This is a genomic window from Pseudomonas sp. TE3895 (genome assembly GCF_056278855.1).
In genome coordinates, this window is sequence record NZ_JBWBQE010000001.1 from 5647637 (window position 1) to 5761961 (window position 114325).

The window sequence follows — 114325 nt, forward strand, 5'->3', positions numbered from 1 at the left end:
GTCCGAAGTTACCGCACCGCCCAGGTGGGTAATGGCAAAGTCCATGCTGACTTGCTCGCCGGTCTTGTCACGGACCATCAGTAGCGCAGTTGGCTGGACAGGGGCCGAGAGGTAGAGGCCATCGGTGCCTTCGCCATCGACTGTTTTCGAGTATTCGACCCCCACATCCAGCAGATCCTGCAGCGGATCGCCACAAAGCTGCGGCAACTGAGTACAGACAGGGGATGACCGGGGTGTCAGGTTTTCAAATTGCCGGGTCTCGCCGCGGTAACGCAGCTTGAGCGTAATGTCGGCCGCCTGCGCCCACGATGAGCCGAGCACGCCAGACAGCAGTACCAGCATTGCACACTTGCGAAACATGCCCCTACCTCTCACTCTGCCTTGAAGTTCATGGCTTTGCGTGCATCGCCTTCCACCTGTTCGAAGCGGTATTCGACACCGGGCTTCTCGACGAACTCGCGCGTACGTCCAGGACGAAGATGGTGCTTGGCCGGAGGCTCACACTCGTCCTCGTTCAGCACACAGACCTGGACGTTGTCGAGCAGCACTGTCGCATTGCCCTCGTTGCGCACGGTCCATTTCCCACCGGCTCGCTCGATCGAGGTCTGATACCGCGTGGCAGCAGGTTTGATAATCAAAATGGTGCCGTAGCCGGCCAGAAACTGCACACCGGCACTGAGTTCTTTGCGGTAAGCGTCAAGCTCCGTTTCATCCAGTGCGAAGCTGTCATCCTGTTCCGGCACCACCGGGACGAAGCGCAGCCGGTAGTAACGCTCCTGGTTCCGTTCACCGCGATACAGCAACCGCACGGCTTGCATGCCGCGTGCCGGGATGATCATCCGCGCTGGGCTGGCAACAACGCTGCGCTGATCGAAGGGCAGCTCATCGACTTCCACCTCACGGGGTTCGGCCTGGCCGTCGTAGACCAGCTCCAGCACGCTGACCTTGACGAACGCAGTACTGTCCCCCCGGTTGTAGATGCGTTTGGCATAGGTGCCCTTGCCTGGCTCGAGGTAGTCATAGAGCGCGCCGACATCCAGCTGTGGCCCGGCCTGGGCAAACCACGGCAGCATCAGCGCAACGAACAACAAGGGTGACAAGTGAAATGTGAACCTGTGCATCTTCAACCTCTGTTTACTCAACATCCAATCCATCGACCCGGGAATCGGGCCCTCTATAGCGTCATGCCGAAAGCCGTCTCAGCCCACATTGGGCACACACCGCTGATCACCCACGATCAGCAGGTCATCCTCGCGATCAAAGTTGTCCGGCGGTAATGTCAGAAGGCAGCTACCTGCCGTGTCATGGCGAATTTCCAAGGTGGGCCGTGACTCACTCATTTCGACGTTGAAATAGCCATCCACCTCGACAACCGTGCGCCCGGCGTCATTGACCACATGCGCGCCGTGCAGTGGCTGGCCTTGCCCGTCGAGCAGCCGACCAAACACGGTGACCGTTCGCATGACCTTCACTGAGTGGTACCCCACCCCACCGCGGTTGAGGTGATAGTCCACAGCGAGGGGTTGGATCTGAGCTGGCGGCACGTCCTTCGTGTCGAAGTCGAAGCGCACATGGCCAGACTTGAACGCCGTCACCGGCACGATATTGCGCCCGGGGTGCAGCACTGCACTCATGCCCTGGCCATCGTTGGCGCGCAGCTTTACACCGTGCAGATCGCTTTCGACATCGATGATCAAGCCGGCTTCGAGCGGCAGGTTGCTGCCGCCCATGGCCAGCTTCCCGGCGCCCAGCGCCAGGGTGCTTTCCAGGTTGAGGCCACCGCTGAGGTTATTGTTGAAAGAGGAACTCTGGGCATAGGCATCGCCCTGCAGCGCCTGGCTGTGGAACCGCCCATTGGCCGCCAGGCTGGTGCCATAGCTGTCGAGCGTCGCACTGCCCCCCAGGCTGTGCACGGGGCCCAGGTCGACGTTCTGCCGATACCACAGCGAAGCGTAGGGGTCATTGCCCCCCTCACGCGAGGCGCGGCTACCCACATCGACCCCAAGCTGCCTGCCATCGCGCTCAAGCTTCATGCTTACAGCAACGTTGACGCCGCGGCTACGGACACCGGCGCTGCTGCGCGTTCCAGGCCTGTCGAAAAGTGACAGGCGAACACTGCTCTGATGCCCCCGCAGTTTCCCGTAGAACGCCCAGCTCAGGTCGGCCCCCAGGCCGCTTGCCGAGCCCGCACTGTGTTCCAGGCGCAGCGTCGCTGAACTGCGCGCGGTTACCCGCTGGTTGATCGAAAAGGCGGTGCGGCTGCGCACCTGGCGCTGGGAAGTATCGTCGCGACCGCTACTGCCAGGCTCCAGCCAGGTCTGGTTGTGGCTCAGCAACAACGAGCCCCATGGGTGGGTGTAGGTCAACTGCAGATCGCCGCCGTTGCCCAGGCCCTGGGTCTGATTGAGGCTGGCGTAAAGCTTGAACCGTTCATGCACGTCCCAGTCCAGCGAAGTACCCAACTGCAGGTCAGCATCGACCTGTTGCATTGACAACCCCAGCACCGCAGCAGGATGCATCAGGTAGTTGGAAAGGGCGCCGAACACCGGGCTCTGTTCACGACTGCCATCCGAGTTGCTCAGCAGCTCGACCTGCTGGCCCAGGTACAGGTTGTAGCGCCAGCGGTTATCCATGTTCTGCCACCGGCTGGGCTTGTAGATGGACACTTCGCTGCGCGAGGTCTCTAGGCCGTCTTCGAGCAAACGCAGCTCCACATCATAGATGCCGCCGGGCAATACCCGCGTGTCGATCGCCTGCAAACCGGGCTGTACCGGCTGACTGTTGATCAGCGAACCATTGCGATAGACTTCGACGATACCCGGGCGGTTCGGCGTGACGTAGACCGGGATGGCGCTGGCTTGGCCATTGTCGACCAGCAGGCTGTCACTGCTGCCCAGCATCAAGCCAAGCGTGCTATCAGGGCGGCGCCCGAGTAGCGCTGGCTGGCGCACCAGGCCTTGTGCGCCAGTGGAGAAGTAACCCAGCCGAAAGAAATGCTCTTCCTGCAGGCTCTCCGCGTAAAGCTGGTTCATGCGGTAACGCATATCGCCTTGCTCAGATGGGCTACGATCCACGCGTGCATCGGCAAGCGTCGTCCAGTTATGCAGGTTGCCCTGACCGAGCAGGCCGATTCTGCCCGTGGTCTGGTTGCCATCATTGACCAGGTTGAGCTGGTTACGCAGCAGCAACCCAGCGTCACTCTGCTCCGGGAGGCGGTGAAAGAGCGCGTCCTGCTCCCGCTTCTCGGCATTGGACGTCAGCAATGACAACTGGGAATTGGCCAGGCTGTAATGGATAGCCTGCAACCCGTCCGGGCAGTTTTGCAGGCAGTCGCCCAGCATGCGCCCGCCTTCCAGGCGCTGTTGCCATAACTGCCTGAGTGTGGCCGGCTCTGCGCTCTGCTCAGTGTCGGTAAACGCCAGCAACTGCACACGGTTATCACGGCTCAGCACCACCATGGCATCGCCGAGGTAGCGCTGATCCAGTTCCACTCGCACGGCAAGTGGCACATCGAAGAAGTGCGCCTCGAAGTCTTCAGGCAAACGCCCGAATGTATTCAGGTCAATGGCACTGGACGCGCGCTCGGCCAACACTTCGAGGGGCAAAAGGCAGGCAGCACCCAGCAGCCAGACAGCGAGTGCACGGCCGGGTGCAGCAAACTGGAACATGATTCAATCCACTTCAACACCTGCCCCTACACTGGTAAATATCCAGTAAGCTGAGGCAGGCGGCACTGCTTCAATCAAAGGCTGGTGGAGGAAGTCTCAAACAACACGCTCACTGTCCCGGCATACTCACCCTTTACATAACCTTTCTCAGGCTTTATGGCGTTAAACGTAATGGGAAGATCGTTGCCGACTTTAGCATCTTCCGCGCTCATGACCTCCGTGGGCGTCAACGCCAACTTTTTACCCCCAACAGAGATGACAAGATCAATCCTCTGGTCGGTTTGTGGGTCTTGCAGCGCCGCTGTGTTCAGCAGGTGGGCCTGAATAGCGCCGACATCACTCTGTGCCGTGAACTTTTCATTGACCGCCTTGAAGTCTTCGCGCTCCGGTTCATATTCAAGGGTCACGCCTTTCTCCAGCCAGTCCCCTACGGGGGCCACTGAAAAATCATTCCCGGGAATGATCGCCGTCACTGAAATATTCTGGCTGATCGGCTCAGGGGCGGACGCGACAGCGGCACCGGCAAACAATGCAAGGAACGGGACAGCCAATACATAGGGTTTCACATCAAACTTCCTTTAACGGTTGCACATCAAATAGCGGGCACCCGGGGGCACCCGAATGAAATTGCGGTTCAGGGCGCCCCTGTTTCAAACATCAAGGTGGCTTGCGTGACGTAGGTGCCGGGCATGCGAGTCGACGACGCTTCCGCCATCGGATAGAACCTGAATTGAATGTTTTTTCCCTGAGCGGCTTCAGCAGCACTGACGATTTCAACCGGTGCTGTGCCCATTTTTTTGCGATTCAACATGATGTGGTATCGACGGGGCGCTTCTGCACCGCCTACCCGGGTGAACCGATAATCCGAACGGTCTGTTTTCGCGTAAATTGGGCCGTAGGTACTTTTTACAAACACCTCTTTTTCAATTTGCTTGAAGACGCCCCGGTCCGGGTCATATTCAGCCTGAAGTACGCCCTCCCACCAACTGTCAACCGAGCTCACCTGAAACTCTGGTACCGACACGACAGCCTGGACACTGATATCCTGCGGTATTTCCTTCGCCCCGGCAGCGCCCGCCACGCCAAGGAGAGCGAAGGTGATCAAACAGCGTAACTTCATTGAACATTCCCCAAATGTGCCGGCATCTATAGATGCCCTTACGACATGAGGAAACTTTTATGGGCAGAGCCTCACTCTGTATGTAGGTTGTTTCTGACAGCATAAAATAAAAAACGCCCCGACAAGCGGGGCGTTTTTCAGTGCAGGGGATTGACGTTAGTGCGAGACCGCCCCGCTGGCACCCAGGCCAGTCTGCGAACGCACGAACTGCGGGAAGAACAGCGCGCGCTCATCCTCAGCCGCCTTGGACTTGTCGGTGACCGAGAAGAACCAGATGCTGACGAAGGCAATGGCCATCGAGAACAGCGCCGGGTACTCGTACGGGTAGATGGCCTTCTCGTGGCCGAGAATCTGTACCCAGATGGTCGGGCCAAGGATCATCAGCGTCACCGCACTCACCAGGCCCAGCCAGCCGCCGATCATGGCGCCGCGGGTGGTCAGCTTCTTCCAGTACATCGAAAGCAGCAGCACCGGGAAGTTGCAGCTGGCCGCAATGGAGAACGCCAGGCCGACCATGAAGGCGATGTTCTGCTTCTCGAACAGAATCCCCAGGCCGATCGCCAGCACACCCAAGGCGACAGTGGTGATCTTCGATACGCGGATCTCGTCCTTGTCGTTGGCTTTGCCCTTGCGCCAGACGCTGGCGTACAGGTCGTGGGACACCGCCGAGGCACCGGCCAGGGTCAGGCCAGCCACCACCGCCAGGATGGTGGCAAAGGCCACCGCCGAGATGAAGCCGAGGAACACACTGCCACCCACCGCATTGGCCAGGTGCACCGCAGCCATGTTGTTGCCACCCAGCAGAGCGCCTGCGGCGTCCTTGAATTCCGGGTTGGTGCTGACCAGCAGGATTGCGCCAAAGCCAATGATGAAGGTGAGGATGTAGAAGTAGCCGATGAAGCCGGTGGCATACAGCACGCTCTTGCGCGCTTCCTTGGCGTCACTGACGGTGAAGAAGCGCATCAGGATGTGCGGCAGGCCGGCAGTACCGAACATCAGTGCCAGGCCCAGGGAGAATGCCGAGATCGGGTCCTTGACCAGGCCGCCGGGGCTCATGATCGCCTCGCCCTTGGCGTGTACCTTGATGGCCTCGGAGAACAGCGTGTTGAAGTCAAAGCCCACGTGCTTCATGACCATCAGCGCCATGAAACTGGCACCGGACAGCAGCAGCACAGCCTTGATGATCTGTACCCAGGTGGTGGCCAGCATGCCGCCGAACAGCACGTACAGGCACATCAGGATACCCACCAGGATCACCGCCACATGGTAGTCCAGGCCGAACAGCAGCTCGATCAGCTTGCCGGCGCCGACCATTTGCGCGATCAGGTAGAACGCCACCACCACCAGCGAACCGGAGGCCGACAGGGTGCGGATTTCCTTTTGCCCGAGGCGGTACGAGGCCACGTCGGCGAAGGTGTACTTGCCCAGGTTGCGCAGGCGTTCGGCAATCAGGAAAAGAATGATCGGCCAGCCAACCAAAAAGCCGATCGAGTAGATCAGGCCGTCATAACCCGAAGTGAACACCAGCGCGGAAATACCCAGGAACGAGGCGGCCGACATGTAGTCGCCAGCAATCGCCAGGCCGTTCTGGAAGCCGGTGATCTTGCCACCGGCAGCGTAGTAGTCCGATGCCGACTTGTTGCGTTTGGAGGCCCAGTAGGTGATGCCGAGGGTGAAGGCGACGAAGGCCACGAACATGGCGATGGCGGAAACGTTCAGCGGTTGTTTCTGCACCTCGCCGGTCAGGGCATCGGCGGCCCACACGGCGGGTGCGAAGGCTCCGCAGGCCAGTACGGCCAGGGCTTTGGTTTGGCGAATCATTGTTGCGCCTCCTTCAGGATTTCCTTGTTCAGCTCATCGAATTCGCCGTTGGCGCGGCGTACGTAGATGGCGGTCAGGACGAATGCCGAAACGATCAGGCCGACGCCCAGGGGAATGCCCCAGGTAATCGATGACTCAGGGCTGAGCTTGGCGCCCAGCAAATGAGGTCCGTAGGCGATCAGGAGGATGAAGGCGCAGTACAGGCCGAGCATGATCGCCGAGAGAATCCAGGCGAACCGTTCGCGTTTGGTGACCAGCTCCTTGAAACGGGGGCTGTTTTGTATCGAGAGGTAAATGCTGTCGTTCATTGTTTTTGTCCTAGCAGCACAGATACGGGATGGAACCCACACCCTTACTTTATGCTGCCGATGGACGCCAACCAGACGACCTTAGTCTTAGATGCAACGGTGTTTTACCGATTGCGTAACAAAGTGATGAGCCGTTCGCGGGTTTACCCGCTCCTGTAGGAGCGGGTAAACCCGCGAAGAAACCCTATTGGCCCTGGAAGGTGATTACTTGCCAGTCCACTCCTTCACACGATCAGGGTGCTTGGCAACCCAGTCCTTGGCGGCCGCTTCAGGCTTGGCCCCTTCCTGAATCGCCAGCATCACCTCGCCAATCTCGTCCTTGGACTGCCAGTTGAACTTCTTCAGGAACTCCGCCACTTCCGGTGCCTTGGTGGCCAGTTCCTTGCTGCCGATGCTGTTCACGGTTTCTGCCGCGCCATATACGCCTTTCGGGTCTTCGAGGAACTTCAGCTTCCACTTGGCGAACATCCAGTGCGGAACCCAACCGGTCACCGCAATCGACTGCTGCTTGGCATAGGCACGGCCCAGTTCCGCCGTCATCGCCGCACCCGAGCTGGCCTGCAACTTGTAACTGGTCAGGCCATAGTCCTCGATCGCCTGGTCGGTCTTGAGCATCACACCGGAGCCTGCGTCGATGCCGACAATCCTGTCCTTGAAGCTGTTATCGGTCTTGAGGTCGGCAATGCTCACTGCCTTGACGTACTCGGGGACGATCAGGCCGATCTTGGCATCCTTGAAGTTCGGGCCGTAGTCGACCACGTTGTCCTTGTTCTTGGCCCAGTACTCACCATGGGTCACCGGCAACCAGGCCGACAACATGGCATCGAGCTTGCCAGTTGCCACACCCTGCCACATGATCCCCGTGGCCACGGCCTGCAACTTCACGTCATAGCCGAGTTTTTGCTTGATTACTTCGGCGGCCACGTTGGTGGTCGCCACGCTGTCGGCCCAACCATCCACGTAACCAATGCTTACTTCTTTGGCCATAGCCTGTGCAGCGCTCATGGCCATTACCAGGGCGGTGCCCACGCCCAGGAAACGTCGCATTTTCTTCAAAGTTGCCATCAAAGCATCCCCTCGTCAGGTCTTGGAGATTGCATCATCTTCCTGCAACACAAGTCGACCTGATCCACCTGCGACCTGCACCCGCCCCATATGCGACAGCACTGTGCCATTAGCGCCATCGGCCTACCTCGGCCTGCGCGATCCTTGCATGCCAAAGGTTTGGCGCCGGGCTACTATCTAACCTTTTGTGCCAGACGATGGACCGCCACATGCCCAGTTGTAGCCGCTTGTCATTGCCGTTGTACCTGCTTGCCTGCCTGCTGGCCCTGCTCGGGCTGGGGGGGCTCTGGTACGGGCTGGGCAAGCCTGTGCACCTGCCCGATGCGGCCAGCCCTGCACACAAGTTGCAATGCGCTTCGTACACGCCGTTTGACAAAGACCAGTCGCCTTACGACCAGCCGTTTCGCCTGCGCCCAGCGCGGATGGACGCCGACCTGGCGTTACTGGCCGAGCGGTTTCAGTGCATCCGTACCTATTCCATGAGCGGTCTTGAGGCAATCCCGGCGCTGGCACGCAAGCACGGGCTGAAGGTGATGCTGGGCGCCTGGGTGAACGCCCACCCGGCCGACACCGAGAAGGAAATCAACCTGCTGATCGCTGCTGCCAACGCCAACCCTGACGTGGTCAGCGCGGTGATCGTCGGCAATGAGACACTGTTGCGCAAGGAGGTGACCGGTGCCCACCTGGCCAAATTGATCGCGCGGGTGAAGCGCGAGGTCAAGGTGCCAGTGACCTACGCCGATGTGTGGGAATTCTGGCTGCAGCACCCGCAGGTGGCCCCGGCAGTGGACTTCCTGACCATCCATCTGCTGCCCTACTGGGAGGACGACCCGCGTGGCATCGACGATGCCTTGGCCCACGTTGCCGATGTGCGCCGGGTGTTCGGCACACGCTTCGCGCCCAAGGACATACTGATTGGCGAAACCGGCTGGCCCAGCGAAGGCCGCCAACGCGAAACGGCGGAGCCCAGCCGGGTCAATGAGGCGCGCTTCATCCGTGGCTTCGTGGCCATGGCCGAGCGCAATGGCTGGCACTACAACCTGATCGAAGCCTTCGATCAGCCCTGGAAACGCGCCAATGAGGGCGCAGTGGGTGGCTATTGGGGGCTGTACGACGCGGACCGGCAGGACAAGGGTGTGCTCGAAGGGCCCGTGAGCAACCTGCATGACTGGCCGCAGTGGTTGCTGGCCAGCACCGTGCTGATGGTGATCATGCTGGTGCTGGCCGGGCGCCCCGCTACACCGTTGGCCGCTTTCCTGCTGCCACTGCTGGCAGCGTTTGGCGCCGCTTGCCTGGGCCTGTGGGGTGAGTTGATGCGTACCCATGCGCGCTTTGCCGGGGAATGGTTGTGGGCACTGATGCTGGCCGGGCTGAACCTGCTGGTACTGGCCCACGCGCTGTTGGCGCTGGCGCGGCGGGCCGGCTGGCGTGAGCGCTTGTTCGCCTGGCTGCAGGTGCGAGCCGGCTGGCTGTTGCTGGCGGCGGGCTTCGCTGCGGCGGTGAGCATGCTGGCAATGGTGTTCGACCCGCGCTACCGCAGCTTCCCCAGCGCGGCGCTGGCGTTGCCGGCGCTGGTGTATGTGCTGTGGCCGGTGCGGGCGCGACGGGCGGAGGTGGCGTTGCTGGCGTTCATCGTCGGCGCCGGGGTGGCGCCGCAGTTGTTCGTCGAAGGGCTGGAGAACCAGCAGGCCTGGGGCTGGGCGGTGGTGAGTGTGCTGATGACAGCGGCGTTGTGGCGAAGCTTGCGGATGCGACAGGCTTGATACTGCATAGTCCTCGAGCCCGGCGCGTACCTTGTGTGAGTAAACTGTCTTGCTCAATTTCCAAAAGCTGGCGCGATCCCTGTGGGAGCGGCCTTGTGTCGCGATAGGGCCGCGCAGCGGCCCCAGGATCTCGGCATCATGTATAGATTGCTGGGGCCGCTTTGCGGCCCTATCGCGACACAAGGCCGCTCCCACAGGCTGGTGCTCAGCCTCAGCCCAGCGCGGTATCGAGAAACATCATCACCGCAAAACCACCCATCAACCCCAGGGTCGCCGTTGTTGCCCACAGGTATGAACTGCAGATGATCATGGTGGGGCAGCCGGACCTGGCACGGGTAATGGAACTGGGGGCAGTGCTGGGCATCAAGGTCGAACCGGCGCTGGAAGCCCTGAAAGTCGCCTTCCACATCTAAAGCCTGGCGCAGTCCCTGTGGGAGCGCCAGCTTTTGGAAATCGAGCAGGACAGTTGCTCCCACAAGGTACGCGCAGCTGCTTACATTGGGGGTTGCCTGACCAGGCGCAACCCCGCCAGTACCAGCGCAAACACCGCAATGCTGGCGGTGTACAGCACCAGCGCCGGCACCGCGAACACCAGTGCCAACACTGCCAGCCACCAGCCGGCACGCGCGGAAACGAACTGGGCCAGTAGCGCAAGGCCCAATCCGCCCCAGGCCATGATTTGATGGTGAATGCCCAACCCCAGCAGCGAACGCACCTCGCACTGCCAGTACGCCGTCGGCACTGCGCACAGCCCTACCCACTGGCCATCCTCCATCAGGCCGTAACGCACACCATAGCTGGCCGCGAGCCAAAGCCCCAGAAACAGCACCAGCAGCACCGTCGGCAGCGAACGAGACATCCTGTTCTCCAATAGCGGTAATCGAAAGCATCCATGATCGCTTATGCCCGTTTCTAAGGCAAAATCACACCCCGGCGGCTATGTTGCAGATAGCAAGTACGCCAAAGGCCACCGCAGCGGGCAACTTTGCCCGCCTGGCTGTGGTCCTAGCCTGCACACTGCTCGACCTTGCGTTCTTTTGGGGGATTACATGCTTCGATCTTTGCGCCTCGCTGCCCTGCTCGGCAGCTTGCTCATGGCTGTGGCCGCTTCAGCGCGGGATATCGACGCTGCCAGCTATGGCTACCCTCTTACCAACCCGTTCGAGGCCACCATCGCCACCACGCCGCCGGACAAGCGCCCTGAGCTGCCCAGCGACGATGAAATCACTCAGTCCGACTACAGCCTGAACTTGCGCCCGGAGCGCGAGTTCACGTTGCCCGACAACTTCTGGGCAGTGAAGAAGCTCAAGTACCGCCTGGCCCGCCAGGATCGCGAAGCGCCGTTGATCTTCATCATCGCCGGCACCGGCGCGCCCTACAGCAGCAGCATCAATGAATACCTGAAAAAGCTGTTCTACCAGGCCGGCTTCCACGTGGTGCAACTGTCATCGCCCACCAGCTATGACTTCATGAGTGCAGCCTCGCGCTTTGCTACCCCCGGCATCAGCCAGGAAGATGCCGAAGACATGTACCGGGTGATGCAGGCCGTGCGCGCCCAGCATCCACGCCTGCCGGTCAGTGATTTCTACCTCACCGGTTACAGCCTGGGTGCGCTCGACGCCGCCTTCGTCAGCCACCTGGACGAAACCCGCCGCAGCTTCAACTTCAAACGTGTGCTGCTGCTCAACCCACCGGTCAACCTCTACACCTCGATCAACAACCTCGACAAGCTGGTGCAAACCCAGGTCAAGGGCATCGACCGCAGCACCACGTTCTACGAGCTGATGCTGGAAAAACTCACCCGCTACTTCCAGGACAAGGGCTACATCGACCTGAACGACGCCCTGCTGTACGACTTCCAGCAGTCGCGCCAGCACCTGTCCAACGAGCAGATGGCCATGCTGATCGGCACTTCGTTCCGCTTCTCGGCAGCCGACATCGCCTTCACTTCCGACCTGATCAACCGCCGTGGCCTGATCATTCCGCCGAAGTTCCCGATCACCGAAGGCAGCAGCCTGACACCGTTCTTCAAGCGCGCCCTGCAGTGCGACTTCGACTGCTACATGACCGAGCAGGTGATTCCGATGTGGCGCGCCCGCACCGACGGCAACAGCATCCTGCAGTTGGTCAACCAGGTCAGCCTGTATGCCCTGGAAGACTACCTGCGCAGCAGTGACAAGATCGCTGTGATGCACAACGCCGACGACGTCATTCTCGGCCCGGGCGACATTGGCTTCCTGCGCAAGGTGTTCGGTGAACGGCTGACCCTCTACCCCCATGGCGGCCATTGCGGCAACCTCAACTACCGCGTCAACAGTGACGCCATGCTGGAGTTCTTCCGTGGTTAACAAACTCCTCTTCGCCACTGCCCTGTTTGCCGCTGGCCACACCCTGGCCGCCGAAACCGCACCCAGAGCCAGCGTGGTCGAGGCCGACCCGCAGGTGATCGGCACCGCGCCACTGGCGCCCGAAGCCGATGGCTTCCTCGACCCGCTGCGTGAGCTGAAATTCAACCCGGGGCTGGACCAGCGCGAGTTCGAGCGCTCAACCCTGCAGGCGCTGAACGTGTACGACCCGCTGGAGTCGATCAACCGGCGCATCTACCACTTCAACTACCGATTGGACCAATGGGTGCTGCTGCCGCTGGTGAATGGCTATCAGTATGTAACCCCAAAGTTCGTGCGCACGGGGGTGAGCAACTTCTTCAACAACCTTGGCGATGTGCCGAACCTGTTCAACAGCGTGTTGCAGCTCAAAGCCAAGCGCTCGGCAGAAATCACTGCGCGACTGATGTTCAACACGATTATCGGCGTGGGTGGGCTGTGGGACCCGGCGACCAGCATGGGCCTGCCGCGCCAGAGCGAGGACTTTGGCCAGACCCTGGGCTTCTATGGCGTGCCGGATGGGCCGTACCTGATGCTGCCGGTGCTAGGGCCATCGAACCTGCGCGATACCACCGGGCTGGTGGTGGACTATGCGGGAGAGCAGGCGGTCAACTACCTGAACGTGGCCGAAGCCAGCACCGATCACCCGGAAATCTTCGCCCTGCGTGTGGTGGACAAGCGCTACACCACCAATTTCCGTTATGGCCAGCTAAATTCGCCGTTCGAGTATGAAAAGGTGCGGTATGTGTATACCCAGGCGCGCAAGTTGCAGATAGCCGAGTAAGCCTGCTGCGGCCCTTTCGCGGGTGAACCCGCGCCTACACAGGTATTGGCGCAACCCCTTGTCGCGAAAGGGCCCGCACAGGCAACATCAAATCCCCAGGAATTCGCAAAGCTCGCGCTTCTTGGCAAGGGCATCGCGCCGCCCCAGCTCGATCAGTTCACTGCAATAGCTGGCCTCGAACAGCAAATAGCTCAACACCCCCGCCCCGCTGGTGCGCGTCGCCCCCGGCCCCCGCAAAAACAGGCGTAACGCCGCCGGCAACTCGCGGCGGTGCCGAGCGGCAATCTCATCCAGCGGCTGGCTGGGCGCCACCACCAGCACGTCGATCGGTGCCAGCCCCAGGCGCCGGGCATCCAGGTGCGCCGGCAACAGCCCGCTCAAGTGGTTGAGGCGCTGCAGCAGTTCGATATCGCCTTCCAGGCTGTCAATGAACGTACTGTTGAGCAGGTGCCCGCCGATCTGCGCCAGGCTCGGCTGCTGTCCGCTGAACACACGCTGGGGCGGCACCGGTGGCGCTGGCCGCTGCGGGTTTCCGCTGACCCCGACCACCAGCACCCGGCTGGCGCCCAGGTGCAAGGCCGGGCTGATCGGCGCCGACTGGCGCACTGCACCGTCGCCGTAATACTCGCCGCCCAGTTGCACCGGGGCGAACAACAGCGGGATCGCCGCACTGGCCAGCAAGTGGTCGATGGTCAACGGTGCGGGTACGCCGATACGCCGGTGGCGCAGCCAGGCCTCGATGGTGCCGCGGCCCTGGTAGAAGGTCACCGCCTGGCCAGACTCGTAGCCAAAGGCGGTCACCGCCACGGCGCGCAGTTGCTCGGCGGCCAAGGCGTGGCCGATGCCATCCAGGTTCAGGTGCGTTTGCAGCAGGCTGCGCAATGGGCTGCTGTCGAGCAACGCCACGGGAGCCTGGCCGCCCAGCCCCAGCAGGCTGTGGCCGACGAAGCGGCTGGCCTGGCGCACGACCCCGGGCCAGTCGCTGCGGATGACCAGATGGCTGCGAAAATTCTGCCAGAAGGCAGTGAGCCGTTGCACGGCCTCGTTGAAGTGCACCGCACCACTGGCCAGGGTGACGGCGTTGATGGCCCCGGCGGAGGTGCCGACGATGACCGGGAACGGGTTGTGCGCGCCGGCGGGCAGCAACTCGGCGATGCCCGCCAGCACGCCGACCTGGTAGGCGGCGCGGGCGCCGCCGCCAGAAAGGATGAGACCGGTTACCGGGGGTGGAGCCATGGAGTCCTTCCTGGGGTCAAGGTGCTTTCATGCCCGGCCTCTTCGCGGGTGAACCCGCTCCCACAGGGCCCCGCAATATGCAGAACCCGTGGTAATCCTGCAGGAGCGGGTTTACCCGCGAAGAGGCCAGGCCTGCTTACAAGGTTCAGCGCTTTTTCTTGTCATACAGCCGCGGCGCCCCTTCGGGCCGCGACTTGAACCGCCGGTGCGCCCACAGGTATTGCTCGGGGCACTCGCGCAACACACGTTCAACCCACTGGTTGATGCGCAGGCAGTCGGCTTCCTCGCTCTCGCCGGGGAAGTCCGTCAGTGGCGGGTGGATGACCAGACGATAGCCGCTGCCATCCTCCAGGCGCTTCTGGGTGAACGGAATCACTTGCGCCTTGCCCAGCCGGGCAAACTTGGTGGTAGCGGTGACCGTCGCTGCGGGGATGCCAAACAACGGTACGAAGATGCTCTGTTTGGCGCCGTAGTCCTGGTCCGGTGCGTACCAGATCGCCCGGCCCGAACGCAGCAGCTTGAGCATGCCACGTACGTCCTCGCGCTCCACCGCCAGCGAATCGAGGTTGTGACGCTCGCGGCCGCTGCGCTGGATGAAGTCGAACAGTGCATTGCCGTGTTCGCGGTACATGCCGTCGATCGTGTGCTGCTGGCCGAGCAGCGCGGCGCCGATTTCCAGGGTAGTGAAGTGCACCGCCATGAGGATCGCGCCCTGCCCCGCCTGCTGGGCGGCCTGCAGGTGCTCAAGGCCCTCGATATGAGCCAGGCGCGCCAGCCTGGCCTTGGGCCACCACCAGCTCATGGCCATTTCGAAGAAGGCGATGCCGGTAGAGGCGAAGTTGGCCTTGAGCAAACGCTGCCGTTCGTCGATCGACAGCTCCGGGAAGCACAGCTCCAGGTTGCGCGCGGCGATGCGCCGACGTTCACCGGCAAAGCAATACATGACGGCGCCCAGCGCGGCACCGATCTTCAGCAGCACCCGGTACGGCAACTGAACCACCAGCCACAGCAGGCCCAGGCCCAGCCACAGGCCCCAGAACTTGGGGTGAAGGTAATAGGGACGAAAACGCGGGCGTTCCATTGAAGCATCCGGAAAGACAAAGGCCGCGCATTCTACAACGGATCAGCGCATGTTGCGGGCAACCGGTGTTCTCGTTATAAGTCAGGGCACTTTTTTCGCAACAAGCCGTCTATGCAGACCATGAGCCCAAACCACACACCCGACACCGCCTCCGTGTTCCAGCTCAAGGGCAGCATGCTCGCCATTACGGTACTGGAACTGGCGCGCAATGACCTTGAAGCCCTCGACCGCCAATTGGCGGCCAAAGTCGCCCAGGCCCCGAACTTCTTCAGCAATACACCGCTGGTGCTGGCGCTGGACAAGCTGCCGGCCGACGAAGGGGCAATCGACCTGCCCGGCTTGATGCGGATCTGCCGACACCACGGCCTGCGTACCCTGGCCATCCGCGCCAACCGCATCGAGGACATCGCCGCCGCCATCGCCATCGACCTGCCGGTGCTGCCGCCCTCGGGGGCCCGCGAACGGCCGTTGGAGCCCGAGCCCGAGGTAGTCAAAAAGCCCGAACCGGCCCCTGCCCTGGCGCCAGCGCCTGCCCCTGAACCCGAGGTGCGCCCGACCCGCATCATTACTTCGCCAGTACGCGGCGGCCAACAGATCTATGCTCAGGGCGGTGATCTGGTGGTGACGGGCTCGGTCAGCCCAGGTGCGGAACTTCTGGCCGATGGCAACATCCATGTGTACGGCGCCATGCGCGGCCGCGCCCTGGCCGGCATCAAAGGCAACACCAAGGCGCGTATCTTCTGCCAGCAGATGACCGCCGAAATGGTCTCGATCGCCGGCCAGTACAAAGTCTGCGAAGACCTGCGCCGGGATCCGCTGTGGGGGACCAGCGTGCAAGTCAGCCTGTCTGGTGACGTGTTGAACATCACCCGTCTTTAACGGATACTTGCCAGCATTTTTAGAGCAACTTTTTTACCGTTGCCTTTATTTAGCTATTTCAGTTTTTTGCAGGGACAAGTGTCCCGACTATTTTTAGGGGTGAAACACCTTGGCCAAGATTCTCGTGGTTACTTCCGGCAAGGGGGGTGTGGGCAAGACCACTACCAGCGCCGCCATTGGTACCGGCCTCGCACTGCGCGGCCACAAGACCGTCATTGTCGACTTCGACGTGGGCCTGCGTAACCTCGACCTGATCATGGGCTGCGAACGCCGCGTGGTGTACGACTTCGTCAACGTGGTCAACGGCGAAGCCAACCTGCAACAGGCCCTGATCAAGGACAAGCGCCTCGAGAACCTGTACGTGCTGGCCGCCAGCCAGACCCGTGACAAGGACGCGCTGACCCAGGAAGGCGTGGAAAAGGTACTGATGGACCTGAAGAAGGACTTCGAGTACGTCATCTGCGACTCGCCGGCCGGTATCGAAAAAGGTGCTCACCTGGCCATGTACTTCGCTGACGAAGCCATCGTGGTGACCAACCCGGAGGTTTCGTCGGTACGTGACTCCGACCGCATGCTGGGTATTCTGTCGAGCAAGTCGCGCCGCTCCGAAAACGGTGAAGAGCCGATCAAGGAGCATTTGCTGATCACCCGCTACCACCCGGAGCGCGTCGTCAAAGGCGAAATGCTGAGCGTGGCCGACGTGGAAGAAATCCTGTCGATCAAACTCAAGGGTGTGATCCCGGAATCGCAGGCCGTCCTCAAGGCGTCCAACCAAGGTATCCCGGTCATTCTCGATGACCAGAGCGATGCCGGCCAGGCCTACAGTGATGCGGTCGACCGCCTGCTGGGCAAAGAGAAGCCGATGCGCTTCATCGATGTACAGAAGAAGGGATTCTTCGAGCGCATTTTCGGGAGCAAATAAACCATGAACCTTTTTGACTTCTTTCGTGGCAGACAGAAACAGACCAGCGCGTCGGTAGCGAAAGAGCGTCTACAGATCATCGTGGCGCACGAGCGCGGCCAACGCAGCGAACCGGACTACCTGCCCGCGCTGCAGAAAGAACTGCTGGAAGTAATCCGCAAATATGTGAACATCGGCAATGATGATGTGCATATCGAGCTGGAAAACCAGGGCAGCTGCTCGATTCTGGAGCTGAACATCACCCTGCCGGATCGCTGATCCGCGTAGTCGACAATTTGGGGCTGCCTTGCAGCCCTTCGCGGGCAAGCCCGCTCCTACAGGGGAATGCATAGCCTTTGTAGGAGCGGGCTTGCCCGCGAAGGGCCGCAAAGCGGCCCCAGCGTTTACTGCTATTTTCGTGAGACCTGTAATGCCGCTGTCGAATGTCCAGATCCTCTTCGAAGACGCCGCCATCCTGGTGATCAACAAACCGACCCTGCTGCTGTCGGTACCTGGCCGTGCCGAGGACAACAAGGACTGCCTGATCACCCGCCTGCAGGAAAACGGCTACCCCGATGCGCTGATCGTGCACCGTCTGGACTGGGAAACCTCCGGCATCATCCTGCTGGCCCGCGATGCCGACAGCCACCGCGAGCTGTCGCGCCAGTTTCACGACCGTGAAACCGAAAAAGCCTACACCGCGCTGTGCTGGGGCCAGCCGGCGCTGGACAGCGGCAGCATCGACCTGCCACTGCGCTACGACCCACCGACCAAACCACGGCATGTGGTGGACCACGAGCAGGGCAAACACGCCCTGACCTTCTGGCGTATCGTCGAACGCTGCGGCGATTACTGTCGGGTGGAGCTGACGCCGATTACCGGGCGTTCGCACCAGCTGCGCGTGCACATGCTGTCGATCGGGCACCCGCTGCTGGGTGATCGGCTGTACGCCAACCCGCAAGCCCTGGCGGCCCATGAGCGGCTGTGCCTGCATGCCTCGATGCTGAGCTTTACCCACCCGGTGTCCGGGCAGCGGTTGAAGTTCGAGTGCCCGGCACCGTTCTGATTTCGCAGGGCCTGTACCGGCCTCTTCGCGGCTGAAGCCGCCCCCACAGGGACCGCGCGGCGCTCAGGGGCTGTGTAATACCTGTGGGAGCGGCGTTAGCCGCGAAGATGCAGACACAAATTGTCGACATTCTGCGTTAAACTCGCGCCACTGCTGTCTGGAGTGAGCTATGCGCGACGCACTGAATACCGGCCTCATCGAATTTCTCAAGGCCTCCCCCACGCCCTTCCATGCCACCGCCAGCCTGGTCCAGCGCCTTGAGGCGGCCGGCTACAAGCGCCTGGACGAGCGCGACAGTTGGGACCCCGAGACTGGCGGCCGCTACTACGTCACCCGCAACGATTCTTCAATCATCGCCATCAAACTGGGCAAGCAGTCGCCGCTGCTCAATGGCATCCGCATGGTCGGCGCCCACACTGACAGCCCGTGCTTGCGGGTCAAGCCTCAGCCCGAGCTGCAGCGTCAGGGCTTCCTGCAACTGGGTGTGGAAGTGTATGGCGGCGCGTTGCTGGCACCCTGGTTCGACCGCGACCTGTCGCTGGCTGGCCGCGTCACCTACCGCCGTGACGGCAAGGTCGAAAGCCAGCTGATCGACTTCAAGCTGCCAATCGCGATCATCCCCAACCTGGCGATCCACCTGAACCGCACCGCCAACGAAGGCTGGGCGATCAACCCGCAGAACGAACTGCCCCCCATCCTCGCCCAAGTGGCCGGTGACGAACGCATCGACTTCCGCGCCCTGCTCACCGAGCAACTGGCCCGCGAGCACGAGCTGATCGCCGACGTGGTGCTGGACTACGAGCTGAGCTTCTATGACACGCAAGACGCCGCGCTGATCGGTCTGAATGGCGACTTCATCGCTGGCGCCCGCCTGGACAACCTGCTGTCGTGCTACGCCGGTTTGCAGGCCCTGCTGGCCGCCGACAGCGACGAAACCTGTGTGCTGGTGTGCAACGACCACGAAGAAGTCGGCAGTTGCTCGGCCTGCGGTGCCGATGGCCCGATGCTGGAGCAGACCCTGCAGCGCCTGCTGCCCGATGGCGACACCTACGTGCGCACCGTCCAGCGCTCGCTGATGGTGTCGGCCGACAACGCCCACGGCGTGCACCCCAACTACGCCGACAAGCATGACGGCAACCACGGGCCGAAGCTCAACGCCGGGCCCGTGATCAAAGTGAACAACAACCAGCGTTACGCCACCAACAGCGAGACTGCCGGGTTCTTCCGCCACTTGTGCATGGCCGAGGAAGTACCGGTGCAGAGCTTTGTGGTGCGCAGCGACATGGGCTGTGGCTCGACCATCGGGCCGATCACCGCCAGCCACCTGGGTGTGCGCACGGTGGATATCGGTTTGCCGACCTTTGCCATGCACTCCATTCGCGAGCTGTGTGGCAGCCATGACCTGGCGCACCTGGTGAAGGTACTGACCGCGTTCTACCGTAGCCGCGAACTGCCTTGATGTAAGCAGGCCCGGCCTATTCGCGGCGGTTCGACGCGAATAGGCCGAGCCTGCTTACACATGCTCAAGGTCAATCACGCCTCGCTTGCCAAGCGCTATGCTTGTTACATGGCCCCACTGCAAAAGGATTGCTGTCCATGTCCCCGTTCCTGTCACTGTTCGTCCCGGTGTTCCTGTTCCTGATGCTGCTGACCATCGGCTTCAGCATGCGCGAACGCAACATCGGTGTACTGATGATGTGGGTCGGCACCTTGGGTATTTTCGGCCTCACCTGCTGGAAGATCCTCGAGAAACTGCCGACATAAACCTCTACACTCGGTCAATCGTTTGACCTGAGGTAGATTTGCCAGTGCCTGCCCTCCTGCGTTACCTGTTCCTGTTGCTGTTGCTTTTCATTGCCCCGGTACAAGCGGCGGGCTTGCCTGGCCTGCTGGGCGGCAGTGCGCCCGCGCAACCAGAGGCCACCGAGCCGCTGGGCAAGTCGCTGGACGAGGTGATCAAGAACCTCGAAAACGACCAGCAACGGGCCAAGCTGCTGGCCGACCTGAAAAAACTGCGCGACGCCACCCGGCAATCGCAACCCAGCGTTGAACAGGGCGTACTCGGCCTGATCGGCGGTGCCCTGCATGACTTTGAAAAACAGTTCAGCGGCGATGCCAGCCCATTCCACCGCTGGGCCGCGGAAATCGAACAGGCCCAGGCCGAACTGGCGGAACTGGTGGTGCCCGTGCACCAGTGGCCGCCAATCCTGTTTGGTTTTGCTGCAGTGATTGCCGTGTGGAGTGTGCTGGCCTACGCCTTCAACTGGGTCGGCCATCGGGTCCGCCTGCGCTTTGGCCTGAGCGAGGAACTGCCACAGCACCCGCGGACCTGGGACCTGGTGCGCTTTGCCTTGCGCAAGCTCGGCCCCTGGCTGGTAGCGCTGGTGTTCACGGTGTACCTGAGTTTCGTGCTGCCGCCATCACTGGGCAAATCCCTGGCCATGGTGCTGGCCTACGCACTGGTGGTCGGTACGTGCTTTTCGGCCATTTGCGTCATCGCCTTTTCCTTGCTGGACGGCCCACACCGCCACCGCGCCCTGCACATCCTGCGGCGCCAAGCATTTCGCCCGTTGTGGCTGATTGGCAGCTTCGCCGCGTTTGGCGAGGCGATGAGCGATCCGCGCATGCTGGTTGCCCTCGGTACCCACCTGGCCCACACCCTGGCTACCTTGGCCAATGTGATTGCGGCACTGTGTACCGGGCTGTTCATCCTGCGCTTCCGCCGGCCGATCGCCCACCTGATCCGCAACCAGCCACTGTCGCGGCGCCTGACCCGACGTACCCTCAGCGATACCATCGAGATCCTCGGCAGCTTCTGGTTCATTCCGGCGCTGATCCTGGTGGCTATTTCGCTGTTCGCCACCTTCGTCTCCGCCGGCGACACCAGCACCGCCCTGCGCCAGTCGCTGATGTGCACCGTGCTGGTGGTGGTGTGCATGGTGCTCAACGGCCTGGTGCGCCGCCATGCCGCCAACCCCAAGCGGGCCAGCAAGCGCCAGGCGGTGTACACCGAGCGCCTGCGCAACTTCGGCTACCTGCTGGTGCACCTGTTCATCTGGCTGGTGTTCATCGAGTTGGGCCTGCGTGTGTGGGGCGTGTCGATGATCAGCTTCGCCGAGGGCGACGGCCGTGACATCAGCCTGCGCCTGCTGGGCCTGGCCGGCACGCTGATCGTGGCCTGGCTGGTGTGGATCCTTGCAGACACCGCCGTACACCATGCCCTGGTGCGCTCGCGCCGGGGGCTGGCCAACGCCCGTGCGCAAACCATGATGCCGTTGATTCGCAACGTGATGTTCGTGGTCATCTTCATCATTGCGGTCATCGTCGCCCTGGCCAACATGGGCATGAACGTCACCCCGCTGCTGGCCGGTGCCGGTGTGATCGGCCTGGCCATCGGTTTTGGCGCGCAGTCGCTGGTGGCCGACCTGATCACCGGCCTGTTCATCATCATCGAAGATTCGCTGGCCATCGACGACTACGTGGATGTCGGCGGCCACCTGGGCACGGTGGAAGGGTTGACCATTCGTACCGTGCGCCTGCGCGACATCGACGGTATTGTGCATACCATCCCGTTCAGCGAAATCAAGAGCATCAAGAACTACTCGCGGGAGTTCGGCTACGCGATCTTCCGCGTGGCAATCCCGCACAGCATGAACATCGACCAGGCGATCACGCTGGTTCGCGAAGTGGGGCAGAAGCTGCGCAATGACCCGCTGATGCGCCGCAATATCTGGTCGCCGCTGGAGCTACAGGGGGTGGAGAGCTTCGAGTCAGGGTCGGCGATCTTGCGGGCGCGGTTCAAGACCGCGCCGATCAAGCAGTGGGAGGTGTCGCGGGCGTTCAACCTGGCCTTGAAGCGGCAGCTGGATGAAGCCGGGCTGGACCTGGCGACGCCGCGGTTGTCGGTGCAGGTGGTGACAGCCGGTGGGGGTGGGATGACAGAGGCCCGCTCGTAGGAGCGGGTTTACCCGCGAAGAAGGCAACACCTCATCCCGCCTGGGCCCGAATGCGGATCGCATCATGCCGCCAATACTCGAGGTCACAGTCGATCAAGTGCCCATGCTGGTCGCTGTTGACCCGGGTAATGTGCAACCCCGGGCTGCCCGCCGACACTTTCAAAGCGCTTGCCGCCTCCACCGGCAACGCTGTCGGCAGGATCTCGAAGCACACCTGCCCGTACTCGATGCCATACACCCGCCCATAAATCTCGGTCAGTGACTGCGCCAGGTCGTGTTCGAGAATGCCTGGAAAGTACCGGGGGTTGAGGTAATGCTCGGCATACAGCACCGCCCGCCCGTCAATCCGCCGTAACCGGCAGACGCGCACCACACTGGACAACGCCGGCAGCTGCAAGCGTGCACAGATGGCCGCCGAAGCCGGCTGCAGCCTCGCCGACAGCAGTTCGGTACTGGCCACCCGCCCCTGATCGCGCACCATGGCATGGAAATGGCTGCGCTCGATGAGGTCGTAGGTCAAGCGCTGCGGCGCAACGAACCAGCCTCGGCGCTCTTCGCGGTAGATCAAGCCTTGGGCCTCCAGCTGCACCAACGCCTCACGCAGGGTAATGCGCGTGGTGTCGAACACCTCGCTGAGCCGCCGCTCGGCCGGCAGCTTGCCGCCCGGCGCCAGCAGGCCATGCTCGATCTGCTCCTGCAGGGCATGGCAGATGGCTGTTACCGCACGCGGGGGCGTCGACTGCATCGAAAGGTTACCTATCTGGACTAGTCCAGCCCCATCACAGGGCAGGTTGAGAATAGTGCAAGCCTATGCAGGGCTGATGAACATCCTGTGACAAAGCTTGGGCCAGGCACTGCCAGAAACGCGCCAAGCCAGCAGAACCGGGGCGATTACCTGGTCTACGCTGTAGCTTCAGGGCCCTTGCCGGCCCCCTCCCTACATCAAACTGTCACGCAAGCGGCCTACCTTGGCTCAAGGTTTGCTGACCTAGACCAAAGGTGCCAGTCAAAGGCTTGCAACGGCTTTACCCAGAACAACGATCGCAAAGGCACCCACCCAAAGGAGCTTCGGATGAAAAAGTTCTTCATGGCGTCACTGCTTGGTTCGGCCATCGCGTTGTGCACCACGGCCATGGCCGCCGGCACTGACCTCAAGGCCCTGGAAGACGCCGCCCGCAAGGAAGGCACTGTCAACAGCGTGGGCATGCCCGACGCCTGGGCCAACTGGAAAGGCACCTGGGAAGACCTGGCCAGCAAGTACGGCCTCAAGCACAGCGACACCGACATGAGCTCGGCCCAGGAACTGGCCAAGTTCGAAGCCGAGAAGGACAACGCCAGCGCCGACATCGGTGACGTGGGTGCCGCCTTCGGCCCGATCGCGGTGACCAAGGGCGTCAGCCAGCCTTACAAGCCAAGCACCTGGGACCAGGTGCCGGAATGGGCCAAGGACAAGGACGGCCACTGGGCGCTGGCCTATACCGGCACCATCGCTTTCATCATCAACAAGGACCTGGTCAAGGAAGAGGAACGGCCGAAAACCTGGCATGACCTGGAAAAAGGCAAATACAAGGTCGCCATCGGTGACGTCGGCACCGCCGCCCAGGCCGCCAACGGTGTGCTGGCTGCGGCCATCGCCTACAAGGGTGACGAAACCAACGTGGCGCCGGGCCTGCAGCTGTTCACCAAGCTGGCGCAGCAGAAGCGCCTGTCGCTGGCCAACCCGACCATCCAGACACTGGAGAAGGGCGAGGTGGAAGTTGGCGTGGTGTGGGATTTCAACGGCCTGAGCTACCGTGAACAGATCGACCCAAAACGTTTTGAAGTGCTGATTCCCTCGGACGGCTCGGTGATTTCCGGCTATACCACGGTCATCAACAAGTACGCCAAGCACCCCAACGCGGCCAAGCTGACCCGTGAATACATCTTCAGCGACGCCGGGCAGATCAACCTGGCCAAGGGCCATGCGCGGCCGATCCGGGCCGAGCACCTGAAGCTGCCGGCGGATGTGCAGGCCAAGCTGCTGCCCAACGACCAGTACGGTGCCGCCCAGCCGATCAAGAATGCCGAAGCCTGGGAAGCCACCTCGAAGAAACTGCCGCAGATGTGGCAGGAGCAGGTGATCATCGAGATGGAGTAAGAGGCTGGGCTTTGTAGTGCCTGATCCGGCCCTTTCGCGGGTAAACCCGCTCCTACACAGGGATACGCGATACATGTAGGAGCGGGTTTACCCGCGAAGATGCCAACGCGGTTCATGACTGGAGAAAACATGCAACACAACGTCATCCTGGTCCTGCTCGACGGCCTCAACTATCAGGTCGCTCACCATGCGATGGGCCACCTGCACGCCTACGTCGAGGCCGACCGCGCCGCGCTGTACCGCGTGGAATGCGAGCTGCCCTCGCTGTCGCGGCCGCTGTACGAATGCATCCTCACCGGCGTGCCGCCGATCGACAGCGGCATCGTGCACAACAACATCAACCGCCTGTCCAACCAACGCAGCGTGTTTCACTACGCCCGCGAGGCCAACCTGGGCACCGCGGCGGCGGCCTATCACTGGATGAGCGAGCTGTACAACCGCTCGCCCTTCGATCCGCAGCGCGACCGCCATACCCACGCGCCGAAGCTGCCGATCCAGCACGGGCTGTTCTACTGGGACGACCGTTACCCCGATTCGCACCTTCTGGCCGATGGCGAGTACCTGCGCCGCCGCCACGCCCCCAACTTCCTGCTGGTGCACCCGATGAGCGTTGACGACGTGGGTCACCGCCACGGCCTGGACAGCAGCCAGTATCGCAACGCTGCACGCAGCGTCGACATCCTGCTGGCCGACTACCTGCCTGGCTGGCTCGAAGAGGGCTATCAGGTATTGGTCACCGCCGACCACGGCATGAACAACGACCGCTCGCACAACGGCCTGCTGGCTGAAGAACGTGAAGTGCCGCTGTTCGTCTTCGGCGACGCCTTCAGCCTGGACCCGGCCGCCAAACCGCTGCAAACCGAACTGTGCGGCACCATCTGCGAGCTGCTGGGCGCCGCGCACGACAAGACGGTTTGCCGGGAGTTGCTGAAGTGAATGGCGGCATGCGTGGCCGCTACCTGGCCCTGTTCTGCCTGCTGCCGTTCGCCGTGTTCTTCGTCATTTTCCAGGTCGCCCCGCTGGCCTGGGTGGCGATCAACAGCCTGCAATCGGAGGCCGGCTGGGGCATCGACAACTTCAGCAAGGTGTTCGCCTCCAAGTTCTACCTGCAGGCGTTGCAACGCAGCCTTGAAATCAGCTTCTGGTCGAGTGTGTTCGGCATCGTCATCGCTACCCTCTCGGCGCCTACTCGCTGCGCCAAGTGGACTCGAAGCTGCGCGACTTCGTCAGCGCCTTCGCCAACATGACCAGCAACTTTGCCGGCGTACCGCTGGCCTTTGCCTTCATCATCCTGCTTGGCTTCAACGGCGCGCTGACGCTGCTGCTGAAGCAGGTCGGCCTGCTGGAAGACTTCAGTATCTATTCCAAAAGCGGGTTGATCCTGGTGTACACCTACTTCCAGATCCCGCTGGGCGTATTGCTGCTGTACCCCGCCTTCGACGCCCTGCGCGAAGACTGGCGCGAGTCAGCCGCGCTGCTGGGCGCCAACCACTGGCAGTACTGGCGACACATCGGCCTGCCGGTGCTGGCCCCGGCACTGCTGGGCACCTTCGTCATCCTGCTGGCCAACGCCCTCGGCGCTTACGCCACCGTGTACGCACTGACCACCGGCAACTTCAACGTACTGCCGATCCGCATCGCTGGCCTGGTGGCGGGCGACATCAGCCTTGATCCGAACCTGGCCAGCGCCCTGGCGATGGTGCTGGTGGGGCTGATGACGCTGGTCACGGTGGTGCATCAATGGCTGCTGAAAAGGAGCTACCATGCGCGCTGACATCCGTTCCGGCGGCTGGTACCACCGCCTCGTGGTCTACCTGCTGTTCCTGATCCTGCTGCTGCCCCTGGCCGGCACCCTCCTCTACTCGCTGGCCACCAGCTGGTCGGCGAGCCTGCTGCCCAGTGGCCTGACCCTGAAGTGGTATGCGGCGCTGTGGAGCGAGCCGCGCTTCCTCGCGGCCTTCGGCCAGTCGCTGCTGGTGTGCGTAGGCGCGCTGCTGCTGTCGGTGGTGCTGATCTTGCCACTGCTGTTCGTGGTGCATTACCACTTCCCGCGGCTCGACGCGCTGATGAACATCCTCATTCTGCTGCCTTTCGCGGTCCCGCCGGTGGTGTCGTCGGTGGGGCTGCTGCAGCTGTATGGCAGCGGGCCGATGGCCATGGTCGGCACACCGTGGATCCTGATCGGCTGCTACTTCACCATCGCCCTGCCGTTCATGTACCGGGCCATCACCAACAACCTGCAGGCCATCAACCTGCGCGACCTGATGGACGCCGCGCAGTTGCTCGGCGCCAGCACCTGGCAGGCCGCACTGCTGGTGGTGCTGCCGAACCTGCGCCAGGGCCTGATGGTGGCAGTGCTGCTGTCGTTCTCGTTCCTGTTCGGCGAATTCGTGTTTGCCAATCTGCTGGTCGGCACCCGCTACGAGACCCTGCAGGTGTACCTGAACAACATGCGCAACAGCAGCGGCCACTTCAACAGCGCGCTGGTCATCTCCTACTTCGCCTTCGTGCTGGTACTGACCTGGGTCGCCAACCGCCTGAACAAGGACAAGACCTGACATGAGCTTCGTCAGCGTACAGAAACTGCAGAAAAGCTACGCCGGCAGCCCGGTGTTCGAGCGCATCGACTGCCACATCGAACGCGGCGAATTCGTCACCCTGCTCGGCCCGTCCGGCTGCGGCAAGTCCACCCTGCTGCGCTGCATTGCCGGGCTGACCTCGGTGGACAGCGGGCAGATACTGCTCGACGGCCACGACATCGTGCCGCTAAGCCCGCAAAAGCGTGGCATCGGCATGGTGTTCCAGAGCTACGCGCTGTTCCCTAACATGACCGTGGAGCAGAATGTCGCCTTCGGCCTGCGCATGCAGAAGGTCAAGGCCGATGAAAGCCAGCTGCGGGTACGCGAGGTGCTGGAGCTGGTTGAGCTGGGCAAGTTCGCCGGGCGCTACCCGCACCAGCTTTCCGGTGGCCAGTGCCAGCGCGTGGCCCTGGCACGCTCACTGGTCACCCGCCCGCGCCTGCTGCTGCTCGACGAACCGTTGTCGGCGCTGGATGCGCGTATCCGCAAGCACCTGCGCGAGCAGATTCGCGCCATCCAGCGCGAACTGGGGCTGACCACCATCTTCGTCACTCACGATCAGGAGGAAGCGCTGACCATGTCCGACCGCATCTTCCTGATGAACCAGGGGCGCATCGTCCAGAGCGGCGATGCCGAAACCCTCTACACCGCCCCCGTGGACCTGTTTGCCGCCGGTTTCATCGGCAATTACAACCTGCTCGACGCCGACAGCGCCAGCCGCCTGCTGCAGCGCCCGGTGGCCAGCCGCCTGGCGATCCGCCCGGAGTCGATCACCCTTGGCGAGCATGGCGAGCTGGACGCCGAGGTGCGCAGCCACAGCCTGCTGGGCAACGTGATCCGCTACCGGGTGCGGGTGCGCGAAGTGGAGCTGGTGGTCGATGTGCTCAACCGCTCGCCGGCCGACTTGCATGCAGACGGAAAACGGGTAAGCGTGTCGATCGACCCCACTGCGCTGCGGGAAGTGGCTTAAGGAGACTCAACACAATGGCACTGGCAATTTTCGATCTGGATGAAACCCTGATCCACGGCGACTGCGCATCACTGTGGAGCGAGCAGATGGCCCGGCTGGGCTGGGTCGACGGCAAGGATTTCCTGCGCCGCGACCATGAACTGATGGAAGCCTATGGCAGGGGCCACCTGCAGATGGAGGACTACATGGCCTTCAGCCTGGAGCCGATTGCCGGGCGTACCCTGGAAGAAGTCGAGCACCTGGTGGCACCGTGGGTCGAGGAAGTGATCGAACCGATCATTTACGGTGACGCCTGCCGCTGCATTGCCGAGCACCGCAAGCGCGGGGATCGCATCCTGATCATTTCCGCTTCGGGTACGCACCTGGTCGGGCCGATTGCCGCGAGACTGGGCGTGGATGAATACCTGGCCATCGAGCTGGAGGCAGTAAACGGGGTGTACACCGGCAAGACCCACGGGGTGCTGACCTATCGTGAGGGCAAGATCACGCGGTTGCTGGAATGGCTGGATCAGGAGCAGGAGAACCTGGAGGGCGCGAGTTTCTATTCCGATTCGAGGAATGACTTGCCGTTGTTGTTGAGAGTGGATCACCCGCATGTGGTGAACCCGGATGCGGTGTTGCGCGAGCATGCCGAGATCAATGGGTGGCCGATTCTGAGCTGGAGCTGAAGGTTTTTATGGGCTGTGCCGGCCCCTTCGCGGGTAAACCCGCTCCTACATCGCACAGTGTTCAAATTGTGGCGATCCCGATGTAGGAGCGGGTTTACCCGCGAAGGGGCCTGGCCTGCTACACCAGGCTAGGGTCGATCACCATCACCAGCTTGCCCGACACCTGGTTGGTCTCCAGCTCGGCATACGCCGCCTGGGCAAACTCCACCGGATAGGTGTCGACCAGCTGCGGCGACAACCGCCCCTCGGCGAACAGCGGCCATACTTGCTGCTGCAGTTCGCGCAGCAGCTCGGCCTTGAAGCCGTCATCACGGTTGCGCAGGGTGGAACCGGTAATTTCCAGACGCTTGCCCAGCACTTGGGCCAGGTCCAGCTCGAACTTGCGTCCGCCCATCAGGCCGATTATTACCCAGCGCCCGTCACGGGCCAGCAGCTTGAGGTTCAGCTCACCGTAGCCAGCGCCTACCGGGTCGAGAATCACATCGAACGGGCCGAAACCTTCCAGCGCGTCCAGGTTCTCGTTACGTACCACACCCCCCGCAGCGCCCAGCGCCTGGCAGTAGGCCAGGCGGTCCTGCGAACCGACGCTGACCCATACCGGGCTGCCGAACGCCTTGCACAGCTGGATGGCGGCCGAGCCAACGCCACTGGCGCCGGCGTGCACCAGCACCTTCTCGCCAGCCTTCACTGCACCGAGCTGGAAGATGTTCAGCCAGGCGGTGGCATACACCTCCGGCAACGCTGCCGCCTCATGCAGGCCAAGGCCTTCGGGTACCGGCAATACGTGACGGGCATCGACCACCACTTCCTCGGCCATGGCGCCGCTGGCCAGCAGGGCGCAAACGCGGTCACCCACGCGCCAGGCGGCACCAGCCCCCACCTCTTCAACCACCCCGGAACACTCCAGCCCCATGTATGGGCTGGCACCTGGTGGTGGCGGGTACAACCCTTTCATCTGCAGCAGGTCGGCGCGGTTCAGCCCCGCAGCGGCCACGCGAATGCGCACTTGGCCCGCGTCACAGGTCGGGCGTTCGGCCTCGACCCACTCCACATGTCCGTCAACGCCTTGCAATGCCTTCACAGTGCCTCCATAGTTGAATCATGACTGGGCCTGAGGTCGCTTACCTCAGGCCTTTTGCAGTATTTGCCCGGCTCCATGGAACCGGCAACGGAAAAGACGGCCTACTATGCGTGATCAATTGCCTCCACGTCGAATCAGCATGAAGCATTTCCTTCCAAGCACCGCACTGGCTGTGATGATCGGCCTGGGCAGCCTCACGCTCGGCGGCAATGCGGCGGCCGCCAACAAGTGGGACAGCCTGCAGCCCGACCGCGACGAGATCGTCGCCAGCCTCAACGTGGTGGAATTGCTCAAGCGCCACCACTACAGCAAGCCACCCCTGGACGATGCCCGTTCGGCCATTATCTACGACAGCTACATCAAGCTGCTGGACCCGGCGCGCAGCTACTTCACCGCTGCCGACATTGCCGAATTCGATAAATGGAAAACGCAATTCGACGATTTCCTCAAGAGCGGCAACCTGGACCCAGGTTTTACCATCTACAAACGCTACCTCGACCGCGTCAAGCAACGCCTGGACTTCGCCCTGGCCGAGCTGAACAAGGGCGTGGACAAGATTGACTTCACCACCAAGGAAACCTTGCTGATCGACCGCAAGGACGCGCCGTGGATGAAGAACCAGGCCGAGCTCGACGACTTGTGGCGCAAACGCGTCAAAGACGAAGTGCTGCGCCAGAAGATCGCCGGCAAGGAACCCAAGCAGATCCAGGAAACCCTGATCAAGCGCTACAAGAACCAGCTCGCGCGCCTGGACCAGACCCGTGCCGAGGACATCTTCCAGGCCTACATCAACACCTTTGCCCAGTCCTACGACCCACACACCAACTACCTGTCGCCGGACAACGCCGAAAACTTCGACATCAACATGAGCCTGTCGCTCGAAGGCATTGGTGCAGTGCTGCAAAGCGACAACGACCAGGTCAAGATCGTGCGCCTGGTGCCAGCAGGCCCGGCAGCCAAGACCAAGCAGGTGGCTCCGGCTGACAAGATCATCGGCGTGGCCCAGGGCAACAAGGAAATGGTCGACGTGGTGGGCTGGCGCCTGGACGAAGTGGTCAAGCTGATCCGCGGCCCGAAAGGTTCGGTGGTGCGCCTGGAAATCATCCCGGCCAGCAATGCGCCTAGCGACCAGACCAGCAAAATTGTGTCGATCACCCGTGAAGCGGTGAAGCTTGAAGAGCAGGCGGCGAAGAAGTCGGTGCTCAAGCTCAAGCAGGACGGGCGTGACTACAAGCTGGGCATCATCGAGATCCCGGCCTTCTACCTGGACTTCAAGGCCTACCGCGCTGGCGACCCCGAGTACAAAAGCACCACGCGTGACGTGAAGAAGCTGCTCACCGAACTGCAGAAAGAGAAAGTCGACGGCGTGGTCATCGACCTGCGCAACAACGGCGGCGGCTCGCTGCAGGAAGCCACCGAGCTGACCAGCCTGTTCATCGAGAAAGGCCCGACCGTACTGGTGCGCAACAGCGATGGCCGCGTCGACGTGCTGGAAGACGAAAACCCGGGGGCCTTCTACAAGGGCCCGCTGGCACTGCTGGTCAACCGCCTGTCGGCCTCGGCATCGGAAATCTTCGCCGGTGCCATGCAGGACTACCACCGCGCGCTGATCATCGGTGGCCAGACCTTCGGCAAAGGCACCGTGCAGACCATCCAGCCGCTCAACCATGGCGAGCTGAAGCTGACCCTGGCCAAGTTCTACCGGGTTTCCGGGCAGAGTACCCAGCATCAGGGGGTGCTGCCGGACATCGACTACCCCTCGATCATCGACACCAAGGAAATCGGCGAGAGCGCCCTGCCAGAGGCCATGCCGTGGGACACCATCCGCCCTGTGGTCAAGCCTGCGGCCGATCCGTTCAGGCCGTTCCTGGCCCAGCTCAAGGCGCAGCATGAGGCGCGCAGCGACAAGGATGCCGAGTTCACCTACATCCGCGACCGCCTGGCCCTCACCCAGAAGCTGATGAACGAAAAAACCGTCAGCCTCAACGAGCAGGAACGCCGTGCACGCCACGACAGCATCGAGGCCAAGCAACTGGCGCTGGAAAACACCCGCCGCAAGGCCAAGGGTGAAGAGCCGCTGAAAGAGCTGAAGAAAGAGGACGAAGATGCACTGCCGGTCGAGGATGAAAACACCAAGCCGGAAGACGACGCTTACCTCGCGGAAACCGGTCGCATCCTGATCGACTACCTCAGTGCCAGCACCAAGGTGGCCAAGAAGTAAGGCACCTCAGCAATGATGGCAGAATAATGCGACCTGTCATCAAACAGTCATCGCGCTGTCGTGAAATATGAGGGCCGGGCATGCAGATGCCCGGCCCTCATTTTTCAGGAATCCATCATGACCGTTGCCGAACAGCTCAGTGCCTTGAGTGCCATCCTGGCTCAGCGCAGTATTCACAGTCTGTTCCAGCCAATCATGTGCCTGAGTGAACATAGGGTGTTCGGCCATGAGGCGCTGAGCCGTGGCCCATCCAATAGCCCGCTGCATGCGCCGCTCAACCTGTTCACCATCGCCCGCCAGGCCGGCCGCCTGACCGAGTTGGAAGCCGCTTGCCGAGAAAGCGCCTGCCGACGCTTCAGCGAGCAGCAACTGCAGGGCAAACTGTTTCTCAACATCTCACCCGAATCGCTGCTGGAGCCGCACTACCCCTCTGGCCTGACCCTGAAACTGCTCGAACAGGTTGGCCTGCCGCCCAACCGGGTGGTGATCGAGTTGACCGAGCACACGCCCACCGACGACTTCCAGCTGCTGTCCAATGCCCTGCACCACTATCGCGACATGGGCTTCTCGATTGCCCTCGACGACCTGGGCGCGGGCTATTCCAGCCTGCGCCTGTGGTCGGAGCTGCGCCCCGAATACGTGAAGATCGACCGGCACTTCATCGACGGCATCCACCGTGACCCGCTCAAGCGCGAGTTTGTAGGCTCTATCTTGCAGATTGCCCGGGCATCGAAGGCACAGGTGATTGCCGAGGGCATCGAGCTGGCGGAAGAGCTGGCGGTGCTGGTAGAGATGGGCGTGGACCTGGTGCAGGGTTATTTGCTAGGGCGGCCACAGGAGATGGGGGTACGCGACAGCGGGCTTTTACCAGCACTGACGCAGGTGCCACTGGCTGAACAACCGACAGTGCACTTGAATGCCACGATCGGGCAGCTGCTGGAGCTGTTTGGCCGATACCAGCACCTGGAGGCATTGGAAGTGGTGGATGCCGATGGCAGAGGGTGCGGGTTGATTCACAGGGATGCGCTGCCTGTGCCGGCCTCTTCGCGGGTGAACCCGCTCCTACGGGGGCCTGTGCCCAACCACCGATCAGGCGTAGGAGCGGGTTTACCCGCGAATACGGTAGCGGCGGCAACGTTGAACGGCGGATGGAAATTGGCCAGCAGGCCCGGCCCTTTCGCTCAGGGTCACCACCTGTAGCGAACAGGCTGGAATGGGTAACGCTTCAGGCCGTTTCGGGATAGCTGTACTCGAACACCCGAACCACCTCAGAAGCATGCCACGAGGCAGCCTCCATGCCATCGACCGGCCCGGTAAACCGCCCCAGGCGCTCGACGCACTCAAAGAAGCCAGTACGCGGCAAACGGCTGGCGCCTTGGCTGATCACCAGCGAACTGCGCAATGGCTGCTCGGCACGGGCATCCAACACCGCCAGGTATTCCAGCGCGGCAGTCAGCGTCTGCATGGCCGGGCTGGGTAGCTGCAAGCGCTCGATCAGCGCTCGGTATGTCAGCAAGTGACGTTGACGACGGGCCAGGTCAAGCTCGCCCAGCAGGTTATCCCAGTGCTGACGGCTGATCCTGACCTGGCTCATGATGGCTCGCTCCAGCCAGCCACCCCCAGATGCCAGGCCAGGGCGCGGCGGATGGCAGCATCTGGCTGGCGTTCACCCGATTCGATCATGGCCAGATACGCCGGGCTCACCCCGACATTGCGCGCCAGTTGCTCCGGGGCAATGCCCTTGGCCTGGCGAATCTGGCCGACTTCGCTGAAGGCTGGCAGAGGGGCACTGGCAGCAACGCCTTGCGCCTCACTGGAAACCGCCTCGGCTGGTGCCTGCCCTGCAGCGCTGAGCAACGCCTGGTATTGCTCCCAGGGAACGACGGCGTACTCGGGTTGACCGTCCCGGCTGATGACCTGAATACCCATTACAAACCCCTTTAAAAAGGATTACAGCATGTAATCCGTAGGCATAACCCTTATGCCAATTATATTACCAACTCCGAGGTCTGTGCAGTTGAGGTGAGATTCAGGCCGGTTTCATTACTTGTTGCGCTCCAGCTGCAGCGCTTCCGGGGTAGCCGGCAGGCGCTCGACCACGCGCAGCCGTTCGGGTGCCTGGCTATCGCGCCAGGCCTTGAAGCGCGCCAACTCGTCGGCCACGGTTTTCAGCACCCAGCCCAGCACCGCGATGTCATCGAGGAAACCCACCCCCAGCAACCAGTCCGGGATGGCATCGATAGGGCTGACGAAATACAGCAGGCCAGCCACGACAGTGACCAGTGCCTTGGGGCTGATGGCACGGTACTCCCCCCTCCACCATGCCAGGCACAGCGACTGCAGCAGCTTCACATCTTCACGCAGTTGGCCGAGGCGCGGGCCTTTGCGCGCCACCGCGAACAACAAGGCCGGCAAACGACCGCGGCTGAGCAGGCGCTCGGCCAATGGCAGGAAACGGGCAAAATTCCAGGGTGCGCTCATGGAGCCTCCGAGAGGAAAAGGTTATCCACATTTATTGTGGATAACCTTGTGAACAGGGCGACGTTTCCGACCCCAGGTGCCTGCCAGGCAAGGGGCCCGGTCAGATCGGGCGTTTTTTACACAGTCGTTTCACGCCATGACTACCTGCGCCGCAAACGATTTGCGTCAGAAACATCCTACTTCTTCACGCTGCATTTCCTCGGACAGTATCAGCTGTTGCAGGTTCGTCCAATCGGCACAAACGAAAACGCCCCATCAATGTGGGGCGTTTTCAACAACCAGCCAATGTTACTGGGCAGGTGCTTCTTCAGGGGCTTCGGCCTGCGGCTCGGCGCCTTGCAACTGGGCCGGGTCCTTGATGGCGATCAGTTCCAGGTCGAACACCAGTACCGAGTTGGCCGGGATCAGCGGGCTTGGGCTTTGTGCGCCATAGGCCAGTTCAGCCGGGATGAACAACTTGTACTTCTCGCCGACGTGCATCAGCTGCAAACCTTCGACCCAACCTGGGATCACACCGCTGACAGGCAGGTCGATCGGGCTGCCACGCTCGACGGAGCTGTCGAATACCTTGCCATCGATCAGCTTGCCTTCGTAGTGGACAGTGACCACGTCAGTCGGTTTGGGCTGCGGGCCGTCGGCCTTCTTGACCACTTCGTACTGCAGGCCCGAGGCAGTGGTAACCACGCCTGGCTTCTTGGCGTTTTCTTCGAGGAATTTCTTGCCGGCGGAGGCGGCTTCTTCGCTGGCCTTGGCCAGGCGCTCCTCGGCGCGTTTCTGCAATGCGGTGAAGGCCTCTACCAGCTCTTCGTCCTTGATGCGTTGTTCTTTCTTGCTAACGGCGTCTTCGATGCCGAGGGCGACTGCTTTCGAATCAAGGTCTTCCATGCCTTCCTGAGCCAGGCTCTTGCCCATGTTCAGGCCGATACCGTAGGAGGCTTTCTGCGCCGGAGTCTTCAGCTCGGGGCTGCTGGCTTGTTGATCGCAGCCAGCCAGTACCAGGCCTACCAGGGCAACCGCAGCCGCCAAACGATGCTGTTTCATGCTATTTCCTTGTTCATGCGCCATGAGGGCAATCAGGGTAAAGCCGCGAGCTTATCAGGCGGCCATGACCAATGGCTACCGGCATAGGAGCGGGTTTTCGTAAGGAAGTTCAGTCATTAAAAGCTTCTTCATCGAAGCTTTACAGCCATTGGCCAGTATTGACCCTCTGTGCCGGGTTTGCCGGGCTTTGGTGGCTTTTTATTTCTGCGGGTTCTGAGGTCGGAAACATCATGGTGATCGGCGCTTTTCACAGGTGCTAAAACAGGTCAGGGAGCCCCCGAAAACCTCAAGGATACCGACCCTCTCGATACTCCCCCGCCACCTCCCGCAGCACCTCTCCCACCCACTGCCCCGGCAAACTCAACGGCAAAGCGGCATTGCGGCAAATCCCCACCGACCCTCCCGGCTCACGCACACCCAGGTCAAGCTCGACCAGTTCGCCACGGCGCAGGTCGAGCAGCACGGCATCACGCGGCGCCACCCACAGGCCATCGCTACCCAGCAGGTAGCGCCGGCTCAGGGCCAGCGACAGGGTTTCCAGGCGCTGGGCCGGCATCTGGATGCCGCATTGCACGAACAGGCTGTCGGCATGCTGGCGGATGGTGGTGCCGGCCGGTGGCAGCACCAGCGGGTAACGCCCCACCTGCCCCCGCTCCACGGGCGTGCTGGCCAGCAGCGGGTGACCCGGGCGCACCACCAGGCTCATCGACTCGCTGTACAGGTGCTCGAACGACAACCCCTGGATTTGCGGACTGTCGGTCATGCGCCCGACCACCAGTTCCAGCTCCCCCAGGTGAAGTTGACCAAGCAACTGCGCGCTGATCCCGGTGACCACGCTGATCACCAGCGCTTCATGGCGCTGATGCAGGCGGCACAGCACCTCGGGCATGAGCAGGCCTTCGACCGTGGACAGCACGCCAATGCGCACCTGCGACGGCGCCCGCGCTTCACCGCGCAGGCTGCTGACGCCATCGCGCAGCGCCTGCACACTGGGCCCGGCGTAACGCATGAAGCGGGTGCCGGCCGGGGTCAGCTCGACACCTTGGCGGCTACGCTCGAACAGGCGCGCCTCGAGCAGGTCCTCAAGCTCCTTGAGGGTCTTGGAAATCGCCGGCTGGCTGATCGACAGGATATCGGCCGCCCTGGCCAGGCTGCCCTGCCGGGCAATCTCCAGGAAGCACAGCAGGTGGCGGTATTTGATGCGGGTGTCGAGGTTCATGGCAGCAAGCTTACCGCATCGCTACCTGCGGCGTATTCAGGTCTGCCGCCCCGTGCTCCCCGTTGCAGCCCAAACTCCAGGACCGGATCGTTATCCATCGACCACCAACGCCTATCATTTTTGCCAGTACCCGCAACCATCCGGATCGCATTAAATGAGATCGCAAAAACCACTTCCCCAAGTGACAGGTCATATCATGCATCCAAATATGGTTTTTTTTGCCCAGACTCAACACAACCCCCGTGATTACCAAGGCGAGAGTCAGGAACTCAAGGCGCCCATTGACGTAACCTATGCCGACAAAGGTCACCTTCACATCGGCGAGCCTACCGCGGATCCTAGAAACGCGGTTTCGCAAATCCTGGCAAGCAACTACTATCCCGAGCGAACGTACTTGAGAGGCGTCCACAACGGCACGAAACCTTTCATTGCTCGCACCTTGAAAGATGGCGAGCTGGATACGTCTTTCAACAAAACAGGTCTTGTCTATCTGACTGACCTGAGCACAGTTTTTGATTATCATAGTTTCTTGCACATGGCCGAGGATGCGGAGGGTCACATCCTGCTCACTATGATTGATCTAACCCAAGGCTTCACCCACCTGTGGAAGCTTAAGCCAAACGGAAAGCCAGATACTGATTTCGGCAGCAACAACGGATACATCATCCTAAATAATTTTTTCAATTTTAAAGATATCACGCTCTACCAATTCACCACTTACAAGAACGACTATATCTTCTCAGGTTCCCTTGAAAACGCTCCCATCCTTTTCGTGCTCACCCATGAAGGTGTCCCACGCCAGAGCTTTGGTAAGCTAGGCATCCTCAAGATGCAAGATCTTATTCCGGACCTCCGTTATGTCATTGGGGCGCCTAAGATGCTGGAGGTTGGTGAGAAGGTGCGCATCATCATCTACACGCGCTATTTCAACGATTCGTCGAGCATAAACGGAATCGCAGCACTGACATTGTCCGGAGCGCTCGACCAGCGCTTCGCTGACAACGGGGTCTATTGGTCAAAGCCTGGCATTATCATTTATGATTTCACGCTAAATAACGCCAGTCAGCGCATCACCGTCCACGGCCAGGTGTGGTCCGAAGGGACCAGTACTCCCATGATCTATCGGCTAGACTACACAGGAAAACCTGCTAAAGAATTCAACGAGGGTCGTGTCGTATTATTCCCCATTGAGGGTGCCTGGGACTATATGACAGAGGCCGATGGAAAACTGGTAGGTTATGGTTCATTTTTCGATCGCGGCATGGCGGTGCGTTACCGTCTGGACGGCCAACTTGATACTACATTCGTGCCGCCGAATGGTTACGGTGTTTTTACGGCAATCGGGTCGCAACCAGGATTCTATGGTAACAGCCATTCCGCGACGGTAATGCCAGAAAGCCAACGCCTACTCGTAGCGGGGCGGGAAATACAGACGGGTTCCACCCCTTGTGTCATTGCCGTCTCATTGAAGCAATAAAAATGAGACTAACTGGCACTTCACCAGAGACTGCATAAACGTCTTGAGGCGAAGGTCAGGCAAGGCGAAAACAGCCGAGAAAGCGGAGTTTACGGGCTGTAAACCAACACTCCGAGGCTGTTTTCAACGCAGCATCAACGCGTATCAAGACTTAAGTGCTCGACAGGATATCGGCCGCCCTGGCCAGGCTGCCCTGCATGTCCAGATCGTTGACGCACCTGTCACTTCTGCCAGTAGCCGATCCTGCCGAAGCATCGCTCAATAGGTGTTCAGCGATTATTGTGAGTGGAGCTCAATACCAGGTCCGAATCAAGAATGCCGAGGGTGGCCTGATCGGTTACGGTGGTTTCTATGACTTCAACATGGCGGTGCGCTACCACTCAAGCGGCCAACTGGACACTCGCTTTACCCCCCCTATGGCTACGGTCAGTTGGGCGCGTTTTCGCCGCAGGATGGTTTCCATACCGCCGAGAATTCGGTAGTAGTCGATACCGACAACCAGCGCATGCTGGTGAGCGGGCAAGACGTACAGCAGGGCTACCGACTCCCCTGCCTGCTCGCCCTCTCTCTGAAACCGGACCAGTAGTACGCCACGGCAGAAGCGGGCAGGCTTAAAGCATTGCCGCCTGCGGCGTATCCGGGTCGCGTTGCTGGCGTCGGAACTGGCCAGGTGGCAGGCCGTGGATCTGGCGGAAACGTCGAGAGAAGTAGGCTTCGTCCGCAAAGCCACAAAGCCGCGCCACCTCGCCCACTGGGCGGCTGCCATTGAGCAGGTAGTTGCGTGCGGCGTGCATGCGCCGCTCCAGCACCAGCTCGCTGAAGGTCTTGCCGATTTCCTTGCGCAGCCAGTGGGTCAGGTAGGTCGGCGACAGATAGGTGGCGGCAGCGACTTTCTGCAGGTTCAGGTCGGGGTCGTCGATATGCCGGCGCAGGTAGTCGCTCATGCGGCCCAGCGCGGCACGGCGGCTGAGCTGGGCCGCGTTGCTGTCGGCCAGTTCGCGCAGCGGCTCGGCATACAGGCCACAGACTTGGCCGATCAGCTGCAGCAACAGGCCTTTGAGGATTTCGCGGGTGCCGAAACGGCGGTTGGCATCCAGCGCACGCATGCGCTCGAGGGTTTGCCGTACCTCGGCAAAGTCCGGCTCACTCAGGTAGAAGTCGAGATGCTCCTGAAAGCGGAACGGCGACAGCTCCGGCGCCTGCAGGATCGACACTTCCTCCAGGTCCATCGGGTCGCAGGCCAGGTGCGGCAGCAGGAACGTCTGGGAGAAATTGATCACCACGAAGTTGCTGTCCTCCGGATGCGGGATCACATGCACCCGGTGCGGCAGGATGAAGGCCAGGGTGTTGCGTCTGAATGGGCGTTGCACGCTGCCGATGTGTTGCACCGTGTCGCCGCCGAGATTGACCTGGATCTGGAAGTACTCATGACGATGCGGCGCGGTCTCGGCGGGACGCCCGCGCTGGTCGCGGATGTAGAAATCCATCAGCTCGCTGCGCTGCTGCATGACATAGGTCGGAACCTCGCGCTTGGGGGGCATGGGCAATCTCCGGGATACAGGCGCTTTAAGTTGTACGACGTCCAAACTCTGCAATTTAACCCCTTATGCAAAAACCTGCGCAACCGCAAATCCACGCAGCCCTCTGATAATGCGCTATTCAACCAATATTTCAGGCGAAACCCCGGCTGAGAAATTTCTTGGACAGCACAGCACTGCCCCGCCTCCAATGAGAAAAACGGTCTAAATACCCCGTTGCATTCACCGCGTTGTACGACCACCTTAGAAAAGGGACTGCAGCCCAACCTCTACCAACAACAACAAACGAGGTCGACTCATGTCGAGCACGCCTACCCCCCGCGCCGCGTCGTCGTACACGCTGGACGCGGCCCCTTCCCAGCGCCTGCCTACCCGCCGCCGCTGGTTCATGCTGTCGCTGCTGCTGGTGGCGACCATCATCAACTACGTCGACCGGGTGAACATTTCCATCGCAGCGCCGTTCATGGCCAAAGACCTGGGCCTGGACAAGGTCGAGATGGGTCTGATTTTCTCCGCCTTCGCCTGGACCTACGCGTTGGCCCTGGTACCGGCTGGCTTCATTGCCGACCGCTTCGGCTCGCGCCTGACCTATGGCGTGTCGCTGATCAGCTGGTCGGCGGTCACCGTGGCCCAGGGCCTGGCCAGTGGCTTCGCCTCGCTGTTCGGCCTGCGCCTGGCGGTCGGCGCCATGGAGGCCCCGGCCTTCCCGGCCAACAGCCGTGCGGTTACGGTATGGTTCCCCGCCCGCGAGCGCGGCATGGCCAGCAGCATCTACGTATGTGGCCAGTACCTGGGCACCGCGCTGTTCACCGGCGCGCTGCTGTGGCTGGCGACCACCTATGACTGGCGCCACGTGTTCTACAGCACCGGCCTGGTGGGCATCCTGTTCGGCGTCGTGTGGCTGGTGCTGTACCGCGACCCGCTGAACTGCAAGAAGGTCAGCAAGGAGGAACTGGCCTATATCGAGCACGGTGGTGGCCTGGTGAAGAGCAGCCAGCAACGTACCCGCTTCGACTGGCGCCAGGTTGCCGAACTGTTCCGCTATCGCCAGATCTGGGCGATCTGCCTGGGCAAGTTCGCCAGCACTTCGGCGCTGTACTTCTTCCTCACCTGGTTCCCCACCTACCTGATCGAAGAACGCCAGCTGACGCTGATCAAGGTCGGCATCTTCGCGGTCATGCCGTTCATTGGTGCCACGGTCGGCATCCTCCTGGCGGGCATCGTCTCCGACCTGCTGATCCGCAAGGGCTACTCGCTGTCGTTTGCCCGCAAGCTGCCGCTGGTGGTGGGCTCGATGCTGGGGATGTCGATCGTGCTGGTGAACTTCACCGACTCCAATGTGCTGTGCATCGCCGTGCTGACCCTGGCGTTCTTCGCCCAGGGCATCGCCTCGTCGTCGTGGGCTGCCGTCTCGGAAGTGGCGCCAAAGGAGCTGATCGGCCTGACCGGCGGCATTACCAGCCTGGCGGCGAACATCGGCGGCATCGTCACACCGATCGTGATCGGCACGATCGTGCAAGCCAGTGGCTCGTTCGCCATGGCGTTCTGGTTCATCGGTGGTGTGGCGTTGATGGGCACACTGTCTTACTCGCTGCTGCTTGGGAAGCTGTATCGCATCGAGCTGAAGACTGCGGGCTGAGCCAAGGCGTGTATTGACGGTACCGGCCTCTTCGCGGCTAAAGCCGCTCCTACGGGGGGACGGTATTGGCCCTGGGTTTGACGCTATCCCTGTAGGAGCGGCTTTAGCCGCGAAAGGGCCGGTACAGGTGCCTTGGATAGTCCAACCCAACCCCGCTTTCGTCCAACTTTGCCGGCCAGCCGCTGGATACGCTGTCCACTCCAGTACGGAGGATCCACCCATGACCTACCTGTTCAACCCGCCGGCCATCGTCAGCCTGCCGATCCGCGGCAGCGATGCGCGCTTCCCGGTCGGCCGGGTGTTCTGCCTCGGCCGCAACTACCCGTGGCCGGAATCCTACGGCGCGGCGCCGCAGGAGCCTGTGTTTTTCATGAAACCGGCAAGCAACGTGGTCGAGGCACTGGGCGAACTGCCCTTCCCGCCGCAGACCGACGAGTTCTGCCATGAAATCGAGCTGGTCGCGGCCATCGCCAAAGGCGGCGCCAACATCGCCAGCGAGCATGCCCTGGAGCACGTGTTCGGCTTTGCCGCCGGTCTAGACATGACCCGTCGCGATCACCAGCGCAAGGCCAAGGCCGAGGGCCTGCCGTGGGAAGGCGCCAAGGTGTTCGAGGCTTCGGCACCGATGACCGCCATCGTCCCCGCCAGCGAATGCGACTGGCCGCTGGATGCGTCCCTATGGCTGCAGGTCAATGGCCAGGACCGCCAACGGGCACACCTCAGCCAGCAGACCTGGGCATTGGCCGAAGTGATCAGCAGGCTGTCTCGCCAACTGCCACTGCGCCCGGGCGACCTGATCATGACCGGCAGCCCGCCCGGCGTGGCCCCGCTGAACCCGGGCGACACGATACACGCCGGGATCGACGGTATTGGCGAGCTGCACCTGCGTGTCGGCCCCCGCCCTGCCGGGCAAACAGCCAACGCAGCCTGAACCTGACGGAGACCCGACATGACCCAGAACAAGAAAATCGCCCTGGTCACCGGTGCCGGTAGCGGCATCGGCCGCGCCGTCGCCCTCGCCCTGCTGGAGGATGGCTTCAGCCTGGTGCTCGCCGGGCGCCGCGCCGAACCCCTGCAAGCCGTGGTTGCACAGGCGCTGGCAGCAGGCGGTGAGGCACTGGCCGTGCCCACCGATGTACGCGACGAGCAGAGCGTCGCGCAGCTGTTCGCCACCATCGAAGAAGTGCACGGCCGGCTCGATGTGATCTTCAACAATGCCGGCATCAACGCGCCAGCCGTGCCGGTGGACGAGCTGCCGTTGGAGAACTGGCGCAACGTCATCGCCACCAACGTCGATGGTGTATTCCTGTGCGCCCGCGCCGCCTTCGGCCTGATGCGCCGCCAGCAGCCGCAAGGCGGGCGGATCATCAACAACGGCTCGATCTCGGCGCACACCCCACGCCCGTTCACCGCACCTTACACCGCCAGCAAGCATGCGGTGCTGGGCCTGACCAAGGCGCTGGCGCTGGATGGTCGGCCTTACAACATCGTGTGCAGCCAGGTGGACATCGGCAACGCCCTGACCGAGTTGTCTGAGCGCATGACCCGTGGGGTGCGCCAGGCCAATGGCGAGATCGCCGCCGAGCCGATGCTCGACGTGCGCCATGTGGCCGATGCGGTGCGCTACATCGCAGCGCTGCCGCTCGACGCCAACGTACTGAACATGACCGTGATGGCCAGCAACATGCCGTTCGTTGGCCGTGGCTGATCCCTGTTTATGATGGAGTGACCGATGAAACCAGAAGTCCTGCAACTGAGCCCTATCCTGATCCCGCAGATCCGTGAGCGCCTGGAACAGCTGTTCACCGTACACCGCTACTACGAACAGGCCGACAAGGAGGCCTACGTCAGCCAGCATGCAAGCAACATTCGGGGCGTGATTACCGGCGGCCACACCGGCATCAGCCAGGCGCTGATGGCGCGCCTGCCCAACCTCGAAGTGATCGCCGTCAATGGCGTCGGCACCGACGCGGTAGACTTGGCCTATGCCCGCGATCGCGGCATCCAGGTGACGGCGACCATCGGTGCGCTCACCGAGGACGTCGCCGATCTTGCCATCGGCCTGCTGATCGGCTTGTGCCGGGGGATCTGCACCGGTGACCGTTTCGTTCGCTCCGGCCGTTGGGCCACCAGCACCACGCCGCTGGCACCGCTGCCACTGGCCCGGCAGGTGTCGGGCATGCGCGTGGGCATCGTTGGCATGGGCCGGGTCGGTCGGGCGGTAGCACAGCGGGCGGCAGCCTTCGGTTGCCCGATCCGCTACACCGATCTACAGGCGCTGGATGTGCCCTACGGGTTCGAGGCAGATCTGCTGCAGTTGGCCAAGGACAGCGATGCGCTGATTCTCGCGGCGGCGGCTGACAAGGGCGAGGCACTGATCAATCGCGACGTGCTGCGGGCGTTGGGCAACGAGGGGTATCTGATCAATATCGCACGCGGCAAGCTGGTGGATGAGCCCGCGTTGGTCGCGGCGTTGCAGGCCGGCGAGATCGCTGGCGCGGCGCTGGATGTGTTTGCCGATGAACCGCGAGCGCCCGAGGCGTTGTTCGAGCGCGAAGATGTTGTCCTGCAACCGCATCGAGCCAGTGCCACGGTACAGACACGCACGCGCATGGGCGAGATGGTGGTGGCCAGCCTGGTGGATGTATTTGCCGGACGCACGCCGCAGGGGTTGGTTATCTAGTCGGCTCGTGCTGGCCTCTTCGCGGGAAGGCCCGTTCCCACAGGTGCAGCGCCGTATTTGAAGGCGGTGCAGATTCCGTAGGAGCGGGCTTGCCCGCGAAGAGGCCGGCACAGGCAGCAAAGGGGTATCAGGCCACCGCCAGCTCCACCGCCTCCCCCTTCAACCGCACCGGCCACACCCGCAACCTCTGCCCGGCATCCTCCAGGCACTCCCCACTCAGCAGGCTGAAGTGCTGCTTGTAGAGCGGCGCTGCCACCACCAACTCACCTTGCACACTGCCCACCAGCCCGCGGCCGATGATGTTGGCGCCGGAGCGTGGGTCGCGGTTGTCCACCGCGTACAGCGGCTGGGCCTGCCCCGGCAGGTAGAACAACGCCACCTGGGCCCCATCGAGCCAAACCACGACGCCGGAGTCGGCCACCAGGTCTTGTGCCTGGCACACCGTCTGCCAGTTTTCTTGCGTGTTCACAGCAGCATTGGCCAGGTTCATCAGACAGCCTCCTCGACAGTTGGGATCAGGTGCAGCGGTGCAGCGGGCCGGCGTTGTTCGCGTTCGCGCACGAAGTGCACGTCCGGGTCGGCGCGTCGGTCGTTGACGAAGGTACGGAAGCGCTTGAGCTTCTCCGGGTCGTTGAGGGCGTTGGCCCATTCGCATTCATACTGGTCGACCACATGCTGCATCTGCGCTTCCAGCTCGCTGGCCAGGCCCAGGCTGTCGTCGATGATCACCTGCTTCAGGTAGTCCAGCCCGCCTTCCAGGTTTTCACGCCACACCGAGGTGCGCTGCAGCTTGTCGGCCGTGCGGATGTAGAACATCAGCACGCGGTCGATCAGGCGTACCAGGGTTTCGTCGTCCAGGTCGGTGGCGAACAGCTCGGCATGCCGCGGGCGCATGCCGCCGTTGCCGCACACGTACAGGTTCCAGCCCTTGTCGGTGGCGATAACGCCGATGTCCTTGCTCTGCGCCTCGGCGCATTCACGGGTGCAACCCGATACCGCGAACTTGAGCTTGTGGGGGCTGCGCAGGCCCTTGTAGCGGTCTTCCAGGCGCAGGGCCATGGCGACACTGTCCTGCACGCCGTAACGGCACCAGGTGCTGCCCACGCACGACTTTACCGTGCGGGTCGACTTGCCGTAGGCATGGCCGGTTTCGAAGCCGGCCTCGATCAGTTCGCCCCAGATCAGCGGCAGCTCGTGCAACTGGGCGCCGAACAGGTCGATGCGCTGGCCACCGGTGATCTTGGTGTACAGGTCGTATTTCTTGGCCACCTGGCCGATGACGATGAGCTTGTCGGGGGTTATTTCACCACCGGGAATGCGCGGCACCACCGAATAGGTGCCGTTTTTCTGCATGTTGGCCATGAAGGTGTCGTTGGTGTCCTGCAGCGGCACCAGCGCCGGGTCCATGATCGGCTGGTTCCAGCACGAGGCGAGAATGTTGCCCACCGCCGGCTTGCAGATGTCACACCCCAGATGGCCCTTGCCATGGCGCTCGAGCAGTTCGCTGAAGGTGCGGATACCCTCCACCCGCACCAACCCGTACAGCTCCTGCCGGGTGTAGGCAAAGTGCTCGCACAGGCTCTTGTCCACCGCCACGCCGCGGGCCGTCAGTTCGTGCTCGAAGACTTGCTTGAGCAGGGCCGCGCAACCGCCGCAGCCGGTCGCGGCCTTGGTGCAGCCCTTGACCGCAGCGAGGTCGCTACAGCCACTGTCGATCGCGGCGCACACCGCCCCCTTGCTGACGTTGTGGCAGGAGCAGATGGTCGCGCTGTCGGGCAGCGCATCGGCGCCCAAGGCCGGCGCACCACCGCCTTGCGGCAGGATCAGCGCTGCCGGGTCGGCCGGCAGGGCGATGCCGTTCTGGGCGTACTGCAACAGGGTGTCGTAATAGCTGTTGTCGCCGACCAGCACCGCGCCGAGCACGTGCTTGCCGCTGGCATCCACCACCAAACGGCGGTAAGCGCTGTTGGCTTCATCGATGAAGCGATAGCTGCGCGCGCCCGGCGTGGCACCGTGGGCATCGCCGATCGAACCGACATCCACACCCAGCAGCTTGAGCTTGGTCGACATGTCGGCGCCGGTGAACGCCACCGCCGCCTCGCCCATCAGCAGCCCAGCCAGGTTGCGCGCCATGCTGTAGCCCGGGGCGACCAGGCCGAACACGCTGCCGTTCCACGAGGCGCACTCGCCGATGGCGAAGATGCGTGGGTCGCTGCTGCGGCAGTGGTTATCGATGACCACGCCACCGCGTGCGGCGATGTCCAGGCCGCAGCCCCGGCCCAGTGCATCCTGTGGGCGGATACCGGCGGAGAACACGATCAGGTCGGTTTCCAGGTGCTCACCACCGTCGAAGTTCATGCGATAGCGGTAGGTTTCACCGGCACTGACCGACTGGGTGGCGCGCGACAGGTGCACCCCCACACCCAGCGCTTCGATCTGCGCCTTCAACGCGGCACCGCCCTCGCCGTCCAGCTGTACCGGCATCAGCCGTGGGGCGAATTCCACCACGTGGGCTTCCAGCCCCAGCGACTTGAGAGCGTTGGCCGCTTCCAGGCCAAGCAGGCCACCGCCGACCACCACCCCCCGGCGGGCACCGCCTGCGGCAGCACGAATGCCATCGAGGTCGTCCAGGGTGCGGTAGACCAGGCGGGCATTGCCGCTGGAGCCTTCGATCGGCGGCACGAAGGGATAGGAGCCGGTGGCCAGCACCAGTTGGTCGTAGCCATAGCGACCTTCGGCAGTGACAACTTCGCGGCGCTCGCGGTCGACCTCCAGCACGGCCTCACCCAGGTGCAGGTGCACGCCATTGGCGTCGTAGAAATCGTGCTCACACAGGGCCAGGGTTTCGGCACAGCTGCCGCCGAAGTATTCGGACAGGTGCACGCGGTCATACGCGCGTTGGCGCTCTTCGCCGAATACCCGCACCTCGAAGCGCTGCAGGGCGCCGCGACTGACCAGTTGTTCGACGCAATGGTGGCCGACCATGCCGTTGCCGACGATGACCAGTCGCTCTCGTTGCCCGCTGCTCGCTGTTGCCTTCATAAGCCGATCCTCGATCAAAAAAAAAGCGCCTGGAGCCGAAGCTCCAGGCGCCTTTGCCTGTATTCATCACGGTAGGGGGCCCGGTTGATCGCCGTTGATCAGTGGGCTTTGTTGTATCCAAGGTTAAGCAGGGAGCGTGCCAATCGGGTTGCCTGGGTTGCGTGGGTTGCCTGGGTTGCCTGTGTCGGCCTCTTCGCGGGTAAACCCGCTCCTACACTTGCGCTGGGCCCTCCCAGCCAATGCACATTCAAGGTGCACAACACCCCATCTTGGAGCACTTCAGTACACATCGCGCCGATAACGCCTGGCCTTGCTCAAGCCTTCGACATAAGCCGCAGCCGCCGCCGCATCCATCCGGCCATGCTCGGCGACGATCACCCGCAACGCCGCATCCACATCCCTGGCCATGCGCTGCGCATCGCCACACACATAGAAATACGCCCCCGCCTCCAGCCATTGCCACAGCAGCGCACCCTGCTCGAGCATGCGCTGCTGCACATAGATCTTCTCGACCTGGTCCCGCGAGAACGCCGTGTCCAGCCGCAGGTGCCCCGCCGCCTGCCAGGCCTGCAACTGCTCCTGGTAATAGAAATCGGTCGCTGCGTACTGCTCGCCGAAGAACAGCCAGTTGTCGCCTTTTGCCCCCCGTGCCTCTCGCTCCTCGAGGAACGCACGGAACGGTGCAATGCCAGTACCAGGGCCCACCATGATCACCGGCACGCTGTCGTCCTCGGGCAAGCGAAAGTGCTTCGACACCTGCGGGAAGATCGCCACCTTTTGCACCTGCGCACGGTCGGCAAGAAAGCTTGAGCACACGCCTTTACGTTCGCCATAACGCACCGTCGATACCGTCAGATGCACCTGGCCTGGGTGCGCCAGCGGGCTGGAACTGATCGAATAGAGCCGCGGCTGCAATGGCTTGAGCAGTTCCAGCCAGCTGGCCAGCGGCAACTGCTGGGGGAAGGCGCGCAGCACATCGACCAACTGCCGGCCCCACAGCCAATCTTGCAGCTCGGCCTTGCATTCAGGCTGCAGCAAGCGCTGCAGGTCAGGCGCATTGCTGGCAAATGCCTGCAGTTGTTGCGCAGTGACCTTGGCAATTTCCAGGTGTGTTTGCAGGGCTTCGGCCAATGGCATGGCGCAATGACCTTTAAGCTCGACCATCGCCTGGCCATCGAGCTGCATCAGTGTCAGCAGCTCTTCTACCAGGGCCGGGCAGTTGCGCGGCCATACGCCCAGGGCATCGCCGGCAGCATAACTGAAGCCGCTGCCGCCCAGGTCGAAGACCAGCTGGCGGGTTTCCTTGCTGGCGCCGGGGCCATTGAGCAGGCGGTTTTCCAGTACGGTGGCCATCCAGGGTTGCTGCTTGCTGAAGGCCGATACGGGTGCAGGTTCGCTCGCCGGTTGTGGCGCCGCAGTGCTGTCCAGTGCAGGCAATAACGCTTCGATCCAGCCGGCAAAGGCTTCGTCGAAGTCTGGCTCGCAGTCCACCCGTGGCAGCAGGCGCTGCCCTCCCAGCTCGGCCAGGCGCTGGTCGAGCTTGCGGCCAAAACCGCAGAACTGGTCGTAACTGGAGTCGCCCAAGGCCAGTACGGCATAGGGCAGCCCGGCGCAGTGGGCGCCCTCCTCGCCCTGCAAGGCCTGCCAGAATGCCGCGCCGCTGTCGGGCGCGTCGCCATCGCCAAAGGTGCTGGCGATCAACACCACACTGGCAACACCCTGCAGCTGGCTTGGGCTGACCGCCTCCAGGCAGCTGAGTTGCACGTTCAGACCGGCACCGCGCAGGCGCGCGGCACAGCGTTCCGCCAGCTGCTCACCATTGCCGGTCTGCGAGGCCCACAGCACCTGATGCCATGGCGCGGCCTGTGCCGCGATGGGCGCAGTTGCAGGCTGGGCGAACAGCCCGGCCAGCAAACCGTCGACAAACAAACGACGGCTGGCAGCCAGCGGCGCACTGGCCGGCAGGCGGGGTACGCCCTCGGCGCGGGCCTGGTCCAGGCCCAGCAGGAAACCTTGCAGGTAATGACGCTCTTCTTCGGCCAGCACCGGAACCGGCAGGGTGTGCAGGCCAAGCAGACGGGACAGGGTGGCGGTCGGCATGCGGACAGGCTCTACAGTGGCAGTGTTCAGATCAAGGGCGTCGATGCGCTCACCTGCGACCCGCTCCAGGGCTACGGCGCAGTGTTTGAAGGCAGGCTGCAGCGACAGCGGGTCGACCGCATCGCAGGTCGCGGCATTGATCGCCAATTGCTCGCCGATCAGGTCATTCCAGTGAAACGGCGCAAAGCAGTTGCCCGGCATGACCCGGTCACTGATGCGCACCGGCAACACGGCGTGCCCCCGGCGTGAGCGAACGGCTACCTGGTCCTTTTCAGCGACACCCAGCCGGGCGGCATCCTCAGGGTGAATCTCAAGGTAGGGGCCGGGCTCCAGCTTGTTCAGTGCCGGCACCTTGCCGGTCTTGGTCAACGTGTGCCACTGGTGCTGCACACGGCCAGTGTTAAGCACCATGGGGTAGTCATCGTCCGGCAATTCCGCTGCCGGTAACCACGGCCGCGCAAAGAAGCGCGCCTTGCCGCTAGCGGTGGGAAAGGCCAGTGCCGGCCGCCTACCCCGGGCATCGAGCAGTAGCGCCTGGCTGCTGCCGTCGTTGAGGTAGCGCAGCGGGCTGCGATGCTGTTCGCTGCCCGGTGCACAGGGCCACTGGCGCGGCTGTGTACGCAATTCGGCATAGCCGATACCGCGCAGGTCATAACCGGTAACAGGGTTGTGGAAGCGGCGTATTTCCTCATACACCGCTTCGGCATTGGGGTAGTCGAAGGCGTCGGCATAGCCCATGGCACACGCCACGCGGGCAATGATCTGCCAGTCCGGCAAGCTTTGCCCGGGGGGCTCGACAGCGCGTGGCATCAGGGTCAGGTTGCGCTCGCTGTTGATCATCACCCCCTCACCTTCGGCCCACAGCGCGGCCGGCAGCAGGATGTCGGCGTAGCGGTTGGTTTCGGTGTCGAGGAAGGCGTCCTGGGTAATGACCAGTTCGGCCTTGCGCAGGCCGTCGATCACTTGCTGGCGGTTGGCAACACTGGCTACCGGGTTGCTGCAGATGACCCAGCAGGCTTTCACTTCACCGGTTTTCATCTGCCCGAACAGCGCCACCGTACCCTCGCCACCCTCGCTGCGCAGGCTGCCGGGTGGCAGTTGCCACTGTCGTTCGACGAACGCGCGGTCGTCGTCCACCAACGCTGAGCGCTGGCCTGGCAAGCCGGGGCCCATGTAGCCCATGTCGCGGCCGCCCATGGCATTGGGCTGGCCGGTCAGCGAGAACGGGCCGCTACCGGGGCGGCAGATGGCACCCGTGGCCAAGTGCAGGTTACAGATGGCGTTGCTGTGCCAGGTGCCGTGAATGCTCTGGTTCAAGCCCATGGTCCAGCAGCTCATCCAGTTGTTGGCGCTGCCGATCCATTCGGCGGCCTTGATGATATCGGCCTCGGCCAGCCCGGTGATGGCGGCGACGCGCTCGGGGGGGTAGTCGTCGAGGAAGGCCGGCAGTTCGTCCCAGCCTTCGGTGTGGCGGGCGATGAAGTCGGGGTGGGTGCGGCCATTGCGATGCAGCAGGTGCAAAAGGCCGTTGAGCAAGGCCATGTCGCTGCCGGGGCGCACCTGCAGAAACAGGTCGGCCTTGTCAGCGGTGGCGCTGCGCCGTGGGTCGACGACGATCAGCTTCGCACCGGCCTTGACCCGATCAAGCAGGCGCAGGAACAGGATCGGGTGGCAGTCGGCCATGTTGGCGCCGATCACCAGAAATACGTCGGCGTGCTCGAAGTCCTGGTAACTGCCAGGTGGGCCATCGGCGCCAAGCGACAGCTTGTAGCCACTGCTGGCGCTGGCCATGCACAGGCGCGAGTTGGACTCGATGTGGCGCGTACGGATAAAGCCCTTGGCCAACTTGTTGGCCAGGTACTGGGCCTCCAGCGACATTTGCCCGGACACGTACAGCGCCACGGCATCCGGGCCGTGCTGGTCGATGATGCTGCGCAGACGCTCGGCGGTGGCAGCGATGGCCTGGTCCATGCTGGTGCGCACTGGCGGCTGGCTGCGTTGCTGGCGCACATAGGCGTCGGCCATGCGCCCGCTGGCACTCAGTGGCAGGTGTGCGGTGAGGCCTTTGGTGCATAGGCGGCCAAAGTTGCTCGGGTGCAGCTTGTCGCCGCTGATCTTGCCGACCTTGCCATCGGCAACGCTCATGACGATGCCGCAGCCCACGCCGCAGTAGGGGCAGACGCTGCGTACTTCGCTGTTGGCCATGGGCGGGCTCCTGAGGAAAACGCAAAAAGGCGCCGGCTGCCCCGGCATGCTGATGCAAGCGGGGCAACACGGCGCCTTTGTCGTGAGGTTTTGCGGGCTGTCGACGTTGATAGCCCTGATGAGGAGGCTTCAGCAAATAGTGGGCCAGGTGCACTGAACGGCTTTTGCGGGAGCGGCCTTGTGTCGCGAAAGGGCCGCAAGGCGGCCCCCGAATTTCAGCTTTTATCCCTGTATTGCCGGGGCTGCTTTGCAGCCCTCTCGCGACACAAGGCCGCTCCCACGAAGACAGTGCTGCGGCGTGGCTTGCGCACCATGCGGTGGCAACCTCACGCTCCCAGGCGCTATGCTGGGGCAATTTCCAGCATGAGCAACTACCCTCCCCCCATGTCCCAGGTGATCCTCAAGACCCCCGCCCAACTCGACCTGATGCGCCGCGCCGGCCAGCTACTGGCCCAGGTGTTCACCGAACTCGACAGCTTCATCCGCCCCGGTGTGACCACGATGCAGATCAACGACCGCGCCGAGGCGTTCATCGTCGATACGCTCAAGGCACGGCCAGCAAGCAAAGGCCAGTATGGCTTCCCTTACTCGCTCAATACGTCGGTGGACCACGTGGTATGCCACGGCATACCCAAGGCCGATGAGGTGCTCAAGGAAGGCTCGATCATCAACGTCGACATCACGCTGGAACAGGGCGGCTACATTGCCGATTCGTCGAAGATGTATTGCATCGGCAAGATCAGCGAAGAAGCCCGGCACCTGGTCGAAACCACCTATGACGCGTTATGGAAAGGCATCGAGCAGGTGCGCCCTGGGGCAACGCTGGGTGATATCGGCCATGCCGTGCAGGCCCATGCCGAGGCGGCGGGTTACAGCGTGGTGCGCGAGTATTGCGGCCACGGTATTGGCCAGCAGATGCATGAAGCGCCAGAGGTGCTGCACATTGGCCAGCGCGGCATGGGCATGAAGCTGAAACCGGGGATGGTGTTTACCATCGAGCCGATGATCAACCAGGGTGGCCGCGGCACGCGCGAGTTAAAGGATGGCTGGACGGTGATCACCCGGGATCACAGCTTGTCGGCGCAGTGGGAGCATACCGTGGCGGTGACTGAGGGTGGGTATGAGGTGCTGACATTGCGGGAGGAGGAACGGCGTGGCTGAAGCTGCGGCAAACGCGTGCAGGTAGGGGGACAAAATTCAGGCACAAAAAAAAGCGACCCTAGGGTCGCTTTCTTTGTTACTTCCGGGTGTTCAGTGGGCCCTGGAAGTGGAATATGGCGCAGCGGACGGGACTCGAACCCGCGACCCCCGGCGTGACAGGCCGGTATTCTAACCGACTGAACTACCGCTGCGCTATACATCGAGTGGTGGGTGATGACGGGATCGAACCGCCGACCCTCTGCTTGTAAGGCAGATGCTCTCCCGGCTGAGCTAATCACCCATGTCTCTCGGTGTGGCGCGCATTCTACGGGCGACTTGGCGCTCTGGCAAGCACTTATCGAAGTTTTTTCACACTTCGGTCAAACACCAAAAATCAGGCACAAAAAAAGCGACCCTAAGGTCGCTTTCTTTGTTACTTCCGGGTGTTCAGTGGGCCCTGGAAGTGGAATATGGCGCAGCGGACGGGACTCGAACCCGCGACCCCCGGCGTGACAGGCCGGTATTCTAACCGACTGAACTACCGCTGCGCTATACATCGAGTGGTGGGTGATGACGGGATCGAACCGCCGACCCTCTGCTTGTAAGGCAGATGCTCTCCCGGCTGAGCTAATCACCCTTCGTCTCGGTGTGGCGCGCATTCTACGGAGCGCCCCGCACCCTGGCAAGCACTTTTTAAACTTTTTGCAAAAAAAACCTCAGGCCTTTCAAAGACCTAGCGTTGTCGGGCGATTCTTTCGTGCATAAGCCACTGCTGGCCCTCTGACAGGGCTGGCCTCAATTCACCGCTCGGAGAATAATGCCCGCCTTATGCATTAAGGAGAGATTGCCCCTCATGTGGTTCAAGAACCTGCTGACCTACCGCCTGACCCAGGAAGTTCCGTTCGAGCCTGAAGCGCTGGAAGCCGCCCTGGCCAGCAAGCCGGCCCGCCCCTGCGCCAGCCAGGAGCTGACCACTTATGGTTTCGTCGCGCCGTTCGGCAAAGGCGAAGACGCTCCCCTGGTGCATGTCAGCGGCGAGTACCTGCTGATTGCCGCGCGCAAGGAAGAACGCATCCTGCCGAGCAGCGTGGTCAACGACGCGGTCAAGGAAAAGGTCGAAGAGATCGAGACCGAGCAAATGCGCAAGGTCTATAAAAAGGAACGCGACCAGATCAAGGACGAAATCATCCAGGCGTTCCTGCCGCGTGCGTTCATCCGCCGCTCGATGATCTTCGCTGCCATTGCCCCGCGCCTGGGCGTGATCCTGGTCAACTCGGCCAGCGCCAAGCGCGCCGAAGACCTGCTGTCGACCCTGCGTGAAGTGATGGGTTCGCTGCCCGTGCGCCCGGCCACGGTGAAGATTGCGCCGGTGGCCACCATGACCGACTGGGTCAAGTCGCAGCAAGCCGCCGAAGGCTTCTATGTGCTGGACGAGTGCGAACTGCGCGACACCGCCGAAGATGGCGGTATCGTGCGCTGCAAGCGCCAGGACCTGACTGGCGAAGAGATCCAGCTGCACCTGAGCACTGGCAAAGTGGTGACCCAGCTGGCCCTGGCCTGGCAAGACAAGCTGTCGTTCATTCTCGACGACAAGATGGTCATCAAGCGCCTGAAGTTCGAAGAGCTGCTGCAGGAGCAGGCCGAGCAGGACGGTGGCGATGAGGCTGCGCAACAGTTCGACGCCAGCTTCCAGCTGATGATGATGACCTTTGCCGAATTCCTGCCGGTGCTGTTCGAGGCGCTGGGTGGTGAAGAGATCCCGCAAGGGGTCTGACGGGTATGAGATGCGGTGCTGGCTTGAACCGTTTCCACCAGCACCAGCCTCTTCGCGGGTAAACCCGCGCCTACGACGGCCTGCGCCCAATCACCAATGTGTGTCCACCCCCGATCAGGTGTAGGAGCGGGTTTACCCGCGAATACGGTAGCGGCGGCAACGGTGAACGACGGGTGGAAATTGGCCAGCAGGCGTGGACTTGCCCGGAAGGCCGCAGATTGGCACCATGGCACCCACTGTGAGGACGACCTCACGACGCACCGCGTGACCACTCCGGGGACGGCCCCATCATTCAAACGATGGAGACACACTCATGTCCTGGATCATTCTGTTTTTCGCCGGCCTGTTCGAGGTTGGCTGGGCCGTCGGCCTCAAATACACCGACGGTTTCACTCGACCGCTACCCACTGTCCTTACCGTCGGCGCCATGGTCATCAGCCTGGGCCTGCTGGGCCTGGCCATGAAGGAGTTGCCGCTGGGCACCGCCTATGCCATCTGGACCGGCGTAGGCGCAGTCGGTACGGTCATCGCCGGGATCATACTGTTCGGCGAGTCCATGGCCCTGGTGCGGCTGGTCAGTGTGGCGCTGATCGTCTGCGGCCTCGTCGGCCTGAAAGTCAGCGCCAGCTAACCCCTATCGCAGATGGCCGCGCAGGCGGCTGACCTGTTCGCGCAACACCTCGGGCTGCGCCGCCTCCACCGGGACGGCGGCGCCTGCCACGATGGTCACCCGCGACCACAGGCGCTTGAAGAAGCCCTTGGCCGGGTCGCGGCTGAAGAAGCTACCCCACAACCCCTGCAAGGCCAGCGGAATCACCGGTACCGGCGTTTCTTCGAGGATGCGGCTGACCCCACCCTTGAAGACATCGATTTCGCCATCGCCCGTCAGCTTGCCTTCCGGGAAGATGCACACCAGTTCACCATCCGCCAGGTATTCGGCAATGCGCGCGAAGGCCCGCTCGTACGTCGCCTGGTCTTCGTTACGCCCGGCAATCGGGATGGCACCGGCAGTGCGAAAGACGAAGTTGAGCACCGGCAGGTTGTAGATCTTGTAGTACATGACAAAGCGGATCGGCCGGCGTATGGCCCCGCCCAGCAGCAACGCATCGACGAACGACACGTGGTTGCACACCAGCAACGCAGCACCTTCGTCGGGGATGCGCTCAAGGTCTCGGTGCTGCACGCGGTACATCGAATGGCTGAGCAGCCAGATCAGGAAGCGCATGGTGAACTCGGGCACGATCCTGAAGATATAGGTGTTGACCGCGATATTGAGCAGCGACACCACCAGGAAAAGCTGCGGGATGCTCAGCTTGGCCACGCCTAGCAGGATGATGGTGAGCACCGCCGACACCACCATGAACAAGGCATTGAGGATGTTGTTGGCCGCGATCACCCTGGCGCGCTCGTCCTCGGCCGTGCGGGCCTGGATCAACGCATACAGCGGCACGATGTAGAAGCCGCCGAACACACCCAGGCCAATGATCGACAGCAAGATCCACCAGGCCTGGCTCATGCCCAGCAGAGCCAGCCAGTCGTGCGGCGCTGCTGCAGCCGGTACATCACCAGAGTGCCACCACCACAGCAGGCCGAACAGGGTCAGGCCGAACGAGCCGAACGGCACCAGGCCGATTTCCACCTTGCGTCCACTGAGCCGCTCGCACAGCAGCGAGCCCAGGGCAATGCCCACCGAGAACAGGGTCAGCACCAGGGTCACTACCGTGCCATCACCGTGCAGCCAATCCTTGGCATAGGCCGGGATCTGCGTGAGGTAGATGGCGCCGACAAACCAGAACCACGAGTTGCCGACGATCGAGCGCGACACCGCCGGCGGCTGGCCCAGGCCCATGCGCAAGATCACCCACGACTGCTTGAAGATGTTCCAGTCCAGCGGCATTTGCGGCGAGGCGGCAGCCGCCCGAGGGATCCAGCGGCTGGCGAGGTAGCCGAGTACCGCCGTGCCGACCACGCCACCGGCTACCACCGTTGCGTAGCTGTCGGCCGACATCATCATCCCCGCGCCGATGGTGCCGGCGAGGATGGCGAGGAAGGTGCCGGTTTCCACCAGCCCGTTACCGCCCACCAGCTCTTCCTCGCGCAGGGCCTGCGGCAGGATCGAATACTTCACCGGGCCGAACAGCGCCGAGTGCGTCCCCATACCGAACAGCGCCACCAGCATCAGCGCCAGATGGTTGGTGACAAAGCCCAGCGCACCAATCGCCATGATCACGATTTCGGCCAGTTTGATTGCCCGGATCAGCGCATCCTTGGCGAACTTCTCGCCAAACTGCCCGCCCAGCGCCGAAAACAGAAAAAACGGCAGGATGAACAGCAAGGCACACAAGTTGACCCAGATCGATCGGTCACCATCGCCCAGGCTGAGCTTGAACAAAATCGCCAGGATCAGCGACTGCTTGAACAGGTTGTCGTTGAAGGCACCCAACGACTGAGTGATGAAGAACGGCAGGAAACGCCGCTTACCGAGCAAGGTGAATTGCGAAGAGTGACTCATCGTCCTTGGTCCTGAGGGCTTTTCAATTGGAGGCTCGCCAAGCGCGCCGGGCCACAAATCTGCATGGGAAATGCGCTGACTGGCAAGCACCGGCTCAGGCATGGCCAAGCGAGATTGCGTTCAAGGACCTGCCGGCAGTTGTAGAACTGGCGCTACGTCACTCGAAGCCAAACAACGCCCGCGCGGTATCCACCAACAGTGCCTGGCGCAACTGCGCTGAACAACCCAAGGCCTCGAACTGTTCGACAGCGGTGCCGAAGCTGACCTCCGACTCATGCTGGGTATGTGGCCAGTCACTGCCCCACATCAACCGCTCTGCGCCGTAATGGGCTTCCAGCGCGCACAGCGCCTGACGGGCGAATGCCAGGTTCTCCTCCGGCGAGCCCTGCAGCCTGTAGATGCCGGACACCTTCACCCACACCTTGCCCCGACCGCTCAGGGTCAGCAGTTCGGCAAACCCCGGCTGGCCCAGGCCAAGGCGGGCATCCGGCCGGCCGAAATGGTCAATCACGATGTCCAGCCCGTAAGGCTGCAATGCCCGCACCAGCACTGGGATGTCCGCCACCTGACGGTGCAGTTCCACGTGCCAACCCTGCTCGCCGATGCGCTCCAGCAGGGGCCGCCACTGCGCGCCGGTCAGGTCAGGCATGTCTTGCCCCATGAGGTTGAGGCGTACCCCCCTGACTCCCAACCGGGCCATTTCCGCCAAGGTCGCCCGCTCGACCTCCCGCTCCAGCATCACCACCCCTCGCAGTTGCCCTGGCACGGTCTGCAAGGCGCTGAGCAGGTAGCGGTTGTCGGTACCCAGGAAGCTGGGCTGGACCAGTACGCCATGGCTGAAACCATGGGCCCGCAGTTGGCCCAGGTAGTCGCCCAGCGGCGCATCGTAGCTGGGCGCATAACGCCGCTGGCGGGCCAGGTTCAGCCCACGGCTGAACACGTGGGCGTGGCTGTCGATGGCAGTCAGGTGCAAAGCGGGTGCGTCGGGCATGGTTCTCATACAAGCGTTCAGGTTACTTGGCGACGGCACCGGCCGTTTCCGGCGCAGGTGCAGATTCAAGGTTGCGGCCACGGGTTTCGGGCAGGCACAGGGCTGCGATCACCGCAACGCCATACGCGATGCCGGCATCGATGCCGATGGCACTGCCCAGCGACATCGACTCGCTCATGTGCCCGACCAGAAACGGGAACACGGCCGACAGCACGCGACCGAAGTTGTAGCAAAAGCCCACCCCGGCGCCGCGCACATCAGCCGGGTACAGCTCATTGAAGAACGCACCCAGGCTGGCCGGGATGCCGGCGGCAAAAAAACCCAGCGGGAAGCCGAGGAACAGCATCTGGGTATTGGTCAGCGGGAAAAACACGTAGGCCTGCACGGTCAGTACACAGCACAGGGCGAACAGCAGGATGTTCTTGCGCCTGCCAATACGGTCGATCAGCAGGCCGCTGACCACGCAGCCGCACCAGAAGGCCAGGATGATCACCGCCAGGTAACCGCCCGAGTTCAGCACCGAAAGGTTGCGCTCTGTCTTGAGGAAGGTCGGCAACCAGGTCATCACCGCGTGGTAGCCACCGTGGGCACCCAGGCCGAGCAAGCCGCCCAGCAGGGTCACACGCAGCAGTTCCGGGCGGAAGATGCCAGCCATCGACTGCAAGAAGCTGGAGGGGATGGCCTTTTCTTTCTGCAGGCGCTGGAAGCTGTCCGGCTCAGGCACGTTGCGGCGTACCCAAATGATCAGCAGCGATGGCAGCAGACCGACGAAGAACATCACCCGCCAGGCAAACTCCTGCGGCACCAGTGAGTAGATCAGCGTAAACAGTGCCACCGCCAGGCCCCACCCCACAGCCCAGGCACTCTGCACCGTGCCCATGACCTTGCCGCGATACCTGGGGTTGATGGTTTCGGCCATCAGCACAGCGCCGGCTGCCCATTCGCCACCGATGCCAAACCCTTGCATGGCCTTGACGAACAGCAACGGGTAGAAACCGGTGACAAACGCCGAAAGGAAGGTGAAGAACGAGAACCAGAGAATCATCCATTGCAGGGTACGCACGCGACCATAGCGGTCGGACAGTGTGCCACCCAGCCAGCCGCCGATTGCCGAGGTCACCAGGGTCAGGCCACTGATCAGGCCGGCATCGCCCTTGGTCAGGGAGAACGCGGCGATCAGCGCGGGGATGGCCAGGCCGAACATCTGCACTTCCAGCGCATCGAGCGACCAGCCGCCGAAACAGGCCCAGAATGTCTTGCGTTCCCGTGAGGTGATCTCGCGATACCAGCTGAACATGATTGTTATCCTTCTAGTCGCGTGGTGTGACGGGCAGGCGAAGCCACTGCGCCGTGGCAGCACGGCGCAGACAGGTAAAAGGGTGAAGCGACCGGTTTAGCGAATGTCGATGCGGTAGCGGAAGTGCTGCGCATGGCCGCGCGAGCGGCGCCATTCCAGAGGTTTGCCGGCGTAATCGCGGGCCAGGCGCTCGATCACGACCACCGGGCTGTCGGCCGGCAGTTGCAGCAAGCGGCCATGCACCGCGTCGACCGCTTCGGCAGTCAGGGTCTCTTCGGCGTAGGCGACCACCTGACCGCACAGCGCTTCGTAGATCGGGTACAGCAGTGGGCCCTTGCTGTTCAAATCCACGTCCAGCAGCGGCTGGAAGGTTTGGCGCGGCAGCCAGATTTCTTCGGCCAGCACCGGCTGGGCGCCGAGCAGACGTGTGCGAACGATGCGGATCACTTCTGCCTCCCCTCCCAGGCCCAATGCCTCGGCCACTGCCGAAGGCGCCGGCAGCGACTCGATGGAGAGAATGCGGCTTTCCGGCACTATGCGCTCGCCATTGGCGGCCTCGAAACGGAAGAAGCGGAACAGCGACGACTGGAACTGTGGGCGACGAATGAAGGTGCCGCGGCCCTGCTGGCGCTCCAGCACGCCTTCGGCCACCAGGACATCGACGGCCTTGCGCACGGTACCGATCGACAGGTCGAACTCGGTGGCCAAGGCTGCCTCGGTCGGGATCGCTTCCCCCGGGCGCCAGCGGTTGTTGGCAATTTGCGCGACCATGTGGTCGCGCAGTTGTTGGTAGCGGGGCAGTCGAGCATCACCGGTCAATGGGTGCATGGGTCTCGCTCTCGTCTTGTTATATAAACATATATATGAATTTTTCGAGAGTATTCCCTGAGCCTGACGGGCTGTCAATCCTCCGCCTGTCGCCCTTTGGTAGGCGAAACAGCCTTGTGTCGGGATGACCGCATGTGGCTTATGCTTGTGCTCGGCAAACCCGCACAACAAGGACGTGGCAATGCTCGCCGCCATAAAACGCTACCCGCACACCGTTCGCCTGCTGCTCACCACCACCTTCACGCTTACCGTCGCCCGCGCCCTCACCCTGCCCTACCTGGTGGTTTACCTGGCCGACAATTTCCAGCTGCCGATCAGCCAGATCGGCCTGCTGATCGGTGGCGCGCTGATCGTCGCCTCGCTGTTGAGTCTGTACGGTGGTCATCTGGTCGACACCTTGAGCAACCACACGCTGGTCAGCGCCAGTACCCTGCTGTTCGCCCTGGCCTTCGTCGGCGCGGTCGCCAGCCGTTCGGCACTGCCGTTCTTCTTCTGTCTGGTGTTGATCAACCTGGCCCTGGCAGTGGTCGACATCGCCGCCAAGGCAGGCTTCTGCGCGTTACTGCCGGTGGATGAGCGGGCCGAGGTGTTCGCCATCAAGTACACCCTCAGCAACGTCGGCTACGCCGCCGGCCCGTTGCTGGGCGTGGCCATGCTTGAACTGAACGACCATGTGCCGTTCCTCGCCTCTGCCCTGCTTGGCCTGGCCATGTGCCTGGCTTATTGGCGCCTGGGTGATCGCAGCCTGCAGGCCAGCGCGCCGGACAAGCCTGCGGCCGGCTTCGGCCAAGTGGCGATGGGGCTGGCGCGGGATCGTCGGCTGGTGTGCTTTACCGTGGGTGGGGTGCTGAGCGCGGTGGTGTTCGGCCAGTTCACCGCCTACCTGTCCCAGTACCTGGTGGTCACCAGCAACCCGGCCGAAGCGGCACGGCTGATCGGCTATCTGGTCACCACCAACGCCGTGACGGTCATTGCCTTGCAGTACCTGATTGGCCGGCGTATCAGCCGCCAGCGCCTGATGCCGTGGCTGTTGGCCGGCATGGGCCTGTTCATCGCAGGCTTGCTGGGCTTTGCGCTGGCAGGCTCGGTACTGGCCTGGTGCCTGGCGATGCTGGTGTTCACGCTGGGCGAAATCATCGTGATCCCGGCCGAGTACATGTTTATCGACCTGATCGCACCGGAGCACTTGCGCGGGGTGTATTACGGCGCGCAGAACCTGTCCAACCTGGGGGCGGCGCTGGGGCCGGTGATGGTGGGGTTTGCACTGGTACACCTGTGGCCGGGGGCAGTCTTCTACCTGCTGGTGTTGTCGGTGATACTGGCAGGGGTGTTCTATGGGTTGGGTACCCGCAGGGGTTGATGTTGCCTGTTCCGGCCTATTCGCGGGTGAACCCGCTCCTACAACCATCGTCTGCGCTGACGAAGCGGCACTTGCGTGCCAGACTGATTGATCGGGACCGCGTTACCTTTTTGCTTCGGAGTCTTCATGTCGTTGTCCAGCGGGCTGATCGCCGTGGTCGCCCTGGCCTATATGGCCATCATGTTCGCCATCGCCTTCTATGGCGACCGCCGCAGCACGCCATTGCCGCCAAAGCTGCGTGCCTGGGTGTACAGCCTGTCGCTGGCCGTGTACTGCACCAGCTGGACCTTTTTCGGCGCGGTCGGCCAGGCCGCCGAACAGCTTTGGGCATTCCTGCCAATCTACCTGGGCCCGGTACTGCTGCTGATCTTCGCGCCGTGGGTGCTGCAGAAGATGGTGTTGATCAGCAAGCAGCAGAACATCACCTCGATCGCCGACTTCATTGCCGCACGCTACGGCAAGTCGCAGACCCTGGCAGTGGTGGTGGCACTGATCTGCCTGGTCGGCGTGCTGCCGTACATCGCCTTGCAGCTCAAGGGCATCGTACTGGGCGTGAACCTGCTGATCGGCGCCAACGCCGACGCCACCGGCACCCGCGTGCAGGACACCGCGCTGGTGATATCGCTGGTACTGGCGCTGTTCGCCATCGTCTTCGGTACCCGCAGCCTGGATGTGACCGAACACCACCGCGGCATGGTCCTGGCAATTGCCTTCGAATCGCTGATCAAGTTGCTGGCGTTCCTTGCCGTGGGCATCTTCATCGTTTTCAACCTGTATGACGGTTTCGACGACCTGTTCAGCCAGGCCCGCCAGTCGATCCACTTGCAGGACTATTGGAAAGAAACCATCAATTGGCCGTCCATGGTGGTGCAAACCGCCGTGGCAATGATGGCAATCATCTGCCTGCCCCGGCAGTTCCACGTTACCGTGGTGGAGAACATCGAACCGCAGGACTTGCGCCTGGCGCGCTGGGTATTCCCGATGTACCTGGCACTGGCCGCGCTGTTCGTGGTGCCGATTGCCCTGGCCGGGCAGATGATGCTGCCCGGCACGGTGATCTCCGACTCGTTCGTCATCAGCCTGCCGCTGGCCGAGGCGCACCCGAGCCTTGCCCTGCTGGCGTTCATCGGCGGCGCCTCGGCGGCTACCGGCATGGTGATCGTCGAGGCCGTGGCGCTGTCGACCATGGTGTCCAACGACATGCTGCTGCCCTGGCTGCTGCGCCGCAATAATGCCGAGCGGCCTTTCGAAGCGTTCCGCCACTGGATGCTTTCGGTTCGCCGGGTAACCATCGTGGTGATCCTGCTGCTGGCCTATGTCAGCTACCGCCTGCTGGGTTCCACCGCCAGCCTGGCGACCATCGGCCAGATCGCCTTTGCCGCTGTGACCCAGCTCACCCCGGCCATGCTTGGCGCGCTGTACTGGAAGCAGGCCAACCGTCGCGGCGTGTTCGCCGGCCTGGCCGCTGGCATTTTCCTGTGGTTCTACACCTTGGTGCTGCCGATTGCCGCGCACAGCCTGGGCTGGTCGTTGCAGTTGTTCCCTGGCCTGGCGTGGCTGCACGGCAACCCGCTGAACCTGCCGATCAGTCCACTGACCCAAGGTGTGGTGCTGTCACTGGCGGGCAACTTCACCCTGTTCGCCTGGGTTTCGGTGCTGTCGCGCACACGGGTTTCCGAGCACTGGCAGGCCGGCCGGTTCATTGGCCAGCAGACCAGCGCGCGGCCCAGCAGCAAGCCGCTGCTGGCGGTGCAGATCGACGACCTGTTGACCCTGGCCTCGCGCTTTGTCGGGGAAGAGCGCGCACGGCAGAGCTTCATCCGCTTTGCCTACCGCCAGGGCAAGGGCTTCAACCCGAACCAGAACGCCGATGGCGACTGGATCGAGCACACCGAACGCCTGCTGGCCGGGGTACTCGGTACCTCCTCGACCCGCGCCGTGGTCAAAGCGGCCATCGAAGGCCGCGACATGCAGCTGGAAGACGTGGTGCGCATCGCTGACGAAGCCAGTGAGGTGCTGCAGTTCAACCGCGCCCTGCTGCAAGGCGCCATCGAGAACATCAACCAGGGCATCAGCGTGGTCGACCAGAATTTGCACCTGGTGGCCTGGAACCGCCGCTACCTGGAGCTGTTCAACTACCCGGACGGGCTGATCAGCGTAGGGCGACCGATTGCCGACATCATCCGCTACAACGCCGAGCGCGGCCTGTGCGGCCCCGGCGAGGCGCAAGTGCATGTGGCGCGGCGGCTGCACTGGATGCGTCAGGGCCGCGCGCACTCCTCCGAGCGGCTGTTCCCCAATGGCCGGGTGATCGAGCTGATCGGCAACCCGATGCCGGGCGGCGGCTTTGTCATGAGTTTCACCGACATCACCCCGTTCCGCGAGGCCGAGCAGGCCCTGCGCGATGCCAACGAACGCCTTGAGCAACGCGTGGCGGAGCGCACCCACGAACTGTCGCAGTTGAACCAGGCGCTGTCCGAAGCCAAGAGCCAGGCCGAAGCGGTGAGCAAGTCCAAGACCCGCTTCCTGGCCGCCGTCAGCCATGACCTGATGCAACCGTTGAACGCCGCACGGCTTTTCTCTGCCGCCTTGTCGCAACAGGCCGAGGGCATGAACGAAGAGGCCCGGCAATTGGTACAGCACATGGACAGCTCGCTGCGCTCGGCTGAAGAGCTGATCAGCGACCTGCTGGACATCTCGCGCCTGGAAAACGGCAAGATCACCCCGGATGCCAAACCCTTCGCCCTCAACGAGCTGTTCGACACCCTGGGCGCCGAGTTCAAGCTGCTGGCGGCCGAGAAAGGCCTGGAGTTCCGCCTGCGCGGCAGCCGCCTGCGGGTGGACAGCGACATGAAACTGCTACGCCGGGTGCTGCAGAACTTCCTCACCAATGCCCTGCGCTACGGCAAGAGCCCGATCCTGCTAGGCGCGCGCCGACAGGGCGAGCGCCTGTGGCTGGAGGTCTGGGACCGTGGCCCGGGCATTGCTGACGACAAGCTGCAAGTGATCTTTCAGGAGTTCAAGCGGCTGGACAGCCATCAGACCCGTGCCGAGAAGGGGCTAGGCTTGGGCCTGGCCATCGCAGACGGTCTGTGTCGGGTGCTGGGGCATCCGCTGGAGGTACGCTCATGGCCAGGCAAGGGCACGGTGTTCCGCGTCAGCGTACCGATTGCACGCCAGGCCGCCGCGGCGCCAAGCGCGCCCGTGGAACAACAGGGCGGCCAGCCACTGGCCGGGTTGCACGTGCTATGCGTGGACAACGAAGACAGCATCCTGATCGGCATGAACAGCCTGCTGAGCCGCTGGGGTTGCCAGGTATGGACCGCGCGCAACCAGGCCGAATGCGAAGCCCTGCTGGCCAAAGGCATGCGCCCGCACCTGGCATTGGTGGACTACCACCTGGACGACGGCGAGACCGGCACCGGGCTGATGGGCTGGCTTCGAGCACGGCTGGGTGAGCCGGTACCCGGTGTAGTGATCAGCGCCGACGGCAGCAAGGAAACCATCGCCCTGGTACATGCATCAGGGCTGGACTACCTGGCCAAACCGGTCAAGCCTGCGGCCTTGCGCGCCCTGCTCAATCGCCATCTGAGCCTGGCTCAGTAACCGCTACCTCGGGCAGCGCCTCATCGGACAGCGCCCGCTCCAGCAGGTCTGCCGGCAAGCTCTTGCTGGCACGGGCGCCCAGTAGCTTAAGCTGCTCGCTGCGGCTGACCAGGTTGCCACGCCCTTCGCACAGCTTGTTGCGCGCTGCGGCATAAGCCTTGTCTACCTGCTGCAAGCGGCTGCCCAGCTCGTCCAGGTCCTGGATGAACAGCACGAACTTGTCGTAGAGCCAGCCGGCACGCTCGGCAATTTCGCGGGCGTTCTGCCCTTGACGCTCCTGCTTCCACAGGCTGTCGATCACCCGCAAGGTCGCCAGCAACGTGGTAGGGCTGACAATCACGATCTGCCGGTCGAAGGCCTCCTGGAACAGGTTCGGCTCGGCCTGCAGGGCCGCCGAAAAGGCCGCCTCGATGGGCACGAACAACAACACGAAATCCAGGCTGTGCAGGCCTTCAAGGCGGCTGTAGTCCTTGCTCGACAGGCCTTTGACGTGGCTGCGCAGCGACTGCACATGCTGCTTGAGCGCAGCTTCGTCGTTGCCGGCAACGAACTGCTGGTACGCAGTGAGGCTGACCTTGGCGTCCACCACCACCTGCTTGTCGCCGGGCAGCATGATCAGCACATCCGGCTGGAAACGCTCGCCATCGGCGCTTTTCAGGCTGACCTGGGTCTGGTATTCGCGGCCCTTTTCCAGGCCGGCATGCTCCAGCACGCGTTCGAGGATAAGCTCCCCCCAGTTACCCTGGGTTTTCTGGCCCTTCAAGGCCTGGGTAAGGTTGGTGGCTTCGTCGGACAGGCGCAGGTTGAGCTGTTGCAGGCGCTCCAGCTCCTTGCCCAGCGAGAAGCGCTCGCGGGCCTCTTGTTGATAGCTTTCCTCCACACGTTTTTCGAAGGCCTGGATGCGCTCCTTGAGCGGGTCGAGCAACTGGCCAAGGTGCTGCTGGCTGGTCTGGGCGAAGCGCTGCTCGCGTTCGTCGAAGATCTTGGTGGCCATGTCGGCGAACTGGGCGCGCAAGGTGTCACGGGCCTCCTGCAGGTCTTCCAGGCGTTGCTGGTGGCTTTCCTGCTGTTCGCGCAGCTCTGCGTCCAGGCGCGCGGTTTGCGCTTCCAGGCGGCGCAGTTCGGCTTCGCGGTTGGCGCGCTCAAGGCTCCAGGCGTGGGCGGCGTCACGGGCGTTGTCGCGATCGATCTGCAGCAGCTCCAGCTCACGGCTTTGGGCGGCCAACTGGGCCTGCTTGACGGCGTTGGCCTCACTGAGGTCGCTGACCTCGTCGCGACTGGCGTCCAGTTGCGCCTGCAGGCCGGCCTGGGCCAGCTGGGCTGCATTGAGGCGTTCTTCGAGCAAGGCCTGCTCAGCTTGCCGGGCGCCCTGGCGGCGCTGCACCTGCATGACCCACACCAGGCAGGGTATTGCGCCTGCCACCAAGCCCAGCAGAATGCTGGCCAGATCCACTGTCATGCTTACCCCGAACGCTCTGATGCAAATTGAGTGCAGCTTATCAGCCTGACTGGCGTGTTGCCTGCATCGGCCTCATCGCGGGCCTGCCCGCTGCGCAAGCCTGAAGGCAAAGGTAATGCCTGCACGGTCGCCCGTAGGAGCGGGTTCACCCGCGAAGAGGCCGGCCCTGCTGGCCAATCCCCACCCGCCGTTCACCGTTGCCGCCGCCACCGTATTCGCGGGTAAACCCGCTCCTACACACGCATCGGGGGTTGGACACAGGCCGCCGTAGGAGCGGGTTTACCCGCGAAAGGGCCGGGCCTGCTGGCCAATCCCCACCCGCCGTTCACCGTTGCCGCCGCCACCGTATTCGCGGGTAAACCCGCTCCTACCACGGTGGTGAACACACATCGGTGATTGCTCGCGAAAGGGCCCGCGCAGGCAACAAGGCTCAGACAGAAAACCACTGTCGCAACAAGCGCCGCGCTTCCTGCGATCCCTGCCCTGCCGCAAGCTCAAGCCAATAGCGCGCCTGCTCCGGCTCGTTGTGCTGACACAGCCGGGCGTACTCCAGCTGCGCCCGCCGATCCCCTGCGCGGGCAGCCTGACGCAGCAGCTCATGGCCTATACGCCGGTCACGGGCATTGCCACAATCGCGGCACAGCATCTGCCCCAGGCGGCTCTGCGCCACAACCACACCTTGGCGCGCCGGCTGCTTCAACAAGCGCCCGGCCAGGTGCTTGACCTGAGGGTTGTCGCCCAGGCGCGGGCTGTCGAGCAACCACAGGGCCACTTTCAGGGAAAAGCGTTTGGCGGGAGGTGCAAGTGTCGATACAGCAGGGCTGGCGAGGTTTTTACCGCGAAACTTCATGAGCAACAGGTTTGGTAACTCGAAAGGCGCGCCACTCTACTCTTTTTTTTTCGCCCTGGCCTGTCGATTTCTGGAGGATTGAAAAAAAATTCCATGATCTTTTCTTGACGTTTTCAGGTGGATGACCAACCAGTCTGTTGGAGCATGGCAATTGTCGGACAGTCCATCCCATTGCTGGCACGCCCGTGCTAGAGCAAGCGCTCGGGACAATCCACAGTTCCTGTGGATAACTCGGTGGACAACCCCCTCTCACACCCCTCAAACCCCCGTGAATTGGGGGCTTTGGTCAAACTGACGATTTTTTCACCAGCTAAAAATAGTGTTTTTTTTCATTGACTTAACCACGCAGTCAAGGCATTGGCGAGGCTGCCGGGTGGTGTTACCAGGCCGTTACAGGCGCTGCCCCGAATGTGAACAAGTGCACCATGAACCTCCATTTGGGTGCACGAAAAGGGCACATCGGCCGGCATTCGGGCCATTTCCCCCCTCTTCCCAGCAACGAAAATTCGCGCCATACTGCGCGGCTCACCTGAACAAACGTAGCGCTTGCCAAACATCTGCACTTCCGGTAAGGTGCCCCTCGTTAGTACCAAGCTGAAAGTCAATTCTGGCCGCAAGCGTCCTTGCAGACTCGCTCCCCCCAAGAGCGTCCCTGCTGAAACAAGGACCGGCCCATTCAATGATTCACTCGCCAGCCTTACGCTGCGCAAGCACGAATCACATGACAGATTGATCAGGATCCCACCTCGACGGCCTAGAACCTTGGCCCCGGCGTGCTGCCTGCCTTCCGAAGTACCTACCAGTCAGCCCAAGCGCCTACATTTGATTGCGCCCCCTCTGGCTGCCCTGTTCCAGTCAGGTTCGTTCGTCCCTTAATAAAGGCGTCACTGGAACGTTTCTATCATGCACGGATCATAACCCCCGTGTTTAAAGCAGGAACCTCCAACAATATGCAAACTCATCATCAGATTCAGGCTGCCATTGGCACCCTCTCCCAGGCCTTCTCGCCGTTGAAGTGCCTTATCGTTGCCCCACGCAAGGGCAGCTTCAGCTTTACCTTGGTAGACGAACACGGCGTTGCCTGCCATACCGAACGCCTGTACCACGAACAGTACAGCCGCCATGAACCGCTGCAGGCGGTGATCGCCCGGACGCGTCAGTCGCTTACCGCGTGACCGGCGAATACCGGGGTATTCAAGCGCTGAATCATCCGATCACAAGACTGCCTGAACGCTCTTGGCGTAATTGCCTAAGGGCATATAGCCCGGAGTGTCAGGCAGCAATCGATTTAAAAACAGCTCTTTACACCACGATTATCACACTACACTTCAACTCGAGCGGTGCTTTCCGCTCCCGGCGGGCCTGATCATTCACCAGCTGCCAAGCTCCAGCGCCCGTCCGGCCCTTACCTGCTCGAGGGCATCATGGGTATTGCGGCGAATGAATTGTGTCAGTATGTGATCCGACCCACCCTGGTCTACCTGAACCGTCACTGCGCCAGCGCCGAAGCCTTGCTCCTGGGTATCGCCGCCAGCCAGTCAGCACTCGGCTCAGCCCTGCACGACCGACGCGGGCACGGCCTCTACCGCATCGGCGAACATCGTCACCAGGCGCTCTGGGACGAATACCTGGCCCGTGACCCCGACCTCGCCAGCCTGGTCCGCGGCCTGGCCAGCCAGCACGCCTTCCTGGGTGGCCCGCACCTGGAGCTCACCGTCAACCTGCGCTATTCCACTGCCATTGCCTGGATGCTCATCGAAGAGCAGGCCACCCCATTGCCTGCGGCAGACGATCTGCTGGCCCTGGCGCGTATCTGGCGACAGATTTTCAACCCCCAGGGTCGTCTGCGCGACTTCACCCATGCCTGGCATGCCTGCATAGATCAGAAATTGCCACAGGCATCTTGAGACGCGTCCTACAAGTAAACCGGAAAAAATGGAATTTTGGTCGGATTGTCCTACAAAACCGCTCTAACTCCTGCGATTGAGCCTATAGCGCAGCGCGTGATTTGTTGGTAGCTTTTCGCCCCGGAGACCCAAGGAGTTTTCTAATAATGAAAAAAGTAATGCTCAAAACCTCCCTCGGCGTAGTCGTTGCGCTTGCTTCCAGCCAACTGCTCGCCGCCGGGTTCGCGCTGAACGAACAAAGTATCAGCGGCATGGGAACCGGTTTTGCTGGGCGCTCGTCTTCTGCCGACGATGCCAGCACTGTGTATGGCAACCCGGCCGGCATGTCCCGCCTCAAGCGCGAACAATTCACCGTGGGCGGCGCCGCCGTCATCGCCAAGACTGACATATCGGGCCCAGGCAGCAACTTCGGGGGGGAAACCGATGGTGACATGGTGCCTCTCGTTGGCGTACCCATGGGCTATTACGTCAAGCCGATTGATGATCACTGGAGCGTTGGCTTCGGCGTTTACGTGCCATATGGCCTGATCACCGACTACGGCAGCGATGACGCTGCACGCTACTGGGGCAAGAAGAGCAAGGTCGAGGTTGTCACCTTCCAGCCAACCGTCAGCTACGCCTTCAACGACAAAGTGTCGATCGGTTTTGGCCCGACTATCAACCGTATCAAGGGTGAACTGGGTTCGAACCTGAGCAGCAAGGCCCTCCTGGGGCCCAATGGCCCTGACGGCGAGACCAAGATCAAGGGCGACGACACTGCGATCGGTTACAACATCGGCGTTCTGGTGCAAGCTACGGACCGTACCCGTCTGGGCCTGACCTATCACTCGATGGTCGACTACAAGCTTGAAGGCAATACCCGCGTTTCCTACCCGATTCCACAGCTTGGCCTGAACGGCAAGTTCGACGCTAGCCTGAAGATCAAGACGCCAGAGTCAGTGGACTTCTCGGTCACTCATGAACTGGATGACCATTGGACACTGTATGCGGGTAGCACCTGGACGCGCTGGAGCCGCTTGGAAAGCATCGTCGTCGAGAACGAAGCGCCGGCAGGCTACCCGTTGAAGACCATCACCGAAGAGCAGAACTGGCACGACACCTGGGCCCACGCCATTGGTGCGTCCTACAAGGTGAACAAGGAGTGGACCCTGCGCGCAGGCTTCTCCGTCGACCAGTCGCCCACCAACAACCATGATCGCTCGCCACGCATTCCGACTGGCGATCGTAAAGCGGTCAGCTTTGGTGCCGGCTGGAGCCCGAACGATGACATGACCATCGACGTTGCCTATTCGTATCTGTGGGAAGAGGATACCAAGGTCAACAACCTGCCAAGCTCGCAACAACAAGGGCTGTTGAAAGGCAGCTACCAGGCCAAGTACGAGAACAGCGCTCACGGTATCGGTGCATCCCTCACCTACCGCTTCTGATTCCTGTGCGTTACATGAAAACCGCCCTCGTGGCGGTTTTTTTCATGCCTGCACTTGCCAGCTGTCGCCCAGGCATTCGCGCAGGTAGTCCATGAAAGCGCGCACCTTGGTGGTCATGGCAAAGCGATCGGCCAGGCACAGGTAGATGTCCATGGGCTCGGTCTGGGCGTATGCCTGGCTGCTGTCGCAGTATTCGAACAGCGGCACCAAGGCCCCCGAGGCCAGGTGCGGCCGCACGATGAACTCGGCCAGACGGGTGATGCCACCATCGTGCAAGGCCATCTGGGTCAGGGCATCGATATCGTCGCTGATCAATACACTGCCGAATTCCGCTTCGAAGCGCAGGCCGTCCCGCATGAAGCCCCAGCGCAAGAAGCGGCCATCCACCGGATAGCGAAACACAAGGCAACGGTGCCCGCGCAAGGCCTCGGGCGTGGCAGGTACGCCAGCACCTTGCAGGTAACCGGGTGAGGCACAACAAATGAACGGGATGCGGGCGATGCGCCGGGCCAGCAGCTGGTCTTCGAGCTGCGGGGCAATGCGCAGGCTCACGTCAACGTCTTCACGGGCATGGTTGACCCGACGATCAGTCGTTACCAACTCTATCGAAAGTAAAGGGTAGCGGGCACTGAAAGCAGGTATCAACGGCGCCAGCACATGGCGCCCAAAGGCAGAGGTCGAGGCAATGCACAGCCGCCCCTGAGGCTCGCTGTCGGGTGTTGTCACTGCCTGTTCGGCCAGGGCCAGATCACGCTCGATATGCTTTACACGCTCGTAATACTGGGCGCCAGAGGGCGTCAGGGCCATGCTGCGTGTGGTTCGGCTGAGCAGGCGCACTTGCAGGTGGCCTTCCAGCCGCGCCAGGTTCTGGCTGACGGCTGCCGGACTGAGGCCGAGAATACGGGCACCAGCAGCGATGCTACCGGCCTCGACCACCTTGATGAAGCAGCGAATGGCGTTGAGCAGGTCCATGGTGAGCGCTTGGATTCGTAAGAGTTTCTTTATAAAGAACTCAATGCTGCCGGTCTACAGCTGCAGGGGGCAGGTTGCTAATCTGCGCTTCCACTCAGCTTTCAGGAGTTCGCATGAGCAACCTGTCCCGGTCGCGCAGTCGACGTAAATTGCACCCGGTCGCTACTCCCTACGTTTTCGCGTTCTACATGTCGTCGATCATGGCGCTGTTGATGTGCTTCGTGATCACGGCGGCCAATGCCGGGTTTACCCCTGAGTATCTGGGCAATGTGCTCAAGGCCTATCAGCTGGCGATGCCGGTGGCATTTGTGTGTGTGCTGGTGGTCCGGCCGGTGGTGGTGCGGTTGGTGGCGATTACCGTGCATGCACGGTGAAGTGACCCGCAGCCAGCCACTTCCTGTTTTTGATCTTGATCCCGCGACTTCAGGAGGACGGCGTAAGGCCTACTGAAGTCGCAATCTGCGTCGCCTGAACTGCCTCGCGCTTAAAAGCAAACGCCGCAGCAAGCGCAGCCTGGTTACTGCTGTGAGGCGATGGCCTTTTCGATAGCGGCGCGGAACGCGGGATCATCCGGTTTGGTCAGGCTGGAGAAGTTACCGATCACCTTGCCCTTGCGATCGACAACATACTTGTAGAAATTCCACTTCGGCGCAGTGCTCTGGCTGGCCAGCTCCGCGAACAGCGGTATCGCATCCTTGCCCCGCACCGCCTGCGTCTTGGTCATGGTGAAGGTGACACCGTAGTTGGCATAGCAAACCTTGGCAGTCTTCTCACTGTCGGCGTCTTCCTGCTTGAAGTCATTGGACGGCACGCCGAGCATTTCCAGGCCTTGCTCGTGATACTCCTTGTAGGTCGCCTCAAGCCCCTCGAACTGCGGGGCAAAACCGCAATAACTGGCAGTATTCACCACCACGAGCGGCTTGCCGGCAAAGCGCTTGCACAGCTCGACCTGCCCCTTGCCGCGCAATTCCGGCAGGCTGCCCTGCAACAATGCCGGGCAATCTGCAGCCCAGCTCGATGTACTGGCAAGCAGGGCCAGCACCGGCACCGTCAACCAATGTGCACGCATGACTTGTTTCTCCCGCATGACAATCCTTGAGCTTGCAGGGTAGCGCCTAACACACACCCATGCCCAGTTGCATCAGCGCCATCCCACCCTGATGCCAGCCCCACCACACCAATGCCAGCAGCAACAGGGCGGCAATAGCCAACAGGCCGCGTATCAGGTAGCGGTTCATACAGCCTGGGCCTGCAGGCGTGAAACCGGGCGCTCGCGCACCGGCCAGTTAAGGGCAGCGGCCAGCAAGCTGAGCAGGATGGAAATCTGCCAGACCAGGTCGTAGCTACCGGTGCGGTCATACACCACCCCACCCAGCCAGCCCCCCAGGAACGCGCCCAACTGATGGAACAGGAACACGATACCGCCCAGCATGGACAGGTTGCGCACCCCGAACACGGTGGCCACGGTCCCATTGGTCAGCGGTACCGTGGACAACCACAGAAGGCCCATGGCAATGCCGAACAGGTAAGCACTGAACTCGCTCACCGGCGCCCACAGGAACAGCACGATCACCACCGCACGCAGCAGGTACAACCCGGTCAGCAGGCGCGGCTTGGACATGCGCCCGCCCAACCAGCCAGCGGTGAAGGTACCGACGATGTTGAACAGGCCGACCAGCGCCAGCACTGTCGTACCGGTGGCCGCAGCCAGGTGCTGGTCAACCAGGTAGGCCGGCAGGTGAACGCCAATGAATACGACCTGGAAGCCACAGACAAAAAAGCCCAACGCCAGCAACCAGAAGCCAGAGTGCGTGCACGCCTCGCGCAGCGCCTGGCCCAGGGTCTGCTCGGCACCGTGACTGGGTAACGGGCGATCGCGCAGCAGGCCGACGAAAGGCACGATGAACGCCACCAAAAGGCCCAGTACCAGCAACGCTGCCGACCAGCCCAGCCACTGAATCAGGCCTTGGGTACCCGGCAACATGGCGAACTGGCCGAATGACCCGGCGGCGCTGGCGATCCCCATGGCCATGCTGCGCTTTTCGGCCGGCACGGCACGCCCGACCACACCGAGAATGACCGAGAACGACGTGCCGGACAGGCCGATGCCGATCAGCAAGCCCGCACTCAGCGACAACGACCAGGGCGAATCAGCCAAGCCCATCAAGATCAAACCGACGGCATAGAGAATACCGCCGATGATGACCACCCGCGCCGCGCCAAGCCTGTCGGCCAAGGCGCCGGCGAACGGCTGCGCCAGGCCCCAGATCAGGTTCTGCAGGGCAATGGCGAAGGCAAACACCCCACGCCCCCAGCCGAAATCAGCACTCATCGGCCCCAGAAACAGGCCAAAGCCGTGCCGTACGCCCAGAGACAGCGCCAGTATCAAGGCCGCCCCCACCAACACCCATCCGCTGGTTCGCCACACCGAAGTCATTGTCGTTATCTCCAGCACATCGCAAGGTTTTGCGGGTATATACCCGCTTATAGTCGTTTCACTTCAGGCCAGTTGTTCCAGCAGTCGCACCAGTTCATCCCGCTGCCCCACCCCAAGCCGTTCAACCAGTTCTTTCTGGGCCTGCTCCCAGGCTGGGTGGGCAACGTGCAGCAGTTGCTTGCCCGCCTCGGTCAACAGCACCACGCGGTTACGCTGGTCGTCGCCATCGCCCAGTGCTACCAGCCCATCCGCCTCCAGCACACGCAGGTTGCGGCCCAGGGTACTGCGCTCGAGCCCCATGGCTTCGGCCAGGGCTGTGATGCTGGGTCGGTCGAGCCGCTGCAGGTGCCGCAGCAGAGAAAACTGGGCAACATTGACCCCGAAGCCGGCAAGGGCTTCGTCGTAATGCCGGCTCACCCCGCGGGCGGCACGACGCAGATGGGTACAGATGCATTCACTGGTCAGCATGGATACGTGTATATACCCGCGTACTGAGTGTTGCAAGAAGTTTCACTAGGGGTGAGTAGCATCAGTCCGGATTCAATCGCCTGCGGATCGGCTCGAACTCAACCGTGGCCTTGCGCGCCAAGGGGTCTGGCGCGCCCTGCTCGACCGCCTGCCAGTAGCGCCACGGCACCTTCGCCGTGCCCAGCTCGTAGTCCATGCCATCCCAGTTGTCTTCACGAAAGCTATAGAACGCCCAGTGCAACCGGTTGCGATCCAGCACGACGAGTACATCTTCAAGGTACTGCCGGCAACCCGGCAGCCTGCGCATGCAGCCAAACTCACCCACCACCAGGCGAGAAAGCGGCAGCCCCATGGCCTCGGCCCATGCCAGCGGCTGGCGCAAGTAGCCTTCAACTCGCCGCCCATCCCACAGCTGTGTCTGCCCGGCAAAAGATACGGGGCCTGGATAGGCGATGGGCTGTTTGCGCGCCATGTTTGGCGCACTGGTTGCGGCATAGGGCTCATACATGTGCACGCTGTACAGCACTCGCGGGTCCTCCAGCGGCGCCGGCCAGTAGCCGAACGCGTCTGCGCCTGCATACCAGCCGGCATCGACCATGATCGGCGTGTCAGCGTCTTCTTCGCGTATGGCCGCTATCAGTTGCCTGTACAGCAAGGGCAGATCGCGCGCACCGCCCTGCGCTTGCGCATACCACTGCTGCATCTGCCCGAGTTCGGCATGTTCAGCCAGGCCGCTCTGTTTCTCCGGTGCTGGCTCATTGATCAGGTTGTAGGCAGCGATGGCCGGATGGTGCTTCAGTTCGCGCGCCATATCTCGCCAGAAGGCCGCAGCCTGGGACCAGTAGCGTTTGTCTTGCCACAGGCGATCATCGAACTGGCCCAGGTTGTTTTGCGACCAGCGCATACCCGGTAGCGAGAGTGGCGCGATGACCACCTTGAGCCCTGCCTGGTGCGCCCGGTCGAGGGTGGCGCGCAGCACAGCCAGGTCGGCGTCGGGCAGGCCTTCATAGGTATCGGCGCTGCCGAGGAGGAAATCACGTTTCACCGGTTGCCATTTGTCGTACGACAGCCGCACCCATGTGGCGCCGTACCCCCTTAGGGCATCGAAGTAGGCTTGATCGGGTGGCAGCCGGTTGAAGCTGTTGCCGCCGTGGCGTGGGGTGTCCCAGAACGCCATGAGATCTGCAGCAGTGGCTGGGAGGGTGGACAGGACCAATAGACTGGCAACGATCCAGTGACGCACGGGAAGCCTACCTGGTTGCTGGGGGGAGGCTGAGGATACGCCGGCAAGGAAGAGGCAGGCGCTTCCGGACCGTTTCTGGAAGTTACTGCCCCTCCACACCTATGGCCTGCTGCGAAAGCACCGCAAAGCAGCCGCTAAAGGGCCGTCCAGATCAAGCGCTCAAAGCCCCAGCGCCAACCCGAGCACGACGGCCAGCTCCAGCAGCTCCAGCAACGCACCGGCGGTATCACCGGTGGTCCCGCCCAGGCGCCGGCACATCAGATGCCGCAACCAGGCAAACACCGCCAGCGCCAGCAGCACGCTCCATCCGCCCAGGAAGAGGCAGAACAGCACACAAACCAGCAACACCCACCCCGCCGCGCGCCGGGGCATATGTTCGGCCAACGCTTGGCCCAACCCGCCAGGTCGCACATAAGGTGTACAAAGGAACAGGCCCAACATCGCCGCCCGCCCGATCAGCGGCGCCAGCAGCAATTGCGCCCCGATGCCCTGCCCGACCAGCACCCACAGTGCGCAAAACTTCAGCAACAACACCAAGACCAGGGTGACCACGGCAATCGGCCCACTGCGCGGGTCTTTCATGATCCGCAAGGTGCGCTCACGGTCGCCGAAACCACCTAGCCAGGCGTCGGCACTGTCCGCCAGGCCATCCAGGTGCAAGGCACCACTGAGCAGTACCCACAACGTCAGCAGCAAAGCCGCATGCAGCGGCGACGGCGTACCCTGCAGCAGATGACTGGCCAACCACAGCAGCAAGCCGAACAGCAGCCCGACCAGTGGGTAGTACAGCAGCGAACGCCCTACCTCACGCGGTGCCGGCATGCCCGGCAGGCTCACCGGCAGGCTGCTGAGAAACTGCAGGGCGATCCAGAACGGCAACATCTCAGGGCGCCTCGACCAGTTGCCCATCGCCACCCGGCACCAGCCGCATCAACGCGCCATGGCCAACCTCGACCTGCAGCAACTGCTCCCTGGGCAAGCCACGGGCACGGGCCAGTAACAGCCGCATGACGCCGCCATGGGTCACCAGCAGCACGCGCTTGCCGGCATGCTGAAGGCGCAAACGCTCGACAGCCGCCAGCACCCGTTCGGCAAACGCCTCGACCGGCTCGCCATTGGGCGGTGTGAAGGCGTAAGGGTCGGCCCAGAAACGGCCCAGTGCATCGGCCTGGTGCTCCATGATCTGCGCGGCACTTTGGCCCTCCCAATCACCGAAGTGCAGTTCCTGCAGGGCGGGCTCACGCTGCACAGGCAGGTTCAACTGCGCACCCAGCTCATCGGCAAAGCGCCCACAGCGTTGCAGCGGCGAACTGACCAGCACCTGCCACGGGCCGGCGTCGGCCACGGCGCGGCGCATCTGCGCCCAGCCCTTGTCGGTCAAGGCATCATCAAGGCTGCCACGCAGGCCGCCCTGTTCCGTTTCACCATGGCGCAGCAAGTCGAGGATCATGCCGGGCGGTCCGCCACCGCGGCCTCGGCGAAGGTCGCCATCTGCCCATGCAGCGTACAGGCCAGGCGCAACAGCGGCACCGCCAGGGCAGCGCCACTGCCCTCACCCAGGCGCAAGCCCAAGGCCAGCAGGGGTTCGGCCTGCAGTGCAGCAAGCAAGGCCTTGTGCCCGGGCTCAGCGCCCTGATGAGCGAACAACAGCCAGGCCCGACACTGCGGGTTGAGGCGCACTGCCACGAGCGCAGCGACACTGCAGATAAAGCCATCCACCAGCACCGCGACACCCGCCTGCGCACAACCTATGTAGGCACCGACCAACGCCGCGATCTCGAAACCGCCAACACAGCCCAGTACCTGCAACGGGTCTTCAGCACGCAGGCCATGCAGGCGCAGCGCCCTCTCGATGACTTCAGCCTTGTGCTGTACCCCGGCGTTGTCCAGACCGGTGCCAGGGCCGCTCAGCTCCGACGCCGGACACCCCAGCAGAACACTGGCCAAGGCTGCGGCGGCTGTGGTGTTACCAATGCCCATCTCGCCACCGATGAACAGCTGTGCGCCCTGTCCGGCGCCGCGCTGGGCAATGTCGCGACCGGCCTGCAAGGCCGCTTGCAGCTGGTTTTCGGTCATCGCGGGTTGACGGGCAAAGTTGGCAGTACCGGTGCCCAGGCGCAGATGGCGCACGCCGGGCAGTTCCAGCTGCGCGTCAATGGTGCCCAGGTCGACCACGTCCAGCCTGGCCTGCAGTTGCCGCGCCAGCACACTGATCGCCGCGCCCCCGCCGACGAAGTTGCGTAGCATCTGCCCGGTCACCGCCTGCGGATAGGCCGAGATGCCCTCTTCGACCACGCCGTGGTCGCCGGCAAAAATGGTGATGGCGACCTGATCGAGCGTGGGTCGTTCAAGCCCCTGAAGGCCAGCCAGCTGAATCGCCAGCGCTTCAAGTTGGCCGAGCGAGCCAGCAGGTTTGGTCAGTTGCTGCTGACGGGCGCGGGCCTGGTCCATGGCGGCGTTGTCGAGGGGTTGGCAGGCGTCACGCCACCAGGCTTGGGTCATAGTGCAGGTCCTTTGAGGATTAAGGGCAGGCCGGCCACGGTCAGCACGACACGCTGACAGCGTTCGGCCACCGCCTGGTGCAGCCAGCCGGCCAGGTCGACATAGCGCCGGGTCAGCTCGCCCATGGGCACGACGCCCAGGCCGGTTTCGTTACTGACCAGGATAAGGGTGCCAGGTAACTGTTCCAGGCACGCCAGCAGGGCATCACGCTCCTCGGCCAGGCGCTGGTCATCTTCCAGCATCAACAAATTGGTCAGCCACAGGGTCAGGCAATCCACCAGCAGGCAGCGCCCTTCGGCCGCTTCGGCGCGCAGTACCGCGGCCAAGGCCAAGGGCTCTTCGATCAACCCCCAGTCATCCGGCCGGCGCTGACGATGCAGCAACACGCGTTCGTTCATTTCGCCATCCAGCGGCTGGCTGGTGGCGATGTAGGTCACCGGCAAGCCGCTGGCACTGGCCAGTTGTTCGGCCAGGCGGCTTTTGCCAGACCGGGCGCCACCGAGAATCAGGTTACGCATGTCAGGCTACCCCACACAGTTGGCGCAACTGCGCGGTGTCCAGGTGCTTTTCCACCAGATCGGCCAGGCGCTCGATGTCGTGTTCGCGCAACGCTTCGTAGTCGATAACCTGCACATCCTCCAGCCCGGCCCAGCGCAATAGCGCGGCACACGACTGGCTGCCTTCGAACAGGCCATGCAGGTAGGTGGCGAGGATCTGGCCATCGGCACTGACAGCACCATCATGGCGGCCATCAGCCAGTTGGACCGCGGGTTGCGCCAGCGCAGACCCCGTCGTAACGCCAGCATGAATTTCATAACCGGTTACCGTTGCCGCTTCAAGGCTCAGCGTGCCGGCCACATTGCGCAGTTGCTTCTCGGCTTCGAGCACCGTGGCATAGTCGAGCAGACCGAGCCCCTGGCTCGAGCCTGCGGCCCCCTCCAGCCCCAGCGGGTCATGCACTTCTCGCCCCAGCATCTGCAGGCCACCGCAGATACCGATCAGCTTGCCGCCATAGCGCAGGTGCCGCTCGATGGCCTTGTCCCAACCGCGCTCGCGCAGTTGTGCCAAGTCGCCCCGTACGCTCTTGGAGCCCGGCAAGATGATGAGGTCGGCAGCCGGAATCGGCTGGCCTGGCCCAATGAACTGCAAGTCCACCTGCGGGTGCAGGCGCAGCGGGTCGAAATCGGTGTGGTTACTGATACGCGGCAGCACTGGCACGATCACCTTGAGCACACGCGCGTGCTTGACGCCTTGACGCACATCGATACCGTCTTCGGCTTCCAGGTGCAGGTCGGTAACGTAAGGCAGGACGCCCAGTACCGGTTTGCCGGTGCGTTGTTCCAGCCAGTCCAGCCCTGGCTGCAGTAGGGCAATGTCGCCACGGAAGCGGTTGATGACAAAACCTTTGACCCGCGCCTGTTCAGTGGTCGACAGCAATTCCAGCGTGCCCACCAGATGGGCGAACACACCACCGCGGTTGATGTCGGCCACCAGGATCACCGGGCAGTCCACCGCTTCGGCAAAGCCCATGTTGGCGATATCGCCGGCACGCAGGTTGATCTCTGCCGGCGACCCCGCACCCTCGACCATGACCACCGGGTACGCAGCACTCAGGCGTTGGTGAGACGCCAGCACCGCTTGCATGGCAGTGGTTTTATAGTCGTGGTAGGCCACTGCATTCATGCTGGTGACCGCGCGACCGTGGATGATGACCTGGGCGCCGGTGTCGCTGTTGGGCTTGAGCAGCACCGGGTTCATGTCGGTGTGCGGTTGTAGCCGGCAGGCCTGGGCCTGCACCGCCTGGGCACGGCCGATTTCACCACCATCAGCCGTCACCGCGCTGTTCAGCGCCATGTTCTGGGGTTTGAAGGGCACCACAGCGACGCCCTGGCGCAACAGCCAGCGGCACAACGCGGTCACCAGTGTGCTCTTGCCTGCGTCGGAGGTGGTGCCTTGCACCATGAGGGTCGTCATGCCGTTTCCTTCTGATAAGCCGCCAGGGCCTGGGCCAGGCGCTGTTCGTCCGCCGTGCAGGCAGGCAACCCCAGGCGCACGGCTGCCGGCTGTTCGAACAGCCGTACCAGGATGCCGTGCCGGGCGAGAAATTCATGCAGCCGCGCAGCATGCTCGCTACGCACGTACTGGAACAGGTCGCAGCCACCACTAGGCGCCAAGCCAGCACTGCACAACACGTGCGCAAGCCGCTCGCTGGCAGCAGCACAGCGTTCGGCCTGCGCGCACTGGGCAGTCTGATCTGTCAGGCTGGCTTGGGCCAGCACCCGGGTCGGGCCGTTTACGGTCCAGGGTCCGAGCAGCTCGGCCAGGCGCAGCAGTAAGCTGTGTTCGGCGGCAACGAAGCCCAGGCGCACGCCGGCCAAGCCGAAGAACTTGCCAAACGAGCGCAGCACGATCAGCCCCGGGCGTTCGGCGCAGTCCACCACGCTGTCCGCCGGGGTGTTGTCCATGAATGCTTCGTCGACCAGCAGCCAACCACCGCGGGCAGCCAGGCGAGCATGCCAAGCCAGCAGACGTTCACGCGACACCCGTTGGCCGGTCGGGTTGTTGGGGTTCACCAGCACCAGCACATCGAGGCCGTCGAGCGCAGCCTCAACTTGCGCCTCATCCAGCGCCAGCAGTTGGTGCCCCGCCCGTTGCCAGGCATAGGGGTGTTCGGCATAGCACGGCGTCAGCACGCCTACCCGAGCGGCTGGACGCAGCAGTGGCAAGGCCTGGATCGCGGCCTGGGAGCCGGCTACCGGCAGCAACTGGCGGGCGCCGTAATACGCGCGCGCGGCGTCCTCCAGGCCGTCCTCGGTTTCCGGCAGGCGGGCCCAGGCGTCGACGGGAATCGGCGGGACAGGAAATGGCCAGGGCGCAATGCCGCTGGACAGGTCGAGCCACTGCTCACGGGGGATACCGTATTGCTGCACCGCGCGTAACAGGCGGCCACCATGTTCAAGCATTGATATAGGCCCCCAGGCAAATCATCAGCAGCCACAGCCACACGCCGCGCTGCACCAGCTGCCAGCCGCGCTCGATGGCATCGGCATCGGCCACTGGCCCCTCGCCCAGACGCGGCCGCTCATGCAGTTCGCCGTGGTACACCGCCGGGCCACCAAGCTCGACGCCCAGCGCGCCGGCGCCGGCAGCCATCACCGGCCCGGCGTTGGGGCTGTCCCACAGCGGGCCCTGCTTGCGCCAGCAGGCCAGGGCCAGACGGGTCTTGCCCAACAGGGCATAAGTCAGGGCCACCAGCCTTGCAGGTATATAGTTGAGCACATCGTCGATGCGCGCCGCGCACCAGCCAAAGCGCTCGAAACGTTCGTTACGGTAGCCCCACATGGCATCCAGCGTGTTGCTCAGGCGGTACAGCACCACGCCTGGCGCACCGGCCACCACAAACCAGAACAACGCGGCGAACACTGCGTCGCTGCCGTTCTCCAGCACCGACTCGGTCGCCGCTCGGGCCACCGCGGGCTCGTCCAGCTCGCGCGTTTCGCGGCTGACCAGGTAGCCAACCCGCCGCCGCGCCTCCGCCAGGTCGCCCTGGCGCAGGGCGTTGGCCACCGGCAGCACATGCTCGCCCAGGCTGCGCAACCCCACGGCGCAGTAAAGCGCCAGCACATCAACCAGCCAGCCGATATACGGCAGCCACGAAAGGACCAGCGCCACCAGGGTCAGCGGCACCACCGCCAGAAACCACGCGCTCACGCCGTGGCTGCGCCAGCCGCGCCCGCCCGCATTCAGGCGGCGCTCCAGGGTGCCGGCCATGTTGCCGAACGCCACCAAGGGGTGGCGGCGCTGTGGTTCGCCCAGCAAAGCGTCCAGGGCCACCCCGGCCACGGTCAGCAAGGCCACGCTCATTGACGCTCTCCCCATTGGTTTTCGTAAAGCATTTCACTCAAGGGCCGCTCTTCGGCCCAGCTTTCCTGAACCAACATCGGCACCGGATAGAACGCGGCGACCGGCCCAAGGCACAGTACCGCCACCGGCTTGGCCCCGGCAGGCATGCCCAGCAGCGCGGCCAACGCCTGCGGGTCGAACAGCGACACCCAGCCCATGCCCAGCCCTTCGCCACGCGCGGCCAGCCACAGGTTCTGGATGGCACAGGCCAGCGAGGCCAGGTCCATCTCCGGCAGGGTGCGCCGGCCGAAGATGTGTGGCTCGCGGTTGTCCATCAAGGCCGCCACCAGCAGCTCGGCACAATCGTTTATGCCCTCCACCTTCAATTTCATGAAAGCATCGGATCGCTCGCCCAGCGCCTCGGCCGTGCGTACCCGCTCCGCCTCCACCAAGGCCTGGATGCGCCCGCGCAGGTCACGCTGGGTGATGCGGATAAAGCGCCACGGCTGCATAAGCCCGACGCTGGGCGCCTGATGCGCGGCGGCCAGCAAGCGGCCAAGCAGTTCGGGCGCCACCTGGCCACCCGCAAAATGGCGCATGTCGCGGCGCTCGCCGATGGCCCGGTAAATGGCGGCGCGCTCGGCGTCGCTATAGGCGTGATCATTCATGGTCGCAACAGCGCCGCCGCCGCATCCGGGCAGGAAGGGAAATAGAAGTGCACGTAAGAGGCCGTCAGCCGGCCCAGACGATAAACCGCCTCGTTGCCACGCCCGCCGTTGGGGCTCAGCCCCCGGGCAATCGGTTCCAGCGCAGTGCTGGTCAGCGAATGGTGATAGGTGTGACCGCGCAAGGTCCCCTCCGGCAGCTCCACCGCCTGCAGCGCCAGCGCGGCCAGGCGCTTCTGCATGGTCGCCTCACCCGGCAGCAAGCCGAGCAGTTCGGCACGTTCACCGGCCACGTCAGTCAGGGCATCGAGCAGGTACAGCATGCCGCCGCACTCGGCCAGCAATGGCTTGCCCTGCGCGTGGTGGGCACGGATCGCCTCGCACATCGGTGCGTTGGCGGCCAGCGCATGGTGATGCAGCTCAGGATAACCACCCGGCAGATACAGGCTGTCTACCGCCGGCAGTTCGTGGTCGTGCAGCGGCGAGAAGAACACCAGCTGGGCACCCTGGTTGCGCAACAGGTCGAGGTTAGCGCCATACGTGAAGGCGAACGCCTCGTCCCGCGCAACGCCTATGCGCACACCGGCCAGCGAGGCAACGCAGGCTTGCGGTTCCGGCTCGGCAAAGCTGACTGGCGGCGGCAACGCCGCATCGCAACTGGCGCCCAGCGCTTCGGCGGCAGCGTCCAGGCGGGTGTCCAGGTCATTCAGCTCGCTGGCCTGCACCAGGCCCAGGTGGCGGCTGGGCAGTTCGATGCCGCGTTCGCGGGACAAGCCGCCATACCAGCGCAAGCCCTCGGTCAGGCTGCCTTCGAGCAGTTGCGCATGACGCAGGCTGCCTACCCGATTGGCCAGCACGCCGGCGAACGGCAGATCGGCCTGGTACCGCGCCAGGCCCAGGGCCAGGGCTCCGAAGGTCTGGGCCATGGCTGTGCCATCGATCACCGCCAGCACCGGAACGCCAAAGTGGCGCGCCAGGTCGGCGCTTGACGGGGTGCCGTCGAACAGCCCCATCACCCCTTCGATGAGGATCAGGTCAGCCTCGCCAGCAGCTTCCCACAGCAGACGACGGCTTTCTTCGGCACCGATCATCCACAGGTCCAGCTGATACACCGGCGCGCCACTGGCCCGCTCGAGAATCATCGGGTCAAGAAAGTCGGGCCCGCATTTGAACACCCGCACCTTGCGCCCGAGGTTGCGGTGCAGACGGGCCAGCGCAGCAGTGACGGTAGTCTTGCCCTGGCCTGAGGCGGGTGCCGCGATCAACACGGCGGGGCAGTGGCGCGATCGACTCACAGTTCGACGCCCTTCTGTGCGCGGATACCGGCCTGGAAGGCGTGCTTGAGCATGCCCATTTCGGTCACGGTATCGGCCAGTTCGATCATCTCGGGCTTCGCAGCGCGGCCAGTGACAATCACATGCTGCATGGGCGGGCGGGCTTGAATGTCGGACAGTACCTGGTCCAGGTCGAGGTAACCATGTTTGAGGGCGATGTTGAGCTCGTCCAGCACCACGAACTGTACACCTGGGTCCTGCAGCAACTGGCGCGACACCGCCCAGGCGGCTTGCGCAGCAGCGATGTCACGCTGGCGGTCCTGGGTTTCCCAGGTAAAGCCCTCGCCCATCACGTGGTAGCGCACTTGTTCGGGGAAGCGACGGAAGAACAGCTCCTCGCCGGTGCTGTTGCGGCCCTTGATGAACTGCACCACACCGCATTGCATGCCGTGGCCCAAGGCGCGCGCGAGCATGCCGAAGGCCGAACTGCTCTTGCCCTTGCCATTGCCGGTCAGCACCAGCAGCAGGCCACACTCGTTAGGGGAATTGGCGATGCGTTCGTCGATGACCGCCTTCTTGCGCTGCATGCGCGCCAGGTGGCGTTCGTCGCGTTCGGTGGAATCGCTCATCAGGGTTCTCCGCTGGCTGGCACCACGGCAATGCGCGGCGACAGGTAATAGGCAGGCAAACGGAGAACGCGCAGAGGCCATGGCTGGGCGCCACGGTGCACCGCGCATCACCCTCCGTGATGCCGTTGGCAGTATCAGGCCGGTCTCCGGGCTTGTGAGTGGGCCTTGGCCCTGGCCTGCGCGCCTTCCCGGATGCTGGCATCCAGTGGCCCTGCGCGGCCTTTTACTCATCCACCGTTGCGGGGGCAGCGCCGGAATCGCGCCATGCTGGCGCCCACCGGCTTCCCAGTTTCACCCTGCCCAGTCGGGGCTGGCAGGGCACCTGAAACACGCCGCGAAGGTTAGAGGGTTGCACCGGGAGCGTCAATCGAAGCGGGAGGTCTGGCGGGTGAGCAAACCACCTTGAATCCAGGCAGCCGGTATCGGCCCCGAGCTCGAGGAGGCCGCTAAACAGGCATGGATATCAAGGGTTCTGTGCCAGATGCCCTTGCGGAATCACCCGCTTGGCCTGCAGGTAGGCCTTGGCCCAGTAGCTGTTTGACAGGTAGTCCAGGCGCACGGTGCCACCGGTGGAAGGTGCATGCACGAAGCGCCCGTCCCCGACATAGATGCCGGCATGGCTGACCTGCGAGCCGCCACTGGTGGCGAAGAACACCAGGTCACCAGACTGCAGCGAACTGACATCCACCGTCGGTGCGCGCATGACAATCATCTCTCGCGTCGAGCGCGGCAGGCTGATGCCAGCAGCATCACGGTACACATACTTGATCAGGCCGCTGCAGTCGAAGCCGGAATCCGGCGTATTGCCCCCCCAACGATAGGGCGTACCAACCAGACCAATGGCGCGGATCAGCACGTCATCGGCAATCGGTGAGGGACTGGGCTGGCTATAGGTAACCTGCGGCTGTACCACAGGGGCCGGCGCAGGCGCACGGCTGGAGCATGCAGCCAGCAAGGCTGCCAAGGAGAAAAATGCGAAGCGCGCCATCTTTACCATGGCCAGAACATCCTGTCTGAGACCGCTGCGCTGCAGCCGAAAAGAGTTGAGAGTTTAGATTAGACGCTTTCTGTAAATGCGCACGGCGGCGAGCTTTTTTAAAGCATCACCGCCGCGGCAGGGTACATCATTTTGATATCAGTTGCGCGCGATGTTGGTCGGCGCCATGGCCAAGGCTCGCTTGGCTTCAATGAAGGTCTTGCTCCAGTAACGATCACCGAGGCTGTCGATGCGCACACCACCACTGCGGCGGCTGCTGGAGTGGATGAACTGGTTGTCGCCCAGGTAGATCCCGGCATGGCTTACCCGGCCACGGCCATTGGTGCTGAAGAACAGCAAGTCACCTGGCTTGAGCTTGTTGCGGGCCACTTTCGGGGCATCGACGTTGATCATTTCACGCGTGGAGCGCGGCAGCGTCATGCCCGCTTCTTCGCGGAACAGGTAACCGATGAAGCCACTGCAGTCGAAGCCGGACTTTTCCGAGGTACCACCGAAGCGGTAGCGGGTGCCGATCAACGACATGCCGCGCTCGAGAATGCTGTCAGCCAGAACCGGCAATTGGTAAGGCTTGCTGCCGGAGAAAGACGCCAGGTCATCTTCGGTGGCCAGCTCTTCCGGCTCGCCGAATACCGACGAGGAAGAGGCCTTGGCCTTGATAGCCGATTGTGCAGTGATCGGCGTGTGATCCTGGGGCTGAGATACCGGGCCTTGGGCCGCGCAGCCAAAAAGCAGGGTCACGAGTGCGAGTGGCACGAGGGGTGCGAAGCGCTTTAGCATGGGCACGACCGTGTCTGTAATCCTTTAGAAGGGTGAAACTATGCCCTCTATCATGGCCATTTGCAAATTTTATCGAAAAAGATGTGACTTTTTTGTTTTACCGCTCTGGCCCAGGGTTTTCAGGGGGTTACCAGCCGAGGGTTTCCTTGAGAAAAGGAATGGTGAGCTTGCGTTGTGCCTGCAGCGACGCCTGATCGAGGCGCTCGAGCAAGTCGAACAACGCGCTCATGCTCCGCGCGCCGCGGGTGAGGATGAAATGGCCGACTTCGTCGGTCAGGTGCAGGCCACGGCGCGAAGCTCGCAGCTGCAAGGCGCGCAGCTTGTCTTCGTCGGACAGGCCACGCATCTGGAACACCAGCGCCAGGGTCAACCGCGACTTCAGGTCCGGCAGCTTGATCGGCAGCTCACGCGGTGATGCCGAGGCAGCCAGCAGCAAGCGTCGGCCGCTGTCGCGCAGGCGGTTGAACAGGTGGAACATGGCCTCTTCCCAATCCGCCTTGCCGGCGATCACATGCAGATCGTCGATGCACACCAGTTCGTACTGGGCCAGGTAGTCGAGCAGTTCTACGCCACGGTCGAGCAATTGCGCTAGCGGCAGGTAGACAGCGGGCTCGCCACGTTGCTGGAAGCGATGGGTGGCGGCCTGCAGCAGGTGGGAACGGCCAACACCCTGCTTGCCCCACAGGTAGATAAGGCTCTCGGTCCAGCCGGCGTCGGCTTCGCATAGCCGCTCGACGTAACCCAATGCCGCAGCATTGGCGCCCGGATAGTAGTTGATGAAGGTGGCGTCATCGCGCAGGCGCACACCCAGGGGCAACTGGATCGGTGGTTTCATGCTCGCGGGCGGTCGACGGGACCGCTGGGGGCCTTTGGTGAACAATCTGCAAAGTCTATACCCGCAACGCGGGGCGCACAATCTCGACTGCAGATAGGGCAAGCAAAATCAACAAGTTGCGCTGCACAAGCGAACGACGGATGCTGGAAAAACAGTGCTCAGCACCCGCGAGAGCGGGCGCCACAGGGCGGCGCTCGATTTCGCGGGCACGAAAAGGCTCAAGACGAAACACGTGTTCAAAGCTCCGGGTCGATATTCCCGGCGTACATATCCGATTCCTTGTACAGGGCATGCACATGCCGCAGCAGCACCATGATCACCGCCGCCACCGGCAGCGCCAGCAGCACACCGGTGAAGCCGAACAGTTCACCCCCGGCGAGGATGGCAAAGATCACCGCAACCGGGTGCAGGCCGATGCGATCGCCCACCAGCAGAGGGGTCAGCACCATACCCTCCAGCGCCTGCCCGACCATGAACACCGCAACGATGCCCAGCATCGGATACAGGTCACCACCGAACTGGAACAGGCCGGCCACCAGCGCGGCACCAATGCCAATGATGAAGCCCATGTACGGCACGATGGCCGCAAGGCCTGCAAGCATGCCGATCAGCAGACCGAGTTCGAGCCCCACCAGCATCAGGCCGGCTGAATAGATGACGCCCAGGGCCAGCATCACCATCAGTTGCCCGCGCACGAATGCCCCCAGCACTTCATGGCATTCACCTGCCAGGCCCATCACTTGTGGCTCGCGCTGGCGCGGCAGCAGGCCGCGCAGCTTGCCCATCATCAAGTCCCAATCGCGCAGCAGATAGAAGCCCACTACCGGAATCAGCACCATGTTGGCCAGCCAGCCCACCAACGCCAGGCTTGAGGCGGTGGCCTGGGACAGCAGCATGCCGACGATATCGGTGGTCTGCCCCATGTGCGCGCCGATGGCGGCCTTGATCTTGTCGAATTTCCAGAAACCATCGGCCAGGCCAAGGCGGCCCTGTACCCACGGCAGCGCGACATGCTCAAGCCAGTCGAGCATCTGCGGTGCCAATTCGTACAGGCGCACCAACTGCTTGGCCAGCATCGGCACAAGCACCAGCAACAACGCCAACAGCAACAGGGTGAACAGGCCGAACACCACCACCACACCCCAGGTACGCGAAAGCCCCAGGCGCTCGAGACGATCGACCAGCGGGTCGGCCAGGTAGGCCAGCATGATGCCGACCAGGAACGGCGTAAGAATATTGTGCAGGCTATAAAGCAGCACAGCGATCAGCAGTGCAGCGCCCAGCCAGATCCAGCGACGCATGTCAGTCACGGTAAGCGCCCCTTACCAGCGAAAACGCAAGCCGTCGAACGGCTTGGGTGCTGGCTGCGCAGGCGCGGGCTGCCCGGCTGCGGCGTCCACTGCCGGTGCTGGCATGGCCGGCACCGCCGGTGCCTGCTCGACCGGCACTTCCTGCAGCTTGGCCAGGCCAAGCTGGGCACGTAGCTGTTCACGATTGCCCGTAACCCCGTAGGTCAGGGTAGTGCCTTCAGCCGCCTGCAAGCGTGGGCCATAGGGCTCCAGCACGCGGGCCAGCTCAGCATAGCGCTGCAGGTTCATGCCCTGCACTTGCACCTGCAACTGGCTGCTGGCACCCGGCCGGGTAACGTAGCGCGGCGCCAGGCGGCTGCTTACCGCCATCATCACCGCGTCAGCCAAGGCGGCCTGGTCGGCGCCCTCGGCAGTGCCCTGCTCACGCTGGTCGCCCAGCCACAGCTGCCACTTGCCCTGCCACTTGCCGTCGGCTTCCTGGGCATGTACCGCCAGCAAAGCATCGGCGCCGTAGCGCTCGGAAGCTTCGCGCAGCGGCGCCGGATCGTTGCCTTCGATCTGCTTGGCATTGGCGACCAGCTGCTCCTGCAAGTCGGCCAGCGGCAAGCGCAACGGCAGACCACGGTGCTGGGCGGCGCGGCGCAGGGGTTGGGCACTGGCCTGGCCATCACCGACCAGGCTGCTGCCCTCAACGGTATCGTTCAGCCACCACCCCAGTATCGAGGGCCGGTTACTGCCCCACAAAGCCAGGCCAGCCTTGCGCAAAGCCCGCTCGGTGCTACCTGGGTCGAACTCGACCACTACTGACTCGGGCGGGCCGGCTTCGCTGCCCACCTGGTTGATGATTTGCTGTGGGTCCTTGCGCAGCTCGGCCAATGCAGGGCTCTGCACGGCCTTTGGGTCACCGGTCAGACGCTGCACCAACGTGTCCAGGGCTTTGACTGTGGCTGCGGTACGGGCTTCGGCACCCGGCCCGGTGACCGGCTCGCGCACCTGATAAAGGCCGGAGACATTTTCAGCCAGGGCCGTGGCCGAGATCAGGGCCAGGCAACCAGCTGCCAGAATATTGAACAAACGCATGGAGGATTCCTGTCCAGTCGAGCTTCAAGCCGTAAGCTTCAAGCTGCAAGAAAAAGCAGGCCGAGCGCCAGGCTGCATCGTCGTGCAGCCGCAAGCTCGTTGCTTGCAGCTTATACACATGCAACCGCATCAACCACCCTCCCGCTTTTTTCAACAATTACCGCCCTGCCCGTCGGCCTGAGGATGGCCGCTGCCCAGCAACCCTGATAAAATCGCGCGCCTTCACAGACCACTGACGTTTCAGACCGCCGCCGCTTATCAGCCGGCCTTGGCCGTCATGGTCGTTTTTAAGAATCCCTCCCTCCTAAAGGCCTGGATCAATGAGCAAGCAACCCTCCCTGAGCTACAAGGACGCCGGTGTAGACATCGACGCCGGCGAAGCACTGGTCGAACGCATCAAGGGCGTGGCAAAACGCACCGCACGCCCTGAAGTCATGGGTGGCCTGGGCGGCTTCGGCGCCCTCTGCGAGATCCCGGCCGGCTACAAACAGCCGGTGCTGGTCTCCGGCACCGACGGCGTCGGCACCAAGCTGCGCCTGGCGCTGAACCTGAACAAGCACGACAGCATCGGCCAGGACCTGGTCGCCATGTGCGTCAACGACCTGGTCGTGTGCGGCGCCGAGCCGCTGTTCTTCCTCGACTACTACGCCACTGGCAAGCTGAACGTTGACGTGGCCGCCACCGTGGTCACCGGCATCGGCGCCGGTTGCGAACTGGCCGGCTGCTCGCTGGTCGGTGGTGAAACCGCCGAAATGCCTGGCATGTACGAAGGCGAAGACTACGACCTGGCCGGTTTCTGCGTAGGCGTGGTGGAAAAGGCCGAAATCATCGACGGCTCCAAGGTTGCCACCGGTGACGCGCTGATCGCCCTGCCATCCTCGGGCCCGCACTCCAACGGCTACTCGCTGATCCGCAAGATCCTCGAAGTGTCGGCTACCGACATCGAGAACACCCAGCTGGACGGCAAGCCGCTGACCGACCTGCTGATGGCGCCGACCCGCATCTACGTCAAACCGCTGCTGCAGCTGATCAAAAACACCGGCGCAGTCAAGGCCATGGCCCACATCACCGGCGGCGGCCTGCTGGACAACATCCCGCGCGTACTGCCGAAAAACGCCCAGGCCGTGGTTGACGTGGCCAGCTGGCAGCGCCCGGCGGTGTTCGACTTCCTGCAGGAAAAGGGCAACGTCGACGAGCACGAAATGCACCGCGTACTGAACTGCGGCGTGGGCATGGTCATCTGCGTGGCCCAGGACCAGGTCGAAGCCGCCCTGAACGAACTGCGCGCCGCCGGTGAGCAACCGTGGGTAATCGGCCACATCGCCGAAGCCGCCGAAGGCGCTGCCCAGGTCGAGCTGCAGAACCTCAAGGCACACTGATGCCGAGCAAGACCTGCAATGTAGTGGTACTGCTGTCGGGCTCCGGCAGCAACCTGCAAGCCCTGATCGACAGCTGCCAAGGGCAGGACAGCCCGGTGCGTATCCGCGCGGTGGTTTCCAACCGCGCCGATGCCTACGGCCTGCAACGCGCCGCAGCGGCCGGTATCGACAGCGTCGTGCTCGACCACACCCAGTTCGACGGCCGTGAAGCCTTCGATGCCGCGCTGATGGCGCGCATCGACGGCTTTGCCCCGGACCTGGTGGTGCTGGCCGGTTTCATGCGCATCCTCAGTGGCGACTTCGTGCGCCACTATCAGGGCCGCCTGCTCAACATCCACCCGTCGCTGCTGCCCAAGTACAAGGGCCTGCATACGCATCGCCGGGCATTGGAAGCTGGCGACGCCGAGCATGGCTGCAGCGTACACTTCGTGACTGAGGAACTCGATGGCGGCCCACTGGTCGTACAGGCTGTGGTACCGGTGGCGTCTGATGACACCGTCGAAAGCCTGGCACAGCGGGTACACCATCAGGAACACCTGATCTACCCACTGGCGGTGCGCTGGTTCGCTGAAGGGCGCTTGCGTCTCGGCGAACACGGTGCATTACTGGACGGCCAGCCACTGGCAGCCAGCGGTCACTTGATTCGATCCTAGGAGAATTTATGCGTCGCGCCCTGCTCTTGGCTCTCGCCGTGCTCGCCCTGCCCCTCCAGGCAGCTGATCTGAAGCCCTTCTCGGCCAGCTACACCGCCGACTGGAAGCAGCTGCCCATGAGCGGCACCGCCGAGCGCAGCCTGGTCAAAAATGCCAACGGTACCTGGGACCTTAACTTCAAGGCTTCCATGATGATCGCCAGCTTGACCGAGCAAAGCACCCTGCGCCTGGACAACGACACCCTGCTGCCGCAGAAGTACCACTTCGAGCGTGGCGGCCTGGGCAAGGCCAAGAAGGTCGACCTGAACTTCGACTGGAGCACCAAGAAGATCACCGGCAGCGACCGTGGCGATGCCGTCAGCCTGCCACTGAACCGCGGCGTTCTGGACAAGTCGTCCTACCAGTTGGCCCTGCAGCACGACGTAGCCGCGGGCAAGAAGAGCATGACCTACCAGGTGGTGGACGGCGACGAGATCGACACCTACGACTTCCGCGTGCTGGGCACCGAAAAGGTCACCACCAAGACCGGCCAGGTCGATGCCGTGAAGGTCGAGCGCGTGCGCGATCCAAGCCAGAGCAAGCGCATCACCGAGCTGTGGTTCGCCAAGAACTGGGACTACCTGCTGGTGCAACTGCGCCAGGTAGAGACCGATGGCAAGGAGTACGTGATCGTGCTGCAGGATGGCACGGTCGATGGCAAGCCGGTGAAGGGCAACTGATCGCACACTGCCTGCAACACCTGAAGCCCCGCCCTGTGCGGGGCTTTTCTTTGCTGCGAAGAAGCCCCCCCAGGCAGCATCCCTTCGAGCTTCATGAAACTTGTTTCATGCCTGTTTTACTTACTTAGTCTGCTAACAAACTCTATAAAGAAGACGTGCGACACACTGTCGCAGCCATCTTGAAGAAGTGGAGTTTACCGATGACTGTCCAAGTAACCGAACGCGACGAATCGAGAATGTCCCACGAAGGCCTGGCCGCTGGCGTGCGGATCTGGGATGTGTACCAGCAAGGCCAACTGGTGGGCATGTTCCATAACGAACACGAAGCACACCAATACCGCGTTGAGCTTGAAGACCTGGAAAACCAGCGCGCCACACAATGACCCTGCGCACTGCGACACCCCCCTGACTCACCTGGGCTCAGAGAGCAACCCCACAATACTGCGACATCGCCGGCGTATTGTGGGGTTGCCATGACAGGGCCTACACCGCCCCGAAACGCACCTCCACCGACAGGCTGCCCAGGTTATCGCTCAGGCCAGCCCCGTAACGCCCGTCCAGATCGTCATTGATGCACAACTGCAACTCACCTTGCTGGCCACGCGGCAATTGCACCTGGTTGCCGACCAGGAACGGCACACCGCTGTTGCCGATACGCCCGATCAACGCCCCTTCCGGTTGACCAGGCAAGGCATAGCCGGGCTTGGCGATCAACCTTGGGTTGCCCGCCGCGCCAACCATGCCGGTGGCCGGGTTCGCTGTCCACTGCCCGCCCGTGCATACCGCCAACTGCCAGCTATGCCCATTGACCTGCATGCCCGTGCCCTGCCATGCCTGGTTGGCCTGCACCTGCACGGTGCGCTTGAGCAGGTCGCTGGCCACCACGTCGGCGGCCTGGAACGTCAACGCGGTGATGGTCAAGGTCGGGTTGGCGGTGCCGGTAGTGGGGAACACGCCGTCGCCGACCAGGAACAGGTTGGGGTGGTCCCAGCTGCGCTGATCCTTGTCCACCACCGACTTGGTGCGGTCTGAGCCCATGCGGTAGGTGCCCATCAGGTGACCAGCGCCGTAGAACGCGTAGTTCTGGCCGTCGTACTCAAACACCGTTTGCGAGCCGGGCTCAAGCTTAGGGTTCAGGTCGGTCAGCTCGGTAGCGCCCATCAGTTCGGTGATGATGTGCGTGGCGGCCAGGCGCGCCTGCTTGAAACCCTCCTTGGTGTAGTCGGACAGTTCGTAGGTGATCTGCGGCCGAGGCAGGCCCAAGCCGTCGGCGAACTCCGTACTCCTCTCCACCCGGCACAGCGCATTATCGGGGTCTTTCTCCACCTGCTCGACCAAGAAGCCCAGACGGAACTGGCGGGTCAGCACGCTGTTGAGCTGCTGCACCAGCGCCTGGCCGGACAACGCCAGCTTGCTGGGGTTAGCGCCGCCGTGGTTGGTGCCGTCGATGAAATCGCAGACCGAGGTGTAGGGGTCGTTCACCGACCAGTTCCAGCCCTCGTTGCCGATTTCGATACGCCAGGCGGCACGCTGGCTGCGGAACGGGCCATCGCGCATGTCCTCAATCCCCGAGGTGGACAACGGCCCACGGAACGGGAACAGCGGCTTGCCTTCGGGCATCAGGCCCCAGGCCAGGTACACCGGGTGGTCAGCCAATGCCTGGCCGACCTGGCCGCTGCTGTTGGCGACCCCTTTAGGGCTGTTCGGGCCGATGGAGTTGAGCAGCAACTTCGGCGTTTCGATCGCGTGGGCGGCGATTACGTAGCGTTTGCCCTGGGCCGTGCCGTTCTGGCGCGTACCATTGTTCTGGTACTGGATGAAATCGATGCCCGTGACCCCATTGGCATCGACCTGCACCTGGCTCGCCACGGTCTGGTAAAGGATGCGCACGTTGCCGGTATCCAGTGCCTTGGCCATGGTCACGGTGGCGTCGTACTTGGCCTGGATCGGGCAGATCGGCGTGCAGCTGGTATTGCCAGCGCACACCCGACGGCCGTTATCATTCTGCGAGTTGCGCCCGGCCGGGGTCTGCCGGACGTTGAGGGTGACACCTGGGTACGGCTTGCCGTCGGGCCCCTTCTCCGGGCTCTGGTACACGGTGCCCGTGACGTGCTTGCCCAGGCCCTGGTCGACCAGCGACGGCGGGATGCCATGCATGCTGTATTTGTAGCCCTGCGGGAAGGTCACGCCCAGGTAAGTCTGCGAGGCGACATCGGCGGACACGCCCATCTCTTCCTCGGCGCGGCAGTAGGCAGTCTGCAGGTCGTCGTAACTGAGCGGCCAGTCGACCCCGACGTTGTACGCAGTGCGCATGCGAAAGTCGTTGGGCAACAGGCGCAGGGCCGTGCCCATCCAGTGCCACATGGTGCCGCCGCCTACCCGCTCGTAGGTGCTGGCGAACAGGTGAGGCCCCTTCTGCACCAGGTAGCTTTTCTGCGCCTTGTTCGGGTCTTGGCTACCCGCGGTGATCAGGTCCTGGATGGTCGCCCGTGGCGCGAACTGTGTGGCCGGGGTCTGCTCGCTCTGCTCAGGTGGGTACGGCGACTCGGGCGCTTTGAGCACCGCGGTGTAGAAGCGCTCCAGGTACTCGCTGCGATTGGGCGGAATGGCCGGGCCCGATTCGAGCACCAGCACTTTCAACCCGGCCAGGCCCAACTGGTAGGCCATGACACTGCCGGCCATGCCGGCGCCCACCACGATCACATCGGCAGTTTCAATGTTCTGGGTTTGTACATTGCTCATGGCTGCTGCCCTTCCTTGGCGTCGACACCGGTGAATTGCTTGAGGGTCGGTGGCTGCTCACCCCAGTACCCGAAGTGGAACTGGCTGTAGCCCATGGGGTGGGATTGGGCGATCTTCCACGCCCAGCTCTCCTTGTAGGCCTGGTCGGAGACCACACGCGTGTCACCCGTGCGGGCGTTGCCCAGGTCGTAGGGTTGGTACCAACTGCCGAGCAGCCACAGCTTCATGATCGAGCGGGCGCCCTGGGCGATTTGCGGGTTCGCGTTATCAAGCACGGCGCTGGCGATTTGCGCGGGCGGCTGGCTCTGGATGCTGGCGTACAGCTCCAGCAGGCTGCTGAACGCCTCGAGGCCCATGCCTTGCTGGGCGGTGGCGAAGAACACCGGCGGCAGGTTGATCGGGTCGACGGAAGGCGCCAGCAGCTTGGCCGACAGGCCAGTGAGCACGGCGGACAAGCCGATGAAGTTTTGCAGGTTCTGGTCGCTCATGGCATCACTCCTTGGCGCCGGTGGATTGGGCACGTTCAAGCAGGAAAGTGAAATCGGCGAAGCTGGTGCGCGGTGACTGGGTCACGCGGGTGGTCGCGTTGTTGTGGCACTCCATGCAGCTGGACGAGGCCTGCGGGGTGGTGCCCTGGTTGTAGGTCTCCAGGGTGGCGTTGGCCAGGAAGTTCGGCGCAGGCGTACCTAGCGGGTTGGTCGGCGACGGCACCTGGCAGTCATCGGCCGGGTCGGTGGGCCACTGGGTGCTGATCAGGTGGTAGTTGGCCCACACCGTGCCCTTGAGCGCGCCTTGCCACTGCGCGTTGAGCTGTTGGGTGGCGGCGGTGACGGGAATTTCACGTACGATCTGCGAGGGGATGGCCTTCTTCGACGGGTCCCACGGTTGCGCGGGCGGCTCGTTCACCGGGCGGTTGCTGGCCTGGGCGTCGTAGAACAGGTAGGGCCCTTTGCGCTCGTTCATTGGCGTGGTCTTTTCCGGCACGTTGCGCACGTGCTCGAACGTCGACCATACCCACTGCGGTGCGCCCTCGGTCTTGTGCACGATGTGCAGGCCTACCAGCCCGACCTTCTGCGCATTGCACGATTCGGGGATCACCGCCCCCTTGTTCGGGTCGGCGTTGCCGGGGGTGTAGACCAGCGCGTCGACGGCGTGGAACTCCTGCGGGTTGTCGCTGCCATCGAGCACTTTCCAGGCCGACTTGACCATGATCGCGCCGACCTGCTGGGCCTTTTGCGAACCGCAGGCGAAGGCGATGCGGTTGTCGGCCTTGCTCAGGAACGCTTGCTGGCCTTCCTTGCTGTACAGGCCATTGTTGACGATGTCATCGAACATTGGCTGGTTGACCATGATCGCGTTGCGCGTGTAGGTGCCGCTTTGGTCGACCAGCGGGCCGGTCTTGAACGGCTGGATGAACTCATCGAGTACCCCGGCGACCTTGCCCATCTGTTGCAGCACCGGCAAGTCACCCTTGCCTTGGCAGGCCGCGGGCACGGGCGCCTGCTGGTCCCAGGCGACGGGTTTCTGACCCTTGGGCAGAAAAATCTCGTAGCTTTCTTTCCACGATTCCCAAACCGTCTTGCCGGGCGCGCCGATCTTCGCCGAGGTGTTGGCACTGCCGTCGGCATTGGCGGGCCAGTTCAGGGCGACGAAGGTTTGCCACGACAGCACGTCGAAATCGTGTTGCAGGGTGTCCAGGGTGAAGGGGGGATTGGCGGTGACATCGAAGGGAATCGCAGGTGACAGCACCGGCGGGCTGGCCGCATCGGCCATGGCGAACGCACTGGTGAAGCTCGCACCCAGGCACGCCAACCGTTTCAGGGTTATTTTCATTGTCGTCTCCTCAGCAGATAAAGCGTCGGGACGACGAGGCGTACTGGCCCTTCCTGGACCGAATGTTCAGCGCTATCCCTGACGCTAAGCTGGAGGCTAGCCGTTGTGCCGGAACCCTAAGAAATGTCCGACGAACGGAGGGAACCAAGACGATAGTACAAGTGACTAATCGCGCCGGTTCGGTGAGCGGCGAACCCTTTCGGGTCAGAAGGCCAGCGCCCTCTTGAGAACGCGCGTGTCACGATGGCCGAGGGAGCGACCGTGTGCAGCGAAAGGGCCGCAGAGCGGCCCTGCGATCTTGAATGAACCGCATTAACGCCAAGGCGAGGTTTTCGTGCTTACCACATCAGATCATCAGGGATCTTGTAAGCCGCGTACGGGTCGTCTTCGTCCGTTTCCTCGACATGGCTGTTGAGCAGCAGAATACGGCCAGGGTCGCGCTCCTGGATCTTCAAGGCGGCCTCACGGGGGATAACCTCGTAACCACCGGCATGGGCTACCACGGCCAGCGCGCCGTTGCTCAGCTTGGTGCGCATCAGGGCGTTGACGGCAATGCGCTTGACCTTCTTGTCGTCGACGAAGTTGTAGTAATCCTCGGTGCTCAGTTTGGGCAGGCGAGTGGCCTCGATCAGTTGCTTGACCTGCGCGGCACGGGCCTTCTGCTCGGCCTTTTCCTGCTGCTGGCGGTTCAGTTCCTGGTCACGCCGGGCTTTTTCAGCCATGGCTTCCTTGGCCATGCGCTGCTGGCTGTCGTCGACTTCGACCTGGCCTTTGTGCTCCATGCGCTTCTGTTTCTTTTCAGCTTTGTTGGTCTGCGAGACCTGTTTCTGGTTGACCAGACCGGCTTTGAGCAATTGGTCGCGAAGGGAAAGGCTCATGAATATTCACTCACTTATGCAACAGCTCAGCCGCAGCTGGGCAGGTTCTTTTCCTGACGTTTGGCTTCCCCCCAAAGGGCATCCAGCTCGTCAAGGTCACAATCTTCAATGGGGCGGCCACTGTCGCGCAATGCCTGTTCGATAAAACGGAAACGTCGTTCGAACTTGCGATTGGCGCGGCGTAGCGCATGCTCTGGGTCTTGCTTGAGGTGGCGGGCCAGGTTGACCGCAGCAAACAGCAAGTCGCCGACTTCATCTTCCAGCGCATCGGCGTCGCCGTCGGCCATGGCCTGCAGCACTTCATCCAGCTCTTCGCGGACCTTGTCCAGCACCGGCAACGCCGCCGGCCAGTCGAAACCGACCGTGGCCGCACGTTTTTGCAGTTTGGCTGCCCGCGACAGCGCCGGCAAGGTTGCCGGCACGTCATCAAGCAGCGACAGCTGTTCGGGCTGGCTCTTCTCCGCGCGCTCTTCGGCCTTGATTTCTTCCCAGCGCGACTTGACCTGGGCTTCGCTCAGGCTGGGCGTGTCCACCGGCGCGTACAGCTCGCCAGTCGGAAAAACGTGCGGGTGGCGGCGGATGAGCTTGCGGGTGATGCTGTCGACCACACCATCGAACTCGAAACGCCCTTCTTCGCGGGCCAGCTGGCTGTAGTAGACCACCTGGAACAGCAAATCGCCCAGCTCGCCTTGCAAGTGCTCGAAATCGCCGCGCTCAATGGTGTCAGCGACCTCGTAGGCCTCTTCGATAGTGTGTGGGACGATGCTGGCGTAGTTCTGCTTCAGGTCCCACGGGCAGCCGTACTGCGGGTCGCGCAGGCGGGCCATGAGATGCAGCAGGTCGTCAAGGGTGTAGGTCATTCAATCAGGTCCTTTCAGTGGCGCCTTCTTCGCGGGTAAACCCGCTCCCACAGGATGGGTGCAGCTTTCGAAATCTGCACCTTACCTGTAGGGAGCGGGTTTACCCGCGAAGCAGACGCCCCGGTCTCAAGGGGTACGATTACGCCGCGTCTCGATGATGTTCGGCAACTGCGAGATCCGCCCCAGCAGGCGCCCCAGCGCGTCCAGGCCTGGAATCTCGATGGTCAGCGACATCAGCGCGGTGTTGTCTTCCTTGTTCGAACGGGTATTCACCGCCAGCACGTTGATCTTCTCGTTCAGCAGCACCTGCGACACATCGCGCAGCAGGCCCGGGCGGTCGTAGGCACGGATGACGATGTCGACCGGGTAGGTCTGCACCGGGATCGGCCCCCAGCTCACCTGAATCATGCGCTCTGGCTCCTTGCCCGCCAGCTGCAGTACCGAGGCGCAGTCCTGGCGATGAATGCTCACGCCACGGCCCTGGGTGATGTAACCGACAATGGCATCGCCCGGTAGCGGCTGGCAGCAGCCGGCCATCTGTGTCAGCAGGTTGCCGACACCCTGGATCTGAATGTCGCCACGCTTGCCGGTACGCGGCCCGGTAGGCTTGCGCGGCACCAGCTCGATCTGCTCGATACGCTCAGGCTCCAGCAACTGCTGGGCAGCGTTGACCAGATGAGCCAGGCGCAGGTCGCCAGCACCGAGCGAGGCAAACATGTCCTCGGCGGTCTTGACGTTGGTCTTCTCGGCCAGGCGCTCGAAATCAACCTGCGGCAGGCCCAGACGACTGAGCTCGCGCTCAAGCAAGGTCTTGCCGGCAGCAACGTTCTGGTCGCGGGCCTGCAATTTGAACCAGTGGACGATCTTGGCCCGCGCCCGCGAGGTGGTCACGTAGCCCAGGTTGGAGTTCAACCAGTCACGGCTAGGGTTGCCGTGCTTGCTGGTGATGATCTCCACCTGCTCGCCAGTCTGCAGGCTGTAGTTCAGCGGCACGATACGGCCGTTGATCTTCGCGCCGCGGCAGTTGTGGCCGATCTCGGTGTGCACGCGGTAGGCAAAGTCCAATGGCGTGGCGCCTTTGGGCAGGTCGATGGCGTGGCCGTCGGGGGTGAACACATAAACCCGGTCAGGCTCGATGTCGACCCGCAACTGCTCGGCCAGGCCACCGATGTCGCCCAGCTCTTCGTGCCATTCCAGCACCTGGCGCAACCAGGAAATCTTTTCTTCGTAGTGGTTGGAGCTAGGCTTGACGTCGGTGCCCTTGTAGCGCCAGTGGGCGCATACCCCAAGTTCGGCCTCTTCGTGCATGCCGTGGGTGCGGATCTGCACCTCCAGCACCTTGCCCTCGGGGCCGATTACCGCAGTGTGCAACGAGCGGTAGCCGTTCTCCTTGGGGTTGGCGATGTAGTCGTCGAACTCCTTGGGAATATGCCGCCACAAGGTGTGCACGATGCCCAGCGCGGTGTAGCAGTCGCGGATTTCCGGCACCAGCACGCGCACCGCACGCACGTCGTAGATCTGGCTGAACTCCAGGCCTTTGCGCTGCATCTTGCGCCAGATCGAATAGATATGTTTCGCCCGGCCGCTGATGTCGGCATTTACGCCAGTGGCGAGCAACTCGTTCTGCAACTGGTTCATCACGTCGCTGATGAAGCGCTCGCGGTCCAGCCGACGCTCATGCAACAGCTTGGCGATCTGCTTGTACTGGTCGGGCTCCAGGTAGCGGAAGGACAGGTCTTCCAGCTCCCACTTGATGTGACCGATACCCAGGCGGTGCGCGAGCGGCGCGTAGATGTCGAACACTTCACGCGCGACACGCAGGCGTTTCTCGTCATCGGCGGACTTGACCGCCCGGATTGCGCACGTGCGTTCGGCCAGCTTGATCAGCGCCACGCGTACGTCGTCGACCATGGCCACCAGCATCTTGCGCAGGTTCTCGACCTGCGCCTGCGAGCCCAGCACCAGCGACTGTCGTGGGCTGAGGCTGGCACTGATGGCGGCCATGCGCAGCACACCGTCGATCAGCTTGGACACCACCGGGCCAAAACGCTGGCTGACCTCGGCGAGGGTGACCTTGCCCTCGCGCACCGAGCGGTAGATGACCGCAGCCACCAGAGAGTCCTGGTCGAGCTTGAGGTCAGCAAGAATTTCGGCGATTTCCAGGCCTGCCTGGAAGCTGGACGTACCATCCGCCCAGGAATGCTTGGCCGGGTTGCCCTTTTTCTCTACCTCAAGAGCAAACTCGCAGGCTTCTTTCAGCGCTGCGCGATCCAGTGCCGAATCGACGCTTACCACATGGTCCAACCATGCTTCGAGATTGATACTGCCGTCGGTGTTGACCGGCTGGTGCACTCTCACCTGTACCATCTTTGTTTTACCTTTCCATGCAGCACACCATACGGGTGTGCTGGCGATCACCGTGCGGCCGCCATTCCGTGGCAACCGCACCAAGGGGCCAGTCAGCTAGCCCGCTTCGAATAACGCCATGGCCTCGACATGCGCCGTCTGAGGAAACATGTCGAGAATCCCGGCCCTTTTTAACCGGTACCCCTGGCCGACCAGCACTTGGGCGTCTCTCGCCAGCGTGGCCGGGTTGCACGATACGTAGACCAGCCTTCTGGCCTTGAGGCGGGCGATGCCTTGCACCACCTCGAAAGCACCGTCGCGCGGTGGATCCAAGAGTACCGCAGAAAAGCCCTCGGCGGCCCATCCGGTGCCTGCCAAAGGCTGCGATAAATCGGCCTGAAAAAACCGTGCGTTATGCACATTGTTGTTCCGGGCATTGGCCGCGGCCCGATCGACCATGGCCTGTACACCTTCCACTGCCACCACCTCACGCGCCTGGCGGGCCAGCGGCAGGGCAAAGTTGCCCAGACCGCAGAACAAGTCCAGCACACGCTCGTCGGCTTGTGGAGCGAGCCAGGCCAAAGCCTGCTCGATCATCGCCGTATTGACCTGGGCATTCACCTGCACGAAATCGCCCGGGCGCCAGGCCAGCTCCAGCTGCCAAGGTGCCAGGGCAAAGCCCAACTGCGCCGCTGGGTCCACTGGCGCCGGCTCACCTTCGCCTTGCAGCCACAGCTGGGCGTTGGCCTGCTCGCAGAACGCTTGCAACCTGGCCTGGTCCTCAGCCGGCAACGGCGCGACGTGGCGCACCAGAACCGCCTCGGCGGTGCCACTGAACAGCTCTACATGGCCCAGCGCCTGCGGCTTGCTCAACGAACGCAGCACAGTCGGCAAGTGGCGCAAAATGGACTGCAAGGGTTGTACCAGCACTGCACAATCGTCGATGGCAATGATGTCCTGGCTGGCTTCGGCGCGGAAACCCACTTCCAGCTGACGCGCCTTGACGTCCCAGCGCACAGCCACACGGGCCCGGCGCCGGTAGCCGAATTCCGGCCCGCTCAGGGGGGCAGCCCACGCCTCGGGTTGCACGCCGGCCACCCGCTGCAACTGCTCGGCGAGGGTGCGCTGCTTTAGCGCCAGTTGCGCGTCGTGCGGCAGGTGCTGCAGGTTGCAGCCACCGCAGCGGTCGTAGTAGCGACATGGCGCCTCACGGCGCTCGGGCGCGGCCTGCAGCAACCGCTCCAGGCGTGCCTCGACCACTTTGCCACGGGCGTTGAGCACCCGCGCCTCCACGGCCTCACCGGCCAAGGCGCCGCTGACGAACCAGGTACGCCCGTCGAGGAAGGCAATGCCACGGCCGTCACCGGCCAGGCGCTCGATGTCCAGGCGCTGCTTCTTGCCCACTGGGACCTGGGGGGTGCGATTGCCGCCGGCCGGCTGGAAGCGCAGGCCGCTGTTGCTTTTTTTCTTGGACATTTAGCGTGGATCAAACAGGCCGGTGGACAGATAACGGTCGCCGCGGTCGCAAATGATCGCAACCATGACCGCATTTTCCACTTCGCGGGACAGACGCAACATGGCCGCGACCGCACCACCAGAAGACACGCCGCAGAAAATGCCCTCTTCACGCGCAAGGCGACGGGTGGTGTCTTCGGCTTCCTGCTGCGACATGTCGACCACGCGGTCGACGCGGGTGGCGTCGAAGATTTTCGGCAGGTATTCCTCGGGCCAACGGCGAATCCCCGGAATAGCCGAGCCTTCCATCGGTTGCAGGCCGATGATCTGCACCGCGGGGTTCTGTTCCTTGAGGTACTGCGAGCAGCCCATGATGGTACCGGTGGTACCCATGGAGCTGACGAAATGGGTAATGGTGCCCTGGGTCTGCTGCCAGATCTCCGGGCCGGTGCTGTTGTAGTGGGCGATCGGGTTGTCGCCGTTGGCGAACTGGTCGAGCACCAGGCCACGGCCTTCGGCCTGCAGCTTCTCGGCCAGGTCACGGGCGCCTTCCATCCCCTCCTCCTTGGTCACCAGGATCAGCTCGGCGCCATAGGCCGTCATGGCGGCCTTGCGCTCGGCGGTGGAGTTGTCGGGCATGATCAGGATCATCTTGTAGCCCTTGATCGCCGCCGCCATCGCCAGGGCGATGCCGGTGTTGCCGGAGGTGGCTTCGATCAGGGTATCGCCTGGCTTGATCTGGCCCCGCAGTTCGGCGCGAGCGATCATCGACAGTGCCGGGCGGTCTTTCACCGAGCCGGCAGGATTGTTACCTTCGAGCTTGAGCAGGAGGGTATTGCTGGTTTCGCCAGCGATGCGCTGCAGGCGAACCAGTGGCGTATTGCCGACGCAATCGGCGATGGTTGGGTACTGCAAGGTCATGGCGTATTTCGCAATCCGGACGGCGGGGGTGCCTATCATACCGGCAAACCCTTCGCGGCCATATCACGCAATCTGTAGTGCATATAGCTACAAGCTATAACGGTGTGACATGTGCTGGCCTCTTCGCGGGTAAACCCGTTCCTACGGGGATTCGCTAGCCTGCAGGAGCGGGTTTACCCGCGAAGCGGCCGGCACATGCAACGGCAACCTCATCCACAAGCGCAACCCGCGTTTGCCATTCTGCGCCCACAAGGTGCCGCCCTGGCGCTGGATGGCACTGCGGGCGATGCTCAGCCCCAGGCCGAAGCCACCATCCCCGGGCCGCGAACCGTCCAACCGCGAGAACGGCGCGAAGATCCGCTCTAGGTCCTCTTCAGCGACCCCGCCACCCTCATCCTCAAGCCACAACCACCAATAGCTGCCCTCACGCTGCCCACCCAACCGCACCACACCCTCGGCCGGCGAGTGGCGAATGGCATTGCGCAAGATGTTCTCCAGCGCCTGAGCCAGGTGGTTGAGGTTGCCCTGCACCCAGCAGTCGGCCGGTACTTCGCAGCGCAGTTGCGCAGGCGACCAGCCGCTCTCGTAGCTGGCATTTTCGGCCAGCAACTCCCACAAGGCGTGGACCTCGATCGGCTCAAGGTTCATCGGCGCACGCTCGGCGTCCTGCCAGGCCAGTTGCAGGGTGTCTTCGACCAGTTGCTGCATGCAGTCCACTTCACGGATCAGGCGATCACGCAGACGCTGCAGGTCGGTTTCACCATCGCAGGCCACCCGCAACCGGCTCAGCGGCGTGCGCATTTCGTGGGACAGGTCGCGCAGCAACTGCTGCTGCATAGCCACCGTGCCTTGCAGCCGCTCGGCCATCTGGTCAAAGGCACGCGCCAGTTCGCCCAGCTCGTCATGCCGGGCGATGGTGCTCGAGTCCAGCCGGGCCGACAGCTGATCGGCCCGCCAGGCATTGGCCTGCTCGCGAAGTTGATTCAGCGGCACGATCAACATGCGGTACAGGCCCACACACAACAGCAAGGTGAACAGCCCCGGAATGATGCCGTTGGTGACAATGCGCCACAGCAAGCGGTGCTGGCCCGGATTGAAGCGCTGCGGCAGTTCGATCACCAGCATGCCCTGCTCCGGCGCCCCCGGGAACGGCATGCGCACCCACGGCTGGTCGACACTGCGCCGACTCATCGGCCAATCGACACCGCGCAGGCGTGTCAGACGCTGCATGATCTGTGGGTTGAGGGAGGCGCTGTCGAGCGGGCGCAGGTTGATGTCGAGCACGCCGACCCAGCCCCGTTCGCGCTGATGCATGACCGCCACCCACTGGTCCAGCCCTTCCCGCCCGCCGCTGCGCCAGGCCTGCTCAGCTTCGGCGGCATAACCCCGCAGGGTCTGCCGTGCCGGCTCCGAGAGGAAGGCATTCTGGGTTTCCATGTGTCGGCCCCAGGTATAACTGAGGCCGATCATCAGCAGGCAAAAGCCCACCAGCAAGATGGTCAGCTTCCAGAACAGCGAATGGCGGTCGAGCATGGTTCACTCCGCCTCGCTGGCACTGAGCACGTAACCCTTGCCCCACACGGTGCGGATCTGCCGTTCGTGATAACCGATGCCCTTGAGCTTGCGACGGATCTGGCTGACGTGCATGTCCAGGCTGCGGTCATGCCGTGAATAGCCGCGCTGCAACACGTGCTGGTACAGGAACGGCTTGCTGAGGACTTCGTCGAGGTTGCGGTTGAGGATGTCCAGCAGGCGGTATTCGCTGGGGGTCAGGCCTGCCAGGCGGCTATTCAGGCGCACGTCACACAGCCCCTCATCGAACTGCAGCTCGCCGCAGCCGGCTTGCTCCAGCGGGCCCTGATGCCGCCGCTCCAGGGCCACGCGGCGCAGAATCGCCTCGATGCGCACCTGCAACTCGGCCATGCTGAATGGCTTGGGCAGGTAATCGTCGGCGCCGCGCTGAAAGCCGCTGATACGATCCGCCTCGGCCCCCAGCGCCGACATCATGATTACCGGTGTAGCGCTGTGCCTGCGCAACTGCGCCAAGGCGTCCAGCCCATCAAGCCCGGGCAGCAGGATGTCCATGAGCACAACATCGAAAGCCTGGCGGCCAGCCGTTTCCAGGCCCTCCAGGCCATTGCGGCACCAGGTGACCTGGCAGCCGCCACGCTGCAGCTCTTCCTGCAGATAGGCGCCAAGCACCGGGTCGTCCTCGATGGCAAGGATGTGGGTGTTGTAAATAGATACAGGATTCATTGGCAACTGCCATGCATTCTCAATTACGCGATTATTGAGCATTCGCCACCTGCCAGGCAACCGCACTGCGACCAATGCCCCGGCAACGGCGCATAACACGTACTAAAGAGATGCAATGGTGCGGCAGGCGGAGTAACTTCGCGGCTTGGCCGTTACCACTTGACGGCATCCAGGCACATCAGAGGAGGCGAGTGTGCTCGATCGCTTGGGAATCCGCAGCCGGGTACTGCTGCTGGCACTGCTACCGGCCGGCTTGATGGCCCTGGTGCTGGGTAGCTATTTCACCTGGCTGCAACAGAACGACCTGCGCACCCAGCTGCTGCAGCGCGGCAAGATGATCGCCGAACAACTGGCGCCCCTGGCCGCACCGGCCATGGCCCGGCTCGCGCCTGCGCAACTGGAGCGAATTGCCGCACAAACCCTGGAGCAGGCCGATGTGCGCGCAGTGGCGTTTCTGGCCCCGGACCGCACGCGCCTGGCCCACGCTGGCCCAAGCATGCTCAACCTGCCGCCCAGCGGCGGTACCGGCACCCAACTCCTGCAGCGCAGTGGCAACGACGCCACCCGCTACCTGATGCCCGTGTTCGGCCACCACCGCGACCTGGCCACCGACGCCGTGCCGGCCGAAGCCGAGCGCCTGCTGGGCTGGGTAGAGATCGAGCTGTCGCACGACGGCACGCTGCTGCGCGGCTACCGCAACCTGTTCACCAGCCTGTTGCTGATCCTCGCCTGCCTGGCACTCAGCGGCCTGCTGGCGCTGCGCATGAGCCGCACCATCAACGACCCCATCGAACGCATCAAGCACGCGGTCAATCAGCTCAAGGACGGCCACCTCGAAGAACGCCTGCCGACCATGGGCAGCCATGAGCTGGACGAACTGGCCCACGGCATCAACCGCATGGCCGAAACCCTGCAGAACGCCCACGAAGAACTGCAACACAGCATCGACCAGGCCACCGAAGACGTGCGCCAGAACCTGGAAACCATCGAAATCCAGAACATCGAGCTGGACATGGCGCGCAAAGAGGCCCTTGAGGCCAGCCGCATCAAGTCGGAGTTCCTGGCCAACATGAGCCACGAAATCCGCACCCCGCTCAACGGCATCCTCGGCTTTACCCACCTGCTGCAAAAAAGCGAGATGACACCGCGCCAGCTCGACTACCTGAACACCATCGAGAAGTCTGCTGACAACTTGCTGGGAATCATCAACGAGATCCTCGATTTCTCCAAGATCGAGGCCGGCAAGCTGGTGCTCGACAGCATACCGTTCAACCTGCGGGACCTGGTCCAGGACACCCTGACCATCCTCGCTCCGGCCGCCCACGCCAAGCAGCTGGAATTGCTGAGCCTGATCTACCGCGACACGCCTGCTTCGCTGGTGGGCGACCCGTTGCGGCTCAAGCAGATCCTCACCAACCTGGTCAGCAACGCCATCAAGTTCACCCGCGAAGGCACCATCGTCGTGCGTGCCATGCTGGAAGACGAGCACGAAGACTGCGCGCAGTTGCGCATCAGCGTGCAGGACACCGGCATCGGCCTGTCACCTCAGGATGTGCGCACACTGTTCCAGGCCTTCAGCCAGGCTGACAACTCACTGGCCCGCCAGCCCGGCGGCACCGGTCTGGGGCTGGTGATTTCCAAGCGCCTGATCGAACAGATGGGCGGCGAGATCGGCGTCGACAGCACCCCGGGCGAAGGTTCGCAGTTCTGGATCAGCCTCAACCTGCCCAAGGCTCATGACGATGCCGAAGCGCTGCCACCGCAGCCATTGCTGGGCCGCCGTGCCGCCATTGTCGATGGCCACGAACTGGCGCGCCAGGCACTGGAGCACCAGCTGGAAGACTGCGGCCTCAGCGTGAGCCTGTTCGCTACCTACGACCAGTTGCTGCAGGGGGTGCAGGCCGCCAGCCAGGCCGGCCTGCCCTTCGAGTTCGCGGTGCTCGGGGCCAACCTGGGTAACCTGTCGCCCGAGCAACTGGGCCGTTATCATCAGCAGCTCGAGCGTTACCACTGCCAATGCGTGGTGCTGTGCCCGACCACCGAGCAGGCGCTGTACCACCCGTACCTGCCCAACGGCCATGGCCAGTTGCTGTCCAAGCCGACCTGCACCCGCAAGCTGCGGCGCCTCTTGCTGGAGCTGGTACAACCTCGCCGTCCACTGGCCGAGGGGAGCAACGCCAACGGTCAGCGACGACCGAAAATACTCTGCGTCGACGACAATGCCGCCAACCTGCTGCTGGTAAAAACCCTGCTCGAAGACTTGGGTGCCGAGGTACTGGCCGTCAACAATGGTTATGCGGCGGTACAGGCCGTGCAGGAAGAGTTGTTCGACCTAGTGCTGATGGATGTGCAGATGCCCGGCATGGACGGCCGCGCCTGTACTGAACAGATCCGCCTGTGGGAAAACACCCAGAGTGGCAACCCTCTGCCGATCGTCGCCCTCACTGCCCATGCCATGGCCAACGAAAAACGCGCGTTGTTGCACAGCGGCATGGACGACTACCTGACCAAACCGATCAGCGAACGGCAACTGGCCCAGGTGGTGATGAAGTGGACCGGCTTGAGCCTGGGCACACCGCAGCAGGCGCAGGCCGAGCTACTGACCAATGGCGACGAACTGAAGGTACTCGACCCCGAAGAGGGCCTGCGCCTGGCCGCTGGCAAGGCAGATCTGGCGGCTGACATGCTGAGCATGCTGCTGGCCTCGCTGGATACGGACCGCGAAGCCATACGCGCCGCCCGCGCAGCCGATGACCGCAATGGCCTGATCGAGCAGGTACACCGTCTGAACGGTGCCTCACGCTATTGCGGCGTGCCGCAGTTAAGGGCAGCGTGCCAACGCAGCGAGACCTTGCTGAAGCAGGACAATCCGCAGGCGCAGCAAGCCCTGGATGAACTGGACAGCGCGATCAGCCGGCTGGCGGCACAGGCCAGATTGAGCGCTTGAGGGGATCTGGGCCACGCTGGGTATGCCTTGACAGGCAGCGCCCCACCCAAGACATGCATTGCAAAGGAGTTCCACCATGCGCGCCCTATTGTTCAGCAGCCAGCACTACGATCAGGAAAGCTTCACCAAGGCTGCCAGCGGCACCACCTTGGAGCTGCATTTCCAGCCCGCCCGCCTGACCCTCGACACCGCCGCCCTGGCAGAGGGCTTTGAGGTGGTCTGCGCCTTCATCAATGACGAACTCGACGCGCCGGTGCTGCAGCGCCTGGCCGCTGCGGGCACGCGGTTGATCGCCTTGCGCTCGGCCGGCTACAACCACGTCGACCTGGCCGCCGCCCAGCGCTTGGGCCTGGCCGTGGTGCGCGTGCCGGCCTACTCGCCACACGCCGTTGCCGAGCACGCCGTGGCGCTCATCCTGGCACTCAACCGGCGCCTGCATCGGGCCTACAACCGCACCCGCGAAGGTGACTTCACCCTGCACGGGCTGACCGGCTTCGACCTGCACGGCAAAACCGTCGGGGTGGTCGGTACCGGCCAGATCGGGGCCGCCTTTGCTCGCATCATGGCCGGTTTCGGCTGCCAGCTGCTGGCGTACGACCCCTACCCCAACCCAGAGCTGCTGGCCCTTGGCGCCCGCTACATGCCCCTGCCCGAGCTGTTGCGCGAAGCCCGCATCATCAGCCTGCACTGCCCGCTGACAGAACACACTCGCCACCTGATCAACGCGCAAAGCCTGGCCCAGTTGCAGCCCGGCGCCATGCTGATCAACACCGGTCGCGGTGCGCTGGTCGACACCCCGGCGCTGATTGACGCACTGAAAAGCGGCCAGCTTGGCTACCTGGGCCTGGACGTCTACGAGGAAGAAGCCCAACTGTTCTTCGAGGACCGCTCCGACCTGCCCTTGCAAGACGATGTGTTGGCTCGGCTGCTGACCTTCCCCAACGTGATCATCACCGCTCACCAGGCTTTCCTCACCCGCGAGGCGCTGGATGCCATTGCCGCGACCACACTGGACAACATCAACCGCTGGGCGGCAGGCAATCCACAGAACCTGGTGATGGGTTAATGCTAGGATACGCGGCATTTCTGGAGGACCCATGGTCGAACACGATTTTCGCTACACCCTTTTCAACCCGCAACACACCCTGATCGAGTGCCGCGCTTTGGTGCCGGGCCGCTATCAGGTCACGGGCAACGGCGGTTCGATGCAAAAAGGCGACAGCCTGCTGGTCACGCTCAAGGGCAGCAAGGATTTGTCCATGCGCCTGACCGTGGAAAGCGTGCGCCACCTGATCAACCCACGCGGCCAGTGGGTTGCCGTGGCGAGCGGCCCGGTATTCAACGAGCTGGAAATCCTCACCTGGCAGGTCGAGTGCGATAGCTGCGATGCGGTACTGAGCTTCGAGTTCGCAGTAGACGCCAAGCTCGGCAAGGCAGCTCGTCAGCCGGCTGCCAGCGCCCGCATCGCAGAGCTGGGCTGGGCCAGCCGTGGCGAAAAACACCTGTGCCCGCGTTGCCAGGAGAGCGCCGAGTGAAGAATCTGCTGACCGGCGTGCTGATTGCAACCGGCCTGCTCGGCTGCGCCACGGAACCTTCCCGGCTGCAGCAGGAACGCAGCTACGTGCTGGAGTGGATTGGCGAACGACCACTGATCGACTACAGCCACCTGACCTTGACCCTGGCCAGCGACGGCCGTGCCTATGGCAACGGCGGCTGCAACCACTGGTTTGCGCCTTACACGCTCGATGGCGAGCACCTGAGCTTCGGCAAGGTCGGCAAGACCCGCAAGCTGTGCGCACCCGCGCTGATGGAACAGGAAAAACGCTTCCTGCAGGCGCTGGAAACGGTAGAGCGTTGGGATGTGTCACCGGTGGAGCAGATGCGCTTCTGGCCGGCCGAAGGCAAGCCGCTGCGCTTCTGGCCTGAAGAAGGCTGAGGATTGCCTGGGCCGCTTTGCGGCCCTTCGCGGGCGCGCCCGCTCCCACAGTTTGTCGCGTCCCCCCTGTGGGAGCGGGCCTGCCCGCGAAGGGCCGCGAAAGCGGCCCCGAATGCATCAGGCGCCTTTCAGGGCCTTGATCTTGGCCTGCAACCCTTCCAGGGTCTGCTCGCCCATCAACTGCTCACGCACCTTGCCCTTGTCGTCGATGATGTAGGTCACCGGCAAGGCCTCGCTACGCGGCAGGTCATAGCGCTCGGCCGGGTCCTGGGCAAGCACGGTGAAACCGATACCCAGGGTTTCGGCAGCCTGCTTGAGGTCCTGCCCCTGCAGGCCATCGAAGTTCACCCCCACCACCTTGACGCCATCAGCCGCCCATTGCTTGGCCGCCGCGTTCAGTTCCGGGATTTCGGTACGGCACGGTCCGCACCATTCAGCCCAATAGTTGAGCACTAGCCAGTGCCCTTCGATCTGTTCGGCCTTAACCGTATTACCGTGTTGGTCCACGCCGTAATCGGCACCGCAACCACCGAGCAACAGGCTCGCGGTGATGGCCAGTACTGCTGCCAGACGCCTTGCCATGGGTCAATCCTTCTCGAGTTTTAAAGCAAATTGGTCAGTCGCTGCGGTTAGAATAGCCGCCACACCCAGCTGGATGCGACCCGACATGACTGATCTCACGCTCTATCATAACCCGCGCTGCTCGAAATCCCGCGGCGCCCTGGAACTGCTCGAAGCCCGCGGCCTGGCCCCGACCATCGTGCGCTACCTGGAAACCCCGCCCGACGCGGACACCCTCAAGGCCCTGCTCGGCAAGCTGGGCATCGCCCCGCGTCAATTGCTGCGCAGCGGCGAGGACGAATACAAAACGCTGAACCTGGCCGACCCGGCACTGACCGACGCGCAACTGATCGAGGCCATGGCCCAGCACCCCAAACTGATCGAGCGGCCGATCCTGGTAGCCGGTGACAAGGCCGTGGTCGGTCGCCCGCCGGAAAAGGTGCTGGAGATCCTGCCGTGAGCGCGCCCTATATCCTGGTGCTGTATTACAGCCGCCATGGCGCGACCAGCGAAATGGCCCGGCACATCGCCCGCGGTATCGAGCTGACTGGCATGGAGGCACGCCTGCGTACGGTGCCAGCGATTTCCACCGAATGCGAAGCGGTGGCCCCGGATATTCCGGCCAGTGGCGCGCTGTACGCCACACTTGATGACCTGCGCCACTGCGCTGGCCTGGTACTGGGCAGCCCGACCCGGTTCGGCAACATGGCAGCACCACTCAAGTACTTCCTCGATGGCACCAGCAGCCTTTGGCTAGGCGGTGAGCTGGTCGGCAAACCGGCTGGCGTGTTCACCTCCACCGCCAGCCTGCACGGCGGCCAGGAAACCACCCTGCTGTCGATGATGCTGCCGCTGATGCACCACGGCATGCTGGTGATGGGCCTGCCCTACAGCGAGTCGGCATTGCTCGAAACCCGTGGTGGTGGCACGCCTTATGGCGCCAGCCACCACGCAGGCGCCGATGGCAAGCGCGAACTCGACCCACACGAAATCGCCCTGTGCCGCGCCCTGGGCCAACGCCTGGCGACCACGGCCAAGGCCCTGGAGGCGGCGCGTGGCTAGAAAGCCCAAGGCATTGCCGCCGGTCCAATGGCTGGTACCACGCCTGCGCCTGACGCGGGCATTGAGCCTGGCATGCTTCTTCGGCCTGATCGCCCTGCTGGTGGTGAACAACCTGTGGTTCGCCAACCTGCATGGGGCCCGGGTCGAGGTGATCCTGGCGATCGAACTGGTGCCGTTGCTGTTGCTGCTGCCAGGCATGCTGAAAGGCAGCGCCCGGGCGCATGCCTGGACCTGCTTCGTGGTGAATATCTATTTCATCAAGGGCGTGCTGGCAGCGTTCGACCCGGCGCGGGCGGTATTCGGCTGGCTTGAAGTACTGGTGAGCCTGGGGCTGTTCATTGCCGGGCTACTGTACGTGCGCTGGAAGTTCCAGCATGAGCGGCGCATGGCGGGCGAAGGCAGTTAGATTTTTCGCGGGCGCTCCCACAGGAATCGCACCGCGCCTAAGGCCTGTGCAGTACCGGTGGGAGCGAGCGTGCCCGCGAACAGGAGCAACACAAGGCTCAATGGTTGACGGTATGCGCCAGCATCACCGACAACTGGCACAGCGGCCGCCCGCTCTCTGCATGCCACTGGTTGAACGCCTGCTGCACCAGAGCCAGGTCGCGCTGGCTGGTCGGCTGCTTGTCGATCACCTTCTGCGCAATCAACGCCGCTGCCATGTCATCGGTCGGGATGAACGTGTCCTTGCCGACCATGCGCAAGAACCGTGGTGCCGACAACCCGCCCAACTGGTTGCCGTGCTTGGCCAGGTACTTCCACAAGCCGACAATGTCGGTCATTGGCCAGTCGGCGATGAACGCACCAAAACTGCCATGCGCCTTGGCGATGTCCAGCACCATTTGCGCATTGCGCGGCACGCTCTTGAGCTTGCCCAGGTGGCGGATAATGCGCTCATCCTGCATCAACCGCTCCAGGTGCTCGGCGCCCATCAGCACCACTTTCTCCGGGTCGAAGCCGAAGAACACCTGCTCGAACGCCGGCCACTTGGCATCCACCAGGCTGTGCTTGAGCCCCGCGCGGAACACGCGCAGGGCCAGTGTCGACAGGTAGCGGTCGTCACTGATGTTGCGTAGTTGCGCCGGCGTGCGCGGCTGCGGCAGGAAAGCCTCCAGCGCCTGGGCCGAACCAAAGCGGTTCAGGCAATACTCATGCAACCACGGGTAATCACGCATGGGCTCAGATGTTCAGCACGTCGAGGAAGCGCGGGGTAGCGTTTTCGTCGATCTTCAGGCTGGTGAAGTCAAACAGGTTCCGGTCGGCCAGCTGCGACGGTGCCACGTTCTGCAGGGCACGGAAGATGCTCTCGGTACGGCCCGGGTGCTTGCGTTCCCACTCCACCAGCATGTCCTTGACCACCTGGCGCTGCAGGTTTTCCTGCGAGCCGCACAGGTTGCACGGGATGATCGGGAATGCCTTCATGTCCGAGTAGGCCTGGATGTCCTTCTCGCTGCAGTACGCCAGCGGGCGGATCACCACGTTGCGGCCATCGTCGGCGCGCAGCTTCGGCGGCATGCCCTTGAGCGCGCCGTTGAAGAACATGTTGAGGAAGAAGGTTTCGACGATGTCGTCGCGGTGGTGCCCCAGCGCCATCTTGGTAGCGCCGATTTCGTCGGCGAAGGTGTACAGGGTACCGCGGCGCAGGCGCGAACACAGCGAGCAAGTGGTCTTGCCTTCGGGTACCAGCTCCTTTACCACCGAGTAGGTATCCTTCTCGACGATGTGGTACTCGACCCCCAGTTCCTTGAGGTAAGCCGGCAATACGTGCTCAGGGAAGCCCGGCTGTTTCTGGTCCATGTTCACCGCAACGATCTCGAACGTGATCGGTGCCACCTTCTGCAGGTGCAACAGAACGTCGAGCATGGTGTAGCTGTCCTTGCCGCCGGACAGGCAGACCATGACCTTGTCGCCATCCTCGATCATGTTGTAGTCGGTGATGGCTTCGCCAGCGAGACGACGCAGGCGTTTTTGCAGTTTGTTCTGGTTGACCGAGAGGGTGCCCATAGCGCTTGGATCCGCGAGGTGTGACAAAAGCCGGCTATTTTACGCACAAACGCGACGCCGCTGTAGGCATTCCGATAAAGACTTCAATGTAATCAACAGCACGGCTTACAGCGCAATTTGCTCTAAAAAGCGCGGTTTATGTGGGTAACGGCTTCCTATACTGCGACATAAGGCCACATTACCGCTTGCATCGGTGTTAGGGCCTCGGGCCGCTTGCGCTCCATATTGGGGGGCGTTTGGCAACATTGAGAGGAGTGATCGGCATGATTCATCACGTTGTGGGGCTGTTTACCCATCCCGATCAGGAATGGCGGGAGATTCGTGGCGAAGAAGAAACCATCAGCCACATGTACCTGACACACACCCTGATCCTCGCGGCGATTCCTGCCGTTTCGGCGTTTATTGGCACTACCCAGGTGGGCTGGGTGATCGGTGACCGGCCAGCAGTGATGCTGACCATGGAAAGCGCAATCTGGA

At 62.9% G+C, this 114325-nt stretch carries 105 protein-coding genes, 4 tRNA genes, 1 pseudogene and 1 riboswitch (2 of these 111 cut by a window edge); of the genes and pseudogenes, 44 read left to right on the plus strand and 66 right to left on the minus strand.

Going from position 1 to position 114325, the window contains the following annotated elements:
* The 8 genes from ACZ889_RS25515 to ACZ889_RS25550 form a co-directional block, all read right to left on the minus strand.
* Positions 1–360: the start of a hypothetical protein gene (locus ACZ889_RS25515; protein WP_476257940.1), read on the minus strand. Its footprint begins 804 nt before the window's first position; the window shows 360 of its 1164 coding nt (coding positions 1–360); its start codon is at positions 358–360; its stop codon lies off the left edge, out of view.
* Between the two features lie 11 nt (positions 361–371).
* Positions 372–1121, minus strand: coding sequence for a hypothetical protein (locus ACZ889_RS25520; RefSeq protein WP_017147881.1), 750 nt, complete (start codon positions 1119–1121; stop codon positions 372–374).
* A gap of 78 nt (positions 1122–1199) precedes the next feature.
* Positions 1200–3668 (minus strand): CS1-pili formation C-terminal domain-containing protein, encoded by a 2469-nt coding sequence (locus ACZ889_RS25525; RefSeq protein WP_476257941.1) that lies wholly within the window; start codon positions 3666–3668, stop codon positions 1200–1202.
* Between the two features lie 74 nt (positions 3669–3742).
* Positions 3743–4234, minus strand: a complete 492-nt coding sequence (locus ACZ889_RS25530; protein ID WP_004575809.1) for a CS1 type fimbrial major subunit — start codon at positions 4232–4234, stop codon at positions 3743–3745.
* A 68-nt stretch (positions 4235–4302) separates the two neighbouring features.
* On the minus strand, positions 4303–4788 hold the full coding sequence (locus ACZ889_RS25535; protein WP_004575810.1) for a hypothetical protein: 486 nt from the start codon (positions 4786–4788) through the stop codon (positions 4303–4305).
* Positions 4789–4944: 156 nt separating this feature from the next.
* Positions 4945–6609, minus strand: a complete 1665-nt coding sequence (locus ACZ889_RS25540) for a cation acetate symporter (protein WP_012053405.1) — start codon at positions 6607–6609, stop codon at positions 4945–4947.
* Complete coding sequence (locus ACZ889_RS25545) at positions 6606–6917, minus strand: DUF485 domain-containing protein (protein WP_003252591.1); 312 nt, start codon at positions 6915–6917, stop codon at positions 6606–6608. Before ACZ889_RS25545 ends, ACZ889_RS25540 begins: the two co-directional genes overlap by 4 nt.
* 204 nt (positions 6918–7121) lie before the next feature.
* Complete coding sequence (locus ACZ889_RS25550; RefSeq protein WP_047605295.1) at positions 7122–7982, minus strand: glycine betaine ABC transporter substrate-binding protein; 861 nt, start codon at positions 7980–7982, stop codon at positions 7122–7124.
* 197 nt (positions 7983–8179) lie between these two features.
* On the opposite strand from ACZ889_RS25550, the gene ACZ889_RS25555 reads away from it, so the two are divergent.
* A complete protein-coding gene (locus ACZ889_RS25555) occupies positions 8180–9745 on the plus strand; it encodes a glycoside hydrolase family 17 protein (RefSeq protein ID WP_476257942.1) in 1566 nt (521 codons plus the stop codon).
* Positions 9746–10238: 493 nt separating this feature from the next.
* On the opposite strand, the gene ACZ889_RS25560 is transcribed toward ACZ889_RS25555, so the two are convergent.
* Complete coding sequence (locus ACZ889_RS25560) at positions 10239–10604, minus strand: hypothetical protein (protein ID WP_054888726.1); 366 nt, start codon at positions 10602–10604, stop codon at positions 10239–10241.
* Between the two features lie 190 nt (positions 10605–10794).
* Between ACZ889_RS25560 and ACZ889_RS25565 the strand changes: the two genes are divergently transcribed.
* Together ACZ889_RS25565 and ACZ889_RS25570 are read left to right on the plus strand one after the other, a co-directional pair.
* Entirely contained in the window at positions 10795–12093 is a 1299-nt protein-coding gene (locus ACZ889_RS25565) for a serine/threonine protein kinase (RefSeq protein ID WP_121783926.1), read from the plus strand.
* A gap of 73 nt (positions 12094–12166) precedes the next feature.
* Positions 12167–12913 (plus strand): MlaA family lipoprotein, encoded by a 747-nt coding sequence (locus tag ACZ889_RS25570; protein WP_042162639.1) that lies wholly within the window; start codon positions 12167–12169, stop codon positions 12911–12913.
* A gap of 87 nt (positions 12914–13000) precedes the next feature.
* Here ACZ889_RS25570 and ACZ889_RS25575 read toward each other — a convergent pair whose 3' ends face one another.
* Positions 13001–14149 (minus strand): patatin-like phospholipase family protein, encoded by a 1149-nt coding sequence (locus tag ACZ889_RS25575; RefSeq protein ID WP_012053410.1) that lies wholly within the window; start codon positions 14147–14149, stop codon positions 13001–13003.
* Positions 14150–14294: 145 nt separating this feature from the next.
* The gene (locus ACZ889_RS25580) at positions 14295–15230 is read right to left on the minus strand and encodes a lipid A biosynthesis lauroyl acyltransferase (protein ID WP_003252578.1); all 936 of its coding nucleotides are present in this window, start codon (positions 15228–15230) and stop codon (positions 14295–14297) included.
* A gap of 111 nt (positions 15231–15341) precedes the next feature.
* Between ACZ889_RS25580 and minC the strand changes: the two genes are divergently transcribed.
* The 7 genes from minC (at position 15342) to ACZ889_RS25615 (ending at position 22032) form a co-directional block, all read left to right on the plus strand.
* The gene (minC, locus tag ACZ889_RS25585) at positions 15342–16109 is read left to right on the plus strand and encodes a septum site-determining protein MinC (protein ID WP_180689405.1); all 768 of its coding nucleotides are present in this window, start codon (positions 15342–15344) and stop codon (positions 16107–16109) included.
* 109 nt (positions 16110–16218) lie between these two features.
* Positions 16219–17031, plus strand: a complete 813-nt coding sequence (gene minD, locus ACZ889_RS25590; RefSeq protein ID WP_003252574.1) for a septum site-determining protein MinD — start codon at positions 16219–16221, stop codon at positions 17029–17031.
* 3 nt (positions 17032–17034) lie between these two features.
* The gene (minE, locus tag ACZ889_RS25595; RefSeq protein ID WP_003252572.1) at positions 17035–17289 is read left to right on the plus strand and encodes a cell division topological specificity factor MinE; all 255 of its coding nucleotides are present in this window, start codon (positions 17035–17037) and stop codon (positions 17287–17289) included.
* Positions 17290–17440: 151 nt separating this feature from the next.
* On the plus strand, positions 17441–18076 hold the full coding sequence (locus ACZ889_RS25600) for an RluA family pseudouridine synthase (protein ID WP_003252569.1): 636 nt from the start codon (positions 17441–17443) through the stop codon (positions 18074–18076).
* A 169-nt stretch (positions 18077–18245) separates the two neighbouring features.
* A complete protein-coding gene (locus ACZ889_RS25605; protein ID WP_004575813.1) occupies positions 18246–19535 on the plus strand; it encodes a M18 family aminopeptidase in 1290 nt (429 codons plus the stop codon).
* A gap of 137 nt (positions 19536–19672) precedes the next feature.
* The gene (locus ACZ889_RS25610) at positions 19673–19840 is read left to right on the plus strand and encodes a hypothetical protein (RefSeq protein WP_003252566.1); all 168 of its coding nucleotides are present in this window, start codon (positions 19673–19675) and stop codon (positions 19838–19840) included.
* Between the two features lie 44 nt (positions 19841–19884).
* Complete coding sequence (locus ACZ889_RS25615; protein ID WP_476257943.1) at positions 19885–22032, plus strand: mechanosensitive ion channel family protein; 2148 nt, start codon at positions 19885–19887, stop codon at positions 22030–22032.
* Between the two features lie 31 nt (positions 22033–22063).
* Here the strand turns inward: ACZ889_RS25615 and ACZ889_RS25620 are convergent, their stop codons facing one another.
* Positions 22064–22777, minus strand: a complete 714-nt coding sequence (locus ACZ889_RS25620) for a UTRA domain-containing protein (RefSeq protein ID WP_003252562.1) — start codon at positions 22775–22777, stop codon at positions 22064–22066.
* Positions 22778–23104: 327 nt separating this feature from the next.
* Here ACZ889_RS25620 and ACZ889_RS25625 point away from each other — a divergent pair, with 327 nt between their 5' ends.
* The 6 genes and pseudogenes from ACZ889_RS25625 (at position 23105) to ACZ889_RS25650 (ending at position 28386) form a co-directional block, all read left to right on the plus strand.
* Positions 23105–24169: an ABC transporter substrate-binding protein gene (locus ACZ889_RS25625; protein WP_014592058.1), complete on the plus strand. Its 1065-nt coding sequence runs from the start codon at positions 23105–23107 to the stop codon at positions 24167–24169.
* A gap of 129 nt (positions 24170–24298) precedes the next feature.
* Positions 24299–25105 (plus strand): alkaline phosphatase family protein, encoded by an 807-nt coding sequence (locus ACZ889_RS25630; protein ID WP_003252558.1) that lies wholly within the window; start codon positions 24299–24301, stop codon positions 25103–25105.
* 8 nt (positions 25106–25113) lie between these two features.
* Positions 25114–25943 (plus strand): annotated as a pseudogene (locus ACZ889_RS25635) (ABC transporter permease).
* Positions 25933–26727 (plus strand): ABC transporter permease, encoded by a 795-nt coding sequence (locus ACZ889_RS25640; protein WP_003252553.1) that lies wholly within the window; start codon positions 25933–25935, stop codon positions 26725–26727. Before ACZ889_RS25635 ends, ACZ889_RS25640 begins: the two are co-directional and overlap by 11 nt.
* Before the next feature lies 1 nt (position 26728).
* On the plus strand, positions 26729–27718 hold the full coding sequence (locus ACZ889_RS25645; RefSeq protein WP_010952771.1) for an ABC transporter ATP-binding protein: 990 nt from the start codon (positions 26729–26731) through the stop codon (positions 27716–27718).
* A 14-nt stretch (positions 27719–27732) separates the two neighbouring features.
* Positions 27733–28386 carry an HAD family hydrolase gene (locus ACZ889_RS25650; RefSeq protein ID WP_003252546.1) on the plus strand — a complete coding sequence of 218 codons (654 nt, stop codon included), beginning with the start codon at positions 27733–27735 and terminating at the stop codon, positions 28384–28386.
* A gap of 118 nt (positions 28387–28504) precedes the next feature.
* Here the strand turns inward: ACZ889_RS25650 and ACZ889_RS25655 are convergent, their stop codons facing one another.
* Positions 28505–29467 carry an NAD(P)H-quinone oxidoreductase gene (locus ACZ889_RS25655; protein WP_003252545.1) on the minus strand — a complete coding sequence of 321 codons (963 nt, stop codon included), beginning with the start codon at positions 29465–29467 and terminating at the stop codon, positions 28505–28507.
* 139 nt (positions 29468–29606) lie between these two features.
* On the opposite strand from ACZ889_RS25655, the gene ACZ889_RS25660 reads away from it, so the two are divergent.
* Positions 29607–31688, plus strand: a complete 2082-nt coding sequence (locus ACZ889_RS25660) for a carboxy terminal-processing peptidase (RefSeq protein WP_179052380.1) — start codon at positions 29607–29609, stop codon at positions 31686–31688.
* Positions 31689–31805: 117 nt separating this feature from the next.
* A complete protein-coding gene (locus ACZ889_RS25665) occupies positions 31806–32888 on the plus strand; it encodes an EAL domain-containing protein (RefSeq protein ID WP_476257944.1) in 1083 nt (360 codons plus the stop codon).
* 25 nt (positions 32889–32913) lie between these two features.
* Here ACZ889_RS25665 and ACZ889_RS25670 read toward each other — a convergent pair whose 3' ends face one another.
* From ACZ889_RS25670 to pcaQ, 5 genes are all read right to left on the minus strand, one after another.
* Positions 32914–33282, minus strand: a complete 369-nt coding sequence (locus ACZ889_RS25670) for a hypothetical protein (RefSeq protein WP_003252539.1) — start codon at positions 33280–33282, stop codon at positions 32914–32916.
* Positions 33279–33617 carry a helix-turn-helix domain-containing protein gene (locus tag ACZ889_RS25675; RefSeq protein WP_054888719.1) on the minus strand — a complete coding sequence of 113 codons (339 nt, stop codon included), beginning with the start codon at positions 33615–33617 and terminating at the stop codon, positions 33279–33281. Before ACZ889_RS25675 ends, ACZ889_RS25670 begins: the two co-directional genes overlap by 4 nt.
* A 114-nt stretch (positions 33618–33731) precedes the next feature.
* A complete protein-coding gene (locus tag ACZ889_RS25680; RefSeq protein WP_054888718.1) occupies positions 33732–34169 on the minus strand; it encodes a YkvA family protein in 438 nt (145 codons plus the stop codon).
* Positions 34170–34457: 288 nt separating this feature from the next.
* The gene (locus tag ACZ889_RS25685; RefSeq protein WP_003252534.1) at positions 34458–35210 is read right to left on the minus strand and encodes an FKBP-type peptidyl-prolyl cis-trans isomerase; all 753 of its coding nucleotides are present in this window, start codon (positions 35208–35210) and stop codon (positions 34458–34460) included.
* A gap of 286 nt (positions 35211–35496) precedes the next feature.
* A complete protein-coding gene (gene pcaQ, locus ACZ889_RS25690; protein ID WP_180689401.1) occupies positions 35497–36429 on the minus strand; it encodes a pca operon transcription factor PcaQ in 933 nt (310 codons plus the stop codon).
* Positions 36430–36583: 154 nt separating this feature from the next.
* On the opposite strand from pcaQ, the gene ACZ889_RS25695 reads away from it, so the two are divergent.
* Positions 36584–37906 carry a hypothetical protein gene (locus ACZ889_RS25695; protein WP_476257945.1) on the plus strand — a complete coding sequence of 441 codons (1323 nt, stop codon included), beginning with the start codon at positions 36584–36586 and terminating at the stop codon, positions 37904–37906.
* Positions 37907–38517: 611 nt separating this feature from the next.
* On the opposite strand, the gene ACZ889_RS25700 is transcribed toward ACZ889_RS25695, so the two are convergent.
* Complete coding sequence (locus ACZ889_RS25700; RefSeq protein WP_180689400.1) at positions 38518–39447, minus strand: helix-turn-helix transcriptional regulator; 930 nt, start codon at positions 39445–39447, stop codon at positions 38518–38520.
* 295 nt (positions 39448–39742) lie between these two features.
* Here ACZ889_RS25700 and ACZ889_RS25705 point away from each other — a divergent pair, with 295 nt between their 5' ends.
* From ACZ889_RS25705 to ACZ889_RS25720, 4 genes are all read left to right on the plus strand, one after another.
* Positions 39743–41083: an MFS transporter gene (locus ACZ889_RS25705; RefSeq protein ID WP_180689399.1), complete on the plus strand. Its 1341-nt coding sequence runs from the start codon at positions 39743–39745 to the stop codon at positions 41081–41083.
* Positions 41084–41303: 220 nt separating this feature from the next.
* The gene (locus ACZ889_RS25710; protein ID WP_476257946.1) at positions 41304–42014 is read left to right on the plus strand and encodes a fumarylacetoacetate hydrolase family protein; all 711 of its coding nucleotides are present in this window, start codon (positions 41304–41306) and stop codon (positions 42012–42014) included.
* Between the two features lie 18 nt (positions 42015–42032).
* The gene (locus ACZ889_RS25715) at positions 42033–42791 is read left to right on the plus strand and encodes an SDR family oxidoreductase (protein ID WP_185280066.1); all 759 of its coding nucleotides are present in this window, start codon (positions 42033–42035) and stop codon (positions 42789–42791) included.
* 24 nt (positions 42792–42815) lie between these two features.
* Positions 42816–43766: a 2-hydroxyacid dehydrogenase gene (locus ACZ889_RS25720; protein WP_180689397.1), complete on the plus strand. Its 951-nt coding sequence runs from the start codon at positions 42816–42818 to the stop codon at positions 43764–43766.
* A 127-nt stretch (positions 43767–43893) separates the two neighbouring features.
* Here the strand turns inward: ACZ889_RS25720 and nirD are convergent, their stop codons facing one another.
* The 3 genes from nirD to ACZ889_RS25735 form a co-directional block, all read right to left on the minus strand.
* Entirely contained in the window at positions 43894–44256 is a 363-nt protein-coding gene (gene nirD / locus ACZ889_RS25725; RefSeq protein WP_010952757.1) for a nitrite reductase small subunit NirD, read from the minus strand.
* Positions 44256–46808 carry a nitrite reductase large subunit NirB gene (gene nirB / locus ACZ889_RS25730; RefSeq protein WP_180689396.1) on the minus strand — a complete coding sequence of 851 codons (2553 nt, stop codon included), beginning with the start codon at positions 46806–46808 and terminating at the stop codon, positions 44256–44258. Before nirB ends, nirD begins: the two co-directional genes overlap by 1 nt.
* Before the next feature lie 279 nt (positions 46809–47087).
* Positions 47088–51113: a bifunctional nitrate reductase/sulfite reductase flavoprotein subunit alpha gene (locus tag ACZ889_RS25735; RefSeq protein WP_180689395.1), complete on the minus strand. Its 4026-nt coding sequence runs from the start codon at positions 51111–51113 to the stop codon at positions 47088–47090.
* A gap of 363 nt (positions 51114–51476) precedes the next feature.
* Here ACZ889_RS25735 and map point away from each other — a divergent pair, with 363 nt between their 5' ends.
* Positions 51477–52274 (plus strand): type I methionyl aminopeptidase, encoded by a 798-nt coding sequence (gene map / locus ACZ889_RS25740; protein WP_476257947.1) that lies wholly within the window; start codon positions 51477–51479, stop codon positions 52272–52274.
* 114 nt (positions 52275–52388) lie between these two features.
* On the opposite strand, the gene ACZ889_RS25745 is transcribed toward map, so the two are convergent.
* The 4 genes from ACZ889_RS25745 to ACZ889_RS25760 all read right to left on the minus strand — a co-directional run bounded on the left by ACZ889_RS25745 (position 52389) and on the right by ACZ889_RS25760 (position 52890).
* Positions 52389–52465 (minus strand) — tRNA-Asp (locus ACZ889_RS25745).
* 13 nt (positions 52466–52478) lie between these two features.
* Positions 52479–52554, minus strand: a tRNA-Val gene (locus ACZ889_RS25750).
* Between the two features lie 170 nt (positions 52555–52724).
* Positions 52725–52801 (minus strand) — tRNA-Asp (locus ACZ889_RS25755).
* Between the two features lie 13 nt (positions 52802–52814).
* Positions 52815–52890, minus strand: a tRNA-Val gene (locus tag ACZ889_RS25760).
* A 216-nt stretch (positions 52891–53106) separates the two neighbouring features.
* Between ACZ889_RS25760 and rdgC the strand changes: the two genes are divergently transcribed.
* Both rdgC and sugE read left to right on the plus strand, forming a co-directional pair.
* A complete protein-coding gene (gene rdgC, locus ACZ889_RS25765) occupies positions 53107–54027 on the plus strand; it encodes a recombination-associated protein RdgC (RefSeq protein ID WP_003252510.1) in 921 nt (306 codons plus the stop codon).
* Between the two features lie 313 nt (positions 54028–54340).
* A complete protein-coding gene (gene sugE / locus ACZ889_RS25770; protein ID WP_010952753.1) occupies positions 54341–54658 on the plus strand; it encodes a quaternary ammonium compound efflux SMR transporter SugE in 318 nt (105 codons plus the stop codon).
* Between the two features lie 3 nt (positions 54659–54661).
* Here sugE and ACZ889_RS25775 read toward each other — a convergent pair whose 3' ends face one another.
* The 4 genes from ACZ889_RS25775 to ACZ889_RS25790 all read right to left on the minus strand — a co-directional run bounded on the left by ACZ889_RS25775 (position 54662) and on the right by ACZ889_RS25790 (position 59655).
* Entirely contained in the window at positions 54662–56539 is a 1878-nt protein-coding gene (locus ACZ889_RS25775; RefSeq protein WP_476257948.1) for an MFS transporter, read from the minus strand.
* Positions 56540–56696: 157 nt separating this feature from the next.
* Positions 56697–57530 (minus strand): amidohydrolase family protein, encoded by an 834-nt coding sequence (locus ACZ889_RS25780; RefSeq protein WP_476257949.1) that lies wholly within the window; start codon positions 57528–57530, stop codon positions 56697–56699.
* A gap of 22 nt (positions 57531–57552) precedes the next feature.
* Positions 57553–58827 (minus strand): MFS transporter, encoded by a 1275-nt coding sequence (locus tag ACZ889_RS25785; RefSeq protein ID WP_014754228.1) that lies wholly within the window; start codon positions 58825–58827, stop codon positions 57553–57555.
* A gap of 96 nt (positions 58828–58923) precedes the next feature.
* Complete coding sequence (locus ACZ889_RS25790; RefSeq protein WP_180689392.1) at positions 58924–59655, minus strand: GntR family transcriptional regulator; 732 nt, start codon at positions 59653–59655, stop codon at positions 58924–58926.
* Positions 59656–59836: 181 nt separating this feature from the next.
* Between ACZ889_RS25790 and ACZ889_RS25795 the strand changes: the two genes are divergently transcribed.
* Complete coding sequence (locus ACZ889_RS25795; RefSeq protein WP_476257950.1) at positions 59837–61015, plus strand: MFS transporter; 1179 nt, start codon at positions 59837–59839, stop codon at positions 61013–61015.
* A gap of 126 nt (positions 61016–61141) precedes the next feature.
* On the plus strand, positions 61142–64621 hold the full coding sequence (locus ACZ889_RS25800) for a hybrid sensor histidine kinase/response regulator (protein WP_180689390.1): 3480 nt from the start codon (positions 61142–61144) through the stop codon (positions 64619–64621).
* On the opposite strand, the gene ACZ889_RS25805 is transcribed toward ACZ889_RS25800, so the two are convergent.
* Both ACZ889_RS25805 and ACZ889_RS25810 read right to left on the minus strand, forming a co-directional pair.
* Positions 64593–65966 (minus strand): DNA recombination protein RmuC, encoded by a 1374-nt coding sequence (locus tag ACZ889_RS25805; protein ID WP_162497237.1) that lies wholly within the window; start codon positions 65964–65966, stop codon positions 64593–64595. The genes ACZ889_RS25800 and ACZ889_RS25805 overlap by 29 nt on opposite strands.
* Before the next feature lie 544 nt (positions 65967–66510).
* Positions 66511–66930 (minus strand): tetratricopeptide repeat protein, encoded by a 420-nt coding sequence (locus ACZ889_RS25810; protein ID WP_476257951.1) that lies wholly within the window; start codon positions 66928–66930, stop codon positions 66511–66513.
* Positions 66931–67880: 950 nt separating this feature from the next.
* Here ACZ889_RS25810 and ACZ889_RS25815 point away from each other — a divergent pair.
* The 3 genes from ACZ889_RS25815 to ACZ889_RS25825 all read left to right on the plus strand — a co-directional run bounded on the left by ACZ889_RS25815 (position 67881) and on the right by ACZ889_RS25825 (position 70264).
* Positions 67881–68105: a hypothetical protein gene (locus tag ACZ889_RS25815; RefSeq protein WP_010952743.1), complete on the plus strand. Its 225-nt coding sequence runs from the start codon at positions 67881–67883 to the stop codon at positions 68103–68105.
* A gap of 249 nt (positions 68106–68354) precedes the next feature.
* Positions 68355–68837 (plus strand): hypothetical protein, encoded by a 483-nt coding sequence (locus ACZ889_RS25820; RefSeq protein WP_003252489.1) that lies wholly within the window; start codon positions 68355–68357, stop codon positions 68835–68837.
* Positions 68838–68983: 146 nt separating this feature from the next.
* On the plus strand, positions 68984–70264 hold the full coding sequence (locus ACZ889_RS25825; RefSeq protein ID WP_070096272.1) for an OmpP1/FadL family transporter: 1281 nt from the start codon (positions 68984–68986) through the stop codon (positions 70262–70264).
* A gap of 42 nt (positions 70265–70306) precedes the next feature.
* Here ACZ889_RS25825 and ACZ889_RS25830 read toward each other — a convergent pair whose 3' ends face one another.
* A complete protein-coding gene (locus tag ACZ889_RS25830) occupies positions 70307–71236 on the minus strand; it encodes a LysR family transcriptional regulator (protein ID WP_070096273.1) in 930 nt (309 codons plus the stop codon).
* 113 nt (positions 71237–71349) lie between these two features.
* Between ACZ889_RS25830 and ACZ889_RS25835 the strand changes: the two genes are divergently transcribed.
* Positions 71350–71610: a DUF2798 domain-containing protein gene (locus ACZ889_RS25835; protein ID WP_070096274.1), complete on the plus strand. Its 261-nt coding sequence runs from the start codon at positions 71350–71352 to the stop codon at positions 71608–71610.
* Between the two features lie 143 nt (positions 71611–71753).
* Here ACZ889_RS25835 and ACZ889_RS25840 read toward each other — a convergent pair whose 3' ends face one another.
* From ACZ889_RS25840 to ACZ889_RS25935, 20 genes are all read right to left on the minus strand, one after another.
* Positions 71754–72305, minus strand: a complete 552-nt coding sequence (locus ACZ889_RS25840; RefSeq protein WP_064491168.1) for a glutathione peroxidase — start codon at positions 72303–72305, stop codon at positions 71754–71756.
* Between the two features lie 46 nt (positions 72306–72351).
* Positions 72352–72474 carry a hypothetical protein gene (locus ACZ889_RS25845; protein ID WP_256559700.1) on the minus strand — a complete coding sequence of 41 codons (123 nt, stop codon included), beginning with the start codon at positions 72472–72474 and terminating at the stop codon, positions 72352–72354.
* Positions 72471–73673: an MFS transporter gene (locus ACZ889_RS25850; protein ID WP_070096275.1), complete on the minus strand. Its 1203-nt coding sequence runs from the start codon at positions 73671–73673 to the stop codon at positions 72471–72473. The genes ACZ889_RS25845 and ACZ889_RS25850 overlap by 4 nt, the downstream gene beginning before the upstream one ends.
* 63 nt (positions 73674–73736) lie before the next feature.
* On the minus strand, positions 73737–74141 hold the full coding sequence (locus ACZ889_RS25855) for a MarR family winged helix-turn-helix transcriptional regulator (RefSeq protein WP_003252473.1): 405 nt from the start codon (positions 74139–74141) through the stop codon (positions 73737–73739).
* 61 nt (positions 74142–74202) lie between these two features.
* On the minus strand, positions 74203–75318 hold the full coding sequence (locus ACZ889_RS25860) for a glycoside hydrolase family 5 protein (RefSeq protein ID WP_476258039.1): 1116 nt from the start codon (positions 75316–75318) through the stop codon (positions 74203–74205).
* A 225-nt stretch (positions 75319–75543) separates the two neighbouring features.
* Entirely contained in the window at positions 75544–76266 is a 723-nt protein-coding gene (locus ACZ889_RS25865; protein ID WP_014860997.1) for an adenosylcobinamide-GDP ribazoletransferase, read from the minus strand.
* Position 76267: 1 nt separating this feature from the next.
* Complete coding sequence (locus ACZ889_RS25870; RefSeq protein WP_060546111.1) at positions 76268–76834, minus strand: histidine phosphatase family protein; 567 nt, start codon at positions 76832–76834, stop codon at positions 76268–76270.
* The gene (gene cobT / locus ACZ889_RS25875; RefSeq protein ID WP_476257952.1) at positions 76831–77886 is read right to left on the minus strand and encodes a nicotinate-nucleotide--dimethylbenzimidazole phosphoribosyltransferase; all 1056 of its coding nucleotides are present in this window, start codon (positions 77884–77886) and stop codon (positions 76831–76833) included. The genes ACZ889_RS25870 and cobT overlap by 4 nt, the downstream gene beginning before the upstream one ends.
* The gene (cobU, locus tag ACZ889_RS25880) at positions 77883–78404 is read right to left on the minus strand and encodes a bifunctional adenosylcobinamide kinase/adenosylcobinamide-phosphate guanylyltransferase (RefSeq protein WP_003252463.1); all 522 of its coding nucleotides are present in this window, start codon (positions 78402–78404) and stop codon (positions 77883–77885) included. The genes cobT and cobU overlap by 4 nt, the downstream gene beginning before the upstream one ends.
* Before the next feature lies 1 nt (position 78405).
* Positions 78406–79860: a cobyric acid synthase gene (locus ACZ889_RS25885; RefSeq protein WP_476257953.1), complete on the minus strand. Its 1455-nt coding sequence runs from the start codon at positions 79858–79860 to the stop codon at positions 78406–78408.
* The gene (cobD, locus tag ACZ889_RS25890; RefSeq protein ID WP_476257954.1) at positions 79857–80849 is read right to left on the minus strand and encodes a threonine-phosphate decarboxylase CobD; all 993 of its coding nucleotides are present in this window, start codon (positions 80847–80849) and stop codon (positions 79857–79859) included. The genes ACZ889_RS25885 and cobD overlap by 4 nt, the downstream gene beginning before the upstream one ends.
* On the minus strand, positions 80842–81750 hold the full coding sequence (gene cbiB, locus ACZ889_RS25895; RefSeq protein ID WP_476257955.1) for an adenosylcobinamide-phosphate synthase CbiB: 909 nt from the start codon (positions 81748–81750) through the stop codon (positions 80842–80844). Before cbiB ends, cobD begins: the two co-directional genes overlap by 8 nt.
* On the minus strand, positions 81747–82397 hold the full coding sequence (gene bluB, locus ACZ889_RS25900) for a 5,6-dimethylbenzimidazole synthase (protein ID WP_003252453.1): 651 nt from the start codon (positions 82395–82397) through the stop codon (positions 81747–81749). Before bluB ends, cbiB begins: the two co-directional genes overlap by 4 nt.
* The gene (locus ACZ889_RS25905) at positions 82394–83689 is read right to left on the minus strand and encodes a cobyrinate a,c-diamide synthase (RefSeq protein ID WP_012053452.1); all 1296 of its coding nucleotides are present in this window, start codon (positions 83687–83689) and stop codon (positions 82394–82396) included. Before ACZ889_RS25905 ends, bluB begins: the two co-directional genes overlap by 4 nt.
* Positions 83686–84297, minus strand: a complete 612-nt coding sequence (gene cobO, locus ACZ889_RS25910; protein ID WP_003252448.1) for a cob(I)yrinic acid a,c-diamide adenosyltransferase — start codon at positions 84295–84297, stop codon at positions 83686–83688. Before cobO ends, ACZ889_RS25905 begins: the two co-directional genes overlap by 4 nt.
* A 120-nt stretch (positions 84298–84417) precedes the next feature.
* Positions 84418–84638, minus strand: a riboswitch (cobalamin riboswitch).
* Positions 84639–84760: 122 nt separating this feature from the next.
* A complete protein-coding gene (locus tag ACZ889_RS25915; protein WP_003252446.1) occupies positions 84761–85294 on the minus strand; it encodes a C40 family peptidase in 534 nt (177 codons plus the stop codon).
* Positions 85295–85432: 138 nt separating this feature from the next.
* Positions 85433–86071 (minus strand): C40 family peptidase, encoded by a 639-nt coding sequence (locus ACZ889_RS25920; protein WP_180689383.1) that lies wholly within the window; start codon positions 86069–86071, stop codon positions 85433–85435.
* A gap of 127 nt (positions 86072–86198) precedes the next feature.
* On the minus strand, positions 86199–86906 hold the full coding sequence (gene hda / locus ACZ889_RS25925) for a DnaA regulatory inactivator Hda (RefSeq protein WP_003252443.1): 708 nt from the start codon (positions 86904–86906) through the stop codon (positions 86199–86201).
* A 236-nt stretch (positions 86907–87142) separates the two neighbouring features.
* A complete protein-coding gene (locus ACZ889_RS25930) occupies positions 87143–88216 on the minus strand; it encodes an AI-2E family transporter (RefSeq protein WP_003252442.1) in 1074 nt (357 codons plus the stop codon).
* Between the two features lie 12 nt (positions 88217–88228).
* Positions 88229–89296, minus strand: a complete 1068-nt coding sequence (locus ACZ889_RS25935) for a DUF2066 domain-containing protein (RefSeq protein ID WP_454238526.1) — start codon at positions 89294–89296, stop codon at positions 88229–88231.
* Between the two features lie 320 nt (positions 89297–89616).
* On the opposite strand from ACZ889_RS25935, the gene purM reads away from it, so the two are divergent.
* The 4 genes from purM to ACZ889_RS25955 all read left to right on the plus strand — a co-directional run bounded on the left by purM (position 89617) and on the right by ACZ889_RS25955 (position 92430).
* The gene (gene purM / locus ACZ889_RS25940; protein ID WP_003252437.1) at positions 89617–90675 is read left to right on the plus strand and encodes a phosphoribosylformylglycinamidine cyclo-ligase; all 1059 of its coding nucleotides are present in this window, start codon (positions 89617–89619) and stop codon (positions 90673–90675) included.
* Positions 90675–91328, plus strand: coding sequence for a phosphoribosylglycinamide formyltransferase (purN, locus tag ACZ889_RS25945; protein ID WP_003252434.1), 654 nt, complete (start codon positions 90675–90677; stop codon positions 91326–91328). Before purM ends, purN begins: the two co-directional genes overlap by 1 nt.
* Positions 91329–91336: 8 nt before the next feature.
* Positions 91337–92047 carry a DUF3108 domain-containing protein gene (locus ACZ889_RS25950; RefSeq protein WP_014754254.1) on the plus strand — a complete coding sequence of 237 codons (711 nt, stop codon included), beginning with the start codon at positions 91337–91339 and terminating at the stop codon, positions 92045–92047.
* 200 nt (positions 92048–92247) lie between these two features.
* Complete coding sequence (locus tag ACZ889_RS25955) at positions 92248–92430, plus strand: hypothetical protein (protein WP_003252431.1); 183 nt, start codon at positions 92248–92250, stop codon at positions 92428–92430.
* A 100-nt stretch (positions 92431–92530) separates the two neighbouring features.
* Here the strand turns inward: ACZ889_RS25955 and ACZ889_RS25960 are convergent, their stop codons facing one another.
* From ACZ889_RS25960 to ACZ889_RS26005, 10 genes are all read right to left on the minus strand, one after another.
* Positions 92531–94789: a GMC oxidoreductase gene (locus ACZ889_RS25960; RefSeq protein WP_476257956.1), complete on the minus strand. Its 2259-nt coding sequence runs from the start codon at positions 94787–94789 to the stop codon at positions 92531–92533.
* Positions 94786–95277, minus strand: coding sequence for a sorbitol dehydrogenase (locus ACZ889_RS25965; protein WP_104962419.1), 492 nt, complete (start codon positions 95275–95277; stop codon positions 94786–94788). Before ACZ889_RS25965 ends, ACZ889_RS25960 begins: the two co-directional genes overlap by 4 nt.
* A 4-nt stretch (positions 95278–95281) precedes the next feature.
* A complete protein-coding gene (locus ACZ889_RS25970) occupies positions 95282–96622 on the minus strand; it encodes a cytochrome C (RefSeq protein WP_180689381.1) in 1341 nt (446 codons plus the stop codon).
* A 338-nt stretch (positions 96623–96960) separates the two neighbouring features.
* A complete protein-coding gene (locus ACZ889_RS25975) occupies positions 96961–97500 on the minus strand; it encodes a DUF2058 domain-containing protein (protein WP_003252424.1) in 540 nt (179 codons plus the stop codon).
* Positions 97501–97526: 26 nt separating this feature from the next.
* Positions 97527–98360, minus strand: coding sequence for a nucleoside triphosphate pyrophosphohydrolase (gene mazG / locus ACZ889_RS25980; RefSeq protein ID WP_003252422.1), 834 nt, complete (start codon positions 98358–98360; stop codon positions 97527–97529).
* A gap of 126 nt (positions 98361–98486) precedes the next feature.
* Positions 98487–100727, minus strand: a complete 2241-nt coding sequence (gene relA / locus ACZ889_RS25985) for a GTP diphosphokinase (RefSeq protein ID WP_003252420.1) — start codon at positions 100725–100727, stop codon at positions 98487–98489.
* Between the two features lie 96 nt (positions 100728–100823).
* Positions 100824–102182 (minus strand): 23S rRNA (uracil(1939)-C(5))-methyltransferase RlmD, encoded by a 1359-nt coding sequence (gene rlmD / locus ACZ889_RS25990; protein WP_003252418.1) that lies wholly within the window; start codon positions 102180–102182, stop codon positions 100824–100826.
* Positions 102183–103082, minus strand: coding sequence for a cysteine synthase CysM (cysM, locus tag ACZ889_RS25995; RefSeq protein WP_010952713.1), 900 nt, complete (start codon positions 103080–103082; stop codon positions 102183–102185).
* A 141-nt stretch (positions 103083–103223) separates the two neighbouring features.
* The gene (locus ACZ889_RS26000; protein ID WP_476257957.1) at positions 103224–104615 is read right to left on the minus strand and encodes a sensor histidine kinase; all 1392 of its coding nucleotides are present in this window, start codon (positions 104613–104615) and stop codon (positions 103224–103226) included.
* 3 nt (positions 104616–104618) lie between these two features.
* Complete coding sequence (locus tag ACZ889_RS26005; protein ID WP_004575336.1) at positions 104619–105338, minus strand: response regulator transcription factor; 720 nt, start codon at positions 105336–105338, stop codon at positions 104619–104621.
* Positions 105339–105531: 193 nt separating this feature from the next.
* Here ACZ889_RS26005 and ACZ889_RS26010 point away from each other — a divergent pair, with 193 nt between their 5' ends.
* The 4 genes from ACZ889_RS26010 (at position 105532) to ACZ889_RS26025 (ending at position 110221) form a co-directional block, all read left to right on the plus strand.
* Positions 105532–108285: a response regulator gene (locus tag ACZ889_RS26010; RefSeq protein ID WP_476257958.1), complete on the plus strand. Its 2754-nt coding sequence runs from the start codon at positions 105532–105534 to the stop codon at positions 108283–108285.
* Between the two features lie 76 nt (positions 108286–108361).
* A complete protein-coding gene (locus tag ACZ889_RS26015) occupies positions 108362–109351 on the plus strand; it encodes a 2-hydroxyacid dehydrogenase (RefSeq protein ID WP_476257959.1) in 990 nt (329 codons plus the stop codon).
* Between the two features lie 31 nt (positions 109352–109382).
* Positions 109383–109820 carry a hypothetical protein gene (locus ACZ889_RS26020; protein ID WP_180689376.1) on the plus strand — a complete coding sequence of 146 codons (438 nt, stop codon included), beginning with the start codon at positions 109383–109385 and terminating at the stop codon, positions 109818–109820.
* Positions 109817–110221: an META domain-containing protein gene (locus ACZ889_RS26025; protein WP_003252405.1), complete on the plus strand. Its 405-nt coding sequence runs from the start codon at positions 109817–109819 to the stop codon at positions 110219–110221. Before ACZ889_RS26020 ends, ACZ889_RS26025 begins: the two co-directional genes overlap by 4 nt.
* 117 nt (positions 110222–110338) lie before the next feature.
* Here the strand turns inward: ACZ889_RS26025 and ACZ889_RS26030 are convergent, their stop codons facing one another.
* Positions 110339–110803, minus strand: coding sequence for a peroxiredoxin family protein (locus ACZ889_RS26030; protein WP_010952706.1), 465 nt, complete (start codon positions 110801–110803; stop codon positions 110339–110341).
* An 85-nt stretch (positions 110804–110888) separates the two neighbouring features.
* Between ACZ889_RS26030 and arsC the strand changes: the two genes are divergently transcribed.
* From arsC to ACZ889_RS26045, 3 genes are read left to right on the plus strand one after another with little or no spacing between them, the layout of a single operon-like run.
* On the plus strand, positions 110889–111242 hold the full coding sequence (gene arsC / locus ACZ889_RS26035; RefSeq protein WP_121783951.1) for an arsenate reductase (glutaredoxin): 354 nt from the start codon (positions 110889–110891) through the stop codon (positions 111240–111242).
* Entirely contained in the window at positions 111239–111844 is a 606-nt protein-coding gene (gene wrbA, locus ACZ889_RS26040; RefSeq protein WP_108078893.1) for an NAD(P)H:quinone oxidoreductase, read from the plus strand. The genes arsC and wrbA overlap by 4 nt, the downstream gene beginning before the upstream one ends.
* The gene (locus ACZ889_RS26045; RefSeq protein WP_010952704.1) at positions 111837–112250 is read left to right on the plus strand and encodes a DUF2069 domain-containing protein; all 414 of its coding nucleotides are present in this window, start codon (positions 111837–111839) and stop codon (positions 112248–112250) included. The genes wrbA and ACZ889_RS26045 overlap by 8 nt, the downstream gene beginning before the upstream one ends.
* A gap of 97 nt (positions 112251–112347) precedes the next feature.
* On the opposite strand, the gene ACZ889_RS26050 is transcribed toward ACZ889_RS26045, so the two are convergent.
* Complete coding sequence (locus tag ACZ889_RS26050) at positions 112348–113019, minus strand: DNA-3-methyladenine glycosylase I (RefSeq protein WP_476257960.1); 672 nt, start codon at positions 113017–113019, stop codon at positions 112348–112350.
* A 4-nt stretch (positions 113020–113023) separates the two neighbouring features.
* Positions 113024–113848 (minus strand): tRNA 2-thiocytidine(32) synthetase TtcA, encoded by an 825-nt coding sequence (gene ttcA / locus ACZ889_RS26055; RefSeq protein WP_012053468.1) that lies wholly within the window; start codon positions 113846–113848, stop codon positions 113024–113026.
* A 263-nt stretch (positions 113849–114111) separates the two neighbouring features.
* Here ttcA and ACZ889_RS26060 point away from each other — a divergent pair, with 263 nt between their 5' ends.
* Positions 114112–114325, plus strand: the 5' end (the start) of a protein-coding gene (locus tag ACZ889_RS26060) for a Yip1 family protein (RefSeq protein WP_003252385.1). The gene runs 386 nt beyond the window's last position; 214 of the gene's 600 nt are visible here — the first part of the coding sequence; the start codon lies at positions 114112–114114; its stop codon lies beyond the right edge, outside the window.

Bases quoted from the DNA above. Each gene is read 5' to 3' on its own strand.
- ACZ889_RS25520 (WP_017147881.1), bottom strand. From the start codon at position 1,121: ATGCACAGGTTCACATTTCACTTGTCACCCTTGTTGTTCGTTGCGCTG.
- ACZ889_RS25525 (WP_476257941.1), bottom strand. From the start codon at position 3,668: ATGTTCCAGTTTGCTGCACCCGGCCGTGCACTCGCTGTCTGGCTGCTG.
- ACZ889_RS25535 (WP_004575810.1), bottom strand. From the start codon at position 4,788: ATGAAGTTACGCTGTTTGATCACCTTCGCTCTCCTTGGCGTGGCGGGC.
- ACZ889_RS25540 (WP_012053405.1), bottom strand. From the start codon at position 6,609: ATGATTCGCCAAACCAAAGCCCTGGCCGTACTGGCCTGCGGAGCCTTC.
- ACZ889_RS25545 (WP_003252591.1), bottom strand. From the start codon at position 6,917: ATGAACGACAGCATTTACCTCTCGATACAAAACAGCCCCCGTTTCAAG.
- ACZ889_RS25550 (WP_047605295.1), bottom strand. From the start codon at position 7,982: ATGGCAACTTTGAAGAAAATGCGACGTTTCCTGGGCGTGGGCACCGCC.
- ACZ889_RS25555 (WP_476257942.1), top strand. From the start codon at position 8,180: ATGGACCGCCACATGCCCAGTTGTAGCCGCTTGTCATTGCCGTTGTAC.
- ACZ889_RS25560 (WP_054888726.1), bottom strand. From the start codon at position 10,604: ATGTCTCGTTCGCTGCCGACGGTGCTGCTGGTGCTGTTTCTGGGGCTT.
- ACZ889_RS25565 (WP_121783926.1), top strand. From the start codon at position 10,795: ATGCTTCGATCTTTGCGCCTCGCTGCCCTGCTCGGCAGCTTGCTCATG.
- ACZ889_RS25575 (WP_012053410.1), bottom strand. From the start codon at position 14,149: ATGGCTCCACCCCCGGTAACCGGTCTCATCCTTTCTGGCGGCGGCGCC.
- ACZ889_RS25580 (WP_003252578.1), bottom strand. From the start codon at position 15,230: ATGGAACGCCCGCGTTTTCGTCCCTATTACCTTCACCCCAAGTTCTGG.
- minC (WP_180689405.1), top strand. From the start codon at position 15,342: ATGCAGACCATGAGCCCAAACCACACACCCGACACCGCCTCCGTGTTC.
- minE (WP_003252572.1), top strand. From the start codon at position 17,035: ATGAACCTTTTTGACTTCTTTCGTGGCAGACAGAAACAGACCAGCGCG.
- ACZ889_RS25600 (WP_003252569.1), top strand. From the start codon at position 17,441: ATGCCGCTGTCGAATGTCCAGATCCTCTTCGAAGACGCCGCCATCCTG.
- ACZ889_RS25605 (WP_004575813.1), top strand. From the start codon at position 18,246: ATGCGCGACGCACTGAATACCGGCCTCATCGAATTTCTCAAGGCCTCC.
- ACZ889_RS25610 (WP_003252566.1), top strand. From the start codon at position 19,673: ATGTCCCCGTTCCTGTCACTGTTCGTCCCGGTGTTCCTGTTCCTGATG.
- ACZ889_RS25620 (WP_003252562.1), bottom strand. From the start codon at position 22,777: ATGCAGTCGACGCCCCCGCGTGCGGTAACAGCCATCTGCCATGCCCTG.
- ACZ889_RS25625 (WP_014592058.1), top strand. From the start codon at position 23,105: ATGAAAAAGTTCTTCATGGCGTCACTGCTTGGTTCGGCCATCGCGTTG.
- ACZ889_RS25630 (WP_003252558.1), top strand. From the start codon at position 24,299: ATGCAACACAACGTCATCCTGGTCCTGCTCGACGGCCTCAACTATCAG.
- ACZ889_RS25640 (WP_003252553.1), top strand. From the start codon at position 25,933: ATGCGCGCTGACATCCGTTCCGGCGGCTGGTACCACCGCCTCGTGGTC.
- ACZ889_RS25645 (WP_010952771.1), top strand. From the start codon at position 26,729: ATGAGCTTCGTCAGCGTACAGAAACTGCAGAAAAGCTACGCCGGCAGC.
- ACZ889_RS25650 (WP_003252546.1), top strand. From the start codon at position 27,733: ATGGCACTGGCAATTTTCGATCTGGATGAAACCCTGATCCACGGCGAC.
- ACZ889_RS25660 (WP_179052380.1), top strand. From the start codon at position 29,607: ATGAAGCATTTCCTTCCAAGCACCGCACTGGCTGTGATGATCGGCCTG.
- ACZ889_RS25665 (WP_476257944.1), top strand. From the start codon at position 31,806: ATGACCGTTGCCGAACAGCTCAGTGCCTTGAGTGCCATCCTGGCTCAG.
- ACZ889_RS25670 (WP_003252539.1), bottom strand. From the start codon at position 33,282: ATGAGCCAGGTCAGGATCAGCCGTCAGCACTGGGATAACCTGCTGGGC.
- ACZ889_RS25675 (WP_054888719.1), bottom strand. From the start codon at position 33,617: ATGGGTATTCAGGTCATCAGCCGGGACGGTCAACCCGAGTACGCCGTC.
- ACZ889_RS25680 (WP_054888718.1), bottom strand. From the start codon at position 34,169: ATGAGCGCACCCTGGAATTTTGCCCGTTTCCTGCCATTGGCCGAGCGC.
- ACZ889_RS25685 (WP_003252534.1), bottom strand. From the start codon at position 35,210: ATGAAACAGCATCGTTTGGCGGCTGCGGTTGCCCTGGTAGGCCTGGTA.
- pcaQ (WP_180689401.1), bottom strand. From the start codon at position 36,429: ATGAACCTCGACACCCGCATCAAATACCGCCACCTGCTGTGCTTCCTG.
- ACZ889_RS25695 (WP_476257945.1), top strand. From the start codon at position 36,584: ATGAGATCGCAAAAACCACTTCCCCAAGTGACAGGTCATATCATGCAT.
- ACZ889_RS25700 (WP_180689400.1), bottom strand. From the start codon at position 39,447: ATGCCCCCCAAGCGCGAGGTTCCGACCTATGTCATGCAGCAGCGCAGC.
- ACZ889_RS25705 (WP_180689399.1), top strand. From the start codon at position 39,743: ATGTCGAGCACGCCTACCCCCCGCGCCGCGTCGTCGTACACGCTGGAC.
- ACZ889_RS25710 (WP_476257946.1), top strand. From the start codon at position 41,304: ATGACCTACCTGTTCAACCCGCCGGCCATCGTCAGCCTGCCGATCCGC.
- ACZ889_RS25715 (WP_185280066.1), top strand. From the start codon at position 42,033: ATGACCCAGAACAAGAAAATCGCCCTGGTCACCGGTGCCGGTAGCGGC.
- ACZ889_RS25720 (WP_180689397.1), top strand. From the start codon at position 42,816: ATGAAACCAGAAGTCCTGCAACTGAGCCCTATCCTGATCCCGCAGATC.
- nirD (WP_010952757.1), bottom strand. From the start codon at position 44,256: ATGAACCTGGCCAATGCTGCTGTGAACACGCAAGAAAACTGGCAGACG.
- nirB (WP_180689396.1), bottom strand. From the start codon at position 46,808: ATGAAGGCAACAGCGAGCAGCGGGCAACGAGAGCGACTGGTCATCGTC.
- ACZ889_RS25735 (WP_180689395.1), bottom strand. From the start codon at position 51,113: ATGGCCAACAGCGAAGTACGCAGCGTCTGCCCCTACTGCGGCGTGGGC.
- map (WP_476257947.1), top strand. From the start codon at position 51,477: ATGAGCAACTACCCTCCCCCCATGTCCCAGGTGATCCTCAAGACCCCC.
- rdgC (WP_003252510.1), top strand. From the start codon at position 53,107: ATGTGGTTCAAGAACCTGCTGACCTACCGCCTGACCCAGGAAGTTCCG.
- sugE (WP_010952753.1), top strand. From the start codon at position 54,341: ATGTCCTGGATCATTCTGTTTTTCGCCGGCCTGTTCGAGGTTGGCTGG.
- ACZ889_RS25775 (WP_476257948.1), bottom strand. From the start codon at position 56,539: ATGAGTCACTCTTCGCAATTCACCTTGCTCGGTAAGCGGCGTTTCCTG.
- ACZ889_RS25780 (WP_476257949.1), bottom strand. From the start codon at position 57,530: ATGCCCGACGCACCCGCTTTGCACCTGACTGCCATCGACAGCCACGCC.
- ACZ889_RS25785 (WP_014754228.1), bottom strand. From the start codon at position 58,827: ATGTTCAGCTGGTATCGCGAGATCACCTCACGGGAACGCAAGACATTC.
- ACZ889_RS25790 (WP_180689392.1), bottom strand. From the start codon at position 59,655: ATGCACCCATTGACCGGTGATGCTCGACTGCCCCGCTACCAACAACTG.
- ACZ889_RS25795 (WP_476257950.1), top strand. From the start codon at position 59,837: ATGCTCGCCGCCATAAAACGCTACCCGCACACCGTTCGCCTGCTGCTC.
- ACZ889_RS25800 (WP_180689390.1), top strand. From the start codon at position 61,142: ATGTCGTTGTCCAGCGGGCTGATCGCCGTGGTCGCCCTGGCCTATATG.
- ACZ889_RS25810 (WP_476257951.1), bottom strand. From the start codon at position 66,930: ATGAAGTTTCGCGGTAAAAACCTCGCCAGCCCTGCTGTATCGACACTT.
- ACZ889_RS25815 (WP_010952743.1), top strand. From the start codon at position 67,881: ATGCAAACTCATCATCAGATTCAGGCTGCCATTGGCACCCTCTCCCAG.
- ACZ889_RS25820 (WP_003252489.1), top strand. From the start codon at position 68,355: ATGGGTATTGCGGCGAATGAATTGTGTCAGTATGTGATCCGACCCACC.
- ACZ889_RS25825 (WP_070096272.1), top strand. From the start codon at position 68,984: ATGAAAAAAGTAATGCTCAAAACCTCCCTCGGCGTAGTCGTTGCGCTT.
- ACZ889_RS25830 (WP_070096273.1), bottom strand. From the start codon at position 71,236: ATGGACCTGCTCAACGCCATTCGCTGCTTCATCAAGGTGGTCGAGGCC.
- ACZ889_RS25835 (WP_070096274.1), top strand. From the start codon at position 71,350: ATGAGCAACCTGTCCCGGTCGCGCAGTCGACGTAAATTGCACCCGGTC.
- ACZ889_RS25840 (WP_064491168.1), bottom strand. From the start codon at position 72,305: ATGCGTGCACATTGGTTGACGGTGCCGGTGCTGGCCCTGCTTGCCAGT.
- ACZ889_RS25845 (WP_256559700.1), bottom strand. From the start codon at position 72,474: ATGAACCGCTACCTGATACGCGGCCTGTTGGCTATTGCCGCCCTGTTG.
- ACZ889_RS25850 (WP_070096275.1), bottom strand. From the start codon at position 73,673: ATGACTTCGGTGTGGCGAACCAGCGGATGGGTGTTGGTGGGGGCGGCC.
- ACZ889_RS25855 (WP_003252473.1), bottom strand. From the start codon at position 74,141: ATGCTGACCAGTGAATGCATCTGTACCCATCTGCGTCGTGCCGCCCGC.
- ACZ889_RS25860 (WP_476258039.1), bottom strand. From the start codon at position 75,318: ATGGCGTTCTGGGACACCCCACGCCACGGCGGCAACAGCTTCAACCGG.
- ACZ889_RS25865 (WP_014860997.1), bottom strand. From the start codon at position 76,266: ATGTTGCCGTTCTGGATCGCCCTGCAGTTTCTCAGCAGCCTGCCGGTG.
- ACZ889_RS25870 (WP_060546111.1), bottom strand. From the start codon at position 76,834: ATGATCCTCGACTTGCTGCGCCATGGTGAAACGGAACAGGGCGGCCTG.
- cobT (WP_476257952.1), bottom strand. From the start codon at position 77,886: ATGACCCAAGCCTGGTGGCGTGACGCCTGCCAACCCCTCGACAACGCC.
- cobU (WP_003252463.1), bottom strand. From the start codon at position 78,404: ATGCGTAACCTGATTCTCGGTGGCGCCCGGTCTGGCAAAAGCCGCCTG.
- ACZ889_RS25885 (WP_476257953.1), bottom strand. From the start codon at position 79,860: ATGACGACCCTCATGGTGCAAGGCACCACCTCCGACGCAGGCAAGAGC.
- cobD (WP_476257954.1), bottom strand. From the start codon at position 80,849: ATGCTTGAACATGGTGGCCGCCTGTTACGCGCGGTGCAGCAATACGGT.
- cbiB (WP_476257955.1), bottom strand. From the start codon at position 81,750: ATGAGCGTGGCCTTGCTGACCGTGGCCGGGGTGGCCCTGGACGCTTTG.
- bluB (WP_003252453.1), bottom strand. From the start codon at position 82,397: ATGAATGATCACGCCTATAGCGACGCCGAGCGCGCCGCCATTTACCGG.
- cobO (WP_003252448.1), bottom strand. From the start codon at position 84,297: ATGAGCGATTCCACCGAACGCGACGAACGCCACCTGGCGCGCATGCAG.
- ACZ889_RS25915 (WP_003252446.1), bottom strand. From the start codon at position 85,294: ATGGTAAAGATGGCGCGCTTCGCATTTTTCTCCTTGGCAGCCTTGCTG.
- ACZ889_RS25920 (WP_180689383.1), bottom strand. From the start codon at position 86,071: ATGCTAAAGCGCTTCGCACCCCTCGTGCCACTCGCACTCGTGACCCTG.
- hda (WP_003252443.1), bottom strand. From the start codon at position 86,906: ATGAAACCACCGATCCAGTTGCCCCTGGGTGTGCGCCTGCGCGATGAC.
- ACZ889_RS25935 (WP_454238526.1), bottom strand. From the start codon at position 89,296: ATGCGTTTGTTCAATATTCTGGCAGCTGGTTGCCTGGCCCTGATCTCG.
- purM (WP_003252437.1), top strand. From the start codon at position 89,617: ATGAGCAAGCAACCCTCCCTGAGCTACAAGGACGCCGGTGTAGACATC.
- purN (WP_003252434.1), top strand. From the start codon at position 90,675: ATGCCGAGCAAGACCTGCAATGTAGTGGTACTGCTGTCGGGCTCCGGC.
- ACZ889_RS25950 (WP_014754254.1), top strand. From the start codon at position 91,337: ATGCGTCGCGCCCTGCTCTTGGCTCTCGCCGTGCTCGCCCTGCCCCTC.
- ACZ889_RS25955 (WP_003252431.1), top strand. From the start codon at position 92,248: ATGACTGTCCAAGTAACCGAACGCGACGAATCGAGAATGTCCCACGAA.
- ACZ889_RS25960 (WP_476257956.1), bottom strand. From the start codon at position 94,789: ATGAGCAATGTACAAACCCAGAACATTGAAACTGCCGATGTGATCGTG.
- ACZ889_RS25965 (WP_104962419.1), bottom strand. From the start codon at position 95,277: ATGAGCGACCAGAACCTGCAAAACTTCATCGGCTTGTCCGCCGTGCTC.
- ACZ889_RS25970 (WP_180689381.1), bottom strand. From the start codon at position 96,622: ATGAAAATAACCCTGAAACGGTTGGCGTGCCTGGGTGCGAGCTTCACC.
- ACZ889_RS25975 (WP_003252424.1), bottom strand. From the start codon at position 97,500: ATGAGCCTTTCCCTTCGCGACCAATTGCTCAAAGCCGGTCTGGTCAAC.
- mazG (WP_003252422.1), bottom strand. From the start codon at position 98,360: ATGACCTACACCCTTGACGACCTGCTGCATCTCATGGCCCGCCTGCGC.
- relA (WP_003252420.1), bottom strand. From the start codon at position 100,727: ATGGTACAGGTGAGAGTGCACCAGCCGGTCAACACCGACGGCAGTATC.
- rlmD (WP_003252418.1), bottom strand. From the start codon at position 102,182: ATGTCCAAGAAAAAAAGCAACAGCGGCCTGCGCTTCCAGCCGGCCGGC.
- cysM (WP_010952713.1), bottom strand. From the start codon at position 103,082: ATGACCTTGCAGTACCCAACCATCGCCGATTGCGTCGGCAATACGCCA.
- ACZ889_RS26000 (WP_476257957.1), bottom strand. From the start codon at position 104,615: ATGCTCGACCGCCATTCGCTGTTCTGGAAGCTGACCATCTTGCTGGTG.
- ACZ889_RS26005 (WP_004575336.1), bottom strand. From the start codon at position 105,338: ATGAATCCTGTATCTATTTACAACACCCACATCCTTGCCATCGAGGAC.
- ACZ889_RS26015 (WP_476257959.1), top strand. From the start codon at position 108,362: ATGCGCGCCCTATTGTTCAGCAGCCAGCACTACGATCAGGAAAGCTTC.
- ACZ889_RS26020 (WP_180689376.1), top strand. From the start codon at position 109,383: ATGGTCGAACACGATTTTCGCTACACCCTTTTCAACCCGCAACACACC.
- ACZ889_RS26030 (WP_010952706.1), bottom strand. From the start codon at position 110,803: ATGGCAAGGCGTCTGGCAGCAGTACTGGCCATCACCGCGAGCCTGTTG.
- arsC (WP_121783951.1), top strand. From the start codon at position 110,889: ATGACTGATCTCACGCTCTATCATAACCCGCGCTGCTCGAAATCCCGC.
- ACZ889_RS26050 (WP_476257960.1), bottom strand. From the start codon at position 113,019: ATGCGTGATTACCCGTGGTTGCATGAGTATTGCCTGAACCGCTTTGGT.
- ttcA (WP_012053468.1), bottom strand. From the start codon at position 113,848: ATGGGCACCCTCTCGGTCAACCAGAACAAACTGCAAAAACGCCTGCGT.